The 112,608-nt window shown below is 63.5% G+C and carries 100 protein-coding genes, 1 tRNA gene and 1 pseudogene (2 of these 102 running past the window's edge); 38 read left to right on the forward strand and 64 right to left on the reverse strand.

From position 1 onward, the window contains the following. From ACT6VE_RS10890 to ACT6VE_RS10930, 9 genes are all read left to right on the forward strand, one after another. Positions 1-1,337, forward strand: the 3' portion of a protein-coding gene (locus tag ACT6VE_RS10890) for an arylsulfatase (RefSeq protein ID WP_444798632.1). The gene continues 280 nt to the left of window position 1, outside the view; the window shows 1,337 of its 1,617 coding nt (coding positions 281-1,617); its start codon lies off the left edge, out of view; it ends in the stop codon at positions 1,335-1,337. A gap of 67 nt (positions 1,338-1,404) precedes the next feature. Continuing rightward, on the forward strand, positions 1,405-2,379 hold the full coding sequence (locus ACT6VE_RS10895; protein WP_444798633.1) for an AAA family ATPase: 975 nt from the start codon (positions 1,405-1,407) through the stop codon (positions 2,377-2,379). A 9-nt stretch (positions 2,380-2,388) separates the two neighbouring features. Then, entirely contained in the window at positions 2,389-3,339 is a 951-nt protein-coding gene (locus ACT6VE_RS10900; protein WP_444798634.1) for a DUF58 domain-containing protein, read from the forward strand. Beyond that, on the forward strand, positions 3,339-3,857 hold the full coding sequence (locus tag ACT6VE_RS10905; protein ID WP_444798635.1) for a DUF4381 domain-containing protein: 519 nt from the start codon (positions 3,339-3,341) through the stop codon (positions 3,855-3,857). Before ACT6VE_RS10900 ends, ACT6VE_RS10905 begins: the two co-directional genes overlap by 1 nt. Then, a complete protein-coding gene (locus ACT6VE_RS10910) occupies positions 3,844-4,833 on the forward strand; it encodes a vWA domain-containing protein (RefSeq protein WP_444798636.1) in 990 nt (329 codons plus the stop codon). Before ACT6VE_RS10905 ends, ACT6VE_RS10910 begins: the two co-directional genes overlap by 14 nt. Further along, positions 4,830-6,386, forward strand: coding sequence for a VWA domain-containing protein (locus tag ACT6VE_RS10915; protein ID WP_444798637.1), 1,557 nt, complete (start codon positions 4,830-4,832; stop codon positions 6,384-6,386). Before ACT6VE_RS10910 ends, ACT6VE_RS10915 begins: the two co-directional genes overlap by 4 nt. Beyond that, positions 6,383-7,717, forward strand: a complete 1,335-nt coding sequence (locus ACT6VE_RS10920; RefSeq protein ID WP_444798638.1) for a BatD family protein — start codon at positions 6,383-6,385, stop codon at positions 7,715-7,717. The genes ACT6VE_RS10915 and ACT6VE_RS10920 overlap by 4 nt, the downstream gene beginning before the upstream one ends. A gap of 106 nt (positions 7,718-7,823) precedes the next feature. Continuing rightward, complete coding sequence (locus tag ACT6VE_RS10925; RefSeq protein WP_444798639.1) at positions 7,824-8,789, forward strand: formylglycine-generating enzyme family protein; 966 nt, start codon at positions 7,824-7,826, stop codon at positions 8,787-8,789. Between the two features lie 13 nt (positions 8,790-8,802). Then, the gene (locus ACT6VE_RS10930) at positions 8,803-9,777 is read left to right on the forward strand and encodes an HAD family hydrolase (protein WP_444798640.1); all 975 of its coding nucleotides are present in this window, start codon (positions 8,803-8,805) and stop codon (positions 9,775-9,777) included. 100 nt (positions 9,778-9,877) lie between these two features. Here the strand turns inward: ACT6VE_RS10930 and ACT6VE_RS10935 are convergent, their stop codons facing one another. The 4 genes from ACT6VE_RS10935 to ACT6VE_RS10950 all read right to left on the reverse strand — a co-directional run bounded on the left by ACT6VE_RS10935 (position 9,878) and on the right by ACT6VE_RS10950 (position 15,657). Then, positions 9,878-10,852 carry a SphA family protein gene (locus tag ACT6VE_RS10935; RefSeq protein ID WP_444798985.1) on the reverse strand — a complete coding sequence of 325 codons (975 nt, stop codon included), beginning with the start codon at positions 10,850-10,852 and terminating at the stop codon, positions 9,878-9,880. Positions 10,853-10,904: 52 nt separating this feature from the next. After that, positions 10,905-13,436: an SH3 domain-containing protein gene (locus tag ACT6VE_RS10940; protein ID WP_444798641.1), complete on the reverse strand. Its 2,532-nt coding sequence runs from the start codon at positions 13,434-13,436 to the stop codon at positions 10,905-10,907. Positions 13,437-13,544: 108 nt separating this feature from the next. Continuing rightward, a complete protein-coding gene (locus tag ACT6VE_RS10945) occupies positions 13,545-15,287 on the reverse strand; it encodes a tetratricopeptide repeat protein (protein ID WP_444798642.1) in 1,743 nt (580 codons plus the stop codon). Between the two features lie 136 nt (positions 15,288-15,423). Continuing rightward, a complete protein-coding gene (locus tag ACT6VE_RS10950; RefSeq protein ID WP_444798643.1) occupies positions 15,424-15,657 on the reverse strand; it encodes a hypothetical protein in 234 nt (77 codons plus the stop codon). A 341-nt stretch (positions 15,658-15,998) separates the two neighbouring features. On the opposite strand from ACT6VE_RS10950, the gene ACT6VE_RS10955 reads away from it, so the two are divergent. Both ACT6VE_RS10955 and ACT6VE_RS10960 read left to right on the forward strand, forming a co-directional pair. Next, positions 15,999-16,796, forward strand: coding sequence for a hypothetical protein (locus ACT6VE_RS10955; RefSeq protein ID WP_444798644.1), 798 nt, complete (start codon positions 15,999-16,001; stop codon positions 16,794-16,796). Positions 16,797-16,952: 156 nt separating this feature from the next. After that, positions 16,953-18,107: a hypothetical protein gene (locus ACT6VE_RS10960; protein WP_444798645.1), complete on the forward strand. Its 1,155-nt coding sequence runs from the start codon at positions 16,953-16,955 to the stop codon at positions 18,105-18,107. A 140-nt stretch (positions 18,108-18,247) separates the two neighbouring features. Here the strand turns inward: ACT6VE_RS10960 and ACT6VE_RS10965 are convergent, their stop codons facing one another. After that, on the reverse strand, positions 18,248-18,952 hold the full coding sequence (locus ACT6VE_RS10965; protein WP_444798646.1) for a GntR family transcriptional regulator: 705 nt from the start codon (positions 18,950-18,952) through the stop codon (positions 18,248-18,250). 289 nt (positions 18,953-19,241) lie between these two features. On the opposite strand from ACT6VE_RS10965, the gene ACT6VE_RS10970 reads away from it, so the two are divergent. Beyond that, entirely contained in the window at positions 19,242-19,886 is a 645-nt protein-coding gene (locus ACT6VE_RS10970) for a flavin reductase family protein (RefSeq protein WP_444798647.1), read from the forward strand. Between the two features lie 43 nt (positions 19,887-19,929). Further along, positions 19,930-21,432: an amidohydrolase family protein gene (locus ACT6VE_RS10975; protein ID WP_444798648.1), complete on the forward strand. Its 1,503-nt coding sequence runs from the start codon at positions 19,930-19,932 to the stop codon at positions 21,430-21,432. 71 nt (positions 21,433-21,503) lie between these two features. On the opposite strand, the gene ACT6VE_RS10980 is transcribed toward ACT6VE_RS10975, so the two are convergent. Next, positions 21,504-22,514 (reverse strand): amino acid ABC transporter substrate-binding protein, encoded by a 1,011-nt coding sequence (locus ACT6VE_RS10980; RefSeq protein ID WP_444798649.1) that lies wholly within the window; start codon positions 22,512-22,514, stop codon positions 21,504-21,506. A gap of 95 nt (positions 22,515-22,609) precedes the next feature. Continuing rightward, entirely contained in the window at positions 22,610-25,660 is a 3,051-nt protein-coding gene (locus ACT6VE_RS10985) for an aminotransferase class III-fold pyridoxal phosphate-dependent enzyme (protein ID WP_444798650.1), read from the reverse strand. A 126-nt stretch (positions 25,661-25,786) separates the two neighbouring features. On the opposite strand from ACT6VE_RS10985, the gene ACT6VE_RS10990 reads away from it, so the two are divergent. Further along, positions 25,787-26,221, forward strand: coding sequence for an Lrp/AsnC family transcriptional regulator (locus ACT6VE_RS10990; protein ID WP_444798651.1), 435 nt, complete (start codon positions 25,787-25,789; stop codon positions 26,219-26,221). 107 nt (positions 26,222-26,328) lie between these two features. After that, on the forward strand, positions 26,329-27,285 hold the full coding sequence (locus ACT6VE_RS10995; protein ID WP_444798652.1) for a sugar-binding transcriptional regulator: 957 nt from the start codon (positions 26,329-26,331) through the stop codon (positions 27,283-27,285). An 8-nt stretch (positions 27,286-27,293) separates the two neighbouring features. On the opposite strand, the gene dhaL is transcribed toward ACT6VE_RS10995, so the two are convergent. From dhaL to ACT6VE_RS11015, 4 genes are all read right to left on the reverse strand, one after another. Further along, positions 27,294-29,060 carry a dihydroxyacetone kinase subunit DhaL gene (gene dhaL, locus ACT6VE_RS11000; protein ID WP_444798653.1) on the reverse strand — a complete coding sequence of 589 codons (1,767 nt, stop codon included), beginning with the start codon at positions 29,058-29,060 and terminating at the stop codon, positions 27,294-27,296. A 37-nt stretch (positions 29,061-29,097) separates the two neighbouring features. Continuing rightward, positions 29,098-30,075, reverse strand: coding sequence for an ABC transporter permease (locus tag ACT6VE_RS11005; RefSeq protein ID WP_444798654.1), 978 nt, complete (start codon positions 30,073-30,075; stop codon positions 29,098-29,100). Further along, positions 30,065-31,564, reverse strand: coding sequence for a sugar ABC transporter ATP-binding protein (locus ACT6VE_RS11010; protein WP_444798655.1), 1,500 nt, complete (start codon positions 31,562-31,564; stop codon positions 30,065-30,067). Before ACT6VE_RS11010 ends, ACT6VE_RS11005 begins: the two co-directional genes overlap by 11 nt. Before the next feature lie 74 nt (positions 31,565-31,638). Beyond that, positions 31,639-32,586, reverse strand: a complete 948-nt coding sequence (locus ACT6VE_RS11015) for a substrate-binding domain-containing protein (RefSeq protein ID WP_444798656.1) — start codon at positions 32,584-32,586, stop codon at positions 31,639-31,641. 352 nt (positions 32,587-32,938) lie between these two features. Between ACT6VE_RS11015 and ACT6VE_RS11020 the strand changes: the two genes are divergently transcribed. Further along, positions 32,939-33,559, forward strand: a complete 621-nt coding sequence (locus ACT6VE_RS11020) for a hypothetical protein (protein ID WP_444798657.1) — start codon at positions 32,939-32,941, stop codon at positions 33,557-33,559. Between the two features lie 3 nt (positions 33,560-33,562). On the opposite strand, the gene argE is transcribed toward ACT6VE_RS11020, so the two are convergent. From argE to ACT6VE_RS11075, 11 genes are all read right to left on the reverse strand, one after another. Beyond that, the gene (gene argE, locus ACT6VE_RS11025; protein WP_444798658.1) at positions 33,563-34,729 is read right to left on the reverse strand and encodes an acetylornithine deacetylase; all 1,167 of its coding nucleotides are present in this window, start codon (positions 34,727-34,729) and stop codon (positions 33,563-33,565) included. A gap of 209 nt (positions 34,730-34,938) precedes the next feature. Further along, positions 34,939-35,616, reverse strand: a complete 678-nt coding sequence (locus tag ACT6VE_RS11030; RefSeq protein WP_444798659.1) for a DUF1028 domain-containing protein — start codon at positions 35,614-35,616, stop codon at positions 34,939-34,941. Between the two features lie 10 nt (positions 35,617-35,626). Then, the gene (locus tag ACT6VE_RS11035; protein WP_444798660.1) at positions 35,627-36,049 is read right to left on the reverse strand and encodes a RidA family protein; all 423 of its coding nucleotides are present in this window, start codon (positions 36,047-36,049) and stop codon (positions 35,627-35,629) included. Positions 36,050-36,119: 70 nt separating this feature from the next. Then, on the reverse strand, positions 36,120-37,136 hold the full coding sequence (locus tag ACT6VE_RS11040; protein ID WP_444798661.1) for an extracellular solute-binding protein: 1,017 nt from the start codon (positions 37,134-37,136) through the stop codon (positions 36,120-36,122). Between the two features lie 19 nt (positions 37,137-37,155). Beyond that, positions 37,156-37,965 (reverse strand): ABC transporter permease, encoded by an 810-nt coding sequence (locus tag ACT6VE_RS11045; RefSeq protein ID WP_444798662.1) that lies wholly within the window; start codon positions 37,963-37,965, stop codon positions 37,156-37,158. Next, positions 37,962-38,891 (reverse strand): ABC transporter permease, encoded by a 930-nt coding sequence (locus tag ACT6VE_RS11050; RefSeq protein ID WP_444798663.1) that lies wholly within the window; start codon positions 38,889-38,891, stop codon positions 37,962-37,964. The genes ACT6VE_RS11045 and ACT6VE_RS11050 overlap by 4 nt, the downstream gene beginning before the upstream one ends. Continuing rightward, positions 38,888-39,955, reverse strand: coding sequence for an ABC transporter ATP-binding protein (locus ACT6VE_RS11055; protein WP_444798664.1), 1,068 nt, complete (start codon positions 39,953-39,955; stop codon positions 38,888-38,890). Before ACT6VE_RS11055 ends, ACT6VE_RS11050 begins: the two co-directional genes overlap by 4 nt. 10 nt (positions 39,956-39,965) lie before the next feature. Further along, entirely contained in the window at positions 39,966-42,047 is a 2,082-nt protein-coding gene (locus tag ACT6VE_RS11060; protein ID WP_444798665.1) for an oxidoreductase, read from the reverse strand. A gap of 298 nt (positions 42,048-42,345) precedes the next feature. Next, on the reverse strand, positions 42,346-43,827 hold the full coding sequence (locus ACT6VE_RS11065) for an aldehyde dehydrogenase (RefSeq protein WP_444798666.1): 1,482 nt from the start codon (positions 43,825-43,827) through the stop codon (positions 42,346-42,348). Further along, a complete protein-coding gene (locus tag ACT6VE_RS11070) occupies positions 43,824-44,783 on the reverse strand; it encodes a LysR family transcriptional regulator (protein ID WP_444798667.1) in 960 nt (319 codons plus the stop codon). Before ACT6VE_RS11070 ends, ACT6VE_RS11065 begins: the two co-directional genes overlap by 4 nt. A 155-nt stretch (positions 44,784-44,938) precedes the next feature. Beyond that, positions 44,939-46,192 carry a flavin-containing monooxygenase gene (locus ACT6VE_RS11075; protein WP_444798668.1) on the reverse strand — a complete coding sequence of 418 codons (1,254 nt, stop codon included), beginning with the start codon at positions 46,190-46,192 and terminating at the stop codon, positions 44,939-44,941. A gap of 227 nt (positions 46,193-46,419) precedes the next feature. Here ACT6VE_RS11075 and ACT6VE_RS11080 point away from each other — a divergent pair, with 227 nt between their 5' ends. Then, entirely contained in the window at positions 46,420-47,904 is a 1,485-nt protein-coding gene (locus ACT6VE_RS11080) for a glucosamine inositolphosphorylceramide transferase family protein (RefSeq protein ID WP_444798669.1), read from the forward strand. Here the strand turns inward: ACT6VE_RS11080 and ACT6VE_RS11085 are convergent. Then, positions 47,817-48,974, reverse strand: coding sequence for a glycosyltransferase family 4 protein (locus tag ACT6VE_RS11085; RefSeq protein ID WP_444798670.1), 1,158 nt, complete (start codon positions 48,972-48,974; stop codon positions 47,817-47,819). The two genes, ACT6VE_RS11080 and ACT6VE_RS11085, sit on opposite strands and share 88 nt — an antisense overlap. After that, complete coding sequence (locus ACT6VE_RS11090; RefSeq protein ID WP_444798671.1) at positions 48,971-50,359, reverse strand: lipopolysaccharide biosynthesis protein; 1,389 nt, start codon at positions 50,357-50,359, stop codon at positions 48,971-48,973. Before ACT6VE_RS11090 ends, ACT6VE_RS11085 begins: the two co-directional genes overlap by 4 nt. 182 nt (positions 50,360-50,541) lie before the next feature. Here ACT6VE_RS11090 and ACT6VE_RS11095 point away from each other — a divergent pair, with 182 nt between their 5' ends. From ACT6VE_RS11095 to ACT6VE_RS11110, 4 genes are all read left to right on the forward strand, one after another. After that, positions 50,542-52,662 (forward strand): GumC family protein, encoded by a 2,121-nt coding sequence (locus ACT6VE_RS11095; RefSeq protein WP_444798672.1) that lies wholly within the window; start codon positions 50,542-50,544, stop codon positions 52,660-52,662. Beyond that, a complete protein-coding gene (locus tag ACT6VE_RS11100) occupies positions 52,659-53,768 on the forward strand; it encodes a glycoside hydrolase family 5 protein (RefSeq protein WP_444798673.1) in 1,110 nt (369 codons plus the stop codon). The genes ACT6VE_RS11095 and ACT6VE_RS11100 overlap by 4 nt, the downstream gene beginning before the upstream one ends. 27 nt (positions 53,769-53,795) lie before the next feature. Beyond that, entirely contained in the window at positions 53,796-55,331 is a 1,536-nt protein-coding gene (locus ACT6VE_RS11105) for a hypothetical protein (protein ID WP_444798674.1), read from the forward strand. Between the two features lie 84 nt (positions 55,332-55,415). Beyond that, positions 55,416-56,249 (forward strand): hypothetical protein, encoded by an 834-nt coding sequence (locus ACT6VE_RS11110; RefSeq protein WP_444798675.1) that lies wholly within the window; start codon positions 55,416-55,418, stop codon positions 56,247-56,249. A 6-nt stretch (positions 56,250-56,255) separates the two neighbouring features. Here the strand turns inward: ACT6VE_RS11110 and ACT6VE_RS11115 are convergent, their stop codons facing one another. From ACT6VE_RS11115 to ACT6VE_RS11160, 10 genes are all read right to left on the reverse strand, one after another. Continuing rightward, a complete protein-coding gene (locus ACT6VE_RS11115) occupies positions 56,256-57,494 on the reverse strand; it encodes an FAD-dependent oxidoreductase (RefSeq protein WP_444798676.1) in 1,239 nt (412 codons plus the stop codon). Continuing rightward, positions 57,491-58,213 carry a WecB/TagA/CpsF family glycosyltransferase gene (locus ACT6VE_RS11120; protein ID WP_444798677.1) on the reverse strand — a complete coding sequence of 241 codons (723 nt, stop codon included), beginning with the start codon at positions 58,211-58,213 and terminating at the stop codon, positions 57,491-57,493. The genes ACT6VE_RS11115 and ACT6VE_RS11120 overlap by 4 nt, the downstream gene beginning before the upstream one ends. A gap of 774 nt (positions 58,214-58,987) precedes the next feature. Further along, entirely contained in the window at positions 58,988-60,382 is a 1,395-nt protein-coding gene (locus ACT6VE_RS11125; RefSeq protein ID WP_444798678.1) for an amidohydrolase family protein, read from the reverse strand. A gap of 106 nt (positions 60,383-60,488) precedes the next feature. Next, complete coding sequence (locus ACT6VE_RS11130) at positions 60,489-61,346, reverse strand: LysR family transcriptional regulator (RefSeq protein ID WP_444798679.1); 858 nt, start codon at positions 61,344-61,346, stop codon at positions 60,489-60,491. 26 nt (positions 61,347-61,372) lie between these two features. Next, entirely contained in the window at positions 61,373-61,897 is a 525-nt protein-coding gene (locus ACT6VE_RS11135) for a MarR family winged helix-turn-helix transcriptional regulator (protein ID WP_444798680.1), read from the reverse strand. A 109-nt stretch (positions 61,898-62,006) separates the two neighbouring features. Beyond that, the gene (locus ACT6VE_RS11140) at positions 62,007-62,684 is read right to left on the reverse strand and encodes an ABC transporter ATP-binding protein (RefSeq protein WP_444798681.1); all 678 of its coding nucleotides are present in this window, start codon (positions 62,682-62,684) and stop codon (positions 62,007-62,009) included. Further along, entirely contained in the window at positions 62,684-63,427 is a 744-nt protein-coding gene (locus ACT6VE_RS11145) for an ABC transporter ATP-binding protein (RefSeq protein WP_444798682.1), read from the reverse strand. Before ACT6VE_RS11145 ends, ACT6VE_RS11140 begins: the two co-directional genes overlap by 1 nt. Further along, positions 63,424-64,356 carry a branched-chain amino acid ABC transporter permease gene (locus tag ACT6VE_RS11150; RefSeq protein WP_444798683.1) on the reverse strand — a complete coding sequence of 311 codons (933 nt, stop codon included), beginning with the start codon at positions 64,354-64,356 and terminating at the stop codon, positions 63,424-63,426. The genes ACT6VE_RS11145 and ACT6VE_RS11150 overlap by 4 nt, the downstream gene beginning before the upstream one ends. 2 nt (positions 64,357-64,358) lie before the next feature. Continuing rightward, positions 64,359-65,258 (reverse strand): branched-chain amino acid ABC transporter permease, encoded by a 900-nt coding sequence (locus ACT6VE_RS11155; protein WP_444798684.1) that lies wholly within the window; start codon positions 65,256-65,258, stop codon positions 64,359-64,361. An 82-nt stretch (positions 65,259-65,340) separates the two neighbouring features. After that, entirely contained in the window at positions 65,341-66,636 is a 1,296-nt protein-coding gene (locus tag ACT6VE_RS11160; protein WP_444798685.1) for an ABC transporter substrate-binding protein, read from the reverse strand. A 251-nt stretch (positions 66,637-66,887) separates the two neighbouring features. Between ACT6VE_RS11160 and ACT6VE_RS11165 the strand changes: the two genes are divergently transcribed. Together ACT6VE_RS11165 and ACT6VE_RS11170 are read left to right on the forward strand one after the other, a co-directional pair. Next, positions 66,888-67,574 (forward strand): DUF2848 domain-containing protein, encoded by a 687-nt coding sequence (locus tag ACT6VE_RS11165; RefSeq protein WP_444798686.1) that lies wholly within the window; start codon positions 66,888-66,890, stop codon positions 67,572-67,574. A 195-nt stretch (positions 67,575-67,769) separates the two neighbouring features. After that, positions 67,770-68,471: a GntR family transcriptional regulator gene (locus tag ACT6VE_RS11170; protein ID WP_257948056.1), complete on the forward strand. Its 702-nt coding sequence runs from the start codon at positions 67,770-67,772 to the stop codon at positions 68,469-68,471. Positions 68,472-68,713: 242 nt separating this feature from the next. Here the strand turns inward: ACT6VE_RS11170 and ACT6VE_RS11175 are convergent, their stop codons facing one another. The 7 genes from ACT6VE_RS11175 to ACT6VE_RS11205 form a co-directional block, all read right to left on the reverse strand. Continuing rightward, positions 68,714-70,060, reverse strand: coding sequence for an amidase (locus ACT6VE_RS11175; protein WP_444798687.1), 1,347 nt, complete (start codon positions 70,058-70,060; stop codon positions 68,714-68,716). A gap of 26 nt (positions 70,061-70,086) precedes the next feature. Then, the gene (locus tag ACT6VE_RS11180) at positions 70,087-70,467 is read right to left on the reverse strand and encodes a cupin (RefSeq protein WP_069059835.1); all 381 of its coding nucleotides are present in this window, start codon (positions 70,465-70,467) and stop codon (positions 70,087-70,089) included. Positions 70,468-70,533: 66 nt separating this feature from the next. Continuing rightward, on the reverse strand, positions 70,534-72,021 hold the full coding sequence (locus ACT6VE_RS11185; RefSeq protein ID WP_444798688.1) for a 4-hydroxyphenylacetate 3-hydroxylase family protein: 1,488 nt from the start codon (positions 72,019-72,021) through the stop codon (positions 70,534-70,536). Between the two features lie 22 nt (positions 72,022-72,043). Next, positions 72,044-72,562 (reverse strand): flavin reductase family protein, encoded by a 519-nt coding sequence (locus tag ACT6VE_RS11190; RefSeq protein WP_069059833.1) that lies wholly within the window; start codon positions 72,560-72,562, stop codon positions 72,044-72,046. A 260-nt stretch (positions 72,563-72,822) separates the two neighbouring features. Then, entirely contained in the window at positions 72,823-74,061 is a 1,239-nt protein-coding gene (locus tag ACT6VE_RS11195; RefSeq protein ID WP_444798689.1) for a saccharopine dehydrogenase family protein, read from the reverse strand. Positions 74,062-74,095: 34 nt separating this feature from the next. Beyond that, positions 74,096-75,196, reverse strand: coding sequence for a carboxynorspermidine decarboxylase (locus ACT6VE_RS11200; RefSeq protein ID WP_444798690.1), 1,101 nt, complete (start codon positions 75,194-75,196; stop codon positions 74,096-74,098). Positions 75,197-75,313: 117 nt separating this feature from the next. Beyond that, complete coding sequence (locus ACT6VE_RS11205; RefSeq protein WP_444798691.1) at positions 75,314-75,553, reverse strand: hypothetical protein; 240 nt, start codon at positions 75,551-75,553, stop codon at positions 75,314-75,316. A gap of 173 nt (positions 75,554-75,726) precedes the next feature. Here ACT6VE_RS11205 and ACT6VE_RS11210 point away from each other — a divergent pair, with 173 nt between their 5' ends. Both ACT6VE_RS11210 and ACT6VE_RS11215 read left to right on the forward strand, forming a co-directional pair. Next, the gene (locus ACT6VE_RS11210; protein ID WP_444798692.1) at positions 75,727-77,994 is read left to right on the forward strand and encodes a heavy metal translocating P-type ATPase; all 2,268 of its coding nucleotides are present in this window, start codon (positions 75,727-75,729) and stop codon (positions 77,992-77,994) included. Then, the gene (locus tag ACT6VE_RS11215; protein ID WP_444798693.1) at positions 77,991-78,560 is read left to right on the forward strand and encodes an SCO family protein; all 570 of its coding nucleotides are present in this window, start codon (positions 77,991-77,993) and stop codon (positions 78,558-78,560) included. The genes ACT6VE_RS11210 and ACT6VE_RS11215 overlap by 4 nt, the downstream gene beginning before the upstream one ends. A 100-nt stretch (positions 78,561-78,660) precedes the next feature. On the opposite strand, the gene ACT6VE_RS11220 is transcribed toward ACT6VE_RS11215, so the two are convergent. Then, entirely contained in the window at positions 78,661-79,077 is a 417-nt protein-coding gene (locus ACT6VE_RS11220; protein ID WP_444798694.1) for a MerR family transcriptional regulator, read from the reverse strand. 355 nt (positions 79,078-79,432) lie between these two features. Here ACT6VE_RS11220 and ACT6VE_RS11225 point away from each other — a divergent pair, with 355 nt between their 5' ends. The 3 genes from ACT6VE_RS11225 to ACT6VE_RS11235 all read left to right on the forward strand — a co-directional run bounded on the left by ACT6VE_RS11225 (position 79,433) and on the right by ACT6VE_RS11235 (position 82,487). After that, complete coding sequence (locus tag ACT6VE_RS11225; RefSeq protein WP_444798695.1) at positions 79,433-80,476, forward strand: hypothetical protein; 1,044 nt, start codon at positions 79,433-79,435, stop codon at positions 80,474-80,476. Positions 80,477-80,491: 15 nt separating this feature from the next. Beyond that, positions 80,492-81,196: a L,D-transpeptidase family protein gene (locus ACT6VE_RS11230; RefSeq protein WP_444798696.1), complete on the forward strand. Its 705-nt coding sequence runs from the start codon at positions 80,492-80,494 to the stop codon at positions 81,194-81,196. Positions 81,197-81,287: 91 nt separating this feature from the next. Continuing rightward, complete coding sequence (locus ACT6VE_RS11235; protein ID WP_444798697.1) at positions 81,288-82,487, forward strand: amidohydrolase family protein; 1,200 nt, start codon at positions 81,288-81,290, stop codon at positions 82,485-82,487. Between the two features lie 64 nt (positions 82,488-82,551). On the opposite strand, the gene ACT6VE_RS11240 is transcribed toward ACT6VE_RS11235, so the two are convergent. The 3 genes from ACT6VE_RS11240 to ACT6VE_RS11250 all read right to left on the reverse strand — a co-directional run bounded on the left by ACT6VE_RS11240 (position 82,552) and on the right by ACT6VE_RS11250 (position 86,916). Then, positions 82,552-85,113: a GcvT family protein gene (locus ACT6VE_RS11240; protein ID WP_444798698.1), complete on the reverse strand. Its 2,562-nt coding sequence runs from the start codon at positions 85,111-85,113 to the stop codon at positions 82,552-82,554. 172 nt (positions 85,114-85,285) lie between these two features. After that, a complete protein-coding gene (locus ACT6VE_RS11245; RefSeq protein WP_444798699.1) occupies positions 85,286-85,888 on the reverse strand; it encodes a glutathione S-transferase N-terminal domain-containing protein in 603 nt (200 codons plus the stop codon). An 89-nt stretch (positions 85,889-85,977) separates the two neighbouring features. Then, positions 85,978-86,916, reverse strand: a complete 939-nt coding sequence (locus ACT6VE_RS11250; RefSeq protein WP_444798700.1) for a GlxA family transcriptional regulator — start codon at positions 86,914-86,916, stop codon at positions 85,978-85,980. A gap of 25 nt (positions 86,917-86,941) precedes the next feature. Here ACT6VE_RS11250 and ACT6VE_RS11255 point away from each other — a divergent pair, with 25 nt between their 5' ends. After that, positions 86,942-87,562 (forward strand): SRPBCC domain-containing protein, encoded by a 621-nt coding sequence (locus ACT6VE_RS11255; protein WP_444798701.1) that lies wholly within the window; start codon positions 86,942-86,944, stop codon positions 87,560-87,562. Here the strand turns inward: ACT6VE_RS11255 and ACT6VE_RS11260 are convergent. Genes ACT6VE_RS11260 through ACT6VE_RS11270 form a run of 3 tightly spaced genes read right to left on the reverse strand, consistent with a single transcriptional unit; the run spans position 87,559 to position 88,806 of the window. Next, on the reverse strand, positions 87,559-87,984 hold the full coding sequence (locus ACT6VE_RS11260) for a GFA family protein (RefSeq protein ID WP_444798702.1): 426 nt from the start codon (positions 87,982-87,984) through the stop codon (positions 87,559-87,561). The genes ACT6VE_RS11255 and ACT6VE_RS11260 overlap by 4 nt on opposite strands. A gap of 10 nt (positions 87,985-87,994) precedes the next feature. Next, a complete protein-coding gene (locus ACT6VE_RS11265; RefSeq protein WP_444798703.1) occupies positions 87,995-88,453 on the reverse strand; it encodes an SRPBCC family protein in 459 nt (152 codons plus the stop codon). Between the two features lie 11 nt (positions 88,454-88,464). After that, positions 88,465-88,806 (reverse strand): ArsR/SmtB family transcription factor, encoded by a 342-nt coding sequence (locus tag ACT6VE_RS11270; protein WP_444798704.1) that lies wholly within the window; start codon positions 88,804-88,806, stop codon positions 88,465-88,467. A 130-nt stretch (positions 88,807-88,936) separates the two neighbouring features. Between ACT6VE_RS11270 and chrA the strand changes: the two are divergent. Next, positions 88,937-90,336 (forward strand): annotated as a pseudogene (chrA, locus tag ACT6VE_RS11275) (chromate efflux transporter). Between the two features lie 4 nt (positions 90,337-90,340). Here the strand turns inward: chrA and ACT6VE_RS11280 are convergent. Continuing rightward, positions 90,341-90,910: a helix-turn-helix domain-containing protein gene (locus ACT6VE_RS11280; RefSeq protein WP_444798705.1), complete on the reverse strand. Its 570-nt coding sequence runs from the start codon at positions 90,908-90,910 to the stop codon at positions 90,341-90,343. Between the two features lie 64 nt (positions 90,911-90,974). Between ACT6VE_RS11280 and ACT6VE_RS11285 the strand changes: the two genes are divergently transcribed. Next, the gene (locus tag ACT6VE_RS11285; protein WP_444798706.1) at positions 90,975-92,114 is read left to right on the forward strand and encodes an aminotransferase; all 1,140 of its coding nucleotides are present in this window, start codon (positions 90,975-90,977) and stop codon (positions 92,112-92,114) included. A 178-nt stretch (positions 92,115-92,292) separates the two neighbouring features. Next, the gene (locus tag ACT6VE_RS11290; RefSeq protein WP_069059815.1) at positions 92,293-92,439 is read left to right on the forward strand and encodes a DUF1127 domain-containing protein; all 147 of its coding nucleotides are present in this window, start codon (positions 92,293-92,295) and stop codon (positions 92,437-92,439) included. A 425-nt stretch (positions 92,440-92,864) separates the two neighbouring features. Here the strand turns inward: ACT6VE_RS11290 and ACT6VE_RS11295 are convergent, their stop codons facing one another. The 10 genes from ACT6VE_RS11295 to ACT6VE_RS11340 all read right to left on the reverse strand — a co-directional run bounded on the left by ACT6VE_RS11295 (position 92,865) and on the right by ACT6VE_RS11340 (position 103,108). Next, positions 92,865-93,572 carry an AAA family ATPase gene (locus ACT6VE_RS11295; protein ID WP_444798707.1) on the reverse strand — a complete coding sequence of 236 codons (708 nt, stop codon included), beginning with the start codon at positions 93,570-93,572 and terminating at the stop codon, positions 92,865-92,867. Positions 93,573-93,729: 157 nt separating this feature from the next. Beyond that, positions 93,730-94,818, reverse strand: coding sequence for a protein-glutamate methylesterase/protein-glutamine glutaminase (locus tag ACT6VE_RS11300; protein ID WP_444798708.1), 1,089 nt, complete (start codon positions 94,816-94,818; stop codon positions 93,730-93,732). Next, a complete protein-coding gene (locus ACT6VE_RS11305) occupies positions 94,818-95,669 on the reverse strand; it encodes a CheR family methyltransferase (RefSeq protein ID WP_444798709.1) in 852 nt (283 codons plus the stop codon). Before ACT6VE_RS11305 ends, ACT6VE_RS11300 begins: the two co-directional genes overlap by 1 nt. Before the next feature lie 16 nt (positions 95,670-95,685). After that, complete coding sequence (locus tag ACT6VE_RS11310) at positions 95,686-96,180, reverse strand: chemotaxis protein CheW (RefSeq protein ID WP_444798710.1); 495 nt, start codon at positions 96,178-96,180, stop codon at positions 95,686-95,688. A gap of 2 nt (positions 96,181-96,182) precedes the next feature. Continuing rightward, the gene (locus ACT6VE_RS11315; protein ID WP_444798711.1) at positions 96,183-97,991 is read right to left on the reverse strand and encodes a methyl-accepting chemotaxis protein; all 1,809 of its coding nucleotides are present in this window, start codon (positions 97,989-97,991) and stop codon (positions 96,183-96,185) included. Positions 97,992-98,183: 192 nt separating this feature from the next. Next, a complete protein-coding gene (locus tag ACT6VE_RS11320; RefSeq protein ID WP_444798712.1) occupies positions 98,184-99,887 on the reverse strand; it encodes a methyl-accepting chemotaxis protein in 1,704 nt (567 codons plus the stop codon). Between the two features lie 47 nt (positions 99,888-99,934). Continuing rightward, positions 99,935-100,426: a chemotaxis protein CheW gene (locus tag ACT6VE_RS11325; protein ID WP_444798713.1), complete on the reverse strand. Its 492-nt coding sequence runs from the start codon at positions 100,424-100,426 to the stop codon at positions 99,935-99,937. Next, positions 100,423-102,417, reverse strand: coding sequence for a chemotaxis protein CheA (locus ACT6VE_RS11330; RefSeq protein ID WP_444798714.1), 1,995 nt, complete (start codon positions 102,415-102,417; stop codon positions 100,423-100,425). The genes ACT6VE_RS11325 and ACT6VE_RS11330 overlap by 4 nt, the downstream gene beginning before the upstream one ends. After that, the gene (locus ACT6VE_RS11335; RefSeq protein WP_160862378.1) at positions 102,414-102,782 is read right to left on the reverse strand and encodes a response regulator; all 369 of its coding nucleotides are present in this window, start codon (positions 102,780-102,782) and stop codon (positions 102,414-102,416) included. The genes ACT6VE_RS11330 and ACT6VE_RS11335 overlap by 4 nt, the downstream gene beginning before the upstream one ends. Further along, positions 102,782-103,108 (reverse strand): STAS domain-containing protein, encoded by a 327-nt coding sequence (locus ACT6VE_RS11340; RefSeq protein ID WP_444798715.1) that lies wholly within the window; start codon positions 103,106-103,108, stop codon positions 102,782-102,784. Before ACT6VE_RS11340 ends, ACT6VE_RS11335 begins: the two co-directional genes overlap by 1 nt. Before the next feature lie 363 nt (positions 103,109-103,471). Between ACT6VE_RS11340 and ACT6VE_RS11345 the strand changes: the two genes are divergently transcribed. The 4 genes from ACT6VE_RS11345 to modC all read left to right on the forward strand — a co-directional run bounded on the left by ACT6VE_RS11345 (position 103,472) and on the right by modC (position 108,136). Then, complete coding sequence (locus tag ACT6VE_RS11345; protein WP_444798716.1) at positions 103,472-105,196, forward strand: chemotaxis protein; 1,725 nt, start codon at positions 103,472-103,474, stop codon at positions 105,194-105,196. Positions 105,197-105,364: 168 nt separating this feature from the next. After that, the gene (modA, locus tag ACT6VE_RS11350; RefSeq protein WP_069059803.1) at positions 105,365-106,138 is read left to right on the forward strand and encodes a molybdate ABC transporter substrate-binding protein; all 774 of its coding nucleotides are present in this window, start codon (positions 105,365-105,367) and stop codon (positions 106,136-106,138) included. A 226-nt stretch (positions 106,139-106,364) separates the two neighbouring features. Continuing rightward, positions 106,365-107,066 (forward strand): molybdate ABC transporter permease subunit, encoded by a 702-nt coding sequence (gene modB, locus ACT6VE_RS11355; protein ID WP_444798717.1) that lies wholly within the window; start codon positions 106,365-106,367, stop codon positions 107,064-107,066. After that, positions 107,063-108,136 carry a molybdenum ABC transporter ATP-binding protein gene (gene modC, locus ACT6VE_RS11360; RefSeq protein ID WP_444798718.1) on the forward strand — a complete coding sequence of 358 codons (1,074 nt, stop codon included), beginning with the start codon at positions 107,063-107,065 and terminating at the stop codon, positions 108,134-108,136. Before modB ends, modC begins: the two co-directional genes overlap by 4 nt. A gap of 62 nt (positions 108,137-108,198) precedes the next feature. On the opposite strand, the gene ACT6VE_RS11365 is transcribed toward modC, so the two are convergent. After that, entirely contained in the window at positions 108,199-108,558 is a 360-nt protein-coding gene (locus ACT6VE_RS11365; RefSeq protein ID WP_444798719.1) for a winged helix-turn-helix domain-containing protein, read from the reverse strand. A gap of 59 nt (positions 108,559-108,617) precedes the next feature. Next, the gene (locus ACT6VE_RS11370; RefSeq protein WP_444798720.1) at positions 108,618-109,955 is read right to left on the reverse strand and encodes an aspartate aminotransferase family protein; all 1,338 of its coding nucleotides are present in this window, start codon (positions 109,953-109,955) and stop codon (positions 108,618-108,620) included. Positions 109,956-110,099: 144 nt separating this feature from the next. Between ACT6VE_RS11370 and ACT6VE_RS11375 the strand changes: the two genes are divergently transcribed. Continuing rightward, the gene (locus ACT6VE_RS11375; protein WP_444798721.1) at positions 110,100-110,648 is read left to right on the forward strand and encodes a cupin domain-containing protein; all 549 of its coding nucleotides are present in this window, start codon (positions 110,100-110,102) and stop codon (positions 110,646-110,648) included. 53 nt (positions 110,649-110,701) lie between these two features. Here ACT6VE_RS11375 and ACT6VE_RS11380 read toward each other — a convergent pair whose 3' ends face one another. The 3 genes from ACT6VE_RS11380 to ACT6VE_RS11390 form a co-directional block, all read right to left on the reverse strand. Then, positions 110,702-110,890, reverse strand: a complete 189-nt coding sequence (locus ACT6VE_RS11380) for a YegP family protein (protein WP_069059796.1) — start codon at positions 110,888-110,890, stop codon at positions 110,702-110,704. Between the two features lie 111 nt (positions 110,891-111,001). After that, positions 111,002-111,634 (reverse strand): hypothetical protein, encoded by a 633-nt coding sequence (locus tag ACT6VE_RS11385; RefSeq protein WP_444798722.1) that lies wholly within the window; start codon positions 111,632-111,634, stop codon positions 111,002-111,004. Between the two features lie 107 nt (positions 111,635-111,741). After that, positions 111,742-111,815: transfer RNA gene (locus ACT6VE_RS11390), tRNA-Gln, on the reverse strand. Between the two features lie 236 nt (positions 111,816-112,051). Here ACT6VE_RS11390 and ACT6VE_RS11395 point away from each other — a divergent pair. Then, positions 112,052-112,608 carry the 5' end (the start) of a Ppx/GppA phosphatase family protein gene (locus tag ACT6VE_RS11395; RefSeq protein WP_444798723.1) on the forward strand. The gene runs 961 nt beyond the window's last position, so only the first 557 of its 1,518 coding nucleotides appear in the window; the start codon lies at positions 112,052-112,054; the stop codon falls past the right edge of the window.

Raw genomic sequence — 112,608 nt, forward strand, 5'->3', positions numbered from 1 at the left:
CGACATTCATCACCGGGCAGACCTGCCTGCGAACGGGACTGTGCAAGGTCGGTGCACCGGGTGTTGCGGTCGGCTTGCAGGCGGGTGACATCACCATAGCCCAGGCTTTGAAGCCGCTCGGTTACGCGACCGGCCAATTCGGCAAGAATCATCTTGGGGACCGCGACGAATACTTGCCGACCAAGCATGGTTTCGACGAGTTCTTCGGCAATCTCTATCATCTCAATGCCGAGGAGGAGCCCGAGGCTGCCAATTGGCCGGGAAATGACGAGGAATTCCTAAAAGCCTACTCTCCGCGCGGCGTGATCAAGGCATCGGCCGATGGCAAGGTCGAGGACACCGGTCCGCTGACCGTCAAGCGCATGGAGACCATCGACGACGAGACGACGGCGGCCGCCATCGACTTCATCGACCGTCAGGCGAAAGCGAAGAAGCCCTTCTTCACCTGGATGAACACGACCCGCATGCATTTGTTCACCCATGTCCGCCCGGAATACAGGGGCAAGAGCGGGATGACAGGCAACGAGTATGGCGACGGGATGTGGGAGCACGACCAGGACGTCGGCAAACTCCTGACCAAGCTCGACGAGCTCGGCATTGCCGACAACACCATCGTCGTCTATGCGACCGACAACGGCCCGAACCAGTTCTCGTGGCCCGATGCGGCAACGACACCGTTCCGCAGCGAGAAGGATACCAATTGGGAAGGCGCATTCCGCGTTCCGGCAATGGTCCGCTGGCCGGGTCATGTCCAGCCCGGACAGGTGTCCAACGGCATGATCTCCGGCCTTGACTGGTTCCCGACCCTGCTTGCCGCTGCTGGCGATCCCGATGTGAAGAGCCGTCTCCTCAGCGGGTGGAAGCCCGAAGGCAGCGAAACGTCGTTCAAGAACCATCTCGATGGGTTCAACCAGCTCGACTACATCACCGGAAAGGCCGACAAGAGCGCGCGCAACGAGTTCTACTACTTCGATGACGACGGCAATCTTGTTTCCATTCGCTACGACGACTGGAAGGTGGTCTTCCATGAACAGCGCACGCCGGGTGGGTTTGGCGTCTGGCAGGATCCCCTGGTTACCCTTCGTCTTCCCAAGCTCTTCAACCTCCGCATGGATCCCTATGAGCGGGCCGATCTCGTTTCCGACCAGTACAATGACTGGCTGGTGAAAAACGACTTCCTGCTCGTCAAGGGACAGTTGAAGGGGGCCGCTTTCCTCGAGACCTTCGTCAAGTACCCGCCGAGCCAGCGTGTCGCCAGCTTCAACATCGAAGGCGTGCGCGAGCAGGTCGACAAGGCGATCGACGAGTCCTTCAAGGCGCGTGGCATCGAGAAGTAACCCATCGACCTGGAGACGCGCCGTTCAAGCGGCGCGTTTCGCTGCTCCGGTTTTGACAGGGTTTCCCATGACCGCACGCGACGACATCCTGGCTCTCGGCCAGCGGATCGGCCAATCCATCATCGGCCAGGAAGCGATGGTCGAGCGGTTGCTGCTCGGGCTGCTCGCCAACGGCCATCTGCTGGTCGAAGGCCTTCCGGGGCTTGCAAAGACCCGCGCCATCAAGAGCCTGGCGAAGAATCTCAATTCCGAACTCTCCCGCGTCCAGTTCACGCCGGACCTTCTGCCCGCCGACATTACCGGGTCGGAAATCTATTTCAGCGAGGGTGGCAAGGGCGAATTCAAGTTCCAGCAGGGACCGATCTTTGCCAACCTGATCCTGGCCGACGAGATCAACCGCGCGCCCGCCAAGGTGCAGTCGGCCTTGCTCGAGGCGATGGAGGAACGGCAGGTCACCGTCGGTGGCAAAAGCTATCCTTTGCCAGACCTGTTCATGGTCATGGCGACGCAGAACCCCATCGAGCAGGAAGGCACTTATCCGTTGCCGGAAGCCCAGCTCGACCGTTTCCTGATGCACATCGAAGTCGGCTATCCGGATGAGGCGTCTGAGGCTGCGATCATGCGGCTGGTGCGCGGCGAGGAGAATGCCGCCGAGCATGCAAAATCGGCCGCGGTCGAGCGGCTCGATCCAGCAGCAATCTTCGCTGCCCGCAAGGAAATCGGCGCCGTGAACGTGTCCGATCCCGTCGAGAAATACATTGTCGCCCTTGTCTTCGCCACGCGTTATCCGGATCGTTACGACAAGGATCTCGCCAAGCTGCTGCAGGTCGGTGCCAGCCCGCGCGGCGTCATCGGTCTCGACAAGGTCTCGCGCGCCTATGCCTGGCTGAAGGGCCGTGACTATGTCACGCCGGATGACGTCAAGGCGGTCGTCCACGATGTTTTTCGCCACAGGCTCATCCTGTCCTACGAGGCGCATGCCGCGAACACCACGCCGGATAAGGTCATCGATCGCATTGTCGAACTCGTGGCGGTTTCGTGAGGAGAGGGGATGCCCACGACCGAAAGCACGGCAGGCGTCCATATCTCCACCGACCAGCTCGTGGCGCTGGAGGCGCGCGCCCGCGACCTGAGCTTCGTCCAGAAATACCGCAGCCACCAGCAACTCGCGGGACGAATGCAGTCCTCGATGCGCGGCCGGGGCCTGACCTTCGAGGAACTGCGGGACTACCTGCCTGGTGACGACATCCGCTCCATCGACTGGCGCGTGACGGCGCGCACGAACAAGCCTGTCGTGCGCGTCTACAGCGAGGAGAAGGAGCGCCCGGCCCTCATTGTCGTCGACCAGCGGATCAACATGTTCTTCGGCAGTCGGCGCGCGATGAAATCGGTGGCGGCGGCCGAGGCGGCGATGCTTTGCGCCTGGCGTATCCTCGGTTCGGGCGACCGCGTCGGCGGCTTCGTCTTCAATGATGGAAACATCGACGAGGTGCGGCCGCATCGCAGCCGCGAGGCGGTAATCACGCTCGCGGGCAAGATCGCAACGCAGAACGGCAGGCTCGAGGCCGGATTTTCCGGGGAGCCGTCGCCCGGATCGCTTGACACTGTTCTGCAACGTGTGGCCGACATCGCCCATCACGACCATCTCGTCGTGGTGATCACCGACTTTGATGGGCACAGTGCCACGACGCGGGATACGCTGCTGCGACTGTCGGGCCGCAACGACGTCATCTGCATCCTCGTCTACGACCCTTTCCTGCTTGAACTTCCGACCTCAGGCGACATCGTGGTGAGCGGCGGCACCCTGCAGGCGGAATTATCGCTGCGCCGCGCGGATATTCGGCAGGCCATCGATACTTTTGCGCGCGCACGGGGCCGCGAACTTCGCGACTGGCAGAGGGAGCTGGGGCTGCCGATGCTCCCTGTCTCGGCGGCGGAAGAAACCGCGCCACAGCTCCGGCGTCTCCTTGAACAGGCCGCGTGGCGGCAGCGGAGGCGGTGATGGAACCCGACAAGACGACACCGCTTGATCCATTGACCAAGGTCGCGCTTGAATCGTTGAAGGACATTGCGGTTCCGCAGCCCGTGTCATGGATGCCGCAGACCTGGGGCTGGTCGCTGGTTGCGGTCCTTTTCGCGTTCGCCGTTGTTGCAATCCTCCTTCACCGGGTGCGGCTCTATCGCGCCAACGCCTATCGCCGTGAGGCGCTCGGTCTTCTCGACGGGATGGAGGCAAAGCTCCAGAATGCCGCAGAGCGCGATCAGGCCCTGTGTGATCTCGCGGAAGTGCTTAAGCGAACGGCTCTTGCCGGTTGGGGCCGGGCCGATGTCGCCGCGCTGTCAGGTGCAGCATGGGTGGCGTTTCTCGAAGAGCATGGTGATCGACAAAACGGGCATGTGCTCGCCGCGCTGCTCGATGACGGCGAATACCGGAACGGCAGCGGTGCGGCGGCGCCGACGTCGGATGACACCCTGTCGTCGGCCCGCAATTGGATCAGGCGGCATCATGTATCAGCTTGATCTTCCCTGGCTGCTGCTCGTCCTTCCCTTGCCGCTCCTGGTCTGGTGGCTGCTGCCCGCGCATCGGGAGACCTCGGCATCTGTGCGGCTTCCCTTCTTCACGCAGATCGCCAAAGCCGCCGGCATCAATCCGACCCAGGGGTCGGTCATTGCCCGGCGCGGCTGGGTCCAGCTTGCCTGCGAGACGCTGGCATGGTGCCTGATGATTCTGGCGCTGGCCCGCCCGCAATTCGTCGAGCCGCCGATCGAGAAAGTCGAGCCGCAGCGGGACCTGTTGCTGGCGCTCGATCTGTCGCAGTCGATGGATACCAAGGATTTTCGCTCACCCGACGGCAGCACTGAGGCCCGCGTGGATGCGGTGCGCACGGTGGTCGCGGATTTCGTCGCAAAGCGCCCCGGTGATCGCATCGGGTTGATTGCCTTTGGCGACGCGCCCTATCCGCTGGTGCCTTTCACCATGGACCACAAGACCGTCCAGGCGGTGATCGCCGAAACGCTGCCCGGCATGGCGGGGCCGCGGACATCGATCGGCGATGCGATCGGCCTTGCCATCAAGATGTTCGACAAGACCACCGTGCCGGAAAAGGTCCTGATCGTGCTGACCGACGGCAACGACACGGCAAGCCGGATGCCGCCAGTCAAGGCGGCGGAGATCGCCAAGCAGAAAAGCGTCGTCATCCACACGGTCGGTATCGGCGATCCTAAGGCCGCGGGCGAGGACAAGCTCGATATCGCGACATTGCAGAGGATGGCGGCCGACACGGGTGGACGCTACTTCTTCGGCGGAGATCAGGCACAGCTTGCAGCCATCTACGACACCCTCGACAAGATCACGCCGCAGGACCAGAAAAACCTGTCCTGGCGGCCGCGCATCGAGCTGTTCCATTGGCCGCTAGGCGGCTCGATCGCCGTCCTTGCCCTGTTCTACCTTCTGAGCGGGCTGGCGGGTGTTTTCAAGAGGAGGGCACCGGCATGATCGAAGCCTTCCATTTCCTGCGGCCGTGGTGGCTGCTGGCGCTTATCCTTCCGCTCGCCATCGCCTGGCTGTCCTCGCGTGCGAGCGATACGCGCAGCCAGTGGAAGGGCATGATCGAGCCGCACCTTCTCGACAGCCTGATCGTCAATGGTTCTATCGGTTCGCGCATACGCCCCTCTTGGCTGCTGGCCCTGGTGCTGATGCTGGCTATTCTGGCCGTCGCCGGCCCGACCTGGCAGCGGGAGCTGCCACCCTTCGTCGAGGACACCGCTCCGCTCGTCATCGTCGTGGACCTTTCGCCCACCATGGATGCGATTGACGTGACCCCATCGCGGCTGGAGCGCGCCAAGCTGAAGATCCGCGACATCATTGCCGGGCGCGCGGGCGCGCGGACGGCCGTGATCGCCTATGCGGGGTCGGCCCATCAGGTCCTGCCGCTCACCGAAGACCTGTCGCTGATCGAGACCTATACCGATGCGCTGGCAACGCGGATCATGCCGGTCGATGGCAAGGACACGGCCAGGGCTCTCGATCTCGCCACGACCGTGCTCGCCTCGCAGGAGGCATCCGGCACCGTTGTCTTCCTGACCGACGGGGTTGAACAGAAGGCGTTCGACGCGTTCAAAAGCAGCACGAGGAACGGGATCGTCGTGCTCGGTATCGGCACATCCGAAGGCGGGCTGGTGAAGACGCCGGACGGCGGACTTCTGAGCGATGCGGCGGGTGGACGGGTCTTTGCGAAGCTCGATGTGGAGGCACTGAAGACGCTGCATGCGGTGACGGGCGCGGATGTCGCCACAATGACGGATGACGACACCGATGTCCGCTGGGTGTTGCAGAAGATCCGCACCAACTTCGCGCAGAAGCAGGCAGCCGAAGGGGATCGCTGGCGTGACATGGGCTGGTGGATGCTCGTTCCGTTGGTGTTTTTTTTCTTGCTGTCGTTCCGCAAGGGCTGGGTCGTGCGGGTCGGCGCGGTCTTCCTCGCTGCCCGCCTGCTGCTTCCGGCCGAAGCTGAGGCCGCAGATTGGGTGGGCATGTGGCTGACACCGGACCAGCAAGGGCGGCTGGCCTATGAGAAGGGCGACTTCGGCGCGGCGGCAACCCATTTCGCCGACCCGATGTGGCGGGGAACCGCGCTTTACAGGGCGGGCAAGTTTGCCGAGGCGGTCGACGCCTTCGCCACGGTCGATAGTGCGGAAAGCTGGTACGATCAGGGCAACGCCCTGCTGCAGATCGGCAAGCTCGACGAGGCAGTCGTCGCCTATGGGAAGGCGCTCGACAAGAGAAAGGGCTGGCCGGACGCCATCGCAAACCTCGCCATTGCCAAGACACTTATCCAGCAGAAAAAGGACGCTGAAGAAGAGCAGCAGGACCAACCCAACCTGCCACCCGACAGCGTACAGTTCGACGACAAGGGCAAGCAGGGCAAGGCTGGTCAGATGACCATCGCCGAGCAGACGTCGGACCTGTGGATGAAGAACATCGTCGTCAGCCCGGCGGATCTGATGGCACGCAAGTTCGCGATCGAAGCGCAGAGGGCAAAACCATGACGCTGCTGCGCTTCGCCGTCGCACTCTGGTTGGTGTTGGGGTCGGCCGGCTTCGCCGCAGAGCCGTTCGCCCGTGTGAAGATCGAAGACACCGGCAGGATCGTCCCCGGCCAGCAGGTTCGGGTCGATGTCGAGGTATTCGTGCCCGACTTCTTCACATCGCCGCCGCAGTTTCCGCTCTTCGATCTGCCTAATGCGCTCGTCACCCTGCCGGATGGTCGCGCGCTGAACATGGTCGAGACGATCGATGGGGTCCAATATGCCGGCATCCGGCGGACCTACGCCGTGGTTCCGACGGCGCCGGGCACCTTCACCTTGCCGCCGGCGGTCATCACGCTCGGCTATTCGCAGAATGGAAAACCGGTTCCGGGCCAGACGACACTGCCGGAAACGCGTTTCACCGTGGCCGAACCCTCGGGCGGCACCGCGACTGCCCTGACCTTTGCGGCCCGCGGTCTAACGATAACGCAGTCCTTCGACCGCGATCCCTCCACCCTGAAGGTGGGCGACGCGCTGGTCAGGACGATCACGGTGTTCGCCAAAGATACGCAGGCGATGCTGATACCAGCGGTCCCGGTCGTGACGGTTGCAGGCATGAAGCAGTATCCGAAATCCGCCAGCATAGCGGACGGGGTGCAGGCTGAGGACCGGACGACAGGCAGCACGCGGACGGAGACGACCACCTTCGTTGCCGAGATTGCGGGCGCAATCGAGATTCCGGCGGTGTCCTATCCGTGGTTCGATATCGATGCGCAAGCCAAGGCGATAGCGGCCCTTCCGGGCACGCCGGTCAAGGTGAGCAAGGCCACCCCGGCGAGGACAGGCCTTGCGCCGCAGCTCGAGCAGACGGACCCCGGGAGCGACCGGACATGGCCATCGAAGGCGACATTGGCCGCCGCTGCCGCGCTACTCGTTGTTCTTGCGGCCATATGCTGGCTCTTTGTGAAAACGCTCCCGTGGATGAAACGAAGACTGCGTGCCTTCGCAGATGGCGCGTGGGTTTCCGAGCGGCGAAGTTTCAAACGCCTGATGGCAGCGATCCGCGTGAGCGATCCGATGACGGTCTATCGACACCTCGAGGACTGGACGCGCAGCGCAGGATATGGATCGATCGGCGATTGGGTGAACGCGTCCGGGAACGGCGATGTCGTCAGGGAGGCGGAGAAGCTCCAGCGAGAGCTTTTTGGCCCTGATCGCGACCGTCCTGGCTTCAACAGGGCGGCATTGTCCAAGTCCGTCCGCGCTGCCCGAAAGCACAGTGAAAATCGAGAGGGTATTGCCCGGCCGTCCGCGCTGCCGAAGCTGAACCCCGATAGCGCGGCCATCGGGTGAGCCCGATTTACGGCATTGTTACATCGTCCGGTTGCTTTTTACCGTAACGTACTTCCGTCGCGCGCCCGTCTCCGCAATGTTCCGGTATCTAAAGACGGAGACGGCAATGACATTGGCTTTCCCGACGACAGGCGCGCAGCCGGCCGTAACCGAAGACCTCGTCTGGATCCCCGGCCGCACCTTCGTGATGGGGTCCGACAGCCACTATCCGGAGGAAGCCCCGGCACATCCGGTAAAGGTGGACGGCTTCTGGATCGAACAGACCCCGGTGACGAACAGGAAGTTCGCAGACTTCGTCAAGGCGACTGGATATGTCACGCTGGCCGAGAAGGCGCCCGATCCCAAGGATTATCCTGGTGCACTCCCGAAGATGCTGAAGGCGGGCTCCCTGGTTTTCACGCCGCCAAAGGCGGTGAGCGGGCCGGACATCAGCCAGTGGTGGAATTTCAAGTTCGGCGCGAACTGGCGGCGGCCCTATGGCGGTCTCAGCGATCTTCGGGGCAAGCTCGACCATCCCGTCGTCCATGTCGCCCACTGCGACGCCCTTGCCTATGCCGAATGGGCGGGCCTCGACCTGCCAACCGAGGCCGAATGGGAGCTCGCCGCGCGCGGCGGTCTCGACGGCGTCGAATACGCCTGGGGTGACGAGCTGACGCCCGGCGGCACAATAATGGCCAACACCTGGGCGGGCACCTTTCCGACGCTCAGCACAAAGGCTGCGGGCAAGGACCGCACGACGCCCGTCCGCTCCTTTCCTGCAAACGGCTACGGCCTATACGACATGATCGGCAACGTGTGGGAGTGGACGACGGACTATTGGTCGACCCGGCATCCGGAGCCTGCAGCCAAGTCCTGCTGCATTCCACAGAACCCGCGAGGTGCTGCCATCGACGGCAGCTTCGACCCTCGCCAGCCCGAAATCCGGATTCCGCGCCGTGTCCTCAAGGGCGGCTCGCATCTTTGCGCACCGAACTATTGCCGTCGCTATCGTCCCGCGGCCCGCCATGCGGAGCCGGAAGACACATCCACGAGTCATGTCGGCTTCCGTTGCATCAGGCGGACCAGCCTCTGATGGGAGAATTTTGATGAAGATCATCCTTCGCGCCTTGCTCATCCTGCTCCTGACACCTCTGGCCGCCATGGCGGAAGACCTGCCATCCTGGAACGAGGGCAAATCCAGGCAGGCGATCGTCGATTTCGTCACGACGGTGACGACGGAGGGTAGCGACGGCTTCGTCGCGCCCGAAGACCGCATCGCCGTGTTCGACAATGACGGCACGCTGTGGTCCGAGCAGCCGTTCTATTTCCAGCTCGGCTTCATGCTCGACCGGGTGAAAGCGCTGGCACCACAGCATCCGGAATGGTCCGAAAAGGAACCGTTCAAGTCCATCCTTGCGGGTGACCTGAAGGGGATCGCGAAAAGCGGCGAGAAGGGCATCGTGGAGCTTGGCATGGCGACGCATGCCGGAATGACCACCGATGCGTTCACGAAGATCGTGACGGACTGGTACGCGACGGCCCGCCACCCGAAGTTCCACAAGCCCTACGACGAGGTCACGTTCCTTCCGATGCGCGAATTGCTGGATTACCTACGCGCCAACGGCTTCAAGACCTATATCGTCTCGGGCGGCGGCGTGGAATTCATGCGGCCGATCACCGAGAAGGCTTACGGCATTCCGCCCGAGCAGGTCATCGGCAGCACGATCGTGACGCAATATGCGCTGGTCGACGACGTGCCCGTGTTGAACAGGCTGCCGAAGATCGACTTCATCGATGACGGCGCGGGCAAACCGGCCGGCATCAACAAGTTCATCGGCCGCCGGCCGATCTTCGTCGCTGGAAATTCCGACGGGGATTACGAGATGCTTCGCTGGGTCACCAGTGGTCCGCAGAAGGGTTTCGGTATGATCGTCCATCACACGGATGCGGTGCGCGAGTTCGCCTATGACCGGGAATCTGCCTTCGGGAAACTGGACAAGGCGTTGGATGAGGCCGAAGCCCGCAAGTGGCTCCTGGTGGACATGAAGGCGGACTGGAAGAAGATCTACGCTTTCGAATAGCCGGTGGCCAACAGCCTTCGGCATTCCGTGCAATGCGGGTGTTCAATAAAGACGCCTGCATTGCACGATTTACGGCATGCCGCTGGAGGGCGGAACGGTCTTACTCGGCTGCCACATTCGTCGGCTGTGTGATCGCCAAAGGCATCGCAATCGTCAGGAACACTGAATCGCCCTCTGCCCGGTTCGTGGCATCGAATTCGTGAAAGTACTTGATACGGGCGGAAATCGGCACTTCGCCAACCTTGAAGTTCCATCCGATCGTTGCGCCGATCGCTGCGACCTCTCCCTTGAACGGCCGCGCGGCGCCATCGCCGCTGTCTCCGGTCGTCTGGTTGTAGTAGTAGCCAACCAGACCCGCATCGAATTGCTCGTTGAAGTGCTGGACGGCCGCCCATTCGAAATGGAACTCGTTGCCGGTCCTGTAGTCGGTCGCCGGGTTTTCCGCATTGAACGTCATGCCGACGACGCCCGACAGGTCGAGGCCGATGTTCGGGTCGAGCCACGTCGCGGCCGCGAATATGTCGGCGCCCCAGTGATGGAAGGCGATGTTGGAGATTTCGCCTTCCTGATAGTCGCCGATCGGGACGTTCACCAGGGTGCCGACCTGGTAGTGAAAATTGCCGGCTTCCCAGCCGACGAAGGCGCTGACGATCGGATCTCCGATCGTGAACACCGTATCGGTCACCGACCCGGTCGTAATGCCGCCGAGCGGTCCGGTTCGTGTCGCCTCCGCAGAGGTCTTCTTCCAGCCGAACGGCAGACTGGCCGAGAGGCCCAGATGGCCGCCGATCACCTCTTCCGGCAGAACCCAGATGACCGTCGGAACTTCAATGATCGCGCTGCCGTCGACGCCGACGGCGATCTTGCCGCCCGTCGGAAGCTCCGTGCCACCGCCCAGGTCGCCGGAATAGATGTAGATGTCATTCTGGAAGAACACGCCCGGCGGCGGCAGGATGGCGGCGGCAGGTCCCTTCGAACCGAGCAGATAGAAGCCTGCACCGCCTTCGGCGGCATGTACGGGAGCCGCAAGACACAAGGTCGTTCCCGCCAGAACCAGTCCCACGGTCGTCTTCATATGCCGTCCCATCATGCTCTCCTGTCTATTCCGATAAGGCTAACTCTTCCTGCTACCGACGTCTGAAGCGGGCACCGCCTCCGCCATGAAAGCCCCCCGCACGGTGGCCACTGAACTCACGGGCCTGGAAGTTGCTTCCACCACCGCGGAACTGCCGTTCGCTGATGCCGCCACCGCGGAACTGGCCGATGTCCTGCCGTCCGAAGTCGTGGCGAAGTTCCCGCTGGTTGCCGACCTGGCGACCCGCCCTGTCGATGGCAAGATGCTCGGGCGCCCTTTCGCGAACCTTGCCTGTATGACGGACGGGCTTTTCGGTGCGGATCCGCTCGGCGGCATCGGGATGTTTTGCCTGGAAGTTCTGGGTGTGGTTCTTCAGGTTTTCGGTGTTCGGACGATTGACGTCCTGCCAGCCATCCGACGTGTGCTTCTGCCAGCCGCCGTCGTCCTTGCGGTAGACATTGCCGTCGCGACCCGCATAGACATCGGTGCCCTTGCCACCGGCGACGAAGCCGTGGTTGCCGTCAGACGTGCGCCAATGCATGCCCGCCGCATTGTCTGTCGCGCCACCGGAAATACGGGCGAAATCGGAGCCGTGTTTCACGCCTGCGGTGCCCCAGTCTCCGTAGACATTGTGGCCGCCACGGGCGAAGGCGGCATTGCCCGTGCGGGGATTGTAGGCCGACACGAAACCGCGCGCGCCGTTTGGTCCCGCAATCGCGCCACCGCGGACATAGGTCCCGGTGCGGGGATTATAGGCCGCGCCCCCGGCTATGCCGCGATAGGGTCCGTAGGCATAGCCATAGCGGCCGAACGTCCCATAGGCCGGATTGTAGAAGGCGCCGACGCCGTAGGTCAGCGGCCGCGGATAATAGGGCCAGTAGCCGCCGCCAGCCCAGCCGAAGTCCCAATAGGCCGGATACGCCCAACCTGTTCCGTAGACGAAGGTGTCCCATGCCAGATAGGCGCCGAGATAGCCCATCGTGTAGCCGAACCAGACCGCATCCGGCTCCGTGTTGTAGACGCGCACATAGGTGACATTGTAGATCGGCGACGATGGCGGGATCTTGTAGATCTCATCCGGCACGGCCGTGGCGACCTTCCACGGTCCGGTCGGCGCGGGTCCGGTGAACCAGACGCCATCCTTCAGGACGAAATAGGCATCGCCGACCTTGATCACCTGCTCGTTGGAGTTCACCGCATAGGCAAGGCTCGTGCCGTCGATCGGTTCGAATTTCGGATCGCCGCTATAGGACACCTCGACATTGACCGAGCCGTCGGTCGCGACGCGGGCCATCTGCGGGATGCTGGCTTTCAGGCGGGCTTCAGCGCTTTCGGACGTGCCGGGCACGGATGCGCGCACCTGATAATAGGCAGAGTCGTCCGGAATGTTCAGGAAGTCGGCGGGGAGATTCGGCGTCGCGAATGTCCACGGACCCTCAAGGCTCGCCGCGGAGAACCAGCGCCCCGACACAAGCACGTACCAGGTCTTCTGGTCCTTGTGGAAGAAGACGTCGCTTGTGGTGTTCGACGCCCATTCCAACCCGGTTCCGGGGACGGCTTCAAGTTTTGGTTGGCCGTCGAACAGAAGCATTTCGGCTGGCGCATCCGAATAGAACACCTTCGGCACCTTGCCGTCCTCGAAAGCCGACGCGGGCACGGCTGTCTTCGTGTCCTTCCAGCTGTCGTCCGCGGGCAGCTTCATCAGGACATCCGGAAGCTGTGCAACCGCGGTCCACGCGCCGTCGAGTGTCTTCGATGTCAGCCAGCTCTTCTCGTCGCGCAGGAAATAGGCGCCATCGGGATCGGCCGTCTTGAAGAGATCCCAGTTCGTGTTGACGACGAACTGGAGGCCTTCGACGCCCTTGACCGGCGAGAGCACTTCTTTGCCGTCCGTCTGCACGAGGATGGCGGGCTCGGTGCTGACGACGATCTTCGGTGGGTCGGACTTGATGCCGTTCACGTCTTCGAGACGCTTGTAGTCGGCAAGGCTCGCGGTCAGCCGCTCCTGCGACACGGTGATGGATCCGGTCGGCATGATCTTTCCGACCTCGATCGCCAGATCAGTGAGTTCCTTGCGGTCAAGCGTCGAGAAATCCACCTGCGTGGCGGTGATGTCGGTAATCACCACCTCGTCGGTCGTGTCGTCTGCGACGGTTTTTCCGCTGATGCCGATGACGCCGTAGATCGGCTTGGCATCGGCCGTCGCCTTGAATTCAGTGGCGACCAGCGCGTCGAGCTGCGTGAAGCCCGGCCAATCGGTGATCTGCGGCTGGAAGAGCGTGAGTGTCGCGCCTTTGTCAGTGGTGAAGCTGCGCGGCCAGTTGGGTTTATGTGGATCGGCCTGTTCGATATATTTGCCGTTGATGAAGCCTTCGCGGCCATCCAGTTTCACGGCGCACCACGCACCGCTCGCGTCGCACTCGCTGACATCGACCGTCACCCCCTCACCAACACTGCCCGCAATGGGATAGCTGGTGCCCGGTCCGGTGCGCAGGTTGACCTTGGTGGTTGTGATCGCAGGCGCAGCCAAGGCCGCCGTCGCCACCATGGATACCGTCATCAGAAGTGCTGCGAGCCGTCTCATCGCGGCCTCCTTCCACGTGTCGTTTACATCAGGCACGAGAGTGGCAGACACGGGCCGTGCAACAAGTACGTTACGGTAAATGTCGCATTTGTACGCGCAACCTTCTCATCAGAACGCCCGCGCGGAGCGCTGCGTCTCCATGTTCGCGCCCGCCTTCACCAAGCCCGCCTTGATGGATTGCGCCAAGGCCGGAACGAAGCGCCGGGCGGACATGAGTTCGGAATAGGTCTGCTCGAAATCAGGATCGTGGAGCCGGATATCGGCCAGTCGCTGCGTTGCCTGTTCGGAGCCGATTTCGCCCAGCGACGCGGCCCTCAGCAGCCGGACGACGGCGTCGCCGCCATTGAGTTGTTCGGCAAGCAGCGAAGCAGACGACCAGTCGGCCCGGCGATAGGCATCGAGGGCGAGAACCATGGTCGCGTCACGCGGGACGACATCGACGGAACGGCCCGCATCCTGGGCGAGTGACACGCCCGCATCCCAGTATCCGGACGAGAACAGCACCATGCCGAGTTTGGCGGTGACATCGGGATTGTTGGGATTGAGGGCCATCGCCTTCTTGCCCGTCTCGATCGCCGACGGCGTGCGGCCGCTGTAGAACTGCGCCATCATCTGCGCGATCTGCGCGCGGTCGGAAAGCGGTGCCAGGGAGACCGCCAAGTTGGCAAGATCGAGAGACCGTTCCATCGCCTCTTTGGAAGGATGCCCTCCGGCCTGCGCGATGATCACGCGTGACAAAGCCGCCGCGGCGTCGCTGTCCCATGCGTGTTTCGCCACGGTTCGTTCGAGGCAGCCGGCCGCTTCTGTGAGGTCGTTGGCGCCTCCGTCATCAAGGTCGTACTCGGCGCGCAGGACGCAGGCATTTCCAACAACGTTTTCCGCAGCGTCGTGCCGCTCGATGTTGTTGATGACGCCGCGCGTGGGAGCGAAGCGCCTTGAGAGCACGCTCACCAGTTCGTCCCGCACCGCGACTGCGGCCTTGCCGTCAGCACTGACGCGTTCCAGGCCGGATTTCAGCAGGTCGCCCGTGCGCGCATCGACGATCTGCCACCAGACGCTCCGGTCGTCGGTATCTCCGTAGTACTTAAGGTCAATGGTGTAGGCGTTCGAACGGCGTGGACGCAGCGAGGTTGCGAACGACCCGGTTGCCGGCGCAGTGTTCGTGACGGTCAAGGTGCTGAATTGTGTGAGGGCCGTCAGCAGCATGTCGCGCGTGAGGCTTGCCTCTCCTGCCAGGGCCTCGTCGGGCGCCGTCATCGTCACGGCCACCGTCGGCTTTTCCGTGATGTCGGGCTGCATGCCGTACCATGTTCCCGCAGCGATGATAACGGAAGCCGCCAATGCAAGGCAGGCTGCCGGCCGCCAGTGTTTTCTGATGTCTCGAGGTTTTTCCTTGACGGGGGCAGGGGATGAATGTCCGTCAATGGCAGTGGCCACTGCCCGGGGTGCATCCGTTGCCTCATCCTCGGGAGCTTCCGCCGGTGCGGTGTTTGCGTAGGTGAACTCGGCGACGTAGTGACCTTTGGGTAACGTGATGACGACAGCGCTCTCCGAGCCGAAAGCTTCATAATACTGCGACAATGCCGAGCGCAGCCTGCTCATCTCGATACGCACGATGGGGTCGGTCGTCGGGTCGAAGTCGCACCTGCGGCCGAGGACATCGAGCGCGATGGAGTAGGCCTTGACGCTGTCGGCCTGCCCCTCGAAACGCCGTTCTGCAAGATATTTCAAGATGCTGCGGGTGCGGTCGGTGCCGTGGAACCTGCTGTCGTCGAGAAGCCTGCAGAGTTCGGCACGCGCGTGGACGTCGGAAACGGCGACGACCACGCCAAGGCTGTGTTCAGTGTTCATCGTCGCTCCCCCGCTACGCTTTACCTGAAACTAAACCAGGGGTTTTATCGCGCAGGTGATGATGAGTTGCAACCGAAGTTGTGCCATGAAGCGCGACAAAACTAAGCGAGCGTAAAGCCTCCGCGGGGCAAGTGGCCTATTCCGGCACGGTTGGGCGGTGCTTCAGACAGTATTCGATGACTTCGGTCTCGATTTCGGAACAGATGGTTTCGTACTCAAGGGCGAGCAGGTGGTCTTGTTCTCCCGGCGCCGTCCTGAGGCGCTGAAGGGTCACGCTCGCGTCTTCGTAGGCCTCGAAGAGATTGATGATGGAATCACGCCTGGCAGCAAGGATCTGAAGGCGCCCACGCAGCGCGGGCAGCTTCAGCATGAGCCTCCAAAGGCCACGCTCAGCGGAACCGTGCGGTAGTCCTTCGCTTGTGTTTCCCTTGCCCATCAGCCCGTCTAGCCTCGGTCGAGTCCGACCGGCGCATACTATCCACGCCATGGAGGCGGATAAGTACGTTACGGTAAAAGCGGCCGGATTTACGAGGCGTTGATGTGTTTGTTCGCGCCATCTGATGGCATCGGGTTTTCGGTGTGGACAAGCTTTTTGGCAGCTGAGGCCCGCGTTGACGAAAGATGACTTTTTTACAGCCCCTGTTACCGTAACGTACTCCCGTCTTGGACGGATCCATGGTCTGAGTCGCTTGTCTTTGCTGGAGATTAGCGATGAAGCGTTTCGAGCTTGCCTTGGCCGTTGCCGTCACACTCGCCCTTGTCGGGACAGCCGCCATCGCGCAGGAACACGAAGACATCAATTCGGCGAACAATCCGCTCACGCCGAAGATCACGATCAATTTCCATGATTATTTCATACCGAGCTTCATCGACCTTCCGGAAGACAAACATGCGAACCAGTTCCTGCTGCGCGGTCTGATACCCTCTGACGCGTTCGGGCTGCCGCAGCTTGTACGATTCACACTACCTATAGCGACGTCACCGGATGGGACCGACGGTTACGTGACGGGTGTCGGCGACCTCACGCTCATCGACCTGTTCGTCCTGCCGAAGGTGGGGGATGTGACCCTGGCGGCCGGGCCGGTTCTGGTTATCCCGACGGCCATCGAAGACGAACTCGGCAGCGGCAAGTGGCAGGCAGGCGCGGCGGGTGTCGTTGTTGCCCCGCAGAGCTGGGGCCTGCTCGCAGGGCTCGTCACCTATCAGACCTCGTTCGCCGGGAGCGATCTGCGCGATGATGTCAACCTCCTGACGGTACAGCCGATCGTCAACATAAACCTTGACGAGGGATTCTATCTCAGATCCTCGGCAACCTGGAACTTCAACATGGAAAGTGGTGCCAGCTACATCCCGGTCGGCCTGGGCGTGGGCAAGGTCTTCAAGCTTGAGAAGGGCATCACCATGAACGCCTTCATCGAACCGCAATACACGGTCTGGCACGATGGACCAGGTGCCCCGCGCTGGCAGATCTTCGCCGGGGTGAATTTCCAGTTTCCGATCGGAAACTGATGAGCATGCGGGCATTCCTGGCGCGCTTGCGGATAGTGTCCCCGCTTTCCGGAGCAGCCTTCACTCTAAACAGCATCTCGCTTGCACAGAGTGCAGTGACTAAGACAGCGATGAAAACGAAGGACGTTGCCGACACAGCCGGTTCGGAGGCGTGGGATGGAACCCGGTTCAATCGATAACCGCAGGCTGGAGATCATGCATGGCGGGCCGTTCTTCGAGGTGCAGCGGCGCATCGGCCTGCTCGCTACCGATGATTTCAGAACACCCGTCCGCGCGCTGGCCATCATTTCGGTGACGTTCCTGCTCCCGGTCCTCGTGGCTGCATTGTCTCGTGATGGCAATCTGGGGGCCTTCCTTTCCGATCCGGGCGTCTGGGCGAAATTCCTTGTGGCGCCACTCTTCTTCACCCTGGCCGAACCAGGGATAGAGAATTCCGTCGACCGATGCATCGGCACGCTTTCGGGAGTTCCGCTTGTCGCCACCGACAAAATGTCCCTCCTCGACGCTGGCCTGCAATCAGCCTTGCGCCGCCGCGATTCGGGCGTAGCCGAACTGTGCTGTGTTCTCCTTGCCGCCGCCGTGACTGTGGTCAATTTCTGGGCGCTATCGACATCGTCATCGGCAGTGCACTGGGCATCGGATGGCGGGTCGCTTACGCCGGCCGGCGGTCTGTGCCTGGTGGTTGGCAACACGGTGTTCTGGTTCATGTTTTTTCGGCTGGTCTGGCGGCACCTCGTCTGGACGTCGCTCTCCAGCGCCATCTCGAAGTCGGATCTTCGCCTCGTCGTCTCCCATCCGGATGGGCATGCGGGCCTCTCGTTCATGGCGCGCTATCCAGGCGGCTACACGTTTTTCAGCCTGGGGGTCGGCTCCGTGGTTGCCGCCGGACTGGCCCGGCAGCTTCACAGTGGCGCGTTGACGCTGACAGCATTCACCGCGGTCTGCACCCTCTGGCTCGTCGTCGTCGCGGTATTCTTCATGTCGCCGCTTGTGGGACCGATGGTGCAGATCATCCGGCTTAAATCGGAGACAGTCGCACTGACTTTGGGGCCGATGCAGGAATTCGAGCGGGCTGCGGAAAGGAAAGCGCTCGGCCGCAACACGTTCGCCGATGAAGCCGTGCCTGAAACCAGCCCTGTGGACGCACGGTCGGTCTACCAGGCCGCATTAAAGTGCTCGACGGTGTTGTTGAACAAAGGCAACGTCGTGCCGATACTGGCGGGGGCGCTGCTGCCGATGGCTGCCGTGGGGCTGACGGTTTTCCCCTACGAGGAACTCGGCCCCGTGCTGAAGCGGCTTCTTCTGCTTTGAGGAACGGCCTGATTCATCATCGACCCTGAGTCGTCAGGGCCGGTGCGTTGCGGGAGGTGTTCTTCACGGCAGCGCCCACACGCTGCCCACGTCTTCGAACCGAACTCCAGCGTCGCGTCGCTTGGCAGTTGAACGGGGAGCTAGGCAAGGCCCTCGGCCGCGGCATAGGCGGAGAGGACGTCCTTGATGTTGCGATCCTCTTCCTTGGGGAGCAGGGCGCGGGTCGTGATCGAATCGAGGTGGTGGGCCATGAGCTTTACCGCTTTGTCGGTCTTGCCTGCGATCAGGTCGTCGAGGATTTCCTGGTGCTCGGACACTGCGCATTCGGAAGAGTGGGGGCGGCCGTAGAGGGCGAGGATCAGGGAGCTGCGGGCGACGAGTTCGTTCACATAGCGAATGAGGCTGGCATTGTTCGTCATATGGGCGAGCAATGTATGGAATTCGCCGGCCAGGCGGATGGAGGTTGCATGCTCCTGCTTGGACGCCTCTTCGGCGGCGATATGGGCGGAAAGCACCTCGATCTGCTCGCGCGTCAGCTTGCCGGAGAGCGTTTCCACGACGAGGCGCTCCAGCGCCATGCGCGTCAGGAACAGGTTGCGGCCTTCTTCCAGCGTCGGCCGGGCAACCGTCGCGCCCTTGTTCGGGCGCAGATCGACCAATCCTTCTTCGCTCAGGCGCACCAAGGCCTCGCGCACGAGCGTCCGGCTGACGCCGAGACGTTCCCCGATCGAATCCTCCGGCAGCTTCGCGCCGGGAGAAAGAGCCTGGTCGAGAATGGCCCGTTTCAAAGCGCGATGAACGGCCTGCGAGCGGCCGCGGCCAGAATCTCCGACTTTGTTTGCCATTGGGCGAGTCTCCAGAATGATGAATGAGCCGGGAAAATTGCACACAAAGGCCGAACCTGTCCACCGGTTCGGCGTTGCTGCGCTCGCCATTCGGGAGCCGCGGCGTCTCTCTTTGGGCTGTCGCGCAATATTTCCGCTCGCCGAACGGGCTGGCTCTTTACCGGTTGGAAAATGCATGCATACATAGTATAAATATGTATACAAAAATTGAGTTCTAAAACTGACAGCATTGCATGCCAAAAGCGATGCCCTTCAGGACCCAACAAGCGAAAGCTGGAGAATGATGTCGATGGACAGCCGGACGACCCAAACCGACACGAGCGACAGGACTGCCTTCGACTTCACGACGCTGTCGGCGCGTGAGCGCTACAAGCTGATGATCGGCACGATCATTCCGCGGCCGATCGCGCTGGTGACCACGGTCGACGAGCACGGCGGCTTCAATGCAGCTCCGTTCAGCTTCTTCAACTGCCTGTCTGCCGATCCGCCGATCCTTGCCATCGGCGTCGAGAACAATGCCGACATGTCCTTCAAGGATACCGGCCACAACATCCGCATGACGGAGGTGTTTACCGTCAACATCGTCTCCCATGCCATTGCCGAGGCCATGCATATCTGCGGCACGAAATATCCGCGGGGTGTCGATGAATTGAAAGAGGCCGGGCTCACGGCCATGCCCGGCACGAAGATCGCCGCGCCCTGGATCAAGGAAGCGCCGGCCGCCTTCGAATGCCGGCGGCATATTACCCTGGAACTGGGCAAGTCCCGCCAGATCATCATGGGCGAGATCATCTTTGCGCATTATCAGGAAGGCGCGGTGGATTCGGCCCTGCATGTCGATCCGAACGTCATCGATGCCATTGCACGTCTTGGCGGCGATACCTGCTCGACAATCCGGGATCGCTTCGAGATGTTGACACCCAAACTGGTCTGAACGGGTTCGCGAAGACTGGCAGATTTGACTGAGGAACAGACGCATGACGACACTTCCACCCTCCGGGCGCTTCGACGGCCCGGTTCTCCTGACCGCCCGCTGGGTCATCGGTCACCGTGATGGCCACCACGTGATCTTCGACGACGGCGTCGTGGTTTTCGAAGGGGACAAGGTCGTCTTTGTCGGACACGATTATCCCGGCGAGGTCGCTGAGCGCATCGACTACGGCAATGCGATTATCTCGCCCGGCTTCGTCGATCTCGACTCGCTTTCGGATATCGACACGACCGTGCTCGCCTTCGACAACCAGCCCTCCTGGAAGAAGGGCCGGGTCTGGCCGAAGAGCTACATGGATCGCGGCCCCTATGAGATGTACACGCAGGAGGAGCTGGCGTTCCAGAAGCGCTATGCCTTCGCCCAGCTCATCCGCAACGGTGTGACGACCTCGCTGCCGATCGCCTCGCTGTTTTATCGTGAATGGGGCGAAACGGTTGCCGAGTTTTCCGCCGCCGCCGATGCCGCACACGATCTCGGCCTGCGCGTCTATCTCGGCCCGGCCTATCGCGCCGGCAACAGCTATGTCGACGAGAACGGCCGTATCGCTTTCCATTTCGACGAGGAGCGCGGGCTTCGCAACTTTGCGGAGTCGCTGGCTTTCGCAGAGCGGATCGAGGGCCTCGGCTCGTCGACGGTGCGTGCCATGCTGGCGCCTGACCGCATCGAGACCGGCACGCCGGAACTCATGCGCCGGACGGTGGCTGCCGGCCGTGACCTCGATATTCCGATCCGCCTGCATTGCTGCCAGTCGGAGCTGGAGTTCGACCGCATCACCAGCGCCTATGGCATGACGCCGCTCGAATGGCTGGACTCCATCGGCGCGCTCTCCGACCGCATGCTGCTGCCGCATGGCGAACTCGTCGCCGGCACGCGCAATGTGGATCGCGCCGGCCGCGATCTCGATATCCTGCGCGAAGCGGGTGCGACACTCGTGCATTGCCCGATCGTATCGGCCCGTCATGCCGGCTTCATGGACAGTTTCAGCAAGTTCCGTGCGATGGGCGTGCGCATTGGCCTCGGCACGGACACCTGGCCATGTGACTTCATCCAGAACATGCAGGTCGGTGTCCTGCTTTCGCGCGTCATGGACGGTTCGATCGACAGCGTGCGCTCGGAACACTATTTCGACGCCGGCACGCTCGGCGGGGCCGATGCGTTGAAGCGGCCGGATCTCGGCCGCCTTGAGCCCGGCGCAAAAGCCGACATCATCGTCATCGACATGGGCCACGACCGCATCGGCCATGTCATCGATCCGATCCAGACGCTGATGCTGAGCAGCTCGGGCCGTGATGTGCGCACCACCATCATCGACGGTCGCTTCGTCATGGTCGATGGCATAATCCCGGGTTTCGACGCGAAAGCCGAGCAGGAGCGGGCGCAGCGCCAGTTCGACGGCCTCGTCGCGCGTTATCCGGAGCGCACCCACGGCCATCCGCCGGTCGAGGAGATTTTCTCATCGAGCTATCCGCGCTATCGCCGCGGCGCCTGAGCCCCGCCTTAAAAAACATAAGGCCGCCGCGGAAGAGCAACCGCGGCGGCCTTTTTGGTTTTTGGACTGTCTCAGCGCACCGGCGGTGCGTACATCAGGCCGCCGTCGCTCCACAGCCGGTTGAGGCCGCGGTCGATCTTCAGCGGGCTGTCCTTGCCAAGATGGCGCTCGAAGACTTCGCCATAGTTGCCGACGGCGGAAACCGCGTTATAGGCCCATTTCGGATCGAGGTTCATCGCCTTGCCGGCTTCGCTATCGATGCCGAGGAAACGCTTCTGCGCGGTGGTGCCACTTTCGAGAAGTGAGGCGGCGTTTTCCTTGGTGATGCCCATTTCCTCCGCCTCGATCAGCGCGAAAAGCGTCCAGCGCACGACCTTGAACCATTGCTCGTCGCCCTGGCGCACGGCCGGGCCGAGCGGCTCCTTGGAAATTACCTCGGGCAGCACGATGAAGCGGTCCGGATCGTTCAGCGTCAGGCGCTGGGCATAGAGCGCCGAAGCGTCGGTGGAATAGACGTCGCAGCGCCCGGTGTTGAAAGCCTGGATCGTCTGGTCCGGCTTTTCGAAGGCGATGACCTGGTATTCGATCTTGTTGGCGCTGAAATAGTCGGCCATGTTCTGCTCGGTCGTCGTGCCGGTTTCCGTGCAGACGGAAGCGCCGGAAATGTCCTTGACGCTGGTGACGCCGACATCCTTGCTGACCATAAAGGCCTGGCCGTCATAATAGTTGACGCCAACGAAGCTCATGCCGAGATCGGTGTCGCGTGACAGCGTCCAGGTGGTCTGGCGCGACAGGAGATCGACTTCGCCGGATTGCAGCGCCGTGAAGCGGTCCTTGGTGGAGAGCGGCACATAGGCCACCTTATCCGGGTTGCCGATCACGGCTGCGGCAACTGCCCGGCAGAAATCGACGTCGAAACCGCCCCAGACGCCGTTCTTGTCGGGCACGGAAAAACCGAGCACGCCCTGGCTCACGCCGCAGCGGACTTCGCCGCGCTCCTTGATGACGTCGAGCGTGCCGGCATTGGCTGCTGTACCAGCCGCGAGCGTGGCCGCGGCCATGGCGAGAATTGCGATCTTCATGGGGTTCTCCTCCTTGTTGATATTGGGCATGCGTTGTCCCGGCCGGGGGAGCGTGGCCCTCCCGGCTGATCAGTTTGAATGTCGGTGTCTTCCGCCTAGCCGAGCGTTCTTGCGACGTCGGCGAAGGTGTCTTCGAGCACGGCGATCAGATGATCGGCGTCTCGTTTTGAAAAGATCATCGGCGGGCGCATCTTCAGCACGTTGTCAAGCGGCCCCTCGGTGCCCATCAGCACGCCACGACGGCGCGCACCGTTGGAGACGGCACGGGCGAAGTCGGTCGCGGGCGCTTTGGTCTTGCGGTCGGTCACCAGCTCGATGCCGAGGAACAGGCCGAGGCCGCGTACGTCGCCGATAACCTCATGGCGCGTCTGCATGTCGCGGAAGGCGTCCATCAGGTGGTTGCCGATCGCCAGCGCATTGCCGCGCAGGTCCTGGCTTTCGATGACGTCGAGCACCGCAAGACCGACGGCGCAGGAAACAGGATTGCCGCCGAACGTGTTGAAATATTCCATGCCGTTGTTGAAGCTGTCGGTCACCTCGCGGGTCGTCACGACGGCCGCCAGCGGATGGCCATCACCGATCGGCTTGCCCATGGTGACGATGTCCGGCACGACGCCCTGCGTCTCGAAGGCCCACCAATGGCTGCCGACGCGGCCGAAGCCGACCTGCACTTCATCGGCGATGCACACGCCGCCCGCTTCGCGCACCAGCCGGTAGACCTCCTTGAGATAGCCTTCCGGCAGAAAGACCTGTCCGGCGACGCTCGGGATGGATTCCGCGATGAAGAAGCCCGGCCCTTCGCCCTTCGCCTGCATGATGGCGATCTGCTCGGCGACGCTTTCGGCAAAGCGCTTGCCGTGCTCCTCGATCGGCCAGTCCGCCGGCGCGTGGTAGCTATCGGGAACCGCCGCGATGTGGACGTGCGGCTTCGGACCCTTGCCGCCCTTGCGGCGGAACTTGTAGGGGCTAATGTCGATCAGCTCCTGCGTCGTGCCGTGATAGGACCAGTCGAGCGTGATGGCGTTTTCACGGCCGGTATGCGCCCGCATCATGCGCAGGGCCAGGCTGTTGGCCTCCGAGCCGCTGTTGACGAAGCCGGCGACCGTCAACTCCTTCGGCAGTGTCGCCGTCAGGCGCTCGGCATAGGCGACAATGTTGTCGTGCAGGTAGCGGGTGTTGGTGTTGAGCGTGGCGGCCTGCTTCGTCATCGCCTCCACGACGGCCGGGTGGGCGTGGCCGATGTGGCAGACATTGTTGAAGCAGTCGAGATAGGCCCGGCCACCGTCGTCGATCAGCCAGACGCCGTCGCCGCGCACGAACTTGATCGGCTTGTCGTAGGAGATGGAGAGGTTCGGCAGCAGCAGTTCGCGCCGCATCTTCACGATCTCCTCGTGCGAGCGGCCGCTCCGTTCGTAGAACTCCGCGGCAATGCCGGCAAAGGTTCGCGCATCGGGGAAGAGTTCGGCCCAGACGTCGAGATATCGCGGCTCGCCGACGCCGAGGATTTCGGTGGCGGAGAGGTTGGTATCGGTCGAGAGCTGGAGATGCAGATGCGGCGCCCAGCCGCCGTTTTCCGCCGGCGCGCCCATTTCGCCGACGAGGGCGCCGGCGTCCAGCCGGTCGCCGGCCTTCAGGCGGCCCATCGCCTCATGGGCAAGGTGGCCCCAGAGCGTCACGAAGGGCGGGCAGCCTTCCGGCTCATGCCGCAGGGCAATCAGGCAGCCGTAGCCGAGCGGATCCGGCTCGACCTCGACGCTGACGACGGTTGCGGGCAGCGGCGTGAACACCTTGGTCCCGGCCGCCATGAAGAGGTCGAAGCCGAGATGGTGGGTGCGGCGCGCGCTCTCGATGAAGCGCGAGACGAACATCTCGCCGGCATAGACGGTGCGCGCCTCACCAAAGGGGCCGATACCGAGTTCGACACCAGTCTCCGCGCAATAGGTCTCCCAGATCGCCTGCGCCTCATCCGGCTGCTCCGCAGCCGACTTGACGGTCATCGGATGGGTAGGGTCGCCATAGGGCACAAGCGCTGCCGGATAGGTCGCGGCCGGCCGCTCCAGGAGGGGGGCAAGCGATTTGCGGTTTCTGGCGATCCAGTCCGTGACGGCGCGGGCGCCGGGTGCCGCCTCGAAGCCGCAGGCCTTGCGCAGGATGGCGGTGGCAAAACGCGGATTCATCCGGTCGAGCTTGCGCAGCAGCGTCCAGGCCGGCCGCTCGCTGATCGCGAGATAGGGGTTGTCTTCCGTATGGCTGCGGCGCGAGGCGGAGATCGTCACCGAGGTGACGAGACGCAGGGCGATGAGGTCGTAGAGGAGATCGATTTCCTCCTCCAGCAGCGGATATTCGGCATGGAAGCCGCGGGCGATGGCGGCCGCGGCACCGATCGGATCGGCATGGTCGAGGCCGGCATAGGCGCTCGCGATGGCAACTTCGGCGATCAGCGGCGCATGCAGCGCATCACCGAAATCGATGAGGCCGGAGATGCGGTCCTGATCGGCAGGATCGACCAGCACGTTCCAGTCGTTCGCATCGTTGTGAATGACCGCGGCGCGCAAGGTCGCAAGGCGCGGCGCAACCTTGGCAAAACGCGCAAGAAAGCGTTGGAGCAGCGCGCGGTCTTCCGCCGCCGAGACATGGTGCAGCCGCTCGGCCGAACGGCCGGCCTTGCGGATATCCCAGTCGAGATCGCGAAGCGCGCCGGGATGCATAAAACCCTTCAGCGCGGCATCGAAACGGCCGAGCATGCGGCCCAGGGATTCGAGTGCGGCATCGCTGCGGTCGGTCTCGGCCAGCGGCTGGCCATCGACCCAGCTGACCAGCCGGATGCGGTGGCTGACGCCGTTCACGCTGGTGATACGGGCAAGGCTGGCACCCGTCACGGTCGGCCGGATATGCGGTACCGGCAGATCGCCGGCATGCGCATCGACATGGGCAAGCAGGGCCGTCTGGAAATCGCTCTCCACCGCGGGCTCGGCGGCGTTGACGATCTTCAGGATGAAGGTGCCAGCGGGCGTTTCCACCTTGAAATTCTGGTCGCGCTCGCTGGCAAGCGGCGAGAGCGTGCCGCTGAGCCCATAGTGCTCGGCGAGCAGCGCGGCTGCGGCTTCAAGGGAAACGTCCGGTGTCGTCTTCAGCATGTCGTTCATGGCAGTCCTCTTCGTCACGCAAAGAGTTGCATGGACGCGGATCGGGCGCATCCGGCATTATGCCGGTTGTGCCGGCACTCTGTTTATAATAACCGTCATCTTGTCGGCGCGATTGCAGGAGGGGCCATGCAGGATACGGACGCCATCGACCGCACCATCCTCAGCATCCTGACGAAGGAAGCGCGCATCCCGATGAAGTCGCTTGCCGGCCGCATCGGGCTCTCCCGAAGTGCGACGACGGAGCGCGTCAGCCGGCTGGAAAAGGCAGGCATCATCCGCGGCTACCGGGCGGATATCGGCCAGCTCGATGACGGCCAGATCCAGGCGTTCCTGCTCGTCACCCTGAAGCGCACGCCTTCGATCGGCGTGCTCGACCGGCTTGCGGGCTTGACCGCCGTGCGCAAGGTTTCTTCCGTCAGCGGCCAGCTCGATCTGGTGGTGGAGGTCGAGGTCGGCTCGATCAACGCGCTGAACGAGATGCGCAACGAAGTGGCGACCATGGACAATGTGGAGGACCTCACGACGTCCATCGTGCTGCGCCGGGATATCGAGCGCAGCTGAACCGCTGTGGAATCCGCTTGATCGATCAAGGCTTTCGGCCACGGGTGGTTGCCCATGCCACCTCAAGTGACGTATCGAAAAACAAACATAAGGGGATACCGCGCCGCATGAGCGAAGATTGGGGACATTTCGACGAGGACCTGGAGCGCGCCCGCGTCGCATGGCTCTATTTCATCGGCGGCCAGACCCAGCAGGAAATCGCCCAGCGCATGAATATCACGCGGCTGAAGGTCAACAAGATCATCGGCCAGGTGCGCGAATCCGGCAGCGTGCAGGTCAATGTCAGCCTGCCGCTCACCGACTGCATCGAACTCGCCGAAAAGGTTTCCGCTCGTTACGGTCTGGTCGACGCAGTCGTCGTACCGGACTTGGATGATTATCTCGAGCAGAAGCGGGTGATCGGCGAGGCGGCCGGCTCGCTTGCCAGCGACCTGATCGAAGGCCGCGATATGGGCGTCGGCATCGGCTCGGGGCGAACCCTGAGCTTTGCCGTGCGCAGCCTTCGTGCCCGGCCGAAATCGGAAAGCTGGGTCGTGGGGTTGACCGGCGGCGTCACCAGCGGCTCGGCCACCAACACATTCGAGGTGGCAACCGCCTTTGCGCGTGCGCTCGGCGTCGAATGTCACTACCTGACGGCGCCGATCTACTGCGCCAATCCGGAAAGCCGCAATGCGCTGCTGCTCAATGACGAATTGACGGACGTGCTGGCGCGCACCGAGATTGCCGATATCGGCATCGTCTCCTGTGGCGCGCTGGCGCAGGAGACGTCGCTGACGCAGATCCGCGTGGTGAAGGACAATCTCGACACGGTGCTGAAGCGCGGCGCGGTCGGCGAATTCATGGGGTGGTTTCTGGATGCGCGCGGCCAGGCGATCGACCATTTCCTCAACGACTCGATCATCGCGCTGCCGCCGGACAAACTGAAGCTGAAACCGATTTCGGTGCTGGTTTCCGGCGGTATTCGCAAGATCCCGATCATCCGGGCGATCCTGCGCGCCGGCTACGTCAACCGGCTCGTCACAAATGAGGGTGTCGCGCGGGCCTTGCTGCAAGGCCCGCGCTAAACATTCGCTTAGCCAAGCGCCTTCTGAAGTGCAGCCGCCATGGCACGCAGCGTCACGTAGGTCGATGCGGCACCCGGGTCGATATGGCCGACGGAGCGTTCGCCCAATTTCGCCGAGCGACCACGCCGCGATTCCAGCGCCGCCGTCGCCTTCATGCCCGCCTCGCCGCCATCACGCGCGGCAACCAGCACGTCGAGCGCCGAGCCACCGTCCTTCGCCACCTTTTGGCCGGCTTCGACTGCAGGAACCCAGGCGTCGATCATCGTCTTGTCGCCGGGGTCGGCGCGGCCGCGATCGCGAATGCCCTGGCAGGCGGCACTCAGCCATTCGGCCATGCCCGCGCCATCGAGGTTGAGGCGGTGGCTGACGGCCGTGCCGGCGCGCAGGAACGCGGTGGCGTAGAGCGGACCGGAGGAGGCGCCGACCGCATCAAGGAAGGCCTTGGCCATGCGCTTGCAGATGCCCTCGATCGTCTCGTCGTCCTGGCTGTCTTCCAGCGCGCTCTGCACGGCCTTCCAGCCGATCTCCATCGTCACGCCATGGTCGCCGTCGCCAATCACGCCGTCGAGTTCGGAAAGCCAGTTCTTCTCCGCAATGATTTCATTGCCGACCGTGTGCATCATCGCCTTGAAGATCGCCGGCGTGACGTCACCTTCGGTCAGCAGATCGCGCGGCTTTTCCTGCACGGCTGCGGCGCTCTCGGCAACCTTGACCGCCTTGCGGCTGCGTGTGGCAATGCTGTCGGTCTTCTCAAAAGCACCGACGACGAGGGCCGGCGTGCGGCAGGGATGGTCGAGCAAAGCCTGCAGCGTATCGTCCAGCTTCATCAGCGTGACGGAGGCGCCGGCCATTTCCAGCGACGTGGCGTATTCGCCAACCCATGAGGCGTGGATTTCGATGCCCAGCGTATCGAGGCGCTGCTTGACGCGGCGGAAGATGAGATAGAGCTCGATTTGCGACGTGGCGCCAAGGCCGTTGACCAGAACGGCGACGCGCTCGCCGGCCTTGAGGCCGAGCTCCTTGAGGACCGCTTCGACCAGTTCGTCGGTCACCTCGTCCACCGGCGCAAGCTTCTGGCGGCGGATACCGGGTTCGCCATGGATGCCCATGCCGATTTCCATCTCGTCGTCGCCGATGGTGAAATTCGGCTTGCCGGTCTGCGGCAGCGAGCAGGGGCTGAGCGCCACGCCCATCGAGCGGGTCGCCTCATTGGCGGCCTGCGCCAAAGCCTCGACGCGCGCCAGCGGCTCGCCAAGATCGGCGGCGGCACCGGCGACCTTGAAGACGAAGAAGTCGCCGGCAATACCGCGGCGTTCGGATTTGCGCTCGATGGGGGCGGAGGCGACATCGTCGGCAACCGCCACATGACGTACGGCGATGCCGGCCTGTTCCAGCTCTTCCGCGGCCATGGTGAAGTTCAGCACGTCGCCGGTATAGTTGCCGTAGAGCATGACGACGCCGACGCCGCCATCGACGGCGCGGGCCGCTTCGACGATGTGCGACGGGGAGGGGGAGGCGAAGACGTTGCCGACGGCGGCGGCATCGGCCAGACCGCGTCCGACATACCCGGCAAAGGCCGGCTCGTGGCCGGAGCCGCCACCGACGACGATACCTACCTTGCCGTCCCGCGGACCATCGACGGCGACGACGGCCCGTCCGGTCGAACCTTCCACGCGCAGCATGTCCGGATGCGCACCGACCATGCCTTCGATCAATTCCGCGATGATGTTTTCCGGCGCGTTGATCAGCTTCTTGGTTTTGACTTCCTGGTTCATTCTCTTGTCTTTCGTCAGATCGATGCGGCGGCTTGTATCAAGCGTCACGGCGCAGATAACGGCGGGAAATGGCGTCGAAGGAAATGGCGAGCACGACAATCGCACCCGAGACGATGCCCTGCCAATAGGGCGAGACGCCGAAGAGCACGATGATGTTTTCGATGATGGCGATGATGCCCGCGCCGAAGATCGCCCCGATCGGGCTGCCAATGCCGCCCGTCGTGGCAACGCCGCCGATGACGGAGGCGGCGATCGGCGCCAGAACCCAGGTTTCGCCGATGGACGGCTGGGCGGTGCCGAGGCGCGCGACCATCAGCACGCCGGCCAAGCCAGCAATCGCGCCGGCAGCGCCGAACACGAGAAGGCGCACCTTGTCGACCTTGATGCCGAGCATGCGTGCACCGGCCTGGTTGTTGCCGATCGCGTACATGTAGCGGCCGAACGGCGTCTTCAGCATGACGAAGGTGGCGAAAGCCAGCGCCACGAGCATGATGAGGAAGGGAACCGGCACGCCGAGCACGTCGCCGCGGCCGAGATAATGCACATCGCGCGGGATGCCGGTGATCGCGACGCCGCGCGTCAACACCAGGTTTGCGCCGCCGAAAATGCCGGCGGTGCCGATGGTGAGCACCAGCGAATGCAGCCGGAGTACGGTTACCAGCAGGCCGTTGAGTAGGCCGAGGCAGCCACCGAGCAGGATCGCCAGAAGCATGGCCGAATAGGGTTCGAAGCCGAGCCGCACCATCAGGATGCCGGAGATGACGCCGCACAGGCCACCGATCACGCCGAGTGACAGGTCGAGTTCGCCGAGCACCATCAGCATGGACTGCGCAATGGTGATGAGGCCGACAAAGGCCAGCCCGCGGGCGATGACCGACAGATTATAGGGCGTGAGGAAGTAGGGAGAGATCAGCGCGGACAGCGTGAAGATGACCGCGAGGGCGACGAAGACGCCGGCAAGCGGGCTGCGCGCCAGATGCGCGACGGCGCTGGTTTGCGTGGAACTAGTTTGCATGGGCTTTCGCCTCCGTGCCGAAGATGGCGCCTACGAGGGTTTCATTGCTGGTGTTCGTGGTGTCGAACTCGCCGGTGATGCGGCCATGGTGCATGGTCACGATGCGGCTTGCGCATTTCTTGAGTTCGTCGAGTTCCGAGGAGACGAGGATGACGCCGACGCCCTCCTCGGCGAGACCCTTCATGATCTTGTAGATCTCGGTCTTGGTGCGGATGTCGATGCCCTTGGTGGGTTCGTCGAAGATCAGCACGCGCGGCCGCGTCGCCATCGCCCGGCCGATGATGGCCTTCTGCTGGTTGCCGCCGGAAAGCTGCGAGATGCGCTTGCCCATGCCGGAGGTTCGGATGCCGTAGTCGTCGATGATCTTTTGCACGGCTTCCCGCTCCCGGCCGCCGCTGATGCCGAACGAGCCCCTGGTGAGCGAGAGGATGGAGATGCCGATGTTTTCGCGCAGCGACAACAGCGGGAAGATGCCGTGATGCTTGCGCTCCTCCGAGAGGTAGAGCATGCCGCCGTCGACCGAGGCGGATGTGTCGTTCAACGTCCAGGGCTTGCCGTCGACCGTCACGGCGCCGGCCTTGGCTTTCAGGAAGCCGAAGACCGTCTGCATGACCTCTGAGCGCCCGGCGCCGACGAGCCCGGCAAAACCGAGAATCTCGCCACGGCGCAGGGTAAAGCTGACATCGTGGAAACGGGCGCCGGAAAGGCCGCGCACATCCATGATCGTGTCGGTGACAGGCCCCTGCGGGCGAAAATGTTCGTCGAAGGCGAGGTCCCGGCCGGACATGGCGCGGATCAGGTCCGCTTCGCCGATGTCGGCAATCCGGCCGTTTTCGACCTTCTCGCCGTTGCGCAGCACCGTGTAGTCGTCGCCGATCGCAAAGACCTCGTCCATCTTGTGGCTGATGAAGACGATGGCGTGATCGCGGTCGAGCAGGCCGCGGATGACCTTGAAGACCCGGTCCACCTCGACGCGCGTCAGCGACGACGTCGGCTCATCGAGAATGAGGACCTTCATGTCGGCATTGGTGCAGGCGCGGGCGATCTGCAGCAACTGCTGGTCGGAGACCGAGATGTTGGCGACCAGTGCGCGCGGATCGGCCTCGATGCCGAAGCGCTCCAGATAGGTCCGGGCTTCCTCGACGAGCGCGCCGCGATTGACGAGAAACCCGCCATGCCCCGTGCGGTCGAACGGCATGAAGAGGTTTTCCGCAACGCTCATCTGCGGGAAGAGGTTGAGCTCCTGCGGCACATAGGCGACGTTCTTGTAGAGGCTCGCATCGTCTGCCGGGTCGCGGCCGTCGATCAGCACCTGGCCACGCGACGGCCGGTCGGTGCCGGTAAGGATCTTGACGAGGGTGGATTTGCCGGCACCGTTTTCGCCGGCGAAAATGTGCGTGCGGCCGAGTTCGATCGACAGATCGACCCCGTCGAGTGCGGTCACGCCGGGAAAATCCCGGCCAAGGCCGCGGGTTTCGAGATAAGCCATGGGATACCTGCGTACAGGATGAAGAAAGAGGCGCGGGAAAACCCGCGCCTCGCGACAATCCGGTTTCTGCCGGATCAGCCGCCAACATTTTCCTTGGTGAGGAAGGCGTTGCCGGTGTCGAGGTAACCCGGCACCTTGGCGCCCGTTGCCTGCGCCCAGAGCATCATGACCGACCAGTAGCCCTGCAGTTCCGGCTGCGAGGCCGAGGAGCTGTCGGCGACGCCGTCACGGATCATGTCGAGCATTTCCGGCAGGTTGTCGAGACCGACGAGGGTAACCTTGCCCTGCTTGCCGGCTTCGACGATTGCCTGGCCGATGCCGATCGGGCCTGCTGCGTCGGAAGCGACCCAGCCCTTGAGGTTCGGGTTTGCCTGCATGATGGCGGCCGCCTGCTGCTGCGCCGTCTCGATGCTGTCATTGTCGATGCCTTCGGCGACGACCTTGATGCCCTTGTGTTCGGCAAAGACCTGGCGGTGGCATTCGGCACGGATCGAATGGTTCGGCGCGGTCGGAACACCCTGCATGATGGCGACTTCGCCTTCACCGCCGAGAACCTCGACGAGGCGGCGGGCGGCGATCTTCGCCTGCTCGCAGAAGTCGGAGCCGATATAGGGGATCGCCATGCCTTCCGGCGGGATCGAGTCGAAGATCACCAGCGGGATGTTCTGGGCCTGCGCTTCTTCGAGCGAGGCGCGGTTGCCCGAGGGATCGAGCAGGTCGAGCGCCAGGCCGTCGGGCTGCGTCGCAAGCGCGCTGTCGATGATCTGGTTCTGCTGGACGACGTCGGCGGACTGCGGTGCCGAATAGATGACTTCGACGCTCGAGCCGGTCTGCGCCTTGATGGCTGCTGCTGCAGCCTGTGCGCCTTCGTTCACCTTGTCGAACCACGGATGCACGACCTTCGGCACGACGACGAAGCGATAGCTGTCCTTCTTGGTGGTCCCGGCGGCGTCCTGCGCCGAAGCGACGACGGGCAGGGCGAATGCGGCGGCGCACGCCAGCAGCATGGCAAATTTCTTCATGATGACCTCCCTTGGAGCAGGCGAAAATTCCTCCCGCCTGAATGATGGAACGAGGGCTCTGCATGGGGGCTTGCTCCCAAAACCCAAAGCCCGCATGCGGATTGATACAGATGTATTTTCATTTTTACAACAGTAAAATCTCGCGGCAGGTCAACCCGCGCAAGCCGTCCATCGATGGAACGCGGGATTTCGCCAGCAGAGCCTGTCGGCCTTTTGATAATCGGGTGCCGGCTGGCTATTCCCCGATTGCGCGTCATGCGCGATGATGGCCGACATCGCGTTGGCGGCTGTCGGAGTCTTGCGGCGGGGAAGTGTCGTCGGGCGCCGGAAATCGCTGTCACAAGGAATGCTCATGCCGCTTCAGAACCGCGTCACGCCTTTCGGTGAGATCGTTGCGATTGCGCAGCGCGGCCTGTTTACCGGCAATCGCGGCATCCTCCACGATCCGGCAACGAAAACCCTTCTCACGAAGCGCTGGTCGAGCAAGGCCTGGCTGGTCTGCACCTGCGACTACAATGGCCGCCGCCGGGACGTCATGGCCGGGCGAAGCTGGACGGAGCTGTTCTTTCTCGATGAGGCGGTGGCCTTCGCAGCCGGCCATCGGCCCTGCTTCTTCTGCCGGCGCGAGGCGGCAGAAGAGTTTCGCGCATGCTGGGTTTCTGCGAAAGGCGGGGCAAAGCCCACGGCGCCGGAAATCGATAGAGTCCTGCACGGGGAGCGGCTGGATCGGCGCAGAAAGCGCACCCATCCGCTGCCGGGGACACTATCGGCCCTTCCGGACGGCGCGGTGGTGGTCGCAGCCAGCGCGGCGTTCACCCTTCACGCCGGCCGTGCCTTCCGTTGGACCAATGAGGGCTATGCCCCGCCGCGATCGCTTCAAGACGCCGACGGACTGCTGACGCCACCCTCGACGCTGGCGGTGCTCAGGGCGGGGTATCGTCCGGTGTTCCACCCGTCGATCCTGTCCGGCTGACGATCAGGCGACGCCAGCCTCCAGCAGGTCGACCAGCCGCGCCAGCATCGTGTCGCAACGGGTAAGCTGCTCGGCGCTGACGAACTCGTCCGGCTTGTGGCCCTGCTCCATGAAGCCGGGACCGCAGACGGCAGTGGAGATGCCGAGGATCTCGTTGAACAGCCCGCCCTCGGTGCCGAAGGCGACTTTCAGCGTCGGATCGTCGTGATCGAGAATGCGCCGCAGCAGGCGCACCACGGGCGCGTCCGGTTCGGCATTCAGGCCCGGATAGCCGGAGACCTGCTCGATCTCGATGCAGGCCATGGGAAAGCGGTTGCGGAAGGGCGCGGCGATCGCCTCGGCATCGGCCGCAATGCCTGTGAGGATGTCCTGCGGGTCGTCTTCGGCAATGTTGCGGATCTCGAAGTCGATCTCGCAGCGGTTCGGCACGATGTTGAGTGCGGTGCCGCCGCGCATCATGCCGGCATGGACGGTGGAATAGGGGATGTCATAGTCGGCATCACGCGCGCCCTTGACCGACAGGTCCTCCTGCCGCGCCTGAAGCGCGGTGATGAAGCTGGCGCCGAGATGCAGCGCGTTCAGCGCATTGGGCGCGAGCGCCGAGTGCCCTTCCTGTCCATAACAGCAGGCGCGCAGCGCCAGCTTGCCCTTGTGGCCCGTGGCAACCCGCATGCCTGTCGGCTCGCCGACGATGCACAGCGCCGGCCGCTCCGCCCGCCCTGCCAGCGCATCGATCAGGCCGCGCACGCCGATGCAGCCGATCTCCTCGTCATAGGACAGCGCCAGGTGCAGCGGCGTTTTGAGCGGCCGGGAGGAGGCGATGAGCATTGCCCGCACCGCAGCCGCGACGAAGCCCTTCATGTCGGCCGCGCCGCGCCCGTAAAACCGGCCATCGCGCTCGACGAGGGTAAACGGATCGGCGCTCCAGTCCTGTCCTTCGACCGGCACCACATCCGTATGCCCCGAAAGCACCACGCCGCCCGGTTCATCCGGCCCGATGGTCGCCCACAGATTGGCGCGACTGCCATCCGGATGGGAAAACCGCTCGATCCGCGCGCCGACGGGACGGAGCAGACCCTCGACATAATCCAGCAGCGCGAGGTTCGACGTCCGCGAGACTGTCGGCTCGGCGATGAGGCGGGCAAGGATGTCCGGGGTCGAAGGGATCATGCGTGTGCTCTCACAGAGATACGATAGCAGTCGGACGGCGTGCCGCAGCCCCCTCATCCGCCTGCCGGCACCTTCTCCCCACGGGGGAGAAGGGGATCAACCGCGGCGTCTCGTTTCCCTTCTCCCCAACGGGGAGAAGGTGGCCCGAACGGGCCGGATGAGGGGGCAGGCGGCAGGTTGTTGCGCAAATGAGTGGCGCGGCCCGCCGCTCAAAGATCGCCCGGCACGCCGTAGCTCGGCGCGCCCGTCGGGTTCAGCGCGCGGGTGATATAGGCGTCCATTTCCGTGCGCCAGCGCTCCCAGAGGGCGGCACATTCTTCGATCGGGTCGCCGTCCGTCCAGTCGATGCGCAGGTCCGCGACGTTCCATGAAACCTTGTCGACCATGACGAGGCCCATCGAGTGCACCGGCCCCTCTTCGCCGCCCGCCGCGAGCGCTGCCCGCATCGCGCCGATCAGCCGGTCGCCGAGATGTTTTCCCTGTGATGCCTCGAAGGCTTCGACCATCTTTTGCGGAATGTCCGTCGTCGTCAGCATGTTGCCCGCCGCAACGACATTGTCGCCGTGCGCCGTGGCATGGGTGCCGAGCGTTTTTGCGCCCGAATAGGCGGCGGTCCGTCCCGCGGCATCGATGAGCGCGAGCTGGCGGTATTCGATATGGGGTGCATCCGCGATCAGCCGTTCGAGCGTGGCTTCCGCCGAAAGGCCGCTCGCCATCAGGTCGAGCCCCTTCGGGCCGAGCCGGGGATCGGTGATGTTCTGCGTCGAGACCGCGCCGACGCCGGCGCGTACATGGGCGCAGCGCGCCGCAACGCTCGGCGAGGAGGAGGAGACGGCGATACCGAACATGCCGGTCTCGGCGCAGCGGCCGGAGACGGAAAAGGTCATGGCGTCACCCTCACGCTTCGTCGGGAATGACAGCGGTCGCTTCGATCTCGACCAGCCATTCCGGCCGGGCAAGTGCGGAGACGACGAGGCCCGTCGAGACGGGGAACACGCCCTGGAGATATTTTCCCATCTCCATATAGACCGCCTCGCGGTAGCGGATGTCGATCAAATACACGACGACGCGGCAGATATGGCTGAGATCGGAGCCCGCCTCTTCCAGCAGCATCTTGATGTTTTCCATGGCCTTGCGGGCTTGCGCGCCGGCATCGCCGATATGCAGGCTTTCGCGCGTATCGAGATCCTGCGAGATCTGCCCGCGCACGAAAACCGTCGCCCCCCGCGCCACCACCGCCTGGCAGAGGTCGTTGTTGAGCTTCTGCTCCGGGTAGGTTTCCTTGGTGTTGAACGGACGGATGCGGGTGTGCACGGGCATGGATGTCTCCTTGATGGCTGAGGCTGTCAACGCGCCGCGGGCGCTTGATACCCGCGGCGCGTAGTCGGGATTATTGCAGGAGCTGGGTCCAGACGCGGGTCACCAGATCCTGCGCGGCGGCCGAGCAGGTGCGCGAGAAGGTGATCGGCACCTCGGGATAGAGTTCTGGCGCCGTTTCCTTGGTGTTGACGACCTTCTCCTGGATGACCTTCATCGGCGAGGAGTGGGAATAGAAGTTCATCTGTTCCGTGGCGTTCTCCAGCGTCGACATGAACTCGACGAACTTCACCGCATTGTCGCGGTTCGGCGCACCCTTCGGAACGACATAGCTGTCCATCCAGCCGACGAGGCCTTCCTTGGTCATGGCGAGGCTGACGGGTGAGCCGGCCTTGCGGGCCCTGAGCGAATCGCCATCCCACCAGAAATGCGCCGAGACTTCGCCCGAGGCGAGGCGGCTTGCGATATTGTCGGAGGAATAGGCCGCGACTGATGGCTTCTGCGCCATCAGAAGATCCAGTACCTTCTTCATCTCCGCCTGGTCTTCCGAGCAGAAGGGCACGCCGAGATAGAGCTGGGCGGCGCCGATCACCTCGTCGGGATAGGACAAGAGGGCGATCTTGCCCTTCAATTCACCGTCCGGCTCGAAGAAATATTTGAAGCTGTCCGTCGGGCCCTTGTACTGCTCGGTGTTCACCACGAAGCCTGCGGTGCCATAGGCGAGCGGGATCGAATAGTCCTGCGTTTCGTCCCACCACTGATTGCGCCACTTCTCCTCGATGTTCTCGAAGGCCTTCAACTTGCTGGCCCCGAAATTCTCGATGATGCCCTGGTCGATCATCACGCGCAGAAAATGCTGCGAGGGCGTGGCGATGTCATAGCCGGAGGAGCCGGCCTGCAGCTTGGTCAGGAGGTCCTCGTTCGAGGTGAAGCTGTCGACATTCACCTTGACGTCGTTCTCCTTGGAGAATTTTTCGATCAGCGCCGGGGAGATGGATTCGGCCCAGGCATAGATGTTCAATTGCCCCTCCGCCTGCGCGGCGGTGGCAAAGCAGAGTGCGAGGGCTGTGGCTGCAAAATACGTCTTCATTTTATGTTCCTCTCTTTGATTATGGTTCGGCATGGTCACGGACGCCCCGCGCAGCGACGAGAAGCGCTGCGGTGGCAAGGATGAGCGAGGCAAGGATCAGCAGCGTCGCGATGGCGTTCAGCTCCGGCGAGGTGCCGGCGCGGATCAGCGAGAAGATGTAGACGGGCAACGTCGTCGAGCCGCCGGTCGACAGCAGGTTCGAGGTGATGAAGTCGTCCATCGAGATCAGGAAGGCGAGCATGGCGCCGGAAAAGACGCCCGGAAAGATCAAGGGCAGCGTCACGCGGCGAAACGTCGTCCAGCGGTCGGCATAGAGGTCGGCGCTCGCCTCTTCGAGATCGAGCGACATGCCTTGCAGGCGCGCGCGGATCGGCAGGAAGGCGAAGGGCGTGCAGAAGGCGGAGTGCGCGATCGTCAGCCGCAGCATGCCGTTCTGCACGTCGATGAGCGAGAACAGGATGAGGGTTGCGACGGCCAGCACGATTTCCGGCAGCAGCAGCGGCAGGTTGACCACCGTCTCCGAAAGCTTGCGGAAGCGCACGTTCTTGCCGCGGATGATGGCGAGTGCGGCGGAGAGCGCGATCAGCGTGGAGACGACGGTCGCGATCGCCGCCACGATAAGCGACGTCTCCAGCGCGCTCATCAGCGCCGCATTGTTGAGCGCCGAGCCGTACCATTGCAGGGAAAAGCCCGTCCACACACCGGCAACCCGGTTGGCGTTGAACGAATAGACCACGATCACCGCGAGCGGCGCGTAGAGATAGACGAAGAAGAGGGCCGTGAACGGGCCGAGGCCGGGATAGTGCTTGACGTCGTGGCGGGTGCTCATGGCAGGGCCTCCCGGCGGGCGGCGCGAAGCGCGGTAAAGATCAGGAAGACCATGACGAGCGCCATCAAGGCCATGGCGATCGCGGCGCCGAAGGGCCAGTTGCGGCCGCCGCCGAATTGCAGCTGGATCAGCGAGCCCATCATCATCTGCTTGCCGCCGCCCATCAGCGTCGGCTCCAGCACCGCGCCGAGTGCCGGCACGAAGACAAGGATGGCACCGGCGACGATGCCCGGTGCCGTCAGCGGCAGGATGACCCGGCGCAGCGTCACCCAGCGGTTGCCGTAGAGGTCGTGCGAGGCCTCGATCAGCGTGCCGTCGAGCTTTTCGATGGAGGCGAAGACCGGCAGCACCATCAGCGGCATGGCGGTGTAGACCATCGCCGTCAGCGTCGCGCCGTCGTTGAACATGAAACTCATGCCGGCGGGAAAGCCGAGCGTTTCCAGGAGGCGCGGCAATGTGCCGTCCTTGCCGAGAATGATCATCCAGGCATAGACGCGCAGGATCATCGAGACCCAGAAGGGCAGCGTCACCAGATAGACGAGGATCGCCTTGCGGCCCGGCGGCTGGCGCGAGATGAAATAGGCGACGGGCACGGCGAAGACGAGGCAGATCAGCGTGGTCGCGCCGGCGAGCGCGAAGGTGCGGGCGATGATCAGCAGATATTGCGGGGTGAATTCCAGCTCGCCCGTCCAGCCCTCGTTGAACAGGATCTGGCGATAGCCGGCGAGGTTGACGTCCCAGGCGAAGCCGCCATGGGCGCCGCGGGTGGCGAGCGAAACGGCGGCGATGATGAAGATGGGCAGGATGAGTGCAAAACCCATCAGCAGCCACGATGGCAGCAACCCCCAGAAGGAAAGGTCATGCCAGAAACGGGCGCGCGGGGCGCGGTCCGTTCCGGCGGGGGCGTGGAGGGCGGTGTCGCTCATGCCGCAAGCACCCGCGCGGAGCCCGCGACGAAGCCCACCGGAACGGTTGCGCCGAGCGCGATCGTATCCCCCTCGCGGGACGCATTGCGGCGGGAGGCACGCAGCTCCGTGCCGGCAACGTCCAGCGTGTAATGGGTATAGCCGCCCATATAGTTCTTGTTGGTGATCCGGCCCTCGAAGATGATGCCTTGCGCCTGATCGCCGAGATTGATCTTTTCCGGGCGCACCGAGAGCGTCGCGCGCCCCTTGGCGGCATGGCCGGTGGCGGGCACGGTGAGCGCCACGCCGAAGGGCGTGCGGATGGTCGCCTGTCCGCCGGTGGCTTCCAGCACCTCGACGTCGAGAAAATTCGTTTCGCCGACGAAATCCGCGACGAAGCGGTTAACCGGCTCTTCGTAGATTTCCGTCGGCGTGCCGATCTGCTGTACATCGCCGCCGCCGAGCACGGCGATGCGGTCCGACATGTCGAGCGCCTCTTCCTGATCGTGCGTGACGAAGACGAAGGTGATGCCGGTGTCGCGCTGGAGCGTGCGCAGTTCGTCGCGCATCGCCTGCCGGAGTTTTAGGTCGAGCGCCGAGAGCGGCTCGTCGAGCAGCAGAACCTCCGGTTCCGGCGCAAGCGCGCGGGCAAGCGCAATGCGCTGGCGCTGGCCGCCCGAAAGCTGGGCGGGTTTTCGCTTGGCCATCGCGCTCATATGCACGCGTTCCAGCATCTCGCCGACGCGGTTTTTGATGCGCACCGTCTCCCAGCCGAGGTTTTCCAGCCCGTAGGCGACGTTCTGCTCCAGCGTCATGTGCGGGAACAGCGCATAGCTCTGGAACACCGTGTTGACGCGCCGCTTATGCGGCGGGATGGCGACGACCTCTTCACCGTTGAGCAGGATCGAGCCCGAGTCCGGGCTTTCGAAGCCGGCGAGCATGCGCAGCAGCGTGGTCTTGCCGCAACCGGACGGGCCGAGCATCGTGAAGAACTCGTTGTTGCCGATGTCGAAGCTGACGGATTTCAGCGCCTGATAGGCCCCGAAGCTCTTCGAGACCGATTTCACTTCGATGGCCTTGTTCATCCGTCTCTCCTCACGCCGGCTCGAGTTGGGTGACTTCGCGGCGGAAGGGCAGGGCATCGCCGATGTCAGGCGTGTCGAGTTCCCGTGCGTAACGGTGGCCGGCATAGGTCGCCCAGGCGATCGGCGCGGGGGCTGCCGCATCGCCGATGATTTTTACGCTTTTGATCCCCGCATCCGCCCAGTCACTTTTGCGTGCGAGAAGATCATTGTAGAGCGCATCTTCCGAAAGCCGCGAGGCAACCATGACAACCGCATCGCAACCGATCACGTTGCGCCGGCCGGTATAGCTGCAGTTTGTCTCGACCTCGCCGGCGCGGATCGCGGTGACGCCGCGGTTGAGGCGGATGTCGACGCCGAGATCGTCGAGGCGCACATGGATTGCGCCCTGTTCCAGCGTGTTGCGCGTCCAGTCGGACACGTAGGCCGATGGCGTGACGAGGATGACCTTCGCGCCGGCCTTCGCCATCACCTCGGCCATCACGCCGCCCATATAGTAGTGGTCGTCGTCATAGACCACGACGGTCTTGCCGGCGATGGTTTCGCCATGCGCCTTCGCCATGATGTCGTCCGGCGTGAAGACGGTCATCGCCGGGTCGATCGGCATGGGCACGACATGCTGGCGGGCGACGCCATCGCGGCGCCAGTGCGAGCCGGTAGCGATGGCGACATGCTCGAAACCGAAGGCCAGCACGTCTTCGGCGGTCAACCGGCTGTCGAAATAGGTTTCCACATTGGTGCGCTGGGAAATCTGGTACTGGCGATAATCGACCACGCGGCCCCAGGCCGAAAGGCCGGGCAGCAGGCGTTCGCGCGCCACGCGGCCGCCGAGCGTCGTGGTGGCTTCGGCGAGCGTCACGTCATAACCACGCACGGAGAGCGCACGGGTGGCCTCCAGCCCGGCCGGACCGGCGCCGACGACGAGAACCGTCTGGCTGTCGCCCTTCGCATTCATGCGTTCCGGGTGCCAGCCCTTGCGCCACTCTTCCATGAAGGTCGGGTTCTGCGTGCAGCGGCTGATTGACATCGTCATGTCGCCGGTAATGCACATGTTGCAGCCGATGCACTCGCGGATATCCTCGATGCGGCCTTCCTCGATCTTCTTGGGCAGGAAGGGATCGGCAATCGAGGGGCGGGCGCAGCCGATGAAATCGAGCACGCCCTGGCGGATCATGCGCGCCATCACGTCAGGCGAGGTGAAGCGGCCGACGCCGACGACAGGCCGGGTGGAGAGTTCACGGATACCCTTGACCAGCAATTCCTGCGCGCCCTCCTCCTTGAAGCGCGAGGGGCCGGAACAGTCTTCCCAGGCGCCGTGCGCCAGGTCCCAGAGGTCCGGCAGGTCGGCGTTCATCTCGACGAATTCGCGCACCTCGGCATTGGAAAAGCCGAGTTCGCCGATCGTCTCGTCCAGGCTGACGCGCATGGTGATCGCCGTCGTGTCGCCAACGGCGTCGCGGATATCGGCGACGACTTCGCGGGCGAAGCGTGAGCGGTTTTCCAGGCTGCCACCGTATTCATCGGTGCGCTGGTTGGTGGCGCGCGACAGGAAGTGCTGGAAGATCCCGAACCCGTGCGCGCCGTAAAGACAGATCAGGTCGAAGCCGGCGATCTTCGAGCGTTTCGCCGCGTTGACGAACCAGCGGCGCAGGTCCTTGATCTCCGCCTTGTCGAGCGCGCGGGCCTGCACCGGATCATTGGTGAAGGTGCGGATCGGCAGTGCCGAGGGCGCGAGCGGCACTTCCTTGGTATAAAAGTTCGGGCCGTTGATGCCGGAATAGGCAAGCTGGATGCCGGCAAGCGCGCCATGCACCTTCATGGCGTCGGACATGCGGCGAAGGCCCGGAATGTCCTTGTCTTCCCACAGACGCAGCTCGATGAAGGGCGTGATCTCCGAGGTGTGGTGCATCTCGGTCTGCTCGGTGAAGATGACCCCCCAGCCACCTTCCGACTTGACGCCGCGCATGGCGGCAGCCGCGGATGGATCGCGATAGCCGCCGCCGTTGCAATGCGGCACCTGGTAGAACCGGTTCTTCGCGACGTGCGGGCCGATCGCAACGGGTTCGAACAGAATATCGTATTTGGCGTCACGCATGGCAGTCCTCGGAGTTTCTGGGCCTATTGGATTGGGCAACGGGCTTCCGGTAAATGACGCGTTCCGGAAACATGGATTAGGTTCAGGCTAATCAGAGCCAGCCGTGTGGTGGCGTGTGATTTCAATCTGTGCGCGAAGATGCGGCCGCCATCCGACGGTCGAGAGTTTCTCGTTTATTTTCAGCCGGTTGTGAAGGGCGAAACGCCGATCCCCGTTCGCGCAAGAGGGCGCATAAGGGGGCCGGCGCTGTCGATGGTCGAAAACCGGGCGATGCCGTGTCGCCCGGGCAGGCAGGTGCCTAGTATTTCACCCACACGGTTTTGAGCGCGCAGTACTTGTCGAAGCTGTGAATCGAGAGGTCACGGCCGAAACCGGACTGTTTCATGCCGCCGAACGGCGTCATGGCCGACAGCGCATCAACCGTGTTGACCGAGACCGTGCCGGCATTCAGCCGGTCGGAAACGGAGAGCGCCCGTGACAGATCCCGCGTCCAGACCGAGGCGGCGAGGCCGTATTCGCTGTCATTGGCGATCCGCAGCGCCTCCTCGTCGCTGTCGAAAGGCGTGATGGCAAGGACGGGACCAAAGATCTCCTCCCGCGCGATGCGGGCATCCGGCGCAACATCGTTGAAGATCGTCGGCTGGATGTAGCAATCCGACCCATCCCGCGTCTCGCGCGCGCCGCCATGCGCCAACCGGGCTTCCGAGCGGCCGATCTCGATATAGCTTGCCACACGATCGGCATGCGCCTTTTCGACCAGCGGACCCATGCGGGTGGCAGGGTCGAGCGGATCGCCGAGCGGCCAGGCGGCCGTTGCCGCAATCAGCTTTGCGGTGAATTCCTCCTGCACGGAACGGTGCACCAGCAGCCGGGAATTGGCGGAACAAACCTCGCCGGAATTGAACAGGATGCCGAAGGCCGCCATGTCGGCCGCCTTGTCGAGGTCGGCATCGGCAAAGACGAGGCTCGGCGACTTGCCGCCCGTCTCCAGCCAGACCTGCTTCATGTTGCTCTGCCCGGCATAGGTCATGAAGAGCTTGCCGACCTTGGTCGACCCGGTGAACACCAGCGCATCGACATCCGGATGCAGGCCGAGCGCACGGCCGGCATCCTCGCCGAAGCCGGGCACGACGTTGAGCACGCCGTCCGGCAGCCCGGCCTCGGAGGCGAGTTCGGCCAGCATGAGGGCGGAGAGCGGCGATTGTTCCGCCGGCTTCAGCACGACGGAATTGCCGGTGGCGAGCGCTGGCGCGAGCTTCCATGTTGCCATGTCGAGGGGGAAATTCCACGGCACGACGGCGCCGATGACACCAAGCGGCACGCGGCGGATAAGCGCGAGGTCGCCGCGCCCGGTGGGGGCGATCTCGTCATAGAGCTTGTCGATGGCCTCGGCATGCCACTGGAAGAAATGCGCCGAGCCGGGCGCGTCGATGGTCGAACTGTCGCTGATCGGCTTGCCGACGTCGAGGGTCTCTAGAAGCGCCAGTTCCGGGATATTTTCGCGGATGAGGGCGGCGAGGCGCAGCAGCACCTCCTTGCGTTCGGCCGGTGACTTGCCTGACCAGCGGCCGTCATTGAAGGCGCGGCGGGCTGAGGCGACGGCGGCGTCGATATCTTCCGCGGTGCCGCGGGCCACGTCCGTCAACACCTGCGCATTGGCAGGATTGATGGTTTCGAACCGCCCACCCTTCGCCGCATCGCGGAACTGGCCGTCGATATAGACGCCGCTGCGAAATTTCAGGTTTTTGGCGCGGGCGCGCCAGTCGATGGTCGTGGTCATGAAATGCCTTTCCGTTCTGAATGGGCGTCGACGGAAACCGGCAGGTCCATGACCATGTCGCCGATCTTTTCGCCGCAGAAATCGATGAAGCGCCGCACGGTGAGCGCCGGGCTGGCGCCGCCCATGGCGAGGATGCCCATGCGCATGGGGCGGAGTTTGCCGGTCAGCGGCACGAAGGAGAGCCTGCCACCATCGAGCGCATAGGTGGAGACGGGGCGGATATTGGCGATGGAATAGCCGAAGCGATTGGCGACCATGGCGCGCATCACCGACATATCCCGTGTGCGCTCGACGATATGCGGCGTCACACCCGCATCGCGAAAGAGCGAGACGAAGTAGGCCGAACTGTGCGGCAGGTCGAGCAGGATCATCGGGTGCGGTGCGAGATCCTGGATCGTCACCTCGGAGCGCCCCGCCAGCGGATGATCCTCGTGCAGCACCGCATAGGGCGGCAGGACCGCCAGCTCATGGAAGGCGATATCGGCGGGAATGTCGAGGTCGTAGGAAAGCGCGATGTCGAAGCGCGCCATGCGCAGCCCTTCGAGAATGCGCGCCTGGTCGCGCTCGTACTGGAAGAAATCGACGTCCGGATATTCATCGGAAAAGGCGCGGCGCAGCGCGGGGATGACGGCCTGCGCGAAGGTGACGAGACAGGCGACATGCAGCGGCCCGCGTACCTGCCCGGTCAGCTCGTTCGAGAGCGCATTGAGCTTGGCCGCTTCGCCGAGAATCTGCCGTGCCTGATCGACAAAACTGCGCCCCGCCTGCGACAGCGAAAGCCCGTGCGCGTGGCGGCGCACGAAAAGGGTGATACCGAATTCCTTCTCGAGCTGCGAGATCGCCGCCGAGACCGAAGGAGCGGACACATTCACCCGTTCGGCGGCCTCCGTCACGGAGCCGTATTCGCCGACCGCGACGAGATATTCCAGTTGCCGGAGCGTGAAGCGCAAGGCCATGTCTGTTCCCCTGTTAAGGCGCCAATTAAGGAACAGATTTTCACCCACGGAAAGGGCGCCGTCCTCAAGCCTGTGGACGAGCAAGCCGTCGCGGGGATCTGGGTCTTGGATCATGGCACGCTCGCTTCCTCCCGACGGGTTGCACGTGGCGTTGCTCAGGATGCTGCGGCTGCGGTGTCAGTCGTCTGCGCACCGCGATGTTCAGCGATATAGCCGGCAAGGTAATCCGCATCGTGCCAGCAGCCCCAGATGAAGGAGGAGGCGCGGCGCGACAGCCATGGCAGGCCGACGAAGAACAGGCCGGGCACCTTGGAAACGCCGCGCTCATGCACCGGCCGGCCCTTTTCGTCGAGGGCATCGAGCTTCAGCCAAGCGTAGTCCACCGCATAACCCGTCGCCCAGATGATGGAGGTAATGCCGGCTTCCTTCAGGTTCAGCGCGAGGATCGGATCGGTCACGCAGGCCGGGTCCGGCTCCTTACGACGGGCGTCAGGCTCTTCCGGCAGGTCGAGATTGTTCTTCGCGGCATAGTCGTCGGCGCGGTCGAGCAGGGAAAGGTGGTTGGCGTCACCCCGCGCGATGTTCTCGACAAGGTCCGGCGCGATCTGCAGGACGCCATCCTTGAAGGTTTCCGCCCGGCCGAGCAGCACCATGCCGCGATTGCCGAGGCGGCGGAAATCGACGGTGTTGCCGCCATAGGCGCCGCTGACGGCAATGGTGACATGTTCGGTATTCGGCGCCGGGACCTTGAGGTCCCAGATGCCGAGCACGCCGAGCCACCAGCAGAAATCCTTGTCGCGATAGCGCCGGGGCGGCCGGTCGTGCGGGCCGATGGAGAGATAGACGCGTTTTCCCGCACGCAGCAGCTCGTCGGCGATCTGCGTGCCGGAGGAACCGGCGCCGACGACCAGCACCGCGCCCTCGGGCATCTGGCCCGGCTTGCGGTAGGCATTGGAGTGGATCTGCGTGAGGCCTTCCTCATCAGGCACGACGGCAGGCATGATCGGGCGCTGGAAGGCGCCGGTGGCGGACACCACGTTCTTCGCCTCGATCAAACCTTCAGAGGTTTCGACGCGGAACGTGTCGCCTTCCTTCCGCACGCTTCTCACCTCGATGCCGGTGCGGATCGGCGCGTCGATCTTCTCCGCATAGGCCACGAAATAGTCGGCGACCTGCTCCTTCGGCGCGAAGGCGTCGTCCTCGATGTCGAAGGTCATGCCGGGAAAGCGGTCGTGCCAGGCGGGACCGTTGGCGACGAGGCTGTCCCAGCGCGCGGTGCGCCAGCTTTCGGCGATACGGCTCTTTTCGAGCACCAGATGGGGAATGCCGCGCTTGCCGAGATGTTCGCTCATCGCCACACCGGCCTGGCCGGCGCCGATCACCAGCGTATCCACTTTTTCCACTGCCATGCCGGCTTCCCTCGTGTTTTCCCGACCTACAGCCTTCGCGGCCGCTCTCTGGCGAAAGATGTAGAGGAAGCCGGAAATCGCCGACATGAGCGTTTGGTTCAGCGTTGATTAGGGTGCCGCTAAGTGCCGGGGACGCGAGCGGCGTTCTGGTTGGTGGCTGGAGAGCAATGCGTTATTTATCCCTTAATGCGTGTATTGTAAAATTACTCCCCTAATGGGAGTGTTGCATGCTGCCGATCGACGTCGTTGTTCCCCAGCGTGGCCCACGCGTCTGGCAGACTCAAATCATCAGCCGGCTCGATATGGGCAATGTCGATGTGGCCGTGTTGCATGCGCCGCCAGCAACGCCGTGGCCAATCGGTGTGAACACCATTCTCGGCCTGGAACGCCGGCTGTTCCGGCGCTTCGACAGGGCGCTGGCCTCGCCGGTGGCGGAGATTCCCGCCCGCGTGCGAGCGCGTGCACCCGCGCTTCGGCTGGATCTCTCGGGCAATGCCCCGCCTTCGAATGTTCCGACCATCACGCTTCGGTTCGATCGCGCCAACTCCGATCTCGCTACCGCAAGAACGGTTGCCTTGGGCGATTTGCCGGTGCTCGAGGCCATCCTGGATGGCAAGACCATTGTGGGGCGTGCCCTTCCGATGGTCGACAGACGGGAAGCGGCCTCGCTCGGGGTCGAGGATGTGCTTGCACGGGCAGTCACCCTCATTCTCTCGGTCGTGCGCGCATTCGCGGAAGGCCGGCTCGAAGACATGGGAACCGTGTCGAGCGCATCCGACGACAGCGGCGAAGGATTTCTCGCAGCCTATCTTTCCCGAGCTCTGCCCCGTCTCGGCAGGGAAGCACTCCGGCGTGTCCGGTACCGCCAGGCCCATTGGCGGGTGGGCTATCGTTTCATCGATGGGCCGGGTGTCGCGGAAACGGGGCGGCTCGGGACGGGATGGGCTGTGCTGCCGGACGCCGGCGACCGCTTCTATGCCGATCCCTTCGCCGTCCACTGGCAGGGCCAACCCTTTCTCTTCGTGGAGGACTACGTGCACGCCGTCGGCAAGGCGGTGATTTCCGTCGTGTCGTTCACGGACGACCGGAAGCCGCTTACGCCGCGGGTCGTTCTGGAGGAGCCGCACCACCTCTCGTACCCGCAGGTTTTCGAGCGCGACGGAACTCTCTGGATGCTGCCGGAAGCAAGTACCAGCAGCCGGCTTACCCTCTACCGCGCCGCGGAGTTTCCGGACAAATGGCTGCCGGTGGCAACGCTGGTCGAAGGGGAAATCTCCGATGCGACGCTGCTCGATCACGGCGGTTCGTTCTGGCTCTTTGCCACGCGCCGCGATGGTTATGGCAGCACGTCCGATACGATGGTGGTCTTCGAAGCGGCGACTCTGCTCGGTCCCTGGCGGGAGCATGCCGCAAACCCCATCCTGATCGATCGTCGTCGGGCGCGTCCCGGCGGCGCCTTCATCCGCGGCCGGGAGGGGCGTCTCCTGTTGCCGATTCAGGACGGCACGCTCGGTTATGGCGGCGGGCTTGGCCTATCCGAACTGGTCAGGCTCGACGCAACCACCGTGCACCTGTCCGACCCGCGCCCCATTCTTGCTGATGGCGATTGGCCGTATCCGCAAATTCACACGCTCAACCGTTCGGGATCGCTCGAGGTGATCGACGGCATCGCCGCCGTCCCCAAGCGGCCGGAAAGAAGCAGGGTCTCGTAAGCGGCGCACATTGCGGCCGGAGAATATTGCGCCCGCAACTGGCGTCCTGCCGCCGCAAGGTTGGCTGCAAGCGTTGGCGTCGCCAGGATTTCGGCGAGACCCCCGGCAATTCCGTCCGCGTCCGGTCGCACGAACAACGCAGCCGGTGCGCCATCCATTGTCGTGAGCACTTCACGCAGCACGTCGAGATCGCTCGCCACAAGCGGCAGGCCCGCAATCGCCGCCTCGACGGCGGCGAGGCCGAATGTTTCCGTCAGCGAGGAAAACACATAGGCGTCGCCGGCAGCCAGGAACGCGAAGATGCGCTCCGGCGGTACTTCGCCGACGAGGTGCAGGCGGCCTGAAACGCCCAGCCGCTCGGCGCAGGCCAGAAGTGCCTTCCGCTCCGGCCCCGCGCCGGCGATGGCAAGGTGGATATCCGGAATTCTGGCCAACGCGCTGACCAGTGCCACCTGGTTCTTCGAAGCCGCCAGGCGGCCGGACGTCACGGCGATCCAGCCATCGGATGGCAGGCCGAACGCTGCTCGCGCCGCAGCCTTGTCGTGATCGTCGGCGGGAGCAGCGACACCGTGATCGATACGCCGGATACGCCGCCGGTAGGCATGTGGGAAACCGCCGAACTGTGCCGCGGTCCAGGCCGAGTTGACGACGTTGACATGGTAGAGGCCGACCATGCCCATCCATTTGTCGACCTGTGTCAGCAGGCCCCGCACACCGCGCGCCTGTGGAGCGCCGCTCTGGTTGGCGATGATCGTCCGCACGCCGGCGAGGCGGGCGCCGAGCGTTCCAAACAGGTTGCCGTAGTGCTGGAATGACAGAACGGCGTCCGGCCGCGCCTTGCGAAGATAGCGCATCAGGCCGATGACGGCGCGGACTTGCCCGGCCAGCCCTTTCGGCGGTGCATCGAGAATGAAATCGGCGAAGGGATCGCGGTCGTAGACCGCCGTCTTGCGATAGAGGAAGACGGTGCGCACGGTATGGCCGCGGGCGCGAAGACCGTCACCCACCATGTCCGAAATGCGCTGCGCTCCCCCGGCTTCGGCCTGTGTCTGCACCTGTATGATTTTCATGCGCGACCTTTCAGGATGGTTCGCACCGTGGTCGCATCCGGCCCCGTAAAGAAACCGAGGATCGAGGGGTCGATGCCGAGCCGGCGGCGGGCGATGGTCACGCCCGTGAGGCACCACGCCATCAGGGTACCTGCAATGCCAAGCGCGGCGCCGATGGGGCCGATGCCGTAGGTGAGGAGCGCGGTCAGCGCGAGCCCGGCCGAATTGACGACGATCAGGGTTCGGAAGAGCGCGCGTTGCAGGCCGGTCAGTTGCAGGAGGAGTTCGGTCGGCCCGCAGGCCGTGCCGATGAGGGCGCCGATACCGAGAATGACCAGCACCGCATGAATGGTGTCCGTCGCGTAGGCCGGCTGGAAGATGGCAAGGATCGGTTTGCCGAAGACGATGAAGATCGCCAGCATGAGAAGGGCGGCGGCAAAGCCGCCGATGGCGGTCAGGCCGGTGATGCGCTGCACATGCTGGCGGTCGCCCCGGTAGAAACTGCTGGAAATCTGCGGTGCAATCGCCTGGTTGATGCCGGTGAGGGCGAGGATGGCAAGGCGCATGATGCGGTCGGCGACGAAGATCGCGCCGGCCGCTTCCGGGCCAAGAATGACCGCGACGAGCAATGTGCTCGCCTGGCTGAGCGCCGGCGGCAGGGCGGTGACGCCCCAGAGGCCAAACGTCACGCTCGTGAATTCCGCCTTCTGCGCGGCGCTGAGCGGCCCGCGCGCTGCGCCAAACGTGTCGCGCAGCAGGACGATGGTCTGCGGCAGGACGCAGGCGATAAGCAATAGGGCGGTGAGATAGGTCGCCGCAACGGCGCTCATGCCGGTGGCGAGAAGGCCGGCCGCGGCGAAGGCCGCGATCCCCGTGACGCGCCAGAAGATGTCACGCGGCAGCAGGCCGCTGAACAGCGCGTTCTTGGCGCGCAAGGCACAGGAGGTGAATTCCGACCAGCCGAGTGCGAAGGCCAGCACAGCGCTGGCAAGGCATAGCGGGCGCCATTCCGGCACGTCCGGGGCGAGGGGAAGGAAAGCAATCACACCGACGAGAAGGCTGGAGAGGGCGAGCCCGGCCAATGCCACCAGCATGGCGCGCGCCATGAGGGCATTGGCGGCTGGCTGGTCGTCGCTGCCGGCATATTGCGGCCAGAAGCGCAGCACCACGGCATGCTGACCGATCAGCGAGAAGAAGGACACCAGGCTCGCGCCGGCATAGGCCGTGCTGTAGAGGCCGAATTGCCGCTCGTCGGTCACCATGGCTGCCGCGGCCAGCATCAGGAAGGACAGGCCGGCACTGGTGAGCTTGATGACGCCCGCCGCAACGCCGTTCCGCGCCAGCACGCCAATCGGCAGCCTGGCACTCGGCCCCGCCCGTCGACTGATCCCGTTCCTGCGCGCCATGACGCTCGGCTCCCGATTTGACCATCACCAGATACGCCAAAACGGGGCAACTGCGCCACGGGAAACTCGCGCAATGGTTACTTTCTGAAATTGAAATGATGCCTATGGTGGAATTTTAACGAAGAGCTAACGCTGATTGCCGATAGTTCCAGGCACAACGCGCAGGGACAGAGACGGCGGAAATGGCAGCGCAGCAGATCGAAAAAAGCAGCTTTCCGCCCCTGTTCGACGTGGGCGTCATCTGGCGGACGCTCTGGCAGCGCCGGCTGACGGTGCTGGCGAGCGTTGGTGTCGCCGTCCTGCTGGCAATCGCCTATCTCGCGGTGACGAAACCGACCTACACCGCGACGGCATCGATTCTGATCGACCCGCGCGATGCACGTTCCACGCGTTTCGAGAGCGTCCTGCCCGGCATTGGCCCGGATAGTGCGGCCGTTGCAAGCCAGGTTTTCGTGATCGAATCGCGTGACCTGCTGATGGCGGTGTTCGAAAGCGAAGGCCTCGCCGACGACCCGGAATTCACCGATGGCGGCTTGCTGTCGTTCCTCGGCTCGGGCGGAACGGGCAAGGATACGGCCTTCAAGCGGTTCGAGAAACGCGTCTCCGTGGAGCGGGCGGGACTGACCTATGTCATCGAAGTCAGCATGAAATCCGAGTCGGCAGACAAAGCCGCGCGGATCGCCAATGCCATTGTCGACTACTACAAGGCGGGTCTTGCGGGAGACCGCGAAAACGCCAACAGCGATGTCAGCGCCCTTCTCGCCGACCGGGTGGGTTCGCTGCAGAAGAACGTCGCCGAGGCCGAGCGCGCTGCGGGCGATTTCAAGGTGCGGCACGGGCTTCTCGATGCGGCGGCCGGCGGCACCCTGCAATCCCAGATCGACCAGGTGACGGTGCAGGTGATCGCGGCGCGCGCGGGTGCCGATCAGGCAAAGGACAAATACGACCAGGCACTGGCGGCAGGCGCCTCGCCGGCCGGTCTCGCCCGGCTGTCGCAGATCGTCTCCTCCGACGCGATCGACACATTGCGCACGGACTACAACCAGCGCGCGGCCGCACTTGCCAGCGCGGAAACGATCTACCAGTCGCGCCACCCGACGATCCGCCGGCTGCGCTCCGAGCTGGAAAAGACCGCCGGCCTGATGGGCAGCGAGGCCGGCCGGATCAAACAGGAGCTGAACGCGAAATACGACCTCTCCACGCAGACGGTCGCGGCACTGGAGGCCAAGCTCGAGACCTTGCGCGAAACGTCCCGCACTGCCGACGCCGCGCGGGTGGAGCTGCGGCGGCTTGAGGCGACGGCGCAGGCGGCCCGCACCGTGCTCGACGATGTCCTGAAGCGGACGGAGGAAACGTCGCAGATGCGCGGGCTCCAGCTCTCCGAGGCGAAGGTGATCGGTTTCGCCGCCCCGCCGGTGCAGCCCACCTGGCCGACGCCGCTGCTGCTCCTGCCGGTCAGCGCTGCTCTTGGGCTCCTCGTTGGCGCCGGCATAGCCGTGGTGCGCGGCCCGGTCGACAAGGGCGAGCGCGGTTTCGGCCCCGATCCTGACGACGCGGCGATAACGCCTTTGGCCAGCCGCCGCGTCCCGGCGCGGTCCGAGGTCGTCCCGATCAGTCTCGGCCGGTACGAATTGCCGGGATTGGCGAGTGCCGGCGCATCGTCGCGCATCCGCGCCATGCGGCGGCGGTTTCTCCAGCGCGGCGGCGAGGCCTTTTCGCAGGAAACGCTCAAACTCGTCCGGCGCATCCTCGCGCTCTTGACCGAACATGCCCCGCCCTATGTACTGCTCGTTTCCCCGCTGCGAAACGCGCCCGACGCCAAACTGGCCGGCGCGATGATCGGCATCGGCCTGCAGCAGGCCGGCCAGAACGTGCTGGTGGTCGAACTGAGCGGCACGCCGCGCCCCGGCCAGCCGGATGCGGCCCCGGAGCTTGGCGCGGGCGTATTCATCAACGGCGCGAGCGGCCTGCCGACACTCGTTCGCGCGTTCGATGGCGACAAGGGACGCCGAGAGCCTTTCGTTCTCGGCGCGGGCCTTGCGGATGCCGGCGACTATGATTTCGTGCTCCTGCTTGGGCCGTCGCTTGCCGATGCGGATTGGGATGCCGCACTGTTTCCGGATGTCGAGTGCGTGCTCTTCGTGCTCGATGCCGCGGACGACGTGGCGGAAGCGAACGGCCTGCTGCACCAGCGTCTCGGCAATGAGGGCGCGGCACGAAGCGCGACGCTCGTGCTTGACGCCGAGCGCGCTGCGGGCGCGGCAAACGATGCCGTTGTTCGATGGCGCAGGAGCGCGCGGTGAGGCCGGCCGGTGCGGTCTCGCGGCGGAAGGCGCTCGCGCTTGCAGGCGCGGCCGCCCTCGCCACGGCGTTGCCGTCGCGACCGATTCTGGCGCAATCCCGATCTCTTCCGTCCCGTGGCATCAACATACCGGGATGGCTCGACCGGGAAGGTGGATTGGCTCCGGTCGATGGCGTGCTGGACACGCTGTTTCACCATGGATTCAGGACCGTCCGCCTGCCGGTCGATTGCGGCCGTGTGCTTTCCGAAAACGGGGCCGGGTTGCGGGATATCCGGGAGGCCGTTTCGGCGCTCGCCGACCGGGGCTTTTCCGTCCTCGTGGACATGCACCCCGCCGCCGATCTCCATGCGCTCTTTCTTCAAGATGCCGTAGCGGCCGGCGAGCGCGTGCTGCGCGGATGGGAACGCTTGCGCGCCGTCATTGCCGACCTGCCGGCCGACAGGGTCTATGCCGAGCTTTTGAACGAGCCGCCGATGGAAAACACGGCCTGGCTCGCCCTGCGGGATCGCCTTGCGCAAACCGTCCGCAGCGCCTGTCCCGACCATACGCTCATCTGGGGACCCGCACCGGACCAGGGCATCTGGCAGCTCGATGCCACGCCGCCGCTGTCCGATGACAACCAGATCGCCGCGGTGCATTTTTACGCACCCATGGCCTTCACCCACCAATGCCAGAGCTGGGGCACCTCACCGCTTGCACGCATCTCCAGACTGCCGTTTCCGGCCACGCGGGAAACGCCGGCTGTCCACGCGCGCCTTGCAGCCCTTCGTGCGGCCGGCGACGAAGAAGCCGCTGCCCTGGTCGAAGAGCAATTGGCGACACCCTGGACGGACGTCGCCGTCCGCGCCGTGTTCGAGGGGGCCGTGCGCTGGTCTGAACGATCCGGCTGCCCGGTGATGCTCAACGAGTTCGGTGTGCTGGATTTCTGTGTCGATGCGCAAAGCCGCGTGGCCTGGACACGCGCCGTGCGCAAGGCGGCCGAAACGAGTGGCATCGGCTGGGCCTATTGGGAGCTCGACCAGGGTTTCGGCCTCATGGAAAGCCGCCTGGATGCCGGCGGGTTCGATACGGCCATGCTGGATGCGCTGTTCGGCGAGGGGGACTGACATGGCATCCGGAAAGCGGTGGCGCAGATGACGGACGCGGCGCTGACACGGCCATCAGGGAGCGCAACACGATCCGACGCGCTGTTTCATCTCGCCGTCGCCTTCCTCGCCATCGTGGCATCCGTTGCCGCTTTCGCGGTGTGGACGCCGTTCGGCTTTGCCGCGACCTTTGTCCTGATGATCGTCCTCACGGTGTCCCTGCCGGCTGGTATTCCGGTGGTCATCGCCTGCGCCTTCCTGTTCCAGAACCTGGTGGTTGCCTGGTTCACGCCCTTCGTGCCGGACGACACCACGTTCGACGCGCTGCGCGGCGCCAATTTCGTCATCCTGATGACCGCCTTCGGCCTGTTCGCAGCGGCTTCCCTGCAGGCCCGCGTCCGCGTGTTCCTGGAGTTGCGGCCGTGGCTGCAATTCAGCTTCCTGCTCTGCGGCGTGATTGGCGTCTACCTGCTGCTTGGCGCCGTGCGCGGCGGGCCGAAGGACGCCATCATCTATTTCCGCAACACGATCACGCCGGTCGCCTGCTTCCACATCGCCATCCTTGCCGCCAGCCTTTACCGGATCGACCTGCGCGCCTGCATGATCTGCCTTTGCACCGTGGCCGTCGGGTATGGTTATCTCGAGCAGATTTTCCGGATGGATTTTCTCGGCCTGTTCCACGGCGATCTCTATATCCAGCGCGGCCTCAAGGAACAGATCGAGGCAGGCGTCTGGGAGAAGGCGTTGCGGGAGACCGGATTCGTGCTGCGCGGCCTCGAAGACACCATGACGGCGACCTTCTTCAACACGGCCTTCTTCGGTGATGCCTTGCCCCGCATCTTTCGCAACGGCGGGCCGAATTTCCATCCGATCAGCTATGCCTACGCGCTCAGCCTGCTGTCCTCCTGGCTGCTCTTTCGCGGGCGCTGGCTTTTGCCGCTGGCGGCCTTTCCCATCCTTCTCGTCATCGGCTCCAAGGGTGCTGCCTTCCTGCTGATGGTCGCGCTGGCGAGCCGCCTGTTCTATCGCCCATCCCGCGCCAGGCTGACACTGGCGGGTGTCGTCCTGCTTGCCACAACGTGGACGGTGGCGGCCACCGTCTATGGCGCAAGGCATGGCGACTATCACGTACTCGGCCTGATCGCCGGGGTGCGGGAATTTCTCGCCAACCCGCTGGGGCAGGGGCTCGGCATCGGTGGCAATCTATCCAGCACCAGCGTCAACCTTGATTGGGACAGGGCGCAGGGCGAGGGGGCGGCGGCTGTGCCCGTTGAAAGCGCCGTCGGCGTCATGCTCTACCAGATGGGCGTTGGCAGCTTCGTGTTCTTCGGCTTCCTGGCAGCCCTTGCCACGGCGGCCGGCAGGCGGCTGCTGGAAACGGACAATCTCGACTTCCTGTTCGCCTTCGTGGCGATCGTGACGATTTCGGCAAATGCCGTTCTGCAGGAAGAGGCCTTTTTCTCTCCCCTGGCGCTCGGTTTCTGCCTGCTGCTGGTCGGTGTATCGCTTGGCACTCAGATCCGGGAGGAGCACGCGAAGGGCGAAGAGATCAAAAGAATACACAATTTTAAAGAGTGTATGTGAGTATTAAACTCCTATAATTGCAAATTGGAGTCCGCCATGAGCGCGTTGGGTGCCCTACCGGAAGGCCTTACTTGCAGGCCGATTATGCAAGCCGATTGGCAGGCGGTCATCGATTGCCTCGGCCGTGGCTTTCCCGAACGCCCGCGAAAACACTGGGAAGAGGCATTGACCCGCATGGCGCGACGCCGGCCGGTCGGGGATTTTCCGCAGTACGGTTATGTTCTGGACAGCGCCGGCCGCATCGTTGGCGTCATGCTGACGCTTTATTTTCCGGCACTCGGGCAGGGCGATGCCGTGCGTTGCAATCTCTCAAGCTGGGCTGTCGACGAGGATTTTCGTTCCTATGCCCTCAAGCTGGTTATGACGGCGATGCGGCGCAAGGAGGTGACCTATCTCAGCATCACGCCCGCGCCCGTCACGCTGAAGGTAACGGAAGCCCTGCGTTTCAAGCGGTTTGCCGACGGCCAGCTCGCCTTCCTGCCGATGCTCAGCTCCACCGGCAAGCCTGTGCAGGTCGTCGAAGCGCGGACGGACGCGCCGGAACTTGCACTGCTGCCGCAGGATGAGCAGGAGATGCTGCTGCAGCATGCAGCGATGGGGTGCCGCGCGCTCATCTGCATCCGCGACGGGCTGGCCTCTCCCTTCGTTTTCAAGACGCGGCGGGTGCTGAAAGGCCTCGTGCCGTGCAGCCAGGTCATCTATTGCCGTTCCCATGCTGACGTCAGCCAGCATGCCGGCGCGCTTGGCCGTCATCTGTTGCGCAAGGGCCAGTTGATCTGCCTCGTCGATTCCAACGGCCCGGTGACGGGGCTTGTCGGGCGCTACTTTGCCGAGATCGGGCCGAAATATTTCAAGGGCCCGAACCCGCCAACACCCGGCGATCTGGCCTTCACCGAGTTCGTCGTCTTCGGTTCCTGAAGGCGGTCAGACAGCCGATGGCACGTTGTGTCTCGACTGCGCCCCCCAGAGTTGGCGCAGCTTGCCGACGAGGGCCGGGCTCAGCCTGTCGATCCCGTTCAGCACGCGGCGGAGTGCGAAATGGTATTGCCGGCGCAGCCGCCACTCCATCTCCGTTCCGATTGTCAGGCGGCGGCGGAAGTCTGCCATTGCAAGCGCGTAGGCGTCTATCCTCCGCTTTTCGGCATCGTCGTAGAAGGCCGCAAGGTCGGCGGCCGTCATCACATTATGGCCTGTCCATCGGGGAACATAGCTCCCACACAACCGCTCCACATCAGTCAGAAGACGGGCGACACCCGTTCCGGTCGCCGGGCAGGTGGTCTGGAACGCATCGCCGACGAGCACGACGCCGTCCTGCCGATAGTTCTCGGCGACAGCGATGTCGGTAATCCAGCTGTCGACCGGGCCCTCGACCTCGAAGTCGCCGATCGCCCCGGCAAGTCCAGGGAGGGCGGCGCCCAGCGTCTCCTTCGGCCGCTCGCGCAGCGCCCGGACCCAGGAATCGCCGCGGTCGCGATAGACGAAGAGGTTGGCCCGCGTCGCACCGGCGACCGGAAACAGGCTGAGATAGTCGATCCCGTCGGACACCCGCTCGCCATACAAGGTCACCGCCGTATGCCTGAAACCACCGGCACCCGTCGGGCAGAGGTTGAAGCCGAAAGCAACCGACTGGCGTGGCCGGATGATCCGGCGCGATATGCCGAGGTCGCGCCGCAGGGTATCACCCGTTCCCGTTGCGAGAACCAGGAGCCGCGCCGTCACCTCTTCATGGCCGACGATCGCGATACGCTGCCGTCGCGCGCCGGCTTTCACCTCGCGCACCTGGCCCTGGACGAAGCGGACGCCTTGCGGCATCTCGGCGCGGATCGCGTCGACGAGATCGTGGTAGAGGATGCCGAAATGCCGGGCGTGCGTGCGGTCCACCACCTGCCCCCGGCGAATGTTGACGGTCTCGTCGTAGGGGACTGCCCTTGCGGCGATGGCTGCCGAAAGACCGAAGCGTTTAAAGACCTCGATCTCCCCAGGACCGAGCTTTTCACTGCGGAAGGTCCGGGGAAAATTGCGATGGCGGTCGATCAGCGTGACGGCATGGCCGGCGCGTCCCAGGAGATAGGCGGCGAGCGTGCCGGAGAGCCCGCCGCCCACGACGGCGATCTCCGCGCCCGGCTTGGTGTTTTCGGGTTTGGCCGTGTGTTCGCTGCTCATTTGGAGTACCTCAGGATAGCGTAGAGGGCGCGTGGATTGGTCGTCAGGTAGCGCCAGAACAGCCGGCGCGGCTCCATCAGCATGCGCCAGAACCATTCGAAGCCGGCCTGCTGCATCCACAGCGGCGCCCGCGGCACCTTTGCGGTGAGATGGTCGAAGAGCCCGCCGGCGGTCTTGACCACGCCGACATTGCCGAGCCGATCGCCAAAATCGCGCATGAAAATCTGCTCGCGCGGCACGCCAAGCCCGAGCCACAGGATATCCGGTGCCAGCACGTTGATTTCGTCGATCTTCGCCGCGAGCGCCAGGCCGGTGAGGTAGCCGTGACAATGGCCGACAAGGGTGAGTGCGGGATAAAGCTGCCGGACGACCGCAGCGGCCCGCATGTTCTGCGCCTCCGTCGCGCCGAGCAGGTAAAACGTCACGCCCTCCCTTTCCGCAAGCAGCGCAACGTCGTGGAAGAGATCGGTGGTGGCGACGCGCTCTGGCAGCTTTTGCCGGCACAGCCACCGGGAGGCAAAAACCAGCGGCTGGCCATCGGCAAGGATCTGGTCGGCCTCGCGGAACAGGCCGGCAATGGCCCGGTCCGAATTCACCCGGGCGATGACCTCTCCGTTCGCCGAGGTGAAATAGAGCGGGCGGCCGTGGCGGCGGTGCCGGCGCGCCGCGGCAATCATCAGGGCAGCGGCGCGCGCCCGGTCGACCGCGGCGATCGTCAACCCTCCAAGCTGAGCCTGCGGCACGGCCGGAAGCGTGTCCGGCAGGGGCGGTCCGCCCTCCGGTCTAACGCAATTTTCCGGCTGCCAGTCAGGATGCCTGTTCCCAGAAGCCAGTGAAGATGCGGTGTCTCCAGCTGTTTCGGAATATGCCCTGTCGGATTTTGGCTCAACTCTACCAATAAGTGTGTTTGCCGAGTCGGGTTTTCCGTAAAAATTCTTGTCGGTATCTGGCATGATACGTCACCTCCGGTTGAGGTAATGTATTTTATACCACCTATGGAGTTAAGAAGATCGTCAATATCTGGTTAACTGCTAAAATTTTAATAGTATTTTAACGAAGAAGACTTGTTGAGAAGCTGTACGACTGAAGAAGCGTTTAGAGAATTTAATGTATAAATATCAATACATTTTGACGATATGCATTCACCTGTCATGCAGGCTTTGCGGTCTGTTGCGTAGCACGGCGATGCAATTTTTCGTAGAAATACCACCTATGAGGTTGTTTGTTTTGCGCAACCACTACAGGGGGAATTTTGAGGTGAGGAAACAGGGTCCAAGGAAAGGTAGAGCTTCAGAGCGAGGCTTCCATGCAGCCGAAATCTTCCTATAGTTGTGTATTTGCATAGTCAAAATATAGGTGAGATGCACTGCTGGGGCGATCCAGGTTGTGCTGTGCCGTTTGGGCGCAGGGGCGGCCGTGACCTGGCAACCGCGCAAAACAAAACGGCGGCCGAGAAGACACGACCGCCGTCACAGAATTCGATCGACGATGGATCAGGCCTTGCCGACGCCGCCTGAGACCAGGCGTCCCTTGTGGAAGGTGGCATTACGGGCGGAGACGCGGGCGACGGCTTCGGCCGAGCAGCTGGCGCTGGTCAGCGAGAAACCGGCCTCGTCGCCGGCCTTGGGCCAGGCGCGGTTGCCATCCTTGTCGAGCGGCAGGATGCCGCCGGTGGAGATGGCGAGCGAGCGGGACAGGTGGTACTCGTCCGAGCCGCGATAGAGCTGGGCGTAGAGATAGGCCTTTTCCAGCATGTCACCGCTGCCGAAGGGCGACCAGTGGTCGATCACGCTGTCGGTGCCGGTCATGATGAAGACGCCCTTTTCGGTAAGCTTCGGCAGCGGCATCATCAGGCCGCCGATCGGCACGGTGGAGGCGATCGTCATGCCGTTTGCGGCAAGCCGTCCGGCCGTCTCGTCCAATTGCTCAGGCGAGAGCGTCGTCAGCGCGAAGGCGTGGCTGATCGTCACCTTGTCTTTGAGGGCAGGGTTTTTCTCCACCGTGTCGATCATGTAGTTGACCGCCGCGACACCCGCCGGGCTCGTCTCATGCAGGTGGATGTCAACGCCCTTGCCGGTGTCGAGCGCGATCTGGAACATCGCGTCGAGCGACTTTTCCATGGCACTGTCGACATTGGTCGGGTCGAGGCCGCCGACATATTCGACGCCCATCTGCATGGCCTCGCGCATCAGCCCGTCGACCTTGGAATGCAAGAGGCCGTGCTGCGGGAAGGCGACGATCTCGCAAACGAAGTCCTGCCTGTGCTTTTCCAGTGCGATCTTCAGGTGTTCAAGGCTTTTGAGGCCGCTCACCGGGTCGATATTGCAATGGCTGCGGGCAACCGTGCTGCCCTTGGATTGCACGAGGGCGATCAGCCCCTCGGCGCGCTCGACGGAGGTCGGCAGCAGCTTTGGCAGCAGCTTTTCCTCCAGCGCGATCATGTCCATGATCGTCTTGCCCTGGCGCGGCCGCGGCGCCTGCCACGGGCCGCCATAAAACGTCTTGTCGAGATGGATGTGCATGTCGCGCATGGTGGGCAGCGCGAGCTGACCGTTCGCCTGATAGCTCGGCAGGCCGGTGGGCAGGGTAGCGCCGGCCGCATGCAGCGCGGCGATCTTGCCGTCCTTGATTTCCAGCGTGTAGAGCGCCGTGCGCGTGGCGACGATGACATCGCCGTCCTTCTCGAAACCTTCCTCCAGCCGAACGTCGGCGAGCAGGTAGTAGCTGTCCTTCACGGATGTCACCGTGGCATCCTCCTCACAAGCCGTGGTCTGGGCGGCCGCCTCATGGCTCATGCCGGTGAGGCCAGCGACGGCGGCGGCGGTGGTCAATTGGCCGGTGCGGCTCAGAAAGGCCCGGCGGCTCTGCGATACGGCGTGCTGCAACATCGTTTCCTCGTCATGGTGCATGGATCGAATGGCATCATTCTAGGAAACGCGGTCTTCGCATGGCAGCGACATTTGAAAATGCTGGCTATTCGATTTTCCAATGTCACTAGTGTTTGAGACCGCAAAATTCGATGAGCCTTTCGGCAAGGTCGAGCGCCAGCGGCGCGGCACTGTCGCGATAGAACAAGGCGAGCTCGAAATCCTCGATGGGCGGCAGGCGCTCTGCCGCACCAAGCACGCGGTGCCCGGGCAGCCGGCAACCTGCCGGCAGCAGGCTGACGCCGAGCCCGGCGGCAGACGCCGCCGCAAGGGCTGCAAGCCCGCCCCCGCTATAGCCGACGCGCCAGCGGATCCCGAGACCATCGAGCGTCCCGCATAGTTCCTCGCGGTAGAGGCCGTTGACCGGGAAGACGGCGAGCGGCACCGGCGATTGTTCGATGGCAGGGTGTTCCTGGCTGTCGAGCCAGAGCAGCGGTTCCGGCCGCGCGGCGCGCGGCAGGTGCACGCGGCGCTGCTTGATGAGCACGAGATCCAGCTCCTCCTGAAGATATGCGCGGTGCAGGTCCGGGCTGAGCCCGCTGGTCACGTCGAGCCGCAGATGCGGATGCTCGCGCTTGAAGGCGGCGAGCAGATCGACCGTCGGCACGGTAAAATCCTCCGGCATGCCGAGCCGCAGCACGCCGTCGCGCCACGGGCCGGTCAGCGCGTCATGGGCTTCTTCGTTGAGCGCGATGATGCGGCGGGCATAGCTCAACAGCTTGATGCCTTCCTCGGTCAGCCGCACCTCATGCGAGGTGCGCTCGAACAGTGCCTTGCCCAGAAGCTCCTCCAGCCGACGCACCTGCTGGCTGACGGTCGATTGCGACAGCGACACCCGGTCGGCAGCGCGCGTAAAACTCATGGTCTCGCAGACGGCCACGAAGCTGACGAGAAGCTGCGGGCTGAACATGGGATACCGGTTCATTCTCCCACCTCCATCGGTGGCCGGGATCAGGCGCGGCTGCGACGCTGCTCGGCCAGATAGCGCAGCAGCGCCAGGCTTTCCTCCGTGCCGGAGACGAGTTTCGCGGCGATCTTCGCGAAGGCGCGGAATTCATCGGGGTCGAGCCCGGCGAAGATCGCGTCGTTGACGGGGCGCTGGGTTTCGGCAAGCTCGGCAAGCAGGGCGCGGGCCTTGTCCGTCACCTCGACGATGACACGGCGACCGTCTTCCGGGTTGGCGAACTTGTCGACGAGGCCGGCCTTAACGAGTTTCGCCACCTCCAATGTTACGAAGGCGCCGGACTGGTGCAGGTGATCGCTCACCTGGCTGATGCCGACATCGGCATCCTTGGACAGGTGCTCGATGGCGATGAGGATGGAGAAAGCCGGTCCCGAAAGACCGATCACCTCGCCGAGCCGGTTGCGGATCTCAAGCAGCCGGGTGCCGAAGCCCAGCGCATCGTGGATCATCTGGCGGAAGGGCGCGTCGTCGCCATCCTGAAGCAGTTCGGGTCTGCTGATCGTCACTGGCATAAAAGCGTCCTTCAGCTTTGCGAAATACCTAGCTGAAACCGGTATATAGGGTAACCGCTGTCAAAACAAAGGAGGCCGAGCGGGCGTCGAACCCGCTCGATTGGCGCGATCACGCTGCTTCCGATTCACGCGACTGAAGCGTGACGGCGCCGCGTTCTATGAGCAGCGTCTCGTCCGCCACCGATTTCAGCAGGTTCGGGCTGGATTCGGTGATCAGCAGGGTGAGATCGCGCATGGTCTCGCGCAGCCGTGACAGCGTGCGGGCATAGTCGAGCGCCAGCGCCGGGGCGAGGCCTTGGAAGGGCTCGTCGAGCATCAGCAGCTTTTCCGCCACCATCAGCGCCCGGCCGAGCGCCACCATCTTGCCCTGGCCGCCCGAGACGCCATTGCCGGGACGCGCCCGCATGGTGTGCAGTTCGGGCAGCAGCGCATAGACCTTTTCCAGCCGGCTTTTGATTTCGCCCTGCGGCAACTTCAGCGCCTGTCCGGGCAGGGTGATATTGTCCTCGACGGAAAACTCCGGGATCAGCCGGCGGTCCTCCGGCGCATAGCCGATGCCGGCAGGGGCGCGGGCGAAGGCGGGCAGCGGCAACAGCTGCTTGCCATCGAGGGTGACCGAGCCGGATTCGGCCGGCGTGAGGCCCATGATGGCGCGCAGCAGCGTGGTCTTGCCGGCGCCGTTACGGCCGATCAGCACGGTGGTCGCACCGGGTTTCAGCGAAAAGGTGACGTCGCGCAGGATTTTTGCGCCTGCCAATGAGACGTTGAGGGAAGAGACGGTCAGCATCAGGCCACTCCAATCACGTTTTCGATGACGCGGGCATCCTTGAACACGGTTTCCGGCTTGCCTTCCGCCATCACCCGACCCGCCTCCCAGACGACGACGCGGTCCGCATAACGCTCGACGACATCCATGTCGTGCTCGACGAAGAGGGCGGAAACCTTGGCTTGCCGCAGAGCGCCCATCAGCGTTTCCATCAGTGCAAACCGCTCCAGCGCGCTGACGCCGCTGGTCGGCTCGTCGAGCAGCACCAGCCGGGGTTTTAGCGCCAGCGCAATCGCGATATCCACCAGCTTGCGCCGGCCTTCCGGTAGCGTCGAGGCGAGTGTGGGCGCGCAATCGGCAAGGTTGAACATGGCAAGCAGCGCCATGGCCTCGTCGCGGTAGGCAGGCCGGTCGAGTGCCTTGCCGATCTGCCAAAGGCCTTCGCGCGAGGCGATCGCCAGCATCAGGTTGGTGAGCACGGTCTGGTCGAGGAAAAGCTGCGGGATCTGGAAAGCACGCGCGATGCCCTTGCGGGCGATGGTGCGCGGCGGCAGGCGGGTGATCGGCTTGCCGTCGAGATAGACCTCGCCCTCGGATGGCCGGATATAGCCGGTGCACAGGTTGAGGAAGGTCGTCTTGCCGGAACCGTTCGGGCCGATGATGGCGAGGAATTCACCCTCGTCGATATGCAGGTCCACACCATTGGCGGCTTTGACCGCGCCGAAGGTGATGTGCAGGTTCTTTGCTTCGAGAAGCACGGTCATGCGGGATCTCCCTTCTTGGCCGGACGCAGGAAGCCGATCAGGCCCTTGGGCATGAAGAAGATGACGCCAAGAAGGGCGGCGCCGACGATCATGTTCCAGGCATCGGTGACGCCGGCGGCGAGCGTGTGCACCAGTTCGAGGAAGACGGCGCCGACGAAGGGGCCGCCAACACCGCTGATGCCGCCGAGCACGGCGACGAGCACGAGATGGCCGGAATCGGTCCAGTAGGCCATGTCGGGCAGCACATGGCCGATGGTCATGGCGGCAAACGTACCGCCGATGCCGGCGAGCAGCGCCGAGAGCCCATAGGCGACCAGCAGCACGCCGCGCACGGGAATGCCGAGATATTCGAGGCGGATTTCATTGGTGTGCACGGCCGACAACGCCTCGCCGAGCGGGCTCTTGAAATAGGCGTTGACGGCAAGGCCGGCGAGAACCATCGCGGCGATCGATGCATAGAACAGGAAGGTCGCTACGTCCTTGGCGTCGAGCACCATGCCGAGCACGGTCGGGGTACCGACGCGCAGGCCGTCCGTGCCGCCGGTGACGCCATAGAATTTCGAGAGTAGCGAGAACAGCACCATGGAAATGGCCAGGTTCAGCATGGCGAAGAAGATGGCGCGATAGCGCACCACATAGACGCCGATCAGCAGGCCCGCGGCAAGCGAGATGACGGCGGAAATCAGGATCAGGGCGAAGACATCGGTGATGCCAAAATCCCGCATGGCGAAGGCCGTGGCGTAGGCGCCGACCGCGAAGAACATGGCATGGCCGATGGAGATCAGCCCGCCGCGCAGCAGGATCGCGACGCCGAGGGCGGCGAGACCCTTGGCGATGGCGAGCGTCAGCACGAATTCGAGCCAGGGAAAGGCGAAGGTGGCCGCGACGAGGGCAATGATGGCGCCGCCAGCGAGGGGAAGAAGAGGCATGGTCAGATCTTTCTCGTCGTTGCGGAGCCGAACAGGCCGTAAGGACGGACCAGAAGCACGAGCAGCATCACCAGATAGGGCGCGACCGCATCGAGTTCGGGGGCGAAATAGATGGCGAGCACCCGGGCGAGTGCCACGATGACGGCGGCGACCGCCGCCCCCTCGATCTTGCCGAGCCCGCCGATGGCGGCGACTGCGAAGGCAAGCACCATCGTATCGGCGCCGAGCCCCGGCGAAACGCCGGCCTGCGGTACGGTGAGCGCGCCGCCAAGGGCTGCGAGAAACACGCCGAGGCTGAAGGCGATCATGAAGACGCGGTTGGTATTGATGCCCATCGCCTGCGAGATTTCACGATCGGCGACGACGGCGGCGATCAGCTTGCCGATGCGCGTATGGCCGATGAAGAGCTTCAGGCCGACGAACAGTGCGGCGGCAAGCAGGATCAGCACGAGCTGGTAGGTGAGGTAGACCACACCGCCGATCTCGATGGAGCCGAGCAGTTGCACCGGCGTATCCTCGTAGAAGGAATCGACGCCGAAGACGATGCGCTGCAGGTCTTCGAGGATGAGGAACAGGCCGAAGGTGACGAGGATCTGCACCGCCTCCGACTTGCCGTAGGTCCAGCGGATCAGCGTGCGCTCGATCACCGGACCGACAATGACGGCGACCAGCGCGGCACTCAGCACCAGGCTGACGAAGGTCAGCCAGCCGGGGAGGCCTGCACCGACCACCCAGAGACCGAGCGAAGCGGCCGCATAGGCGCCGATCGAATAGAAGCTGCCATGCGCGACGTTGAGCACGCGCAGCACGCTGAAGACGAGGGTGAGGCCGACGGCGACCAGGAAGATGAGCGCCGCATTCGCCAGACCGTCGATGAGAAGAGGGACGATGGTTTCGAACATTTTTTAACCCCGCGCGCACGGCATCCTGTGCGTGCGCTTGATGGAGGGCGCGGGGCAAAACCCCGCGCCGGCTGTGTCGTGCTTACTTGTAGGAACCCGGCTGCGGCAGTTTGGCGGGCAGGTCGGCCGAAAGCGTGCCGATCCAGGCGATCGGGTCTTCGCCGGCCGGCGGCATCAGGTCGGCGCCCTTGTAGCGCACCATGTCGCCGATGACCGGGCCGTCATGGCCGTCGGCCTTGGCGGTGACGCCGATGATCTGGTCGACCACGCCGTCATTGTCCGCGCGGGTCTGCATCGTGCCGGTCAGCGTCTTCACTTCGCTGCCCTTCATGGCGCCAGCCACCTCTTCGCGGCTCGGCCACTTGCCGCCATTGCCGGCCATCGCCTTGTCGTAGGCGGCCTGCACATAGAGGAAGCTGTTGGCCATCTTCATTGCCGGGAAGACCGGCCATTTGCCGTACTTCGCCTTGTAGGCCTCGGCAAATTCCTTGGTTTCCGGATTGGCGGCCGCATCCGGCGACATCCACCAGCCGTCACCCAGTACGCCGACGATCACGCCCTCGGGGATCTGCACGTTCTGCATGGAGGATTCGCCAAGTGCGAGGACCGCCTGGGAGGAGCGGAAGAGACCGCGCGGGCTCGCCTGGCGCACGAAGTTTTCAAGATCGCCACCCCAGAGATTGGAGAAGATCACATCGGGACGGGCGGCCGTCAGGCGCGAAATTTCCGTCTGGTAGGTGCCTGCGCCGAGTTTTGGAAACAGTTCGGCGACGACTTCCACGTCCGGCTTGAACGCCTTGATGGCGGTCGTAAAAATCTTTGCCGCATCATGGCCGAAGGCATAGTCCGGGTTGATGATGGCGATGCGCTTCACATCGGGCTTCACAGCGATGAGATAGGCCGCATAGGCGACGAACTCCGGCACGGTATTGCCGTTCGGCCGGAAGAAATAGGGATGTGCATCCTTGAGGTAGAGCTGGTGCGTGTCGCAGTTCCAGCCGACGGTCGGGATCTTCATCTGGTCGCTGACCGGGGCAAGCGCCATGCAATTGCCGGAGGAAAGCGCTGCGATCATCACCTGGGTTGCGGCATCGCCTGCAAGCTTGCGGTATTCGGCGATCACACCCTCGGTGCCCTGGCCCTCGTCGACATAGGTGGCTGACAGCGGCACCCCGCCGATGCCGCCCTTGGCGTTGATGCGCTCGATCATCAGTTCGGCGGCATCGCGGCCCGGCTTGCCATAGGCGGCGGTGCCGCCCGAGGTGAAGCTGAACACGCCGACGCCAAGCGAAGCCGGCTTTTCCTCAGCCAGCGCCGGGCCGGCGAGCAAGGCGGCGGCCGCGACGGCCGAGCAAAGAATTTTTCGGTAGCTGATCATCTCATTCCCTCTTGTTGGCCCGGGTTGCGCCGGGTTCCGGTTGTTTTCGGCCATGCGGCATCGCCGCCCGGAGCGGTGCTCCGGAGCTGAGTTCGGCGTCGGTTTTCCTCGTCCAGCGCTCTGTTTTTGATGATTGCGTAATCGCATTTCATATGCAAGATAAAACTGCAGTGAAATATCACTGACATTTAATTTTGTAGCAAAGCGATGTTAGCAAGTAGCCGTAACGGCTGTCTAGGGAGTAACTGCGCATGACGACACTCAATCTCACGCTTGAAAGCCGCGACGGCCGCACGCCGGTCACCGTCGATGTTGAAAATCTGGTGATCGCCGGCTGGGCTGGCCGCAACAAGGAGGCGATGGAGCATCACATCCGTGAGCTGGAGGCGCTTGGCATCGCCCGCCCCGCCGCAACGCCGACCTATTACCGCGTCGCCGCCGCGCGGCTGTCCACGGCTGAGGCCATCGAAGACGTCGGCGGGGCCGGCAGCGGCGAGGTGGAGGCCCTCCTGATCGCCAAGGACGGCAAGCTGCATGTCGGCGTCGGTTCCGACCACACCGACCGCAAGGTCGAGGCTTATGGCGTCACCGTCTCCAAGCAGGTCTGCGACAAGCCGGTCGCCACCACCGTATGGCCCTTCGAGGAAGTTGCCGACCATTGGGACGACCTGATCCTGCGCAGCCACGCGGTCATCGACGGCGTGCGCGTGCTCTATCAGGAAGGTCGCCTCTCAGGTCTTCTGGCGCCGGAGAACCTGATCGGTGGCTGGGCGACGGATGGAACGCTCCCCGACGGCACCGCGATGTTCGGTGGCACCATGCCGGCCATCGGTGGCGTGCGTCCGGGTACGCGCTTCGAGGGCGAACTGGAGGATCCGGTTTTGCAACGCAAGATCGTTTTCGGCTATGACGTGAAGACGTTGCCCATCGCGGGTTGATTCCCGGCTGGAGCATTTCCAGCCGAAGCGGCATCGCTTCAGCGTCGGACAATGCGGTAGAAACAAAATCCTGTAGCAACTCCGGTGAGCCGGATTTCACCGGAGTTGCTACAGGCGCCCCGCTTGTCTCGGACCGGCAAGTCGATACTAATCGGCCTGCCGACCCTCACGGGCGGCGAGTGAAGGAAGGCGGACATGACAACGACGACCGATGCGATTGCGGAGACCGATGATGCACCGCTTGCCCCGCGCAGGCGCGGCGACCCCGTCGTTTCCCTGCGTGATACGGCCTATGAGGCCATCAAGCGCCGCATCATCACCTGCGACCTCAAGCCCGGCGAGGTGCTGAGCGAAGGCATGCTGAGCAGCGAACTCAACATCGGCCGCACCCCCGTCCACCAGGCCATCGACCGGCTTGCGGCGGACGGGCTGATCGACGTGCTGCCGCGCAAGGGCATCATGGTGAAGCCCATCAGCCTCAACGAAATCTTCGACATCATCGACGTGCGCCTCGTCAACGAGGCCTTCTGCGTGCGAAAGGTGGCGGAACTGGCCGAGCCCGCCGATCTCGCCCGCCTTTCGGAAAACCTCGACGCCACCTGGCAGGCCGCAAAAGACCGCGCGATCGAGGCCATGATGAACCTCGACCGCGCCTTCCATGCCCTTCTTGCGACAAGCTCGCGCAATTCCATGCTGCCGGACATCATGGGCAACCTGCACGACCGCTCGACACGGCTGTGGTTCATCTCGCTGCGCTCCAACGAGCACCATGTCCGCGTCTGCGAGCAGCATGCGGCGGTGGTGGAAGGCATCCGCAAGCGCGATCCCGATCAGGCGGAAAGGGCGATCCGCGAGCATATCGAGGCGTTCAGGGAAAACATCGTCCGGCAGTTTTGACGTTCGGACGGTTGCCACGGCGTCGCGCGCGAAGCACATGCGTCGTTGCCCCCCTCATCCCCCTGCCGGGACCTTCTCCCCGCTGGGGAGAAGGGGATTTGCCGTGACGCTTCGGTTCGCCTTCCCCTTCGGGGTGCCATCATTTGTGGTGCACGTCGCTGCTTGTTTCCTTCTCCCCAGCGGGGAGAAGGTGGCCCGAAGGGTCGGATGAGGGGGCAGGCAGAGCCCCCGGCGGTTGGATCTTACGTCCGCAGCGCCGCCTCCACCGCCCGCGCATTGGCAAACAGCGCTGCGTCACGCCCGCCCGCAGCGGCCAGCATCAGGCCGACCGGGGCCTCGCCCTCGGCGTGCGCGGGCAATGAGATCGAGCAGCCGTCCAGCATGTTGATCAGCGCGGGGTTGCGCAGCAGCGTCAGGTTGGTCTTCACGAAGAGGTCGTTATCGGCTTCCAGCGCGGCGATGGCCGGGGCGACCATCGGCACGGTCGGCATGGCGAGGACGTCGTAGGCGGAGATCGCCCGGTTCGTTTCCTCGATATAGGCGCGGCGCAGGTGCAGCATGTCGATATAGTCCGCCGCCGTCTGCTCCTTGGCACGCAGGATGCGGGCGCGGACACGTTGGTCGTATTGCTCGCCGTGCTCTTCCAGCAGGTCGCGGTGCCAGGACAACGCTTCAGGGGCCGGGAAGCCGCCCTTGCCGTTGATGCGGCCGACCATCTCGAATTCCCTGAGCGGAATTTCCGTAACGATGGCGCCGGCATCGGCGAGGTGCTTGAGCGCGGCTTCAAAGGTTTTGGCGACATGCGGCTCGATACCGTCGAAGACGACGGATTGCGGCACGGCGATGCGCAGGCCGGCGACGGAGCGCGGGGCTTCGCCATCCAGAGACGTGCCGCTCAGGATTTCATGCAGGCTGGCGCAGCAATCGACGCTGTTGGCCAGCGGGCCGATGGAATCGAGCGTGAAGGAGAGCGGCAAGGCACCTTTGAGCGGAACGGCGCTGGCCGTCGGCTTGTAGCCGACGATGCCGCAGAGCGCTGCCGGGATGCGGCAAGAGCCGCCGGTGTCCGAGCCGATCGCAGCAGCCGCCATGCCATCTGCCACCGAAACGGCAGCACCCGAGGAGGAGCCGCCGGGAATGCGGCCGGTTGCGCGGTCGTAGGGATTGGCCGGCGTGCCGTAATGCGGGTTGATGCCCACGCCGGAAAAGGCGAATTCGGTCATGTTGTTGCGGCCGACGACGATGAAGCCTGCGGCCTTGAGGCGCGCGATGGCGGGCGCATCGGTCTCGGCGGGCGCCGCGTTCGCCAGCACTTTCGAGCCCGCGGGGGTGGGATCGCCAGCTAAGTCGAACAGGTCCTTCACCGCAATCGGAATGCCGGCGAAGCGCGAGGGGGCGAGGCCCGCCTTGCGCAGGTCGTCGGCGGCCTTCGCCGCGGTTCGGGCCTTGTCCGCATGGACCTTGACGAAGGCGCGGGCGCCTTCGCCTGTCTCGTCGGCAATGCGCGCGAGCGATCCTTCGACCAGTTGCGACGACGTGATCTTGCCCATCGCCAGATCGGCCGCAAGTTCGTTCAGTGTTGCGCGCATTGCTTTATCTCCTGCTTGTGCCCGAATCAGACCGGATCAAAATAGTGAATTTCGAGCAGTATGCAGCCCTTCTCCGACTTGAAGGGGCCATGCGGCGCATGCGGCGGGCGGCAGGCATAGGTGTTGGGCGGGAAAGTCTCGCCGCCATCGCCGTTCTCGTCGTTGCCGACCGTCAGGTCGCCGGAGACGAGATAAACCTCTTCCCAATATTCATGCTCGAACGGCTTGGTGGTGAAGACGCCCGGATCGAACTTCAGGAGGCGCGTGCGCGTCCCACCGCGGTTTTCTTCATCGAGCGCGCCGGAAATGATCTTCTGCTTGATGCCCTGCGGATAGCCGGCGGGCACTTCCCAGCCCGTCGTCATGTCGAGCGTGTAGAATTCGTCGTGTTTCTTGTTGACCGGCATCGGGTCCTCCTGTGGTTGAAAACGGGAAAGCGGGCGCGCCGGAAGGTACGCCCGCGAAGAACGGGGTCAGGCTGCCTCGGCGGCCTTCAGGCTGTCCTCGAGCGAATAGGAATCGAGCATGTTCTGCAGCAGGCCATCGGCGGCGGACCAGTCGTAGGTGCGGAAGGCGTGGTTCTTCGTCACGAAGGTCGCGCCGGCATAGAACATCTCGTATTGGTGATGGCGCGAGCCGAATTCGGAGCCGACAGCATCCCAGGCGAGCTTGTAGAATTTGACGCGGTCCCGCGAGGCGGCGGCCGGCGACTGCTGCGTCTTGTCGATGAGGCGCGCCAGTTCCGGATTGCCGAAGTCGTCGACCGAGGAGGGCAGCATGATCATGCCGCCACCGGCGAGTTCGCGCAGCGTATTCAGGATTTTCGGATAGAGCTGCTGGGTCAGCACCTGCGCGCTGTAGAGCGTTGCCGCATCCGGCACGAAATAGGCGCCAACCTGCTTGCCCTTGGCTTCCATCGCCGCGACCAGCGCATCCACCATACCGGCCTCGGCGGCGAGCTGGCCGAGCATTTCGCGCACCTGCGGGAACTGCGAGATACCGTTGACGTCGGTGGTGCGCTTGGCGATGCCGACGAGGAAACGCAGCTTGACCGACAGGCGGATCATCGCCTGGTAGTTCTGATAGACATGGGCCGGTGTCGCATGGAACTGCTTGGCGCACATGGCGACGTCGCCATCGATGAAGACGCGGTCCCACGGAACCTTCACGTCGTCGAAATAGAGCACGGCGTCGTTCTCGTCGAAGCGGCTCGCCAGCGGATTGTCGAAGACCGAGGGCGAGGCCGCCTCATAGGACTTGCGCGACAGGATCTTCAGGCCCTTGGCATTCATCGGAATGGCGAAGGACAGCGCGTAATTCTCTTCACCCGCCTTCAGTGGCTGGATGCAGGTGACGAAAACCTCGTTGGCGACGACACCGCCGGTCGCCAGCATTTTTGCGCCGCGCACGGTGATGCCTTCCGCGTCGCGATCCACCACGCCGGCCGTCAGGAACGGATCGGCCTGCTCGGCGGCATTCTTCGAGCGGTCGGCCTGCGGGTTGATGATGACGTAGGTGAGATAGAGGTCGTTGTCGCGGGCATATTTGTAATAGTCAGCGAGGTTGCGCGCGAATTTCGGATTGTAGTCCTCGAAGACGTCGCGGCCCATATACATGCCGGCGATGCAGGAGGCGACATGATCCGGCGCGCGGCCGAGGAAGCCGCCATGCAGGCCGGTCCAGGCTTCAAGCCCGGCGCGGCGCTTGACCAGTTCCTGGTAGCTGCCGGGCAGTTCCCAGATGCGGTTGGCGCGGCCGCCTTCCGGCGTCGCATAGGTCATCAGGTCGGCATTTTCCGGGGCCTTTGCGAAGTCGAACATCTTTTCGACCGAGCGCGCGACATTGGAGAAGGCGTCATGCGTCGTCACGTCGTTGACGCGGGCGCCATTGATGAAAATCTCGCGGCCATCGCGCAGGCTGGCAAGGTGCTCCTTGCCGGATTTGGGTTCGGACTTGCTCATCGTATGCATCCTCCAGAGGGTTTCAGTAATGCAGGGGCAGGGGCCAGGCATCGACGTCGATGCGCGGGCCGGCGACGCTGTGGTAGCGGCCGCGGAAGAACAGCAGCGGCTCGGCCGCCGTATCGGACGTGCGGAAATTGACGACGCGACCGAGGAAGATCAGGTGGTCGCCGCCTTCGTGGCAGGCATAGGGCTCGCATTCGAACTGGGCGATGGCATTGGTGAGCCGCGGCGCGCCTTTGTGGCCTTCGGTGTGGTGCACGCCGGCCCACTTGTCGCTCGAGGCGCGGGCGAACTGGTTGGAGAGGTTCTCCTGCGTGCGGGCGAGGATGTTGACCACATAGGCATCCGCCTCGCGCAGCGCATCGAGGCTCAGTGCCTTGACGCCGACGGAAAACAGAACCAGCGGCGGATCGAGCGAGACCGTGTTGAACGAGGTCATCGTCATGCCGATCTTCTCGCCCGATTTCGACAGCGCCGTGACGATGGTCACGCCGGTCGCGTATTCGGCAAGCGCATTGCGAAACTGCCGCTCGTCCATCGCCTGTCCTCCCTAGCGATTGTTTGTAATATAGCTAAGTTATAAAGCTATTTTTGGACGTGTCAAGGCTGTGATATTTCACTGTCATGGTAAGTGCGCGGACGCAGGACGGCGCAACGGTTCAAAGCGAAGCCGTGAACCGGATGTGGCTGGTTTCGATGTGTTTTTCGGGGGAGGGGCCGGAAGGGCGTGGCCGCGAGCCAAGGGCTGCCGGCGAAAAGACACCGGCCGCGCACGAGGCGCGACCGGTGTTTTCAGGCTTAGAAGCTGAAGGCGCGGTCGCCGTCTTCGTCCTGGATGCGGGTGGGCAGGCCCATGCCGTTGAGCAGGTTGATGAAGGGTTTGGGCGCCAACTCTTCGATGTTGGCCATCTTCTTCACGTCCCACTCGCCGGTGGCGACCAGCATTGCTGCTGCGACCGGCGGCACGCCGGCGGTGTAGGAAATACCCTGGCTGCCGACTTCCTCATAGGCTTCCTTGTGGTCGGCCACGTTGTAGATGAAGACGGTCTTTTCCTTGCCGTCCTTCATGCCCTTCACGTAGTCGCCGATGCAGGTCTTGCCTTCGTAGTTCGGCGCAAGCGACGACGGATCCGGCAGCACCGCCTTGACGACCTTGAGCGGCACGACTTCGAGCCCTTCGGCCGTCTTGACCGGCTGTTCGGAGAGCAGGCCGAGGTTCTTCAGAACGGTGAAGACGTTGATGTAGTGGTCGCCGAAACCCATCCAGAAGCGCACATTCGCGCCATCCATGTTCTTCGCCAGCGAATGCACTTCGTCATGGCCGCAGAGATAGGCGCGGCGCGTGCCGACGACCGGCAGGTCGTAGTCCTTGCCGATTTCGAACATCTTGTTCGTCTGCCACTGGCCATCCTGCCAGGAATAGACGACGCCGGTGAATTCGCGGAAATTGATTTCCGGGTCGAAGTTCGTGGCGAAGTACTTGCCATGGCTGCCGGCATTGATGTCGACGATGTCGACGTCGGTCACCGTGTCGAGATATTCGTCCTTGGCGAGCTTGGCATAGGCGTTGACCACACCCGGGTCGAAGCCGGCGCCGAGAATGGCGGTGATGCCCTTCTCTTCGCATTCGGCGGCACGCTTCCACTCGTAGTTCCCGTACCACGGCGGCGTCTCGCAGATCTTGCCGGGCTCTTCATGAATCGCGGTGTCGATATAGGCAACGCCCGTATCCATGCAGGCGCGCAGCACCGACATGTTGAGGAAGGCGGTGCCGACATTGATGACGATCTCAGACTTCGTGGACGTGATGAGCGCCTTGGTCGCCTCGATGTCGAGCGCGTCGAGCGCATGGCCTTCGAGCACGCCCGGCTGTTTCATCGCCTTCTTCTCATGGACCGACGCGATGATCTTTTCGCACTTCGCCTTGGTGCGCGATGCGATATGGATGTCGCCGAGCACGTCGTTGTTCTGGGCGCACTTGTGCGCCACGACCTGTGCGACGCCGCCGGCGCCGATGATGAGCACGTTCTTTTTCATGTCGGGGGATATCTCCTTCTACCCGTTTGTCGCCTCAGGAGAGGCTCTGTTCGTAATCCGTGTAGGTGAATTCGCGGACTGTTCTGATGCTGCCATCCAGTTCGCGGATGGCGATCGCCGGCATTTTCACGCCATTGAACCAGTTCTTCTTGACCATCGTGTAGCCGGCCGCATCCTGGATGGAGATGCGGTCGCCGACCTTCAGCGGGTTCTCGAAATTGAACTCGCCGAAAATATCGCCGGCGAGGCACGACTTGCCGCAGACCATGGTGCGGTGCGGCCCGGTGTTCGGCGAAAGCTTGGCGTTTTCCCGGTAGATCAAGAGGTCCAGCATGTGAGCCTCGATCGACGAATCGACGATGGCGAGGTTCTTGCCGTTATTGAGCGTGTCGAGCACCGTCACTTCCAGCGTGGTGGACTTGGTGATCGAGGCTTCGCCCGGCTCCAGATAGACCTGTACGCCGTAGTCGCCGGAGAACCGCTTCAGCCGCTCGGCAAATTTTTCTAGCGGATAGGTTTCGCCGGTGAAATGGATGCCGCCGCCGAGGCTTACCCATTCGGCCTTCTTCAAGAGCGGCGCGAACTTCTCCTCGATCGTGCCGAGCATGCGGTCGAACAGGTCGAAATCGCCGTTCTCGCAATTGTTGTGGATCATGAAGCCGGAGATACGGTCCATCACCGGCTCGACCTGCTTCACATCCCATTCGCCCAGCCGCGAGAACGGGCGGGCCGGGTCGGCGAGATCGAAGGTGGAGGAGGAAATGCCGGGATTGAGGCGTAGGCCCCGCACGATGCCGGATGCCTTGTCGCCGAAACGATCGAGCTGGCTCACCGAGTTGAAGATGAGCTTGTCGGCGTGGCTGATGACCTCGTCGATCTCGTAGTCGGCATAGGCGACGGAATAGGCGTGCGTTTCCTTGCCGAAACGCTCGTGCCCGAGGCGCACTTCGTTGAGCGACGAGGAGGTCGTGCCGTCCATATAGTCGCGCATCAGATCGAAGACCGACCAGGTGGCGAAGCATTTCAGCGCGAGCAGCGCCTTGGCGCCGGAAAGGTCGCGCAGGCGCGCGATCTTTTCCATGTTGGCGATGAGCTTCGACTTGTCGATCAGATAATAGGGTGTCGTGAGGGACATGCTGGACCTGTCTTCTTGGCGGGTGGATTGGCGCCGGCCCGGCCGGCAGCGCGATAGCAACGCGCAAAGCGGAGGCGCAAACCTCCTGCTTCAAGCGGCTAAAAGGGGAGACCGATGTTACGGTATCGTTGTCCCGGCACGGCGATGTGACAGCGCCTTTGCGCTGTTGCCACGGTCGCGGTGTTTGAGCGGGAAAAGGGCAGGCAGGCGCGGTGCCTTCACGGGCTTGAACGAGCCCGTCGGCGAAACGGCATAAATGCCTGACTGTGCCGCAAGGGCACCCATCAAAAAGCGTTCTTCCGTTCGGGGGGCATTGATAGCGCCCATCCCCGATTGGAAGAGGGTGTGCCAAGACATGGCGTCCTCCCCAACCAGCAGATGAAACCTGCAAATAAAGTCGGCGCTCTCTAGCACGATGCCGCGGGAAATATCAATGCGCCTCTTTGTCCGGAATTTTTTCGCATCCCCTCTTGCACCTCTAGTCGCTAGAGGTCGTAGAACAGCCTCGACAGACTGAAGAGGATTGTATGATGTCCGATGTGAAAGAGACGCGTTTCCGGGTTGGCGGCATGGATTGCGCCTCCTGCGCCAGCAAGATCGACACGGCCGTGCGCCGCATGCCGGGGGTTTCGGACGTATCCGTTTCCGTGACCGCCGGCACCATGCGCGTGCAACACGACGTGACGAGCGACCTGGAGGCGATCCGTAAAAAAGTCTCCGGCCTCGGCTACGCAGTGACGCCGGCGGCAGTGATTGCCGAAAAGCCGGCAGCGAAGCACGAACACGGTCCCGGTTGCAGCCACGATCATGACCACGGGCACGATCACGACCATTCGCATGATCATGATGACCACGATCATGACCACGCCGGCCATGAGCACAAGCCGAAGGCTGCGGCCATCGAAGGCCTGCACGGCCACGATCATGGCCCGTCCGAAGGCCCATGGTGGAAAGGCAAGAAGGGCCGCCTGACTATCTTTGCCGGCGCGGCGCTGGTCATCGCCTACGGTCTCGGCCATCTCTTCCCGGCCATCGAGACCTATGCCTTTATCATCGCCATGTTCGTCGGCCTCGTACCGATCGCACGCCGCGCCATCATGGCGGCACTCGCCGGCACGCCGTTCTCCATCGAGATGTTGATGACGATCGCCGCCGTCGGCGCGGTGGTCATCAACGCCACCGAAGAGGCCGCCGCCGTCGTCTTCCTCTTCCTCGTCGGCGAGTTGCTGGAAGGGGTTGCAGCCGGCAAGGCGCGTGACAGCATCCGCTCGCTCTCCGCCCTCGTGCCGAAGACCGCACTCCTCGAAGAGAACGGTCGCACCAAGGAAGTGCCGGCCGAATCGCTCGCGGTTGGCGCCGTCATTCTGGTACGCCCCGGCGACCGCATTTCCGCCGATGGCGTGATCATCGACGGCGAGAGCGCCATCGACGAGGCCCCGGTCACCGGCGAAAGCACGCCGGTAAACAAGGAAATCGGCGACACCGTCTTCGCCGGCACGGTGAATGGCGATGCGGCGTTGCGCGTGCGCGTCACTGCTGCGGCTGCGGACAACACCATCGCCCGCGTCGTCAAGCTGGTCGAGGAAGCACAGGAATCGAAGGCCCCGACCGAACGTTTCATCGACCGCTTCTCCAGGTACTACACGCCGGGCGTCGTCGTCGTTGCGGCCCTCGTCGCGATCATCCCGCCGCTGTTCTTCGGCGGCGTCTGGAGCGAATGGGTCTACAAGGGTCTCGCCGTGCTGCTGATCGGCTGCCCCTGCGCGCTCGTCATCTCGACGCCAGCCGCCATCGCGGCATCGCTGTCCGCCGGTGCCCGCCGCGGCCTGCTGATGAAGGGCGGCGCGGTGCTGGAAGGCCTCGGCAAGCTCACGGCCATCGCCTTCGACAAGACCGGCACGCTGACCGAAGGCAAGCCGAAGGTCACTGATATCGTCGCCTTCGCACAACCGGCCGATGAAGTTCTGCGCCTCGCCGCCGCCCTCGAAGCCGGCTCCAGCCACCCGCTGGCGCTCGCCATCCTCGGCAAGGCCGCGGAAGACGGCATCGTGCCGCCGGTAGCAAGCGGTTCCCGGGCGCTCGGCGGCAAGGGCGTCACGGCCACCGTCGAGGGCAAGCAGGTCTTCCTCGGCTCGCCGAAGGCAGTTGCCGAACAGATCACGCTGTCCGATGAGGTTCAGGTCGCCACTGCTGCGCTCAACGACGACGGCAAGACCGTCTCCATGCTGGTCGTCGACGGCGTGCTCGTCGGTGCCATCGCCATGCGCGACGAGCCGCGCGCCGACGCGGCGGCCGGGCTCAAGGCGCTCAAGGATGCCGGCATCAAGACGATCATGCTGACGGGCGACAATGCCCGCACGGCAAAAGCCGTCGGCGCCGAACTCGGCATCGAGGTGCGCGCCGAACTGATGCCGGAAGACAAGCAGCGCATCGTCGGCGAATTGCAGCGCGAAGGTTATGTCGTCGGCAAGATCGGCGACGGCATCAACGACGCCCCGGCACTTGCCGCCGCCAATGTCGGCATCGCCATGGGTGGCGGCACGGATGTGGCGCTCGAAACGGCGGATGCCGCCATCCTGCACGGCCGCGTCGGCGACGTGGCGCTGATGACAGATCTCTCCAAGCGCACCATGCGCAACATCGTGCAGAACATCGTTCTCTCGCTCGGCCTTAAAGGTGTGTTCCTGGTGACGACCATCGTCGGCATCACCGGCCTCTGGCCGGCGATCCTCGCCGATACCGGCGCCACCGTGCTCGTCACCCTGAATGCGCTGCGTCTGCTGCGGCCGATCAAATGAAGCGCAGGACATTCATTGGTCTTGCAGGCGTGCTGGCCGCGATCGTCGGAGCGACGGTCGCGGCACAGGTTCCTGCAACGGAAAAGCCAAAGCAGCGCATCTTCGCCTTGCAGACGGTCGACGGCAAAGCCTTCGGCTCGGCCGATCTCGCCGGAAAACCCTATCTCGTCTTCTTCGGCTTCACCCATTGCCCGGATGTCTGCCCGACGGCGCTGTTCGAGCTGAGTGCATTGTTGAAGGACATCGGCCCGGCGGCGGATCGCATCACGCCGCTCTTCATCTCGGTCGATCCCGAGCGTGACACTGCGGAGCTTTTGAAACTCTACATGACCTCTTTCGATCCGCGCATCATCGCGCTCCGCGGCGATACGGCCGAGACGAAGGCGGCGGCGGATGCCTTTTCGGCCACTTACAAAAAGGTGCCGACAGCCTCGGACAGTTACACGATGGACCACACCGCCGGCCTCTTCCTCATCCGTGCGGATGGCCGGCTCCAGGGCATGCTGGACATGCACGAGCCGCGCGAAACGCAGCTCCAGAAGCTGAAATTGCTTGCAGCGTCCTAACGCGTGTCGCGCAAAAGTGTGCAGCGGTTTTGCGACAACGACACGCGAAAAATCAAGGGACTAAAGCGCAAGGAGCGAATCTGAATGATCGCGACGCGCTTTAGTCGTGCTCGTCGTGGCAAAGGTCGTGGTTGGCAAGCGCGCGGATGACATAGCAGTCGCGGACCTGATCGCTATGGCAATGGCTGGTGATGCGCACCAGCTCCGCCTCCAGCTTCTGCAGGCGCTCGATCTTGCGCCGGACCGTCGAAAGCTGTTCGGCCGCGATACGGTCTGCATCGTGGCAGGGGCGTTCCGGGTGCTGGCTGAGGTCGATCAGTTCGCGGATGGCGTCGATGGTGAGGCCGAGGTCACGGGCATGGCGGATGAAGGTGAGGCGATCGCGTTCCGAGTTGGAATAGCGCCGCTGGTTGCCCTCGGAGCGTTCGGCATGTGAAAGCAGGCCCATCTGCTCGTAATAGCGGATGGTCGGAACCTTGACGCCCGTGGTTTTGGAAAGATCTCCGATCGTCAGCATTGCGCGCCTCGTTGAATTGCCTGCCTCACAGATGTGCGGAGATCGTCGGCAAATCAAGCGCTCTCTGACCGCCACACGGCTTCGCGCGCCTGGAAAAGCTGTTCTGACGCTTTTGTGTCCGCTTCGTGATGGGTCGGCGAAAGAAACCGGCAATGAGGGGGTTGATGCTCGAGCGACTTGAGGTCTTAAGCTCGTTTGCAGTGGCTGGAGCCTCGGATTCGGGCACTGGAGACGGCATGAGGCCGATGGCAGCCATAAGATTAACGAAGTTCTAAGCAATCGCTTGGACTCTAAGCCTGAAATGCGTCGTTTGCCAAACGGCGCGCCAAGGATCCCTAACAACCGAAATCGACCCATGTTTGTGTTGCGCCACCGCCCCTTTCTTCAGAATGCCCGTCCACGCCTCTCGCTCCTCGCGCGGCTTGCCGCCGCGACCGTTGCCGGTGGCCTGCTCGCCGGCTGCGTGGCCATGGATGTGGCCTCGCTCGCCGAGGCGCCGCAGCTTTCCAGCAAGGTGAAGGCGGAGATGTCGAAGAAGAAGATGAGCCCGACCAGCCCCGTGCTGGTGCGCATCTTCAAGCAGGAAAGCGAACTGGAAGTCTGGAAGGTCAATGCCAGCGGCCAGTATGCGCTGTTCAAGACCTATCCGATGTGCCGCTGGTCCGGAAAGCTCGGGCCGAAGACGAAGAACGGCGACCGCCAGGCGCCGGAAGGGTTTTACCACGTCTCCGCAGGCATGCTGAACCCGAACTCGCAATATTATGTCTCCTTCAATCTCGGCTACCCGAACCGTCTGGAATCCGCACTCGGCTATACGGGTGAGGCGCTGATGGTGCACGGCGCCTGTTCGTCCTCCGGCTGCTACGCCATGACCGACCAGGGTGTCGGCGAAATCTACGCCATCGTGCAGAAGGCGCTGGATGGCGGTCAGGCGCGTTTCCAGGTGCAGGCCTATCCGTTCCGCATGACGACGGAGAACATGGCAAAGCACAAGGGGGATCCGAACATGCCGTTCTGGCGTACGCTGAAGGAAGGCTATGACGCGTTCGCCTTCACGAAGCGCCAGCCGAAGGTTTCCGTCTGCGGCAGCCGCTACGTCTTCAACAAGGAATTCGTCGACGGCGAACCGGACGATCCGCTGGCGCAGTGCCCGGCGGTCGTTGGCGGCTCCGAAGGCGACCTGATGGCGAAGATCGGCGCGGAGCAGAAGAAGCTGGATGCCGCCATTGCGACCACCACGACGGTCTCGAGCTTCGCCTATATGGACGGTGGTATGCATCCGAGCTTCCGCACGCTGCTGAAGCAGCAGGGGGCCAAGGGCCTTGCCGCCCGGATCTCGCGCACCAAATATCCTGTCAGCCGGCCCGAAGCTGCGCTGGCTGATCCCTATGAAGATTGACATGTGAGGTCTGTATTGACTGGTGAAAGCGTAAGCCGCCGATCCTTCCTGCTCGGCAGTGCAGGATTGGCAACCACTGTTCTGGCCGGCTGTACCACGCCGGTTCGCGAAAGGGTCGCCGTCGCGCCGGAGCCCGTCGATACCAGCATCTATGCCACCATGTACGGGCCGAAGCCGGACGAGCAGTTCCCTCTGCCGGCCATTCCCTATCAGAAGATCGACCGGCGCTTCTATCGCCAGATGGTACCGAACCCGACCGGCGAGCGGCCCGGCGTCATCGTCGTCGATACGGCAAACCATTTCCTCTACCTGACCTATGAGGATGGCCAGGCCATGCGCTACGGCGTCGGCCTCGGCCGCGCCGGCTTCGAATGGGCCGGCCGCGGCGTCATCCAGTACAAGCGGCAATGGCCGCGCTGGACGCCACCCGACGAAATGGTCGCCCGCCAGCCGGAACTGGAGCCCTACAGTGTGCGCAATGGCGGCATGGAGCCTGGCCTGAAAAACCCGCTCGGCGCGCGCGCCCTCTATATCTTCCAGAACAAGGAGGACACGCTCTATCGTATCCACGGCTCACCGGAATGGTGGACCATCGGAAAGTCGGTTTCCTCCGGCTGCGTGCGCATGCTCAATCAGGATATAGTCGATCTGTTCAACCGTGTGCAGAACGGCACGCCCATCGTGGTGCTCGGCGCGCCGGCCGTCGCTGCTGCCTATTGACCGCATACGATTTTCGCGCGTTATTGCGTACAATCATCGACCCGCCCCTTGAGCGGCGGGTCTGGTTGCGCACAAACGGAGACGCGATATCATGGCCGGGATCGAAACGCTTTTCACCAATGCCAAACTGGCGGATGGCTCGCTGAAGGACATCGGCGTTGCCGGTGGCCGCATCGTGTCGATCGAAGCGGCTGGCGCGACGTCTGGCGCTGCCGGGCAGGTGGATATCGCCGGTGCGCTGCTGGTTCCCGGTTTCGTCGAGGGCCATATCCACCTCGATACCAGCTTTTACGGTGATAAATGGATCCCGCACAAACCGTGCGCCAACGGTTTTGACGTACACGAGCGCGTGGCCTTCCAGGCCGAGAACATGGCCATTGCCGCTCCAATGGAGGAACGCGCCCGCAAGCAGCTCGAACTCTGCGTCGCCAACGGCTCCCTTCAGATGCGCAGCCACGTCACGGTCGATGGCTCGGTCGGGCTGAGGTCGCTGGAGACGATCCTGAAAATCCGTGAGGAATATCGGGATATCATCGACATTCAGCTCGTTGCCTTCCCACAAAACGGCATCCTGAAGAGCCCCGGCACGCCGGAGCTTCTCGACGAGGCGATCGGCCTCGGCGCCGATCTTGTGGGTGGTCTCGACCCTGCAAGCTTTGACCGCGATCTCAATGGCCATCTCGACGTGGTCTTCGGCGTGGCGGAAAAACGTGGCGTCGGCGTCGATATCCACCTGCACGATTTCGGCTCGCTCGGCGCCTTCACGGTGGAGGAAATCTGCGCCCGCACGCTGGCGCTTGGCATGCAGGGCAGGATGGCAATCAGCCACGCCTACGGCCTTGGCGATCTCGACGCGGATTCCGCCCGCCGCATCGGCGCAAAGATCGCCACTGCCGGCGTCTCGATCATGACCAATGCCCCCGGCGACCACGTCTTCCCGCCGGTTGCCCTATTGCGCGCGGAAGGCGTCAACGTCTTCGCCGGCAGCGACAACATCCGCGATTCCTGGTGGCCCTATGGTGATGGTGACATGCTGGGCCGCGCCATGATGATCGGCTACCGCTCCGGCTTCTACACCGACGAGGAGCTTTCGGCCGCCTTCGACGTGGTGACCGCAGCGAGCGCCAAGGCGCTCGGCCTCGAAGGCTATGGCATCGCGGTCGGCGCGAAGGCGGATTTCGTGGCGCTCGCCGCCGAGCATGTGCCGGAGGCGGTGGTGGCAGTGCCGAAGCCGCGCCGGGTGTTCAAGGCAGGGCGGCTGGTGGCGGAGAATGGGGCCATGATCCGCTGATTGAAAGAAAAAGGGCGCGCCGGCAGATGCTGGCACGCCCTTTCGTTTTACGGATCTGAAGCCTCTACGTCCGCGGCTTCAGGTTCTCGGGGTCGTACAGCGGCTTATAGCCGATGCTGACCACCTCGACCGGATAGGTTTCTGCAAAATACTCGATGTTCAGCTTGCGGCCTTCCTGGCAATAGGCCCAGGGCAGGTAGGCGAGCGCGATGTTCTTGCCGATGGTCGGGCCAAACGCCATGGAGGTCGTGTAGGACCGGCGGCCGAGATCGTCGATCAGCACCTCGCCGGTTTCCGGATCCATGACTGGCAGGTTGCCGAGCGGATAGCGCTTCACGCCGTTTTTGTCGGTGTTTTCGGTCATGACGAGTGTGCAGAGCATGGCGGGCTGATGATCGCGCGCCTTGTACTCCAGGTGCTTCGCCTTGCCGCAGAAGTCGGCTTCCTTGACCTTCGGGCGGGCGAGGTCCGCCTCGATGAGGTTGTACTGGGTGAGCAGATCGGCGTTCTGCAGGCGCAGGCTTTTTTCCATGCGGCGCGAGTTGGCATAGGTCTCGACGCCGAAGGCCATGACGCCAGTCGAACGCAGGGCATCCCAGACGGCGAGGCCATCCTCGTATTTCATGTGCAGTTCCCAGCCCTGCTCGCCGACATAAGAGATGCGGAACGCTGTCACGCTCTTGCCGGCGATCTCGATCTGCTTGATCGCGGCGAAGGCGAAATTTCCCTGGTCGAGACCGGCCGGGTCCGCCACCACCTTCTTCAGGTTCTCGCGGGCGTTCGGCCCCCAGATGCCGATGGTGATGTACTTTTCCGACGTGTCGGTGATGGTGACATCAAGGCCCCGGTCCTCGGCGACGCGCTTCATGTAGTGGAAGTCACGCGGGCCGGCGTCTGCGCCGTTCACCAGGCGGCAGCGGTCGGCCATGCGGAAGACCGTGAAGTCGGCGCGCACCATGCCCTCGTCGTCGAGGAAGTGGGTGTAGACACCCTTGCCGATATTGCCGTCGCCGCCGATCTTTGCAGCGCACAGCCATTCCAGCAGCTCGACATGGTCAGGGCCTTCGATGTCAACCATGTGGAAATGCGAGAGGTTGACGATGCCGCAATCCTCGCTCATCGCCAGATGCTCGGCATTCGAGACGCGCCAGAAGTGGCGGCTGTCCCATTCGTTCTCGCGCACCGGAACGCGATTGCCGTACTTCTCCAAAAGGTGCTCGTTGGCGGCGTAGCCGTGCGCACGCTCCCAGCCGCCGAGCTCCATGAAGTAGCCGCCAAGTTCCTTTTCGCGTTCATGGAAGGGCGAGCGCTTGGCGCCGCGGCCCGAGGCATAGGGTTCGCGGTTGTGTACGGCCGGGAAGTAGATTTTTTGGGCGGCCTCGTAGCTGCGGCCCTCGATGAATTCTTCCGTAAGCTGGTGCGGGTAGAAGCGGGAATAGTCGATCGAATTGTGGTCGATCTCGGTGCGGCCGTCCGTCATCCAGTCGGCGATCAGCTTGCCGTAGCCGGGGCCGTCCTTCACCCAGATGGCGACGCAATACCACAGGCCGCGCACCTTCTGGCTCTCGCCGCAGGAAGGGCCGCCGGCGGCGGAAACCTGCAGCAGGCCGTTGAAGGAATGGCCTTCGTTGTAGCCGAGCTCGCCGAGGATCGGCGTCAGCTCCATGGCCTTTTCAAGCGGCTCAAGAATCTGCTCCATGTCGAGGTCGCGCTGTGAGGGCGACAGGCGCGCCTCGTGCTTTTCCAGAATGTCGCGCGGGTGGCAGAGACGAGGATTGGTCTGTTCGTAGTAACCCCACTCGATCTGGCCGCCCTCGGTGGTCTTCGGGTCGCCAGTGTCCCGCATATAGGCGGAGTTGCCCTGGTCGCGCAGCAGCGGGTAGCCGATTTCCTTGCCGGTGCCTTCGAATTCGTTGTACGGGCCGAAGAAGGTCAACGGATGGTCGACCGGCATGACCGGCAGATCCTCACCGACCATTTCGGCGATCAGGCGGCCCCAGATGCCGGCGCAGACGATGACATGGTCCGCCATGATCGTGCCGCGATGCGTGACGACGCCCTTGATGCGGCCGCCCTCGACGATCAGCGACTGAGCCGGCGTGTTGCCGTAGACCTGCAGCTTGCCGGACTTTTCAGCGGCATCGACCAGCTTGCCCGCAACCGTCTGCGAGCGCGGCACGACGAGGCCGGCATCCGGATCGAACATGCCGCCCATGACCTGATCCTGTTCGATCAGCGGGAACATCTCCTTGATTTCGGCCGGCGAGACATAATGCGCGCGCGTTCCGAACGCCTTGGCGGAAGAAAGCTTGCGCTTGATCTCTTCCATCCAGGTGTCGTCGCCGGTGCGGGCGACTTCCAGGCCGCCGATGCGGGCGTAGTGGCCCATCTTCTCGTAGAAATCGATCGAGTACTGGGTGGTCCAGACCGACAGGAAGTCGTGGCTCGTCGTGTAGCAGAAGTCCGAGGCATGCGCCGTCGAACCGATGTCGGTCGGGATGCCCGACTTGTCGATGCCTACGATATCGTCCCATCCGCGCTCGATGAGATGGTGGGCGATGGACGCGCCCACGATGCCACCCAAACCGATGATGACGACCTTCGCCTTTTGCGGAAACTCTGCCATGTGCTGGACCCCGATGAAATATTGCGGCCGATTTTAGGGCCTCGTTCGGTGCCAGTGCAGCCTGTCTGCGACGGGGCAGCGACCAGTTCCGACAGTCGCCAAAACCGTCGCCCTGCGCCGGCGGCCCGACCCTAGCGGATCGCCCCTCCGGCGCAACGCTTTTTCTAGACGGTTATGCGGCCACGCCAAGCGGCTCGACCGCCTCCTTGTCCAGCACCGCCTGCACAGCCGGCCGCGCCTCGATCCGCCCTGCGAGCCCGCGCAGCACAGCCGGTATCTCGATGTCGCACATGGCGGCCCATCGCCGCATGACATAGAGAAAGGCGTCGGATGCGGTGAAATGCGCACCGAACAAATGGTCGCCTTCGACACGCGAAGCGATCCACTGGAATCGACGGGCAAGCGTTTCTGACAGCCACGCCTTTTCCTCTTCGCTTTCGCTGAAGAACAGCCGCACGAAGGGCTTTTGCAGTTCGGTGGAGATGAAGGCGAGCATTTGCAGGTGGCGCGTGCGGCCGAGCGGTCCGCCTGGGATAAGGCCATCGCCCTGCACGGCGATCCAGTCGAGCAGCGCGACGTTTTCGGTCAACAACATGCCGTCGTCGACGACGAGCGCCGGCACGTAACCGTTCGGATTGATCGTCTCGTAGCTGCTACCGTCCTCCAGTTTGTGCTGAAAAATATCGACCTTGTGCGGACGGAAGGGGAGGCCGGTTTCGTGTAGCAGGATATGGGCGGCCTGGCTGCAGGCGGTGGGGGTGTAATAGAAATCCATCTCTCGTCTCCTTGTTGATGAGGCGAGTGTGACGGCGATCCGCCAGGATGGTCAGAGGCAAACGCGCTGCCTTCGGGGCAAATGCGCCACTAATCGCCCAGGGTGCGAAGGCGATTGCGCTGGCGATACTGCGCGGGCGTCACGCCGACGCGGCGGCGGAAGAGTTTGCGGAAGAAGGTCGGGTCCTCGTAGCCGACGGCAACGGCGATCTCCTCGATGGCGGTCGGCTCGGTCTCCAGCATCTGCTTGGCCTCCTCGATGCGCATCGCCTGTACATAATCCACCGGCGCATATCCCGTTGCAGCCTTGAACTGCCGCTTGAAGGTGCGTTCCGCCATGCCCGAGCGTGCGACCATCGCCGTCACTGGATTTGTGGCCGCGTAGTTGTCGGCAAGCCAGGTCTGTACGTCGGCAATCGCCGCATTGCCGTGCTGGCGCGGTCGGACCATGGCGGCAAAAGGAAGCTGGCCATCGCCGCGATCACCGATGAGAAAAAGCCGGGCGATGCGCGCCGCTTCCTCCGCACCGCAGAAGCGGCCGATGAGATAGAGCGCCAGGTCCTGCCAGGATGAGGCGCCACCGGTCGTGATCAAGCGTCCGGCACGTCCACTGTCGCAGAGAATGCGCTCCGGACGGAATTTCACCGCCGGATAACGATCACGAAAAACGTCTGCCATGATCCAGTGTGATGCCGCCTCCGCGCCGTCGAGCAGGCCGGCCTCGGCCAGCAGAACCGCGCCGCTGCATGCCGAACAGACGAGTGCATCGACCTCGATATGTCGGCGAATCCAGCCGATCTCCTGCGTCCAGCGGCCTTCCGGCGACATGCCCGGATCGAGATGGATGTCGCAGATGATCACGATGTCGGCGGCGCCGTCCACGAGCCCCTGTTGCGGCGTCACGCGCAGGCGACTGCCCGTCTCATACACGCCTGTCTCGGCTGCTACGAGCGTCGGGCGAAGGCTGCGTAGCGCGCTTGGGCCACGGCCGGCTTCGCCCAGAACCTCGTGCAGGCCATAGGGCGCCATGGTGCCGCTCTCGGGAAGCGAAAGGATGGCAACGGTCAGGGGGCCGGTTGGTCTGGGTCGTGATGGCATCAGCGAGTTTGGCACATTTGCCCCGAATGTGTCGAGAATGTCTCTACACGGCAAAGGCAGGCCGCGTCATGCTTTCCTCATCATCAATCGCAGAAGAGAGAACGTCATGGGCATCGAACAGGGAACCGTCGACATCACGAAAACCTTTGCCGCACCGGTCGCAAGCGTCTTTGCGGCTTGGTCGGAAGAAGCGGCGCAGCAGGCCTGGGGTGATCCCGGCCCGGATTGGCAAATGCATTTCGAGCGCTTTCGTTTCACGGTCGGCGAAAGCGACATCTACCGCTTCGGGCCAAAAGACGGCCCGATTTACCTGAATGAAAACCACTATCTGGAGATCACTCCAGATAACCGCATCGCCTATGCCAGCACTTTGCGGGAAGAGGGTGTGCTCACTTTCGCCGGCACGGTTGTCGTGACTTTCGCGTCCGCGGAGGGCGGCACGCGCATGCGTCTCATCGAGCAGGGCCTTTATTTCGACGGCCGTGACAAGGCGGACGATCACCGCGCAGGCTGGCGGGCCATGCTGGAGGCGATGGATTCGTACCTCCAGCAAGGCGCGCACCTAGCCGGGCGCTAAAGGTGTGCCCGTAGGCCTTCGGGCGGCGGATTGAAGAAATCGTCCGCCAGTCCATTCTCGTAGATGACCGGCGCGGCGCTGAACTCTTCCTCGGAGACGTCGTCGAGCGTGCCGGCATTGATGCAATAGAAATGCCCCATGAAGTCTTTGAGATAGCCGCGCGAAAAGGGGCGGATGCCGCAGCGCTTGCAGAAATAGTGGTCGACGTCGCCCTCCGGCCAGCCGGATTTGTCGGCGCGGTAGCTGACGAGGTGGTCTTCGCCGGAAATCAGCCTGAAATCCTCGCGCTTCGTGAAGGTTTTCAGCATGCGCGTGCGCCGGCAGAAGGAGCAGTTGCAGCGCCGGAGGCCCTCATCGAAGTCGAGCACGCATTCGTAGCGGATGGCGCCACAATGGCAGCTGCCGTGATAGGTCTTCTTCATCGGTTCCTCCTCAGGCCTGATTTTGCAGGGTGTAGGCGATGAGCCGGTCGAGGCATTCGCCCCAGCCCTCGGCATGGCTGTCGCGGGTTTCGACCGTATCGAAGGGTGTCTGCGCAAAGGTCAGCCGCGTCCTGGTCCCCAGATCGTCAAAGGTGACGGTCACCAGCGTGTCCGGCCCGTCCTCCCCGGTCCAACGGAACGTGAAGACGATGCGGCGGTTCTCGACGATCTCGCGATAGGTGCCGCCCATCGGGTATTCCTCGCCCTCCGGCGACCGGATGACGGCCGACCAGGCGCCGCCGGGGCGAAAGTCCATACGAATGGAATGGGGCGTGAAATCCTTCGGCCCCAGCCAGCGGGCCATGTGCTCCGGCGAGGTCCAGACCTTGAAGACGAGTGGGCAGGGCGCGTCGATCAGGCGCTCGATGACAAGGCCGATCGGCTCGGCGGGTTTGGCGGTCTGCTGCATGGTCTTCCTCCTCAGCTCTTCTTGTCCCGGTCGCCGGCCTGCAATTCCTTGAGATAGTCGTCGAGCCGGTCGAAGCTCGCCTCCCAGAAGTGTCGGTAGTTGGAGATCCAGCCGTTTGCGTCCTTCAGCGGCGTGGCCTCCAGATGGCAGGGGCGCCACTGGGCGGTGCGGCTGCGCGTGATGAGGCCGGCGGTCTCCAGCACCTTCAGGTGCTTCGAGACGGCGGGGAGGCTCATGGCAAAAGGGGCGGCGATTTCGTTGACTGTCGCATCCCCTTCGGAAAGTCGTGCGAGGATCGCCCGGCGTGTCGGGTCCGCGAGAGCGGCGAAGGTCAGGCTCAACGGGTCGCTCACATCATTTTTCCATCAGGTTAATTAACTTATGAGTTTAATACTGCCGCCAACCCGATCCGTCAAGCCCGGCCGCGACTTGACAGGGGAGGGGGCCGCTGCGATCGATCGTGGCGGCAAGGGAGATTTCTTGATGAGCGACAGCGCGGCCACGTCCGCCGATCTGCCGGAACAGCCCGGCCACGGCGTGCCCTTCGGTGAGGCGTTGCGTGTGTGGGCGCGCGTCGCGGCCCTCAGCTTCGGCGGCCCGGCAGGGCAGATCGCGGTCATGCACCGCATCGTCGTCGATGAAAAACGCTGGATCGGCGAGAGCCGTTTCCTGCACGCGCTGAACTACTGCATGCTGCTGCCCGGGCCGGAGGCCCAGCAGCTCGCCGTCTATATCGGCTGGCTGATGCACCGTACGGCGGGTGGCCTTGCCGCCGGCCTGCTGTTCATCCTGCCGGGTTTTCTCGCAATCCTGGCGCTGAGCTACATCTACGTCATCTTTGGTGATGCGAGCGTGGTCGAGGGCCTGTTCTTCGGCCTCAAGGCGGCGGTGCTGGCGGTGGTCGTGCAGGCGGTGTTCCGCATCGGCAGCCGCGCGCTGGCCAATCCGGCGATGATCGCCATCGCCATAGGTGCTTTCATCGCCATCTTCGCCTTCAAGATGCCGTTCCCGCTCATCGTTCTCGTTGCTGCCATTGTGGGCTATCTAGGCTCGAAATCCGGGTCGCGGCTTTTCCGCACTCTGGGCGGTCATGCGGCCGCCAGGGGGGCGTGCTTCAGGATCGTGATTCGCTGCTTGGCGAGGCGACGCCTGCCCATGCCCGTCCCAACCTCGCCTGGTCTCTGAAGATTTCGGCTGCACTTCTCTGTCTCTGGCTCGGGCCTGTCCTGCTGATCTGGTTTTTCGCTGGCGGAAACAACGTCTTCGCAGAGATCGGCACCTTCTTCAGCAAGATGGCGGTCGTCACCTTCGGCGGTGCCTATGCGGCGCTCGCCTATGTCGCGCAGGAAGCGGTTCAGCACTATGGCTGGCTTAGCCCCGGTGAAATGCTCGATGGGCTCGGCATGGCCGAGACCACGCCGGGACCGCTCATCATGGTGCTGCAATTCGTCGGTTTCCTCGGCGCCTATCGAAATCCGGGCAGTCTCGACCCGATGACGGCCGCGACGCTGGCCGCGATTCTCACCACCTGGGTCACCTTCGTGCCGTGTTTCCTCTGGATCTTCCTCGGCGCGCCCTTCATCGAAAAACTGCGCGGCAACGTGGCCCTCTCAGGGGCCATGTCGGCCATAACCGCGGCCGTCGTTGGCGTCATCCTCAATCTCGCGGTCTGGTTTGCCGTGCACACGCTCTTTGCCGATGTGACGGTGTTTGCCGCCGGGCCGCTGCATGTCGAGATGCCGGCCGTCGCGACGATCATCCTGCCCGCGGCCCTGCTTGCCGCCGCGGCTGCCTTCGCGCTCTTCCGTCTCAAGGCCTCGGTATTGCTGACGCTCGGCCTGTGCGCCCTCGCCGGGATGGCCTGGACGCTGCTGGTCGGCTGAGGCATCAGGAAATCACGTTGCGTATGAAGCGCACGGTTTCGGTGCCGGGATTGGCATAGGCGTAGCTCCGGTCGGTGCCGTAGACGGCGAAGGTGCCGGCCGCATAGCTCTTCGCTGTGCCGGATAGCTCCAGCTGCAGCGTGCCTTCCGTCACGAACACCATCTCATGCCAGCCTGCGGGATCGGGCTCGGCCTCATAACGCTCGCCGGGTCCCAGCGACCAGAGCCACATCTGTGTCTCCTTCGTCGCCGGCGCCGAGCCGAGCAGCACTGCGGTGCTTTCAGGATCCGTCCCTCGCCACGTCACCTCGTTGATCTCGGCGGAGGGGGCTTGGGCGGAATCCCGCACCAGATCGACGAAGCCGACACCGATCGCGCCCGCGAGTTTGTCCAGGCTGGACAGGCTGATATTCGCGTCCCCCCCTTCGAGGGCAACGATCATGCGCCGGCTGATGCCGGAGGCTTCCGCCAGCGCCGCCTGGCTGAGGCCCGCTGCCTGCCGCAGGCGCCGCAGATTGCCGGAGACATGGGCGAGTACGTCGCCGCGTTCTTGACTGTGCAGTATATTGCTCATATCGTCCCGATATTGAATGGGCGGCGCTGCCGCATGCTGCCTTCTAACCCGAAAGGACCCGGCCATGAAGATACGCGATTTCGGCGTTGAAATCTGGATGAACCAATACGAGAACCACTGCGAGTTGAACCTTGCGGAAACCTGCGTGGAATCGCTGACGGTTGCTGAACTCCTCGATATGGCCGGCAAGCGCGACGACATCCTCGCGGAACTCCTGCCGATGAAGCTGACCTACGGCGCCATCGAGGGCAGCGAGCGGCTGCGCAGCCTCATCGCCGGCATGTACGAAAAACAGGCGCTGGAAAACGTCGTCGTCACCCACGGCGCGATCGGCGCCAATGCGCTGGTACACGAGACGCTGGTGGAACCGGGCGACCGGGTCATCTCGGTCCTGCCCACCTACCAGCAGCACTATTCCATCCCGGAAAGTTTTGGCGCGGACGTGCAGCTTCTGAAGCTGACGGCCGAGCAGGGCTTTCTGCCGGATCTCGCGGAATTGCGCCGGCTCGCGACGCCCGGCACCAAGCTCATCTGCCTCAACAACCCGAACAACCCGACCGGCTCGCTGATGGATCGGGAGTTCCTGCTTGAGGTCGTCGAGATCGCGCGGGGCTGCGGCGCCTGGATCCTCTGCGACGAGGTCTATCGCGGCACCGACCAGGAGGGCGACGGTATCACCGCCTCGATCGCCGACCTTTACGAAAAAGGCATCAGCACGGGCAGCATGTCGAAGACCTATTCTCTGGCGGGGCTTCGCCTCGGCTGGATCGTCGGTCCGAAGGACCTGCTCGCCGCCGTGTCGATCCACCGCGACTACAATACGATCAGCGTCGGCATGCTGGACGATCATTTCGCCGCCATCGCGCTGGAAAACCGCGACAAGATCCTCGCCCGCAGCCACGCCATCACCCGGACCAATCTGGCCATCCTTGCCGAATGGGTGGACGGCGAACCGCTGATCTCCTGGGTGAAGCCGAAATCGGGTACGACGGCATTGTTGAAATACGATCTGCCGCTCACCTCGGAGGCTTTCTGCATCAGGCTCCTGGAACGTACCGGCGTCATGCTGACACCCGGCAGTGCCATGGATATGGAGGGGCACCTGCGCATCGGCTACACGAATGGCGAGGGCGTGCTGCGCGAGGGTTTGAAGCGGATTTCGGCCTTTTTGGCAGAGGAACGGGCCGTTTTTTTGGCGGCCTGATAGCTGGTTTTCCGCCCGTTTCCTGAATAAAAGCTTAAAAGACCCATGCATCAATCGCATGGGTGACGTGCCGGCTTAGCGCTGTTCCGCATTGCAGCATAAAGCTATAAAGCGGGCATCGAAAGACGCGGCGCCACGGACCGGTGCCGAACAGAGAGCCTCACGAAAGGGGATCATCATGAACATGGCACGTTCCTTCAGCAATTGGCGCAAGTACCGTCAGACCATCAACGAACTCGACCGCATGAGTGCACGCGAACTGCGCGATCTCGGCATCGAGCGCTCGGAAATCAAGTCGGTCGCCCGCGCCGCCGTCGGTTTCTGATCGACAGCCGTCATACGGAAGAATTTGAAGACGCCCGCCCCTCGGCGGGCGTCTTCGCATATGCGAAGAGTTGTATCCGAAACAGGATTGGTTCGGGAAGTTGAGATATTCGATAAGCGCATAACGCATGGCTGCATTGCAAAACGATGCCTATGAAATGATCAAGAATCGAATATAGTCATATTTATCGAAGCAACGTACCTCCTCCCACGAAGCTTCGATGTTGCAGAAGGCCCACTCCTCCTCCCAGGGCCGACTGCGGGAATGGCGACACTCCTCCTCCCAGTCGTCATTCGGTTCTATCGGAAAGCCTGCCGCACCTCCTCCCGCGGCGGGCTTTTCCATTTCTGGACCCTCGTTCTCTCAAAATGAAAAAAAGGCCGCGGAAACCACGGCCTCTCGAAATTTACAGGGCGAAGACGCTGTCAGGCGACGCTTCTGAGGATCGGCGCGTCGGCATGTTGGGCCTTGGGGATCTGTTTCAGCACTTCCAGCGCCAGCGCCCGGGCGTTTTCCTGCGCCTTGTCGAGATTGCTGACGCGTTTTGCATCCATGGTGTAGAGCGTCCCGCCGCAGCCGAACATGTCGCGGAAAGCGGCGCGTTCGATGATCGGCGTTTCGAGCAGGTGCACCCGGCGGGCAGCGAGCAGGTCCTTTACGGCCGTCATGGCGCGCGTCGTCACCATGGAGTTGACGCGGGTCAGCACGACCGAATGACGGATACGGATATCGGCCTTGTCTTCGAGATATTGCAGCAGCTCGATGACATTAGCGCCGCCCTGCGCATCCATGGCGGAGCCCTGCACGGGGATGAGCACGTAGTCAGCATATCCGACCGCCTTGGCAAGCAGCGAACTACGCGAACCGGGCAGGTCGATCAAAACGAAATCGGCGCGGGCCTTCTGCTCCTGGAGCTGGCGGTCGATCGTGCTCATGGTGACGTAGGGCACGACGCTCAGGCGGTTGCCGAGCAGGCCCTCGGAATTCTCATGCCAGCGGGTGATCCAGTGCTGCGGGTCGGCGTCGAGCACCGAGACGCGGAAGCCGAGGCGGGCAAGCTCGGTCGCAAGCAGCAGCACGGCGGTGGTCTTGCCGGCGCCGCCCTTGGTGTTGGCGAAGGTGATGACAGTCATGATGGTCCCCGGATCGGTTCGTGAGCCGGTCATCGCTCCTGAAACTGCACCCTGCATGGTGCTTTGTCATCCTCAGTCAGTATGGTTAATGCCCGGTAAAAATCGGAACGGTCCGCGTATAGTTTCGGGCAAAAACAAAAGGATAGGGTGCTAGCACCTATCGCCGGCGGTCTGCGGCGAGGATCTCGCGGGCGAGCTGTTCCAGTGGCACGATCCGATCGACACCGCCATGCGCGATCGCCTCTTTCGGCATGCCGAAGACCACTGAAGTCGCCTCGTCCTGCGCGACGGTATAGGCGCCGGCCTGGTGCATCTCCGCCATGCCGCGCGCGCCATCGTCGCCCATGCCGGTCATGATGACGCCCATCGCGTTGCCACCGGCCGAACGGGCAGCGGAACGGAAGAGCACATCGACGGACGGCCGGTGACGGGAGACGAGTGGGCCTTCGCGCACCGCGACGTGGTAGCGCGCACCTTGCCGCTCCAGCATCATGTGTTTATCGCCGGGCGCGATCAGCACATGGCCGCGCAGCACCGGATCGCCGTGCACGGCCTCCTTGACCTCGACTTCGCACAGGCTGTTCAGCCGTTTGGCGAAGGCGGCGGTGAATTTCTCCGGCATGTGCTGGACGATGACGAGACCGGGCGAGTTTGCCGGCAACTGCTCGAGCATGACGCGGAGCGCCTCCGTGCCCCCGGTGGATGCGCCGACGCAGGCGACCATTTCTGTCGTCTTCGCCATGGCGCGGCCGCTTGGCGGTGGCAGCACGGCATCGGCGGTCAGTTTTGTCGTCGGGCCTGAAGGCACGGCGGCTCGTCGGTGAGAGCCGATGCGGGCGATGGCGGCACCTTTCACCGCCTCGCGGATGCGCATGCCCGATTCGGCAAGATGGTCGGCCGCACCGATCTTCGGCTTCAGGATGATATCGACGGCGCCAGCCTCCAGCGCCTGCATCAGCGTTTCGGAGCCTTCCTCGGTGAGCGAAGAGCACATGACGACGGGGATTGGCCGCTGCGACATCAGCTTGCGCAGGAAGGTGATGCCGTCCATGCGCGGCATTTCCACGTCCAGCGTGATGACGTCGGGGATCTCTTCCTGGATCTTCTTGGCCGCCATGAACGGATCGGAGGCCGCCGCCATCACCTCGATCTCCGGATCCTGCTCCAGCACATGGGTCAGCGCCTGGCGCACGCTTGCCGAGTCGTCGATGATGAGAACGCGGATTTTCTTGACCGGAAGGGGCATCAGATCTTCTTGAAAACCGTGTTGGCGACCTGGCGCACCGGCAGGGTGATGCCGGTGACCGTCTCGGAGTGACCCACATAGAGGAAGCCGCCGGGCACGAGGCAGTCACACAACCTGGACAGCACCTTTGCCTGAGTCGGCTTGTCGAAATAGATCAGCACGTTGCGGCAGAAGATCATGTGCATGGGCTCGCCCACCTTGTAGGCGCTATCCATGAGGTTGAGCCGCGCAAAGCCGACCGTCGAGCGCAGGCTCGGATGGATACGCACCTCGCTGCGCGCAGCATCCCTGGACGTCATGACATATTGGCGCTTCATGTCGGCAGGGACGGGGTCGATCATATCGCGCGGATAGACACCACGTCGCGCCGCTTGCAGCACGTCGGTCGAAAGATCGGTGGCGAGGATGCGGTAGTCGAGACCGGATTGGCCATCGATGAAATCCTGCATCACCATCGCCATCGTATAGGGTTCGGCGCCGATCGAGCAGGCGGCACTCCACAGCCGCAGCCGTTTGTGGCCGGCCGCGACGATTTCCGGCAGGCCGGTTTCGGTCATGTAGTCGAAGTGTTTCGGCTCGCGGAAGAAGTCGGTCTTGTTGGTCGTCACGGCATCGATGAGGAAGATCGCCTCCTTGTCGATGCCGCCACGCTTGAAGAGATAGTCGCAATAGTCGTTGAAGTTGGTGATGCCGGTCGCCCGGAGCCGACGCCGCAGGCGGCCTTCCAGCATCGTCAGCTTCGTTACCGGCATCTTGATACCGCTATAGTCATAGATGTAGCGCGACAGGGCGTCGAAGTTCCGGCTGCTCAAGCCGTCGTCCACCCTTTGCGTGCGCAATGCTGCTCCCACGCCTGTTCTCCTGAAATTATGCCGTGGCGGCGAGGCGATTGGCGCTGCCCATCATCGCGACTTCCGCGCCCGAGAACAGGCGCGCAAGATCGACGATGACGACAAAGCCGCCGTTCCGGCGCACCACGCCGGCAATGTAGTCGGATCGCCAGCGCACGCCGATATCCGGCGCGCCCTCGATTTCCTCTTCGCGGAAGGGGATGACCTCGAAGACCCGGTCGGCGACGAGGCCAAGCGTGAGGGTCTTGTCGCCCATCGGCACATCGAGCACGAGGGCTCGCGTGTGCGGCGTCTTCTCCGTCTTCGTCATGCCGAGACGAAGACGGAGATCGATGACCGGCACACCCTGGCCCCGCACATCCCGAAGCCCGAGCAGGTAGTCCGGCCCGTGCGGGATCTTGAAGGCATCCTCATGGTCGAGGATTTCCCGCACCACCGAGACCGGCACGGCAAAGACCTCGTTGTCGAGACTGAATGTGACGAACTGGGATTCGGAGGACGTGCCGGCCATGATTATGCGCTCTCCCTGAAGTCTGCGTCGTCGGCATCTGGGCCGCCCATCGACATGTCGAGGGCAAAGCCGCGGGCGCGAGCCTGCTGGCTGTTGACGCTGTTGTCGGATTTGCGAATCTGCACGTTGACGGACTTGGCGGCCGGGCGTGCCGGCACCTGTGCCGGGCGGCGCTGGGCAACCATCGGTGCGCTGGAGGCGCGGTCGACGCGGAAGAAGGCGATCGAGGTTTGCAACTCCTCAGCCTGGGCCGCCAGCTCTTCCGAGGTGCCGGACATTTCTTCCGAGGCGCCGGCATTCTGCTGGGTCACCTTGTCGAGCTGCTGGATCGCTTCGTTGATCTGCGAGGCGCCGATATCCTGCTCGCGGCAGGCGGCGGAGATCTCGGAGATCAGTTCGGCGGTCTTGCGGATATCCGGCACCAGCCGGGTCAGCATTTCGCCGGCCTCGGTGGCAACCGAGACGGTCGTGCCGGAAAGCGCGCTGATTTCGGAAGCGGCCGCCTGGCTGCGTTCGGCGAGCTTGCGCACTTCGGAAGCGACGACCGCAAATCCCTTGCCGTGCTCGCCGGCACGAGCTGCCTCGACGGCAGCGTTGAGGGCGAGCAGGTCAGTCTGGCGGGCGATTTCCTGAACGATGGAAATCTTCTCGGCGATGGTGCGCATGGCGACGACCGCGCGACCGACGGCCTCGCCCGAGGCTTCGGCATCCTTGGCGGACTGGCGGGCGATCTTTTCCGTCTGGGCGGCGTTGTCGGCGTTCTGCTTGATGTTGGATGCCATTTCTTCCATCGAGGCGGAGGCCTCTTCGGCGGACGAAGCCTGTTCGGTTGCGCCCTGCGAAAGGGTTTCCGAGCTTGCGGAAAGCTCCTGGCTGCCCGACGACACGTTGTCGGCGGCCGACAATGCGTCGGAGACGACGCCCCGCAGGCGCTCGACCATGCTGGCGAGCGACAGGCCGAGTGTGTCCTTGTCCGAAAGTGGCTTCGGCGTCACGGTCAGGTCGCCGTTGGCGATCTGGTCGGCAATCGATGCGGTGTTGCGCAGGTTGCCGGTCATGACGTTGATCGTATCGACCAGATCCTTGATCTCGTCATTCGTCTTGATCTCGATATTCTGGTTGAGGTCGCCGATGGCGACGGCGGCCGTGGCGGCTTGGATCTTGCGCAGGCCATTGTTGATGCCGAGCGCGATCCAGGCGGCGGCGCCAACGGCGAGCAGCAGGGCGGCGCCCGAGATCGTCAGGATGAGGTTGCGCGTGCTGGCGTACTGCTCGTCGGTGTCGTGGTCCGCCTTCGTCATCAGCGCCTTGTTGGATTCGATGCGCCCGTTGATTGTCTCTTCGATTTCATCCATCAGGCGCCGGCCTTCGCCGGTCACGATGCGGATCGCCTCCGTCGAATTGCCGGATGCGACGAACGAGCGGAGCTGGTCGTCAACGCGGATAAGCTGCTTTTCCTTCTCCGCGACCGCCTGCCATTGCTCGATGGCGGCGGGGTCGGTCGACAGATCGATCAGGGCCTTGAGTGTTTCCTCGAAGCGCAGCCTGTTGCGGTTGCTGGATTCGGTGTGGGTCGCGATGTCCTGCTGGTTCGTGGCGGTGGCGAGGTTCATCTGGGCGCGCGCCAGGCGAAGCTGGTAGTTGGCGAGGTTCTGCGCGGTCTCGAGGCGGGCGGACGGACCCGCGATCATATCGGAAATCGCCTGGTTGAGCGAGGACAGGCTCATGATGGCGTAAGCGGACGTGCCGGCCATCATCAGAATGATGACGCCGAAGGCAATGGCAAGTTTCAGTTTGATCGTAAGGCGCATTTCGAAGGGGCTCCTTTGGTCTCAGATGCCGTCTGGTGGCAAGGCGGTCCGCAATGCGGCGCCCGTTATGCAAGAAGACCGATACATTCACCCTTCCGCGGGCCGCGTCAGCGACCCTTAAACCGGCGCTACACGCGCCGGGTCGATGTCGCGGCGCACCCGTTGCCGGATGCGCCGCGGTTGTTCTGGATATCAGGCGCTGGCGCGGAAATCCGCGTCGTCGGCGTCCGGACCGCCCATCGACATGTCGAGGGCGAAGCCATTGCCGCGCGTTGCCTTGGCGCCTGTCGGTGCCGGGCGGTAGGCCGGGGAAGCGGCCGGGCGCTTGGCGGTAACAGGTGCGGCCATCTTCGCCGCCGTCGCCCGCAGTTTGCCGGCGTGGTTGGGCTGTTCTCTCCGCGACGCGTTGTCGACGCGGAAGAAGGCGATGGATGCCTGGAGCTCTTCCGCCTGGGCGGCAAGTTCTTCCGAGGTGGCGGACATCTCTTCCGAGGCGCCGGCATTCTGCTGGGTCACCTTGTCGAGCTGCTGGATTGCCTCATTGATCTGCGAGGCGCCGATATCCTGCTCGCGGCAGGCGGAGGAGATCTCCGAGACCAGTTCGGCAGTCTTGCGGATATCCGGCACCAGCCGGTTCAGCATCTCGCCCGCTTCAGTCGCGACGGAGACCGTCTCGCCGGAGAGCGCACTGATTTCTGCTGCGGCCGCCTGGCTGCGTTCGGCGAGCTTGCGCACTTCCGAGGCGACGACGGCAAAGCCCTTGCCATGTTCGCCGGCGCGTGCCGCTTCCACGGCTGCGTTCAAGGCGAGCAAGTCTGTCTGGCGGGCGATTTCCTGGACGATGGAAATCTTCTCCGCGATCGTGCGCATCGCCGTGACGGCGCGGCCGACGGCTTGGCCGGAGGCTTCCGCGTCCTTGGAAGACTGGCGGGCGATCTTTTCGGTCTGTGCGGCGTTGTCGGCGTTCTGCTTGATGTTGGAGGCCATTTCTTCCATCGAGGCGGAGGCCTCTTCGGCGGAGGACGCCTGTTCGGTGGCACCCTGCGAAAGCGTTTCCGAGCTTGCCGACAGTTCCTGGCTGCCGGAGGAAACGTTGTCGGAGGCCGAAAGCGCATCGCCGACGACGCCGCGCAGGCGGTCGATCATCGTGTTGACGTGGCCGAGCAGGTCGCCGATCTCGTCGCGGTTGGTTATCTCAGCCGTCTTGGTCAGATCTCCTTCCGCGACATCACGGACCGCGCCGATGGCGCGATTGAGACCGCGGCTGATGGTGAGTGAGATCCACACGGCTGCAATGACAGCCACCAGGAAGGCAGCGGCAGCGACGGCGATCATGATCATGCGGGTCGAAGCGTACTGTTCTTCGGAGGAGATACCTGCCTCTTTCAAACGGCCGCGCTCCAGCGCGATGATCTCTTCGAGCAGCTTGTCGATCTCGGCAACGGTGGCGCGGTTTTCGGTGACCGAGATTTGCAGCGCGCCGGCGATGTTACCCATCTTGGCCAACGCGCGGATACGGTCTTCCTGCTTGTTGTATTCGGCATCCAGCGTGCGCACCTGGTTCCAGATAACCCGACCTTGTTCCGTCGCCTTGGCTTCGGCCGCCGAAAGGGCGTCCCCAAAACCGATGCGATGGGCGTCGCTCTTGTCGAGCGCGTCCTTGGCTTCATCGGGGTTGGCGGCGAGCAGCAGGTTTTTCTGCTGGCGGATTTGCTGGAGTTGCTCGCTATAAATCGTCATTGCCAATTGCAGGCGCTCGGACGGGCCGGTCAGGATGCCGTCGAGCGTGTTGTTCAGCGTCCCAAGGCTGAGGATACCGTAGGTGGCCGTGCCGCAAAGCATAAGGATGAGGAAGCTATAGGCCAGAACCAGCTTCGATTTAATTGTCATGCGCATTGAAATATCTCCTCAAAAAATTGGTGAGAAACGCTTGTTTGACTGGTTCAGTGCTCGTGCCGGAAGGTGAAGATCGCGTGTATATTGGGCACGATGATGAAGTCACTGTCGCGCTTGACCAGGCAGTCGATATAGTCCGCCCGCCAGCGCATTCCGACGCTGGGCGGTGGTTCGCTGGCTGTCTTGCTCAAGGTCGTCACCTCGTTGACCTTGTCGGTCCGCACGCCGATCAGCACGGGCTCGCCGTCCAGTTCGAGTTCGATGACGATGATGCGGCTGTCATTGGTAACCGTTGTCGCTTCCATGCCGAACGCAATGCGAATGTCGGCAAGCGGAATGACGCGTCCCCGGAAATTCAGGATGCTGGCGACGAAGGGACGAGCCCCCGGCACAGGCGTTTCAGGCAGGAGGTCGAGAATTTCCCGCACCATGACCGCTTCGATGGCGAAGGTTTCCCCGGCGATGTCGAAGGTCAGGACCTCCAGTTCGTCGTTTTCGTTCCAGTTGACGGCGTCAACCTTTTTCAGAGTCTGGTTCATCCTGCCGCGCGCAATTGCGCCTCCCGCTGTTGTCCGGCGCTGACCAGGTGGGCCACGTCGAGGATCAGCGCGACACTGCCATCGCCGAGGATGGTCGCACCCGAGAAGGTCGCAATATCATGGTGCAGTTTGGACATGGCCTTGATGACCGTCTGGTGATCGCCGATGATCTGATCGACGACGAGGCCGACGCGCTCGGTGCCGGTCGAGATGACGACGATCTTCTGGTAGGGGTCGGGCTGGGTGCCGGTGCGAAACTGGTCGCGCAGGCGCAGGAACGGCACGAGGCTGTCGCGCACCGAGATGAAGCTGCGGCCGTGCGAGCGAAGGTCGTCTTCGAGCGACAGTTCGAGGCATTCCTCGACCGCCGAGAGCGGGATGACGTAGCAGCCCTGGCCGACGCGCACGAGAAGCCCCTCGATGATGGCGAGCGTCAGCGGAATGCGCAGCGAGACTTGCGAGCCTTCTCCCGGGTTGCTGGTGATGTCGATCGCGCCGCGCAACGCCTCCACCGTCTTCTTCACGACATCCATGCCGACGCCGCGGCCGGAGAGGTTGGTGACGGTTTGAGCGGTGGAAAACCCCGGCTGGAAGATCAGCTGGAGCAGGTCCTGGTCGGTGAGGGCTGCACCCGGCTGGATGATGCCCGAGGCTTCCGCCTTTGCGCGCACCCGCTCGCGGTTGATGCCGCGGCCGTCGTCCTTGATGGTGATGATGACCTCGCCGCCCGTCTGGTGCGCCGAGAGGATGACCTTGCCCTTGGCGTCCTTGCCGGCAGCGAGGCGCTCTTCCGGCTGTTCGAGGCCATGGTCGATCGAGTTGCGCACGAGGTGCACGAGCGGGTCGGCGAGGCGATCGATGACCGTCTTGTCGACTTCCGTGGTCTCGCCCTCGGTGATGAGTTCGATCTCCTTGCCCGTCTCGCGCGACAGATCGTGCACGAGGCGGCGGAAGCGGCTGAAGAGGCTGGCGACCGGCATCATGCGCAGCACCATCATCGTGTCGCGCAATTCGCCGGACAGCCGCTCGATTTCTTCCGAGACGGAGCGCAGGCCGAGATCGGTCGCCGTGCCGGCAAGCTGGGTGAGGCGCGACTGGGCAATGACGAGCTCGCCGACGCGGTCCATCATCTCGTCGAGCCGTTCGGCCGGGACGCGGACGTTCTCGGCGGACTTCGCCTGCTTGGAATCGTTGGCGGCCTGGACAGCCGGCGCTTCGCGCTCGGTAACGACCACGGCTTTCGCCACCGGCATGTGTACGGGTGCGGCGACCGGCTGGTCCACGGTGATGTCCGTGATCTCCAGCGCCATGTCGTCCATGACGAAAATGAACACGTCCTCGATATCGCTGCGCGGCTTTTCGGTCTTCAGCGCCACGTCCCAGGCGAGATGGATGTCGCGCGGGTCGAGGGTGGCAAGTTCCGGCACCTTCGCCGTGTCGGCAATGATCCGGCAGTCGCCGAGGTCGCGCATTTCATCGAGCAGGCCGAGCGGGTTGGTGCCGTTCGCCATGGCATTGGCCGGCAGGCTGAAACGGATGCGCCATTCACGCAGGCCACCAGCCTTTTCGGCTACCGGAGCGGCGGCTATAACGCTGGCGACGGGGGCAGGGGAGCCGGCGCCGTTGACCGCGCGGTGCAGGTTGTCGAGCAGCGCGGCACTCATCGCGTCGTGGTCGCCGTTCGGCGTTTCGAGCAGCGCGCGCATGTGGTCCTGTGCGGACAGCACAGCCGAGACCAGTTCGTGGGTTGCGGGCACATCGCCCTTGCGCACCCGGTCGAAGGCGGTCTCGCAATGGTGGGTGAAGGCGGCGAGCGCCTCGAAGCCGAACATCGCACCGGAGCCCTTGAGCGTGTGCAGCCCACGGAAGACGGCGTCGATCTGGTTGCGGTCTTCAAGGCTGCGCGTCAGATCCAGCAGGCCGGACTCGATCTGTTCCAGCAGTTCGGCCGCTTCTGTCCGGAAGACTGAGATCGGGTCCGGGTTGTTCATTTGCCGAGGACCTTCTTGGCGATCTTGACGAGGCTTTCCGGATCGAACGGTTTGGTGAGCCAGCCGGTGGCGCCGGCAGCCTTCGCCTGCGCCTTGATTTCGCCGTCGGATTCGGTGGTGAGAAAGATGACCGGGACGCCCGTATGCGCGGGCAGCTTGCGCAGCTCGCGAATCATGGTGAGGCCGTCCATGTTCGGCATGTTGAGGTCGGTGACGACGAGGTCGTATTCGCCGGCCTTCAATTTGTTCAACCCGTCGAGGCCATCGACCGCTTCGGTCACGGCATAGCCGGCATTGCTGAGGGTGACCCGCGTCGTCAGCCGGATGCTGGCGGAATCGTCAACGGTCAAGATTTTCGCGGACATCAATTCGTCTCCTGATGCAACCAGAAATGTGCGGCTTCGGGCGTCATGTCGTCGAGGAAGCCGCCGCGCTTCAGCACGTCGTAAAGGTCTCCCGTCGCAGGCCGGGCAAGTAGAATGCGCCCCGCTTGCATCTCTGCCTGTTTGCGCGCGGCCGTAACGAGCTGGACAAAGCTGAGGTCGATCTGCGCCTCTTCATCAATATCCAGAACGGCGGTTGTGTTTTTATTCAGAAAGTCCAAGATCAACTCCTGGACTGCCACTATATTCTTGATGGTGAGCGTCGCCGGTAAGGTTAACGGCGCGTCACCGGGCAGGGGCGATGACATGGAGGCCTCGATATGCGTTTTTAAGGAAAGTATTTCCCGCCACAGATTCCCCAGTCAGGCTTAATGAACGGTAAAGCGCGGTTGCTAAATTCATCCGTTGGTAGTCTGTCTGTAAAAATACAACACCTCTCGCAACGGCAGGTAAATCTGGTAAGCTGTTGTTTTAAATGTAAATTTAGAAATTTAGATATGATAGATATTATTTCTAAATCCCTAATTCTAGGGATGGCTACATCTCCGGGTAGTGGGCCGAAAAACGGCCCGATGCAGCGGGATTTTACTACATAAGGAAAAGCGAATTTACTGGGCGTTACATTGTTCTCCCTAGGGTGCCCTCACAGAATCTTGTGAGTGGGGTATAGCGTGTCAGGATCAACGAGCGCAGTTCGCATCGAGCGGCAGACGGCTGAGGCGGAGCTCGTATCCCGCCTCGAAGGGGCGCGCTCCCGCATCGAGCAACGGTTCCTCGATGGCGGCGTGGTACTGCTCTCCGTGCTCGATCTCCTCAACCGCATGGTTGCGTCGCTGGAAAAGCTCTCCGGCTCTCTCGACGACGAAACCGCCGACGCGACGATCGCCCGGCTTGTCGCGACCATCGACCAACTCACCGCACTGCCCGGCACAGAGGAAACGCGCCAGCAGCATCTCGCCCATATCGCCGTCACGGAAAAGTCGCTTGGCGGATACATCGCCGACATGCAGGAAACATTGCGCTACCTGCGCACCTTTGCGACGACTGCAAAGATCACCGGCGCGGCCATTCCGGATTTCGCGGGCTTTGCGGATGAGATTCTCGCGCGCATCCAGTTCGGTTCCGGTGAAGTCAACGCACTCGGCGCGAAGATCGGCACGCTCGGCAGCGTGATCGGCGCCGCTTCGGCGGGAGGCGGGCAAGCACTGGAACGCTTCCACCGCAGCGTACCCGACATTGCCGGCAACCTCGCGCGCAATGCCGCCGACCTCACCGCCCAGCGCCGCCATCTGTCCCAGCTCGCCGGCAAGGTCAGTGCCTCGGCGCGGCGGGTACAGGGCAAAGTGGGGACGACGCTGTCGTCCATGCAGATCGGCGACATCACGCGCCAGCGCATCGAACATTGCCAGTCCGCCTTCGGCTTCCTCGATGACTATCTTGGGACGGGTGCACTGAACGCGGACGCCGCCGGACGCCTTACCGCGCTGGTGCGTCATCTCGTGCATGAGCAGCTTATCGAAATCGCCCGCGATTTCGAACGGGAATGCAAAACCGTCGTTGGCACGATCCGCAGTTTTGGCGCGGATATCGATGGGTTGATGGTGCTTCACGGTGACATGGATGCCGGCGACGGCCGTTCGGCCGACCGCGCCATGCGCACGCTGGAGGCCGATATCACCGCCGCGCGCGCGGTGGTTGGAGATATCGAGCAGGCGGCCGACAAGGCCAATGCGCTTGGTTCGAACACGGTCGAGACCGTGCAGGAACTGCTGACGGGTGTGAGGACCATTCAGCTCGTGCGCACCGACATCCACTATATGGCGCTCAATACCAACCTGCGTTGCGGCAAGCTTGGCGAAGAGGGGCGAGCGATCAATGTCGTGACGGCGGAACTGCGCACCTTCTCCGGCCAGCTCGACGATACTGCCGAGCGCATCCTGACGACGCTGCAATCGCTGAAAGGCGACGCCAGCAAGCTTGGTGAGGCGGGCGCAGGTGCAGGGGGCTCGCTTGATGCCCACCTCGAAGAAGTGCTGGACTATATCCATCGTGCGGGTGACCACATGGAGGAGGACATGGAGGCGTTGCGTGCCTGCGGCGCGGATATGTCAGCAAAGGCCGGACGGATCATCGGCGACCTCGATTTTAACGCCGAACTCGGCGACGTGCTCGCCGATTGCTCGGCACGCGCGGGTGCGTTGATCGGCCATGACCTGCCCGACATGACCGGCCTTGAGGAGGCGCTCGACGATCTCGGGAGCCGCATCGCGCGCACCTACACCATGGTGTCCGAGCGCGAGATTCATGCCCGCGTCTTCGGCACGACGCTCGAGATGTCGTCGGCGCCCGCTGCCGGCCAGAGCGACGAAGACCTCTTCGACGACGCCCTGTTCTAGGCGCCCGGTTCCGCGCCGCCGCTTGGTTTCACCGAGCGGCCTTTCCGATCGATCCCCTGTGGTCAGTTTCACTATATTTTTGAAAATATAGCGCTGGCCAAGCCGTAAGTGTCGATATATTCAAAGAGATATCACGCTGCCGGAAAAGCAGGAAAAGGGAGAACAGGAATGAACCGTCGTCTGCTTCTGAAACTCGTCGTTGCCGCCTTCGCGGCCCTGCCACTCACCCTGCCGGCCGCGGCCGCAGAAAAGGTCACGATCTTCGCCGCGGCGAGCCTGAAGAATGCGCTGGATGCCGCAAACACCGCGTGGCAGAAGGAAAGCGGCAACGAGACGACGGTTTCCTACGCCGCCAGCTCGGCACTCGCCAAGCAGATCGAGGCGGCTGCACCCGCTGATCTCTTCATCTCGGCCGACCTTGCCTGGATGGACTATGTCGCTGAAAAGAAACTGATCAAGGACGACACGCGCTCCAACCTGCTCGGTAACCGCATCGTTCTCGTGGCACCGAAGGACAAGGCGACGACCGTCGAAATCAAGGACGGTTTCGACCTCGCCGGCCTCGTCGGCGACGGCAAACTCGCCATGGGCGCGGTCGACAGCGTTCCGGCCGGCAAATACGGCAAGGCGGCGCTTGAAAAGCTCGGCGTCTGGTCTGCCGTCGAAGGCAAGGTCGCCGGCGCGGAAAGCGTGCGTGCAGCCCTTGCGCTCGTCTCGCGCGGCGAGGCGCCCTACGGCATCGTCTACCAGACGGACGCGGCCGCCGATCCGGGCGTTGCCGTCGTCGGCACCTTCCCGGAGGACAGCCACCCGCCGATTATCTACCCGGTCGCCATCCTCTCGGAATCGAAGAGCGCCGCCGCTGCCGCCTATCTCGACTTCCTGAAGTCGGACAAGGCCGCCCCCTTCTTCACCGAACAGGGTTTCTCGATCCTGAAGTAACACGAGCCTCGCAACAGCCCCGGGCGCTAAACCCGGGGCTCAGTGTGTTGACAGGTCTCACCCCACGCACGTCGTCATCCTCGGGCTTGACCCGAGGATCCACTCGGCAGCCGTGGCATGGATGGTCGGGTCAAGCCCGACCATGACGGAGGTAAGGTTTTGGGCCTTGTCGACGGTCTGGCCCGGTCTTGATGCCCGGGCCACTTGCATTTCGAAGGAACCCCGCGTGGACTGGCTTGCCTTGAGCGATGAGGAATGGACGGCGATCCGGCTGAGCCTCAGGGTCTCGACGGTGGCGGTGCTCGTCAGCCTGCCGCTCGGCATTCTCGTGGCGCTGGCGCTTGCGCGCGGCCGCTTCTGGGGCAAGTCGCTGTTGAACGGCATCGTCCATCTGCCGCTTATCCTGCCGCCGGTCGTCACCGGCTTCCTGCTGCTCATCCTGTTTGGTCGGCGTGGTGCCATCGGCTCCGTGCTCGACGAATGGTTCGGGATCGTGCTGTCCTTCCGCTGGACGGGGGCGGCGCTCGCCTGCGGCGTCATGGGCTTTCCGCTGATGGTGCGCTCCATCCGCCTCTCCATCGAGGCCGTGGACCGCAAGCTGGAAGAAGCCGCCGGCACGCTCGGTGCAAGCCCCCTCTGGGTCTTCCTCACCGTCACCCTGCCGCTCATCCTGCCCGGTGTGCTCGCCGGCATGATCCTCGCCTTCGCCAAGGCCATGGGCGAATTCGGTGCAACCATCACCTTCGTCTCCAACATTCCCGGTGAAACGCAGACGCTGTCGGCCGCCATCTATACCTTCACCCAGGTGCCGGGCGGCGATGCCGGTGCCATGCGGCTGACGCTGGTCGCGATCGCCATTTCCATGGCGGCACTGCTTGCCTCGGAAGTCCTCGCCCAACGCATCGGCCGCAAGGTGCACCTCGAATGAGCCTGATCGTCGAAGCGCGTCACCGGTTCGGCGACTTTTCGCTGGATGCGGCCTTTACCTCCGATGGCGGTGTCACGGCCCTCTTCGGCCGGTCCGGCTCTGGCAAGACATCGCTCGTGCGCATCATCGCCGGCCTCACGCGCCCCAAGGAAGGCCGTGTTCAACTCGGCGACGACGTGCTGGTCGATACCAGCCGCCGTCTCTTCATGCCGCCGCACCGCCGCCGCTTCGGCTATGTCTTTCAGGAGGCGCGCCTCTTCCCGCACCTGACCGTGCGCCAGAACCTTGCCTATGGTCGCTGGTTCGCCCCGAAAAGCGCACGCACGGAAAACCCGGACCGCATCGTCGATCTGCTCGGGATCGGCGACCTGCTGGACCGTCAGCCAGAGAACCTTTCCGGTGGCGAAAAGCAGCGTGTCGCCATCGGCCGCGCATTGCTGGCATCCCCCCGTCTCCTCCTGATGGACGAGCCGCTCGCGGCCCTCGACGAGGAGCGCAAGGCGGAAATCCTGCCCTATCTGGAGCGCCTGCGCGACGAAGTCGGCATTCCCATCGTCTATGTCAGCCATTCCGTCGCAGAAGTCGCCCGCCTTGCCGACAAGGTTGTGCTGATGGCCAGCGGCCGCATCGAGGCGATCGGCCCGGCCTCCGACGTACTCGGCGGCCCGCGCCTCGCCTCGGCCATGGAACGCCGCGAGGCCGGCAGCGTGCTCACCGGCCATGTCGAGACGCGCGATACCGAGCACGGCCTCGCTACCATCCGTCTCGATGGCGGTGCCGCCATCCTGGTGCCTGGCGCTGCCGTTTCGCCGGGCGAGATGGTGCGCATGCGCATTCCCGCCCGCGACGTCATGGTGGCAACGGTGCGCCCGGAAGGCTTGAGCGCCCTCAACATCCTTGAGGGCACCATCGAAGCCATCGAACCGGACGGGGAGGGCATGGCAAGCCTACGCATCGCCTGCGGCGGCGATCACGTCCGCGCCCGCATTACCGCGCTGTCAGTCGAGCGTCTCGGCTTGACGCCGGGCCTTCCCGTCCATGCCGTCATCAAGACGGTGGCGCTGGAATAGAGCAATTCCAGCAAAAGTGCGGAGCGGTTTTGTGTGCCGCGAATTGCGCAAAAGCAAAGGCTTCAGTCGGCGAGATTAGCGACGAGCCAGCCGATATCGTCGTCCAGTGCCGCGCGCGCCTTCTCTTCCATGGCGTGGTAATGGGCGATCAGCGCCTCGCCGAAGGGCGTCAGCAGCGCCCCGCCGCCCTGCTTGCCGCCGCGTTGCGATTCCACCACCGGCTGCTTGAACAGCCGGTTCATCTCATCGACCAGCAGCCAGGCGCGGCGATAGGACATGTCCATCGCCCGCCCGCCCGCGGAAATCGAACCGGTCTCCCGGATATGGGCGAGAAGCTCGATTTTCCCGCGCCCGATCCGCCCCTCCGGTTCGAACTGGAGCCGGAAGATGAGTTTCGGTTGGCTTTTGGCGGATGCTGACATGAAAAAGGGCCCGTATGAATACGGGCCCAGATATAACAGCGTTTTGCGCGGAGGAAAGCTTATGCCGCGCGCTTCAGCGCATCGCCGAGGATCGAGACGATGTCTTCGAAATGCTGCTTTTCCGCAATCAGCGGCGGCGAGAAGGCGATGATGTCGCCGGTTACGCGGATCAGCAGGCCCTTCTCGAAGCAATCGACGAAGACGGCATAGGCGCGGGCGCCCGGTGCGCCGTCACGCGACGCCAGTTCGATGCCGGCGATGAGGCCGATCGTGCGGATGTCGATGACGTGCGGCAGGCCCTTCAGCGAATGCATCGCCGTCTGCCAGTCATCCTCGAGGTCGGCCGCGCGGGTGAGCAGGCCCTCGTCGCGGTAGATGTCGAGCGTCGCGATACCCGCAGCACAGGCCGCCGGATGGCCGGAATAGGTATAGCCATGGAACAGCTCGATGGCGTTTTCCGGCCCATGCATCAGCGCGTCGTGCACCTTGCGGCTGGAGAACACCGCGCCCATCGGGATCGCGCCGTTGGTAAGGCCCTTGGCAGCGGTGACGAGATCCGGCGTCACGCCGAAATAGTCGGTGGCGAAGGAAGAGCCGAGACGGCCGAAGCCCGTGATGACTTCGTCGAAGATCAGCAGGATGCCGTGTTTGTCGCAGATGGCGCGCAGGCGTTCGAGATAGCCCTTCGGCGGGATCAGCACGCCCGTGGAGCCGGCAACCGGCTCGACGATGCAGGCAGCGATGGTTTCCGCGCCATGCAGCGCGACCAGCTGCTCCAGATCGTCGGCAAGCTCTACGCCATGCTCCGGCTGACCCTTCACGAAGGCGTTCTTGGAAAGGTCGTGCGTGTGGCGCAGATGGTCCGAGCCTGCCAGCTGCGGGAAGACGCGGCGGTTGTTGAGGATGCCGCCGACCGAAATGCCGCCGAAACCGACGCCGTGATAGCCGCGCTCGCGGCCGATAAGGCGCGTGCGCGTGCCCTGGCCGATCGCGCGCTGATAGGCGATGGCCATCTTCAAAGCGGTATCGACCGATTCGGAGCCGGAGCCCGTGTAGAACACGCGGTCGAGCTTGGCGCCGTCCGGGCCGGGGGCGATTTCCGCCAGCCGCTCCGCGAAGTCGAAGGCGATCGGATGGCCCATCTGGAAGGAGGGTGCGAAATCCAGCTGCATCAGCTGGCGCTCGACCGCAGAGGCGATCTGCCGGCGACCGTGGCCTGCGTTCACGCACCAGAGACCGGCGGTGCCGTCGAGAACCCGGCGGCCATCGGCGCTCGTATAGTACATGCCTTCGGCGCTCGCGAGCAGGCGCGGTGCGGCCTTGAACTGGCGGTTGGCGGTAAAGGGCATCCAGTAGCTGTCGAGCACCGGTTCGTTGGGCTTGTTGTGAACGTTCATGGCAATCTCCTCTGATTGGCGCGATTGACGCCATGATTTGCGATGCCGAACAAGTCCTTTTCTGGTTGACGTCAAGCGCTTGAAAATAAAGGATATGGAAAGCGAGGTTTTCGCTATTTCGAACATCTAGAACAGGGAGCTGCCGTGTCAGTCGATATCGGAGGCAGGCTGCGCCACCTGCGCATGGCCCAAAACCTCTCCCAGCGGGAACTCGCCAAACGCACCGGCGTCACCAATTCGACGATCTCGCTGATCGAATCGAACGCTACCAATCCTTCGGTCGGCGCATTGAAACGCATCCTCGACGGCATTCCCATCGGCCTTGCCGAATTCTTCGCCTTCGAACCGGATCGCCCGAAAAAGGCGTTCTACCGCGTGGACGAACTGACGGAGATCGGCAAGGGCGGCATTTCATACCGCCAGATCGGTGACAATCTGTTCGGCCGCAGCCTGCAGATCCTGAAAGAGTGCTACCAGCCCGGCGCCGACACCGGAAAGGTGCCGCTGGTGCATGATGGCGAAGAGGGCGGCATCGTGCTCTCCGGCCGTCTCGAAGTGACCGTCGACGACGAGCGCCGCATCCTCGGCCCCGGCGACGCCTACTATTTCGAAAGCCGCCGCCCGCACCGCTTCCGCTGCGTCGGCCCGGTACCCTGCGAGGTCATCAGCGCCTGCACCCCGCCGACATTTTGAAACACAAAAAGCCCGCCGGCGGTAACCGGCGGGCTTTTCGAAAACAAAGTCGATCAGGCCTGCGGCGTCGTGTTGTCTTCGACGGGTGCGCCCGGGCCATTCTTCTTGATCGAATCAATGGCGTTCTGTGCGCTGGCCTTGCTGGAGTAACCTTCCGTCGCGAACATCACTTCGCTGTTGTACTTGAAGCGAACACGATATTCGCCAGCCTTGTCCTTGTAGATCTCGAACTTGTGCGCCACGGGCTTTCCTCCACGCAGATGAATCACCCGTGCAAAGTGCCAGCCGAGCAAACGGCTGACAAGAGGGGCAGACAGGCCATACCCTACAAAGCGACGCGTAGCTTGCCGCGCCTATTCGGCAGGCCCCTCGACGATACGCGGTCCGTCGCCCGAGCGGCTGTAACCAGGGTTCTTTACCTCACCGAGCGCCCATTCCGTCGGGTTTTTGGCTCCCGGCGAGCGCTTCAGAACGGTGAAGTGTTCCCGCTGCTCGTCCATCGAAAGCCTGATCCAGCAGGACTGGAGCCCGTCCGGTGGCGAACCGGGTGACATCAGCAAGGTTTTCACCGTCAGATCGCAATCCTTGAGGAGGGTCTTCTGCAGCCTGTCCAGGCGGCCGAACTTGCTCTTGTATTGTGATTCGCTCCAGCGCCCCGTCGCTTTCGCTTCGATGAGGATCAATGTCTTGTCGTACGCAATGACGAAGTCGAAATCCTCTTGCGATCCGGTCAGGAGATCGGCGCGATAGGGGCCGGACAGCGCAGGCCCCAGATAGGATTGCAGCGCGCCAAACAACCAGTCGATGTGATAGTCGATCGCCCACCATGCATCAGGCGGAACATCGAGGCCGGCCTCTTTCCTGAGCAGATCCAGGAAGGACGTCGCGAGCGGGATCGGCTCTTTCGGATCGCCGAGCACATTTCGGATGAGCCAGTAGCGTTCCTTGCGATTGAATTTCGCCAAACACTCCGCCAGATTCGCCATGCCGCCCCCGATTTCCCAGTGATCTTCATCACTGTGGAGCCTCAAATGCCAATTGCAATGCGCCGCAAATCGTCTTCTGTGTGGTGGGAGAGTACTTGGGAAGAGATTGGCTGGGGAACCTGGATTCGAACCAAGATTAACGGAGTCAGAGTCCGTCGTTCTACCGTTGAACTATTCCCCAGCATAACGGTCCCGGCTTGGCCGGCGTCTGTGAGGCGGGCTTATAAACAAACGGCGGCGAGATGCAAATGGTTTTTTCGAGAAAATTGCCTCGGCCTTTTGCCGGCCCGGCTGTCGCCGCCGCGTCACAAAAAGAATTTGGCGAACGGGCCGGGCACTGGTAATGTAGCGCCAACGAAGATCGAGAGAGCGCCTGCTTGCAGCTTCAAAGCTTTGCGCGGCGCCATAGGCAGTAACGTGAACGACCCCGACAGCGGCGAAATGCCGTCCGTTTCCGGGGCGCGAGAAGCGGACAATGGCGCGCGACCGAAGCGGTCGCGCCGTCGCAAGGGAAAGCAGAAAGGCGCAAGCCCGTCTGTCGTTCCCCCGTCCGCAGGCCAGGCGGCCGGTTTTTCCGCTGTCGCCGAGCGCCCCAAAGCCGACGTGAGCGGCAACAATGCGCGCCGGAACAAGCGGCGCAAACACGGCAAGAGCGCCGTCGGCGGAAACGTGCGCCCGCTCGCGCCCGTTGGCCAGCGGGAAGCCTCGCAGCAGAACCAGCACCAGGCGGATGGCCGCAAGGCTCGGCGAAAGCAGCGTGGCCGGAAACCCGCCGCGCCAGCCGATGCCGTGATCGTCTCGCCGGCGATAGAGCCTGTCCTCGAACGGCGCCCCGCATCCCAGGAACCCCGGCGGGATACCCCGCAGCATTTTGCGGAGCGCGACGCCTATGACGCGCCGCTCTATGCGGCGCTTGATCTCGGCACCAACAATTGCCGGCTTCTGATTGCCCAGCCGACACGGCCCGGACAGTT

The organism is Shinella sp. (genome assembly GCF_052438155.1).
GTDB lineage: Bacteria > Pseudomonadota > Alphaproteobacteria > Rhizobiales > Rhizobiaceae > Shinella.

Excerpts from the sequence above, each read along its gene's own strand:
- ACT6VE_RS11295 (WP_444798707.1), bottom strand. The coding sequence starts at position 93,572 with ATGACTGTCATCACCTTCGCCAACACCAAGGGCGGCGCCGGCAAGACC.
- ACT6VE_RS11110 (WP_444798675.1), top strand. The coding sequence starts at position 55,416 with ATGCAAGCCGATTGGCAGGCGGTCATCGATTGCCTCGGCCGTGGCTTT.
- ACT6VE_RS11205 (WP_444798691.1), bottom strand. The coding sequence starts at position 75,553 with ATGTCTTGGCACACCCTCTTCCAATCGGGGATGGGCGCTATCAATGCC.
- ACT6VE_RS11290 (WP_069059815.1), top strand. The coding sequence starts at position 92,293 with ATGAACATGGCACGTTCCTTCAGCAATTGGCGCAAGTACCGTCAGACC.
- ACT6VE_RS10930 (WP_444798640.1), top strand. The coding sequence starts at position 8,803 with ATGAAGATCATCCTTCGCGCCTTGCTCATCCTGCTCCTGACACCTCTG.
- ACT6VE_RS11010 (WP_444798655.1), bottom strand. The coding sequence starts at position 31,564 with ATGGCTTATCTCGAAACCCGCGGCCTTGGCCGGGATTTTCCCGGCGTG.
- ACT6VE_RS11190 (WP_069059833.1), bottom strand. The coding sequence starts at position 72,562 with ATGGACGAGCGGCAGTTTCGCAATGCGCTTGCCGAATACGCGACCGGC.
- ACT6VE_RS11160 (WP_444798685.1), bottom strand. The coding sequence starts at position 66,636 with ATGATCAGCTACCGAAAAATTCTTTGCTCGGCCGTCGCGGCCGCCGCC.
- ACT6VE_RS11125 (WP_444798678.1), bottom strand. The coding sequence starts at position 60,382 with ATGTTGCAGCACGCCGTATCGCAGAGCCGCCGGGCCTTTCTGAGCCGC.
- ACT6VE_RS11090 (WP_444798671.1), bottom strand. The coding sequence starts at position 50,359 with ATGGCGCGCAGGAACGGGATCAGTCGACGGGCGGGGCCGAGTGCCAGG.
- ACT6VE_RS11235 (WP_444798697.1), top strand. The coding sequence starts at position 81,288 with ATGGCCGGGATCGAAACGCTTTTCACCAATGCCAAACTGGCGGATGGC.
- ACT6VE_RS11070 (WP_444798667.1), bottom strand. The coding sequence starts at position 44,783 with ATGGCCTTGCGCTTCACGCTCCGGCAACTGGAATATCTCGTCGCGGTC.
- ACT6VE_RS10935 (WP_444798985.1), bottom strand. The coding sequence starts at position 10,852 with ATGAAGACGACCGTGGGACTGGTTCTGGCGGGAACGACCTTGTGTCTT.
- ACT6VE_RS10920 (WP_444798638.1), top strand. The coding sequence starts at position 6,383 with ATGACGCTGCTGCGCTTCGCCGTCGCACTCTGGTTGGTGTTGGGGTCG.
- ACT6VE_RS11040 (WP_444798661.1), bottom strand. The coding sequence starts at position 37,136 with ATGAAGACGTATTTTGCAGCCACAGCCCTCGCACTCTGCTTTGCCACC.
- ACT6VE_RS11325 (WP_444798713.1), bottom strand. The coding sequence starts at position 100,426 with ATGAACCAGACTCTGAAAAAGGTTGACGCCGTCAACTGGAACGAAAAC.
- ACT6VE_RS11260 (WP_444798702.1), bottom strand. The coding sequence starts at position 87,984 with ATGAAGAAGACCTATCACGGCAGCTGCCATTGTGGCGCCATCCGCTAC.
- ACT6VE_RS11050 (WP_444798663.1), bottom strand. The coding sequence starts at position 38,891 with ATGAGCGACACCGCCCTCCACGCCCCCGCCGGAACGGACCGCGCCCCG.
- ACT6VE_RS11015 (WP_444798656.1), bottom strand. The coding sequence starts at position 32,586 with ATGAAGAAATTTGCCATGCTGCTGGCGTGCGCCGCCGCATTCGCCCTG.
- ACT6VE_RS10915 (WP_444798637.1), top strand. The coding sequence starts at position 4,830 with ATGATCGAAGCCTTCCATTTCCTGCGGCCGTGGTGGCTGCTGGCGCTT.
- ACT6VE_RS10905 (WP_444798635.1), top strand. The coding sequence starts at position 3,339 with ATGGAACCCGACAAGACGACACCGCTTGATCCATTGACCAAGGTCGCG.
- ACT6VE_RS11165 (WP_444798686.1), top strand. The coding sequence starts at position 66,888 with ATGACGACACTCAATCTCACGCTTGAAAGCCGCGACGGCCGCACGCCG.
- ACT6VE_RS11060 (WP_444798665.1), bottom strand. The coding sequence starts at position 42,047 with ATGCGTGACGCCAAATACGATATTCTGTTCGAACCCGTTGCGATCGGC.
- dhaL (WP_444798653.1), bottom strand. The coding sequence starts at position 29,060 with ATGAACCAGGAAGTCAAAACCAAGAAGCTGATCAACGCGCCGGAAAAC.
- ACT6VE_RS10965 (WP_444798646.1), bottom strand. The coding sequence starts at position 18,952 with ATGGCAAACAAAGTCGGAGATTCTGGCCGCGGCCGCTCGCAGGCCGTT.
- ACT6VE_RS11385 (WP_444798722.1), bottom strand. The coding sequence starts at position 111,634 with ATGGCGAATCTGGCGGAGTGTTTGGCGAAATTCAATCGCAAGGAACGC.
- ACT6VE_RS11225 (WP_444798695.1), top strand. The coding sequence starts at position 79,433 with ATGTTTGTGTTGCGCCACCGCCCCTTTCTTCAGAATGCCCGTCCACGC.
- ACT6VE_RS10945 (WP_444798642.1), bottom strand. The coding sequence starts at position 15,287 with ATGAACACTGAACACAGCCTTGGCGTGGTCGTCGCCGTTTCCGACGTC.
- ACT6VE_RS11175 (WP_444798687.1), bottom strand. The coding sequence starts at position 70,060 with ATGCGCGCAACACTGAACGAACTTGCGGCCGATCTGGCGATGGGCAAG.
- ACT6VE_RS11155 (WP_444798684.1), bottom strand. The coding sequence starts at position 65,258 with ATGTTCGAAACCATCGTCCCTCTTCTCATCGACGGTCTGGCGAATGCG.
- modA (WP_069059803.1), top strand. The coding sequence starts at position 105,365 with ATGAACCGTCGTCTGCTTCTGAAACTCGTCGTTGCCGCCTTCGCGGCC.
- ACT6VE_RS11130 (WP_444798679.1), bottom strand. The coding sequence starts at position 61,346 with ATGAACCGGTATCCCATGTTCAGCCCGCAGCTTCTCGTCAGCTTCGTG.
- ACT6VE_RS10960 (WP_444798645.1), top strand. The coding sequence starts at position 16,953 with ATGGAACCCGGTTCAATCGATAACCGCAGGCTGGAGATCATGCATGGC.
- ACT6VE_RS10985 (WP_444798650.1), bottom strand. The coding sequence starts at position 25,660 with ATGAACGACATGCTGAAGACGACACCGGACGTTTCCCTTGAAGCCGCA.
- ACT6VE_RS11315 (WP_444798711.1), bottom strand. The coding sequence starts at position 97,991 with ATGCGCCTTACGATCAAACTGAAACTTGCCATTGCCTTCGGCGTCATC.
- ACT6VE_RS11095 (WP_444798672.1), top strand. The coding sequence starts at position 50,542 with ATGGCAGCGCAGCAGATCGAAAAAAGCAGCTTTCCGCCCCTGTTCGAC.
- ACT6VE_RS11005 (WP_444798654.1), bottom strand. The coding sequence starts at position 30,075 with ATGCAAACTAGTTCCACGCAAACCAGCGCCGTCGCGCATCTGGCGCGC.
- ACT6VE_RS10950 (WP_444798643.1), bottom strand. The coding sequence starts at position 15,657 with ATGCTGAAGCTGCCCGCGCTGCGTGGGCGCCTTCAGATCCTTGCTGCC.
- ACT6VE_RS10975 (WP_444798648.1), top strand. The coding sequence starts at position 19,930 with ATGACGACACTTCCACCCTCCGGGCGCTTCGACGGCCCGGTTCTCCTG.
- ACT6VE_RS11255 (WP_444798701.1), top strand. The coding sequence starts at position 86,942 with ATGGCAACGGTCAGGGGGCCGGTTGGTCTGGGTCGTGATGGCATCAGC.
- ACT6VE_RS10925 (WP_444798639.1), top strand. The coding sequence starts at position 7,824 with ATGACATTGGCTTTCCCGACGACAGGCGCGCAGCCGGCCGTAACCGAA.
- ACT6VE_RS11030 (WP_444798659.1), bottom strand. The coding sequence starts at position 35,616 with ATGACCTTTTCCGTCTCCGGCCGCTGCGCCGAGACCGGCATGTTCGGT.
- ACT6VE_RS11150 (WP_444798683.1), bottom strand. The coding sequence starts at position 64,356 with ATGCCTCTTCTTCCCCTCGCTGGCGGCGCCATCATTGCCCTCGTCGCG.
- ACT6VE_RS10980 (WP_444798649.1), bottom strand. The coding sequence starts at position 22,514 with ATGAAGATCGCAATTCTCGCCATGGCCGCGGCCACGCTCGCGGCTGGT.
- ACT6VE_RS11035 (WP_444798660.1), bottom strand. The coding sequence starts at position 36,049 with ATGCCCGTGCACACCCGCATCCGTCCGTTCAACACCAAGGAAACCTAC.
- ACT6VE_RS11265 (WP_444798703.1), bottom strand. The coding sequence starts at position 88,453 with ATGCAGCAGACCGCCAAACCCGCCGAGCCGATCGGCCTTGTCATCGAG.
- ACT6VE_RS11370 (WP_444798720.1), bottom strand. The coding sequence starts at position 109,955 with ATGAACGTTCACAACAAGCCCAACGAACCGGTGCTCGACAGCTACTGG.
- ACT6VE_RS10970 (WP_444798647.1), top strand. The coding sequence starts at position 19,242 with ATGGACAGCCGGACGACCCAAACCGACACGAGCGACAGGACTGCCTTC.
- ACT6VE_RS10900 (WP_444798634.1), top strand. The coding sequence starts at position 2,389 with ATGCCCACGACCGAAAGCACGGCAGGCGTCCATATCTCCACCGACCAG.
- ACT6VE_RS11045 (WP_444798662.1), bottom strand. The coding sequence starts at position 37,965 with ATGAGCACCCGCCACGACGTCAAGCACTATCCCGGCCTCGGCCCGTTC.
- ACT6VE_RS11245 (WP_444798699.1), bottom strand. The coding sequence starts at position 85,888 with ATGGATTTCTATTACACCCCCACCGCCTGCAGCCAGGCCGCCCATATC.
- ACT6VE_RS11180 (WP_069059835.1), bottom strand. The coding sequence starts at position 70,467 with ATGCCGGTCAACAAGAAACACGACGAATTCTACACGCTCGACATGACG.
- ACT6VE_RS11240 (WP_444798698.1), bottom strand. The coding sequence starts at position 85,113 with ATGGCAGAGTTTCCGCAAAAGGCGAAGGTCGTCATCATCGGTTTGGGT.
- ACT6VE_RS10940 (WP_444798641.1), bottom strand. The coding sequence starts at position 13,436 with ATGAGACGGCTCGCAGCACTTCTGATGACGGTATCCATGGTGGCGACG.
- ACT6VE_RS11055 (WP_444798664.1), bottom strand. The coding sequence starts at position 39,955 with ATGAACAAGGCCATCGAAGTGAAATCGGTCTCGAAGAGCTTCGGGGCC.
- ACT6VE_RS11170 (WP_257948056.1), top strand. The coding sequence starts at position 67,770 with ATGACAACGACGACCGATGCGATTGCGGAGACCGATGATGCACCGCTT.
- ACT6VE_RS11085 (WP_444798670.1), bottom strand. The coding sequence starts at position 48,974 with ATGAAAATCATACAGGTGCAGACACAGGCCGAAGCCGGGGGAGCGCAG.
- ACT6VE_RS11220 (WP_444798694.1), bottom strand. The coding sequence starts at position 79,077 with ATGCTGACGATCGGAGATCTTTCCAAAACCACGGGCGTCAAGGTTCCG.
- ACT6VE_RS11195 (WP_444798689.1), bottom strand. The coding sequence starts at position 74,061 with ATGAAAAAGAACGTGCTCATCATCGGCGCCGGCGGCGTCGCACAGGTC.
- ACT6VE_RS11300 (WP_444798708.1), bottom strand. The coding sequence starts at position 94,818 with ATGCCCCTTCCGGTCAAGAAAATCCGCGTTCTCATCATCGACGACTCG.
- ACT6VE_RS11340 (WP_444798715.1), bottom strand. The coding sequence starts at position 103,108 with ATGTCATCGCCCCTGCCCGGTGACGCGCCGTTAACCTTACCGGCGACG.
- ACT6VE_RS11080 (WP_444798669.1), top strand. The coding sequence starts at position 46,420 with ATGCTGCCGATCGACGTCGTTGTTCCCCAGCGTGGCCCACGCGTCTGG.
- ACT6VE_RS10990 (WP_444798651.1), top strand. The coding sequence starts at position 25,787 with ATGCAGGATACGGACGCCATCGACCGCACCATCCTCAGCATCCTGACG.
- ACT6VE_RS11285 (WP_444798706.1), top strand. The coding sequence starts at position 90,975 with ATGAAGATACGCGATTTCGGCGTTGAAATCTGGATGAACCAATACGAG.
- ACT6VE_RS10910 (WP_444798636.1), top strand. The coding sequence starts at position 3,844 with ATGTATCAGCTTGATCTTCCCTGGCTGCTGCTCGTCCTTCCCTTGCCG.
- ACT6VE_RS11200 (WP_444798690.1), bottom strand. The coding sequence starts at position 75,196 with ATGTCCCTCACGACACCCTATTATCTGATCGACAAGTCGAAGCTCATC.
- argE (WP_444798658.1), bottom strand. The coding sequence starts at position 34,729 with ATGATCCCTTCGACCCCGGACATCCTTGCCCGCCTCATCGCCGAGCCG.
- ACT6VE_RS11210 (WP_444798692.1), top strand. The coding sequence starts at position 75,727 with ATGTCCGATGTGAAAGAGACGCGTTTCCGGGTTGGCGGCATGGATTGC.
- ACT6VE_RS11145 (WP_444798682.1), bottom strand. The coding sequence starts at position 63,427 with ATGACCGTGCTTCTCGAAGCAAAGAACCTGCACATCACCTTCGGCGCG.
- ACT6VE_RS10995 (WP_444798652.1), top strand. The coding sequence starts at position 26,329 with ATGAGCGAAGATTGGGGACATTTCGACGAGGACCTGGAGCGCGCCCGC.
- ACT6VE_RS11135 (WP_444798680.1), bottom strand. The coding sequence starts at position 61,897 with ATGCCAGTGACGATCAGCAGACCCGAACTGCTTCAGGATGGCGACGAC.
- modC (WP_444798718.1), top strand. The coding sequence starts at position 107,063 with ATGAGCCTGATCGTCGAAGCGCGTCACCGGTTCGGCGACTTTTCGCTG.
- ACT6VE_RS11365 (WP_444798719.1), bottom strand. The coding sequence starts at position 108,558 with ATGTCAGCATCCGCCAAAAGCCAACCGAAACTCATCTTCCGGCTCCAG.
- ACT6VE_RS10895 (WP_444798633.1), top strand. The coding sequence starts at position 1,405 with ATGACCGCACGCGACGACATCCTGGCTCTCGGCCAGCGGATCGGCCAA.
- ACT6VE_RS11140 (WP_444798681.1), bottom strand. The coding sequence starts at position 62,684 with ATGCTGACCGTCTCTTCCCTCAACGTCTCATTGGCAGGCGCAAAAATC.
- ACT6VE_RS11020 (WP_444798657.1), top strand. The coding sequence starts at position 32,939 with ATGCCGCTTCAGAACCGCGTCACGCCTTTCGGTGAGATCGTTGCGATT.
- ACT6VE_RS11335 (WP_160862378.1), bottom strand. The coding sequence starts at position 102,782 with ATGTCCGCGAAAATCTTGACCGTTGACGATTCCGCCAGCATCCGGCTG.
- ACT6VE_RS11065 (WP_444798666.1), bottom strand. The coding sequence starts at position 43,827 with ATGACCACGACCATCGACTGGCGCGCCCGCGCCAAAAACCTGAAATTT.
- ACT6VE_RS11105 (WP_444798674.1), top strand. The coding sequence starts at position 53,796 with ATGACGGACGCGGCGCTGACACGGCCATCAGGGAGCGCAACACGATCC.
- ACT6VE_RS11185 (WP_444798688.1), bottom strand. The coding sequence starts at position 72,021 with ATGAGCAAGTCCGAACCCAAATCCGGCAAGGAGCACCTTGCCAGCCTG.
- ACT6VE_RS10955 (WP_444798644.1), top strand. The coding sequence starts at position 15,999 with ATGAAGCGTTTCGAGCTTGCCTTGGCCGTTGCCGTCACACTCGCCCTT.
- ACT6VE_RS11330 (WP_444798714.1), bottom strand. The coding sequence starts at position 102,417 with ATGAACAACCCGGACCCGATCTCAGTCTTCCGGACAGAAGCGGCCGAA.
- ACT6VE_RS11215 (WP_444798693.1), top strand. The coding sequence starts at position 77,991 with ATGAAGCGCAGGACATTCATTGGTCTTGCAGGCGTGCTGGCCGCGATC.
- ACT6VE_RS11075 (WP_444798668.1), bottom strand. The coding sequence starts at position 46,192 with ATGGCAGTGGAAAAAGTGGATACGCTGGTGATCGGCGCCGGCCAGGCC.
- ACT6VE_RS11310 (WP_444798710.1), bottom strand. The coding sequence starts at position 96,180 with ATGGCCGGCACGTCCTCCGAATCCCAGTTCGTCACATTCAGTCTCGAC.
- ACT6VE_RS11280 (WP_444798705.1), bottom strand. The coding sequence starts at position 90,910 with ATGAGCAATATACTGCACAGTCAAGAACGCGGCGACGTACTCGCCCAT.
- ACT6VE_RS11320 (WP_444798712.1), bottom strand. The coding sequence starts at position 99,887 with ATGCGCATGACAATTAAATCGAAGCTGGTTCTGGCCTATAGCTTCCTC.
- ACT6VE_RS11115 (WP_444798676.1), bottom strand. The coding sequence starts at position 57,494 with ATGAGCAGCGAACACACGGCCAAACCCGAAAACACCAAGCCGGGCGCG.
- ACT6VE_RS11250 (WP_444798700.1), bottom strand. The coding sequence starts at position 86,916 with ATGGCGCCCTATGGCCTGCACGAGGTTCTGGGCGAAGCCGGCCGTGGC.